Annotated in this window: 106 protein-coding genes (1 of these 106 cut by a window edge); 44 read left to right on the top strand and 62 right to left on the bottom strand. The window is 64.9% G+C overall.

Going from position 1 to position 113,554, the window contains the following annotated elements:
* Both AC3A4Z_RS19595 and AC3A4Z_RS19590 read right to left on the bottom strand, forming a co-directional pair.
* Positions 1-165 carry the 5' end (the start) of a hypothetical protein gene (locus tag AC3A4Z_RS19595; protein ID WP_498713544.1) on the bottom strand. Its footprint begins 1,203 nt before the window's first position, so 165 of the gene's 1,368 nt are visible here — the first part of the coding sequence; the start codon lies at positions 163-165; its stop codon lies beyond the left edge, outside the window.
* Entirely contained in the window at positions 165-467 is a 303-nt protein-coding gene (locus tag AC3A4Z_RS19590) for a hypothetical protein (RefSeq protein WP_498713543.1), read from the bottom strand. Before AC3A4Z_RS19590 ends, AC3A4Z_RS19595 begins: the two co-directional genes overlap by 1 nt.
* Positions 468-616: 149 nt before the next feature.
* On the opposite strand from AC3A4Z_RS19590, the gene purB reads away from it, so the two are divergent.
* Both purB and AC3A4Z_RS19580 read left to right on the top strand, forming a co-directional pair.
* The gene (gene purB / locus AC3A4Z_RS19585; protein WP_498713541.1) at positions 617-2,059 is read left to right on the top strand and encodes an adenylosuccinate lyase; all 1,443 of its coding nucleotides are present in this window, start codon (positions 617-619) and stop codon (positions 2,057-2,059) included.
* Positions 2,060-2,185: 126 nt separating this feature from the next.
* Complete coding sequence (locus tag AC3A4Z_RS19580; RefSeq protein WP_498713539.1) at positions 2,186-2,860, top strand: histidine phosphatase family protein; 675 nt, start codon at positions 2,186-2,188, stop codon at positions 2,858-2,860.
* Here the strand turns inward: AC3A4Z_RS19580 and AC3A4Z_RS19575 are convergent.
* The 3 genes from AC3A4Z_RS19575 to AC3A4Z_RS19565 all read right to left on the bottom strand — a co-directional run bounded on the left by AC3A4Z_RS19575 (position 2,857) and on the right by AC3A4Z_RS19565 (position 4,652).
* Positions 2,857-3,783 carry a serine/threonine-protein kinase gene (locus tag AC3A4Z_RS19575; RefSeq protein WP_498713537.1) on the bottom strand — a complete coding sequence of 309 codons (927 nt, stop codon included), beginning with the start codon at positions 3,781-3,783 and terminating at the stop codon, positions 2,857-2,859. The genes AC3A4Z_RS19580 and AC3A4Z_RS19575 overlap by 4 nt on opposite strands.
* Positions 3,780-4,058 carry a hypothetical protein gene (locus AC3A4Z_RS19570; RefSeq protein ID WP_498713535.1) on the bottom strand — a complete coding sequence of 93 codons (279 nt, stop codon included), beginning with the start codon at positions 4,056-4,058 and terminating at the stop codon, positions 3,780-3,782. The genes AC3A4Z_RS19575 and AC3A4Z_RS19570 overlap by 4 nt, the downstream gene beginning before the upstream one ends.
* A gap of 81 nt (positions 4,059-4,139) precedes the next feature.
* Positions 4,140-4,652: a MarR family transcriptional regulator gene (locus tag AC3A4Z_RS19565; RefSeq protein ID WP_493971418.1), complete on the bottom strand. Its 513-nt coding sequence runs from the start codon at positions 4,650-4,652 to the stop codon at positions 4,140-4,142.
* A 144-nt stretch (positions 4,653-4,796) separates the two neighbouring features.
* Between AC3A4Z_RS19565 and AC3A4Z_RS19560 the strand changes: the two genes are divergently transcribed.
* The 5 genes from AC3A4Z_RS19560 (at position 4,797) to AC3A4Z_RS19540 (ending at position 10,008) form a co-directional block, all read left to right on the top strand.
* Positions 4,797-5,300 carry a GNAT family N-acetyltransferase gene (locus AC3A4Z_RS19560; RefSeq protein WP_050057216.1) on the top strand — a complete coding sequence of 168 codons (504 nt, stop codon included), beginning with the start codon at positions 4,797-4,799 and terminating at the stop codon, positions 5,298-5,300.
* A 58-nt stretch (positions 5,301-5,358) separates the two neighbouring features.
* Positions 5,359-5,793, top strand: a complete 435-nt coding sequence (locus AC3A4Z_RS19555) for an acyl-CoA thioesterase (RefSeq protein WP_307613235.1) — start codon at positions 5,359-5,361, stop codon at positions 5,791-5,793.
* Between the two features lie 206 nt (positions 5,794-5,999).
* Positions 6,000-7,076, top strand: a complete 1,077-nt coding sequence (locus AC3A4Z_RS19550) for an extracellular solute-binding protein (RefSeq protein WP_498713532.1) — start codon at positions 6,000-6,002, stop codon at positions 7,074-7,076.
* 47 nt (positions 7,077-7,123) lie between these two features.
* Positions 7,124-8,191, top strand: coding sequence for an ABC transporter ATP-binding protein (locus AC3A4Z_RS19545; protein WP_498713530.1), 1,068 nt, complete (start codon positions 7,124-7,126; stop codon positions 8,189-8,191).
* On the top strand, positions 8,188-10,008 hold the full coding sequence (locus AC3A4Z_RS19540; RefSeq protein ID WP_498713528.1) for an ABC transporter permease: 1,821 nt from the start codon (positions 8,188-8,190) through the stop codon (positions 10,006-10,008). The genes AC3A4Z_RS19545 and AC3A4Z_RS19540 overlap by 4 nt, the downstream gene beginning before the upstream one ends.
* On the opposite strand, the gene AC3A4Z_RS19535 is transcribed toward AC3A4Z_RS19540, so the two are convergent.
* Positions 10,009-11,064, bottom strand: a complete 1,056-nt coding sequence (locus tag AC3A4Z_RS19535) for an FAD-dependent monooxygenase (RefSeq protein WP_498713526.1) — start codon at positions 11,062-11,064, stop codon at positions 10,009-10,011.
* Between the two features lie 54 nt (positions 11,065-11,118).
* Between AC3A4Z_RS19535 and AC3A4Z_RS19530 the strand changes: the two genes are divergently transcribed.
* A complete protein-coding gene (locus AC3A4Z_RS19530) occupies positions 11,119-11,655 on the top strand; it encodes a TetR family transcriptional regulator (RefSeq protein ID WP_493971414.1) in 537 nt (178 codons plus the stop codon).
* Here the strand turns inward: AC3A4Z_RS19530 and AC3A4Z_RS19525 are convergent.
* From AC3A4Z_RS19525 to AC3A4Z_RS19515, 3 genes are all read right to left on the bottom strand, one after another.
* Positions 11,652-12,842, bottom strand: a complete 1,191-nt coding sequence (locus tag AC3A4Z_RS19525; RefSeq protein WP_498713524.1) for a 4-hydroxybenzoate 3-monooxygenase — start codon at positions 12,840-12,842, stop codon at positions 11,652-11,654. The two genes, AC3A4Z_RS19530 and AC3A4Z_RS19525, sit on opposite strands and share 4 nt — an antisense overlap.
* A 115-nt stretch (positions 12,843-12,957) precedes the next feature.
* On the bottom strand, positions 12,958-13,701 hold the full coding sequence (locus AC3A4Z_RS19520) for an IclR family transcriptional regulator domain-containing protein (protein WP_493971474.1): 744 nt from the start codon (positions 13,699-13,701) through the stop codon (positions 12,958-12,960).
* Between the two features lie 38 nt (positions 13,702-13,739).
* Complete coding sequence (locus AC3A4Z_RS19515) at positions 13,740-14,843, bottom strand: FUSC family protein (protein WP_498713522.1); 1,104 nt, start codon at positions 14,841-14,843, stop codon at positions 13,740-13,742.
* Positions 14,844-15,003: 160 nt separating this feature from the next.
* Here AC3A4Z_RS19515 and AC3A4Z_RS19510 point away from each other — a divergent pair, with 160 nt between their 5' ends.
* Entirely contained in the window at positions 15,004-15,861 is an 858-nt protein-coding gene (locus AC3A4Z_RS19510; protein WP_498713520.1) for an ACT domain-containing protein, read from the top strand.
* Positions 15,862-15,867: 6 nt separating this feature from the next.
* Here the strand turns inward: AC3A4Z_RS19510 and AC3A4Z_RS19505 are convergent, their stop codons facing one another.
* The 17 genes from AC3A4Z_RS19505 to AC3A4Z_RS19425 all read right to left on the bottom strand — a co-directional run bounded on the left by AC3A4Z_RS19505 (position 15,868) and on the right by AC3A4Z_RS19425 (position 31,649).
* Positions 15,868-16,788, bottom strand: coding sequence for a diacylglycerol/lipid kinase family protein (locus AC3A4Z_RS19505; RefSeq protein ID WP_498713518.1), 921 nt, complete (start codon positions 16,786-16,788; stop codon positions 15,868-15,870).
* Positions 16,789-16,866: 78 nt separating this feature from the next.
* Complete coding sequence (locus AC3A4Z_RS19500; protein WP_498713516.1) at positions 16,867-18,240, bottom strand: NAD(P)(+) transhydrogenase (Re/Si-specific) subunit beta; 1,374 nt, start codon at positions 18,238-18,240, stop codon at positions 16,867-16,869.
* Positions 18,237-18,572: an NAD(P) transhydrogenase subunit alpha part 2 gene (locus AC3A4Z_RS19495; protein WP_498713514.1), complete on the bottom strand. Its 336-nt coding sequence runs from the start codon at positions 18,570-18,572 to the stop codon at positions 18,237-18,239. Before AC3A4Z_RS19495 ends, AC3A4Z_RS19500 begins: the two co-directional genes overlap by 4 nt.
* Positions 18,572-19,741: a Re/Si-specific NAD(P)(+) transhydrogenase subunit alpha gene (locus AC3A4Z_RS19490; protein WP_498713512.1), complete on the bottom strand. Its 1,170-nt coding sequence runs from the start codon at positions 19,739-19,741 to the stop codon at positions 18,572-18,574. Before AC3A4Z_RS19490 ends, AC3A4Z_RS19495 begins: the two co-directional genes overlap by 1 nt.
* Positions 19,742-19,920: 179 nt before the next feature.
* The gene (locus AC3A4Z_RS19485) at positions 19,921-20,235 is read right to left on the bottom strand and encodes an MmcQ/YjbR family DNA-binding protein (protein ID WP_498713510.1); all 315 of its coding nucleotides are present in this window, start codon (positions 20,233-20,235) and stop codon (positions 19,921-19,923) included.
* Between the two features lie 59 nt (positions 20,236-20,294).
* Positions 20,295-21,107, bottom strand: a complete 813-nt coding sequence (locus AC3A4Z_RS19480) for an IclR family transcriptional regulator domain-containing protein (RefSeq protein WP_498713508.1) — start codon at positions 21,105-21,107, stop codon at positions 20,295-20,297.
* A gap of 20 nt (positions 21,108-21,127) precedes the next feature.
* Complete coding sequence (locus AC3A4Z_RS19475) at positions 21,128-21,811, bottom strand: 3-oxoacid CoA-transferase subunit B (protein WP_498713506.1); 684 nt, start codon at positions 21,809-21,811, stop codon at positions 21,128-21,130.
* A gap of 1 nt (position 21,812) precedes the next feature.
* The gene (locus AC3A4Z_RS19470; RefSeq protein WP_498713504.1) at positions 21,813-22,514 is read right to left on the bottom strand and encodes a 3-oxoacid CoA-transferase subunit A; all 702 of its coding nucleotides are present in this window, start codon (positions 22,512-22,514) and stop codon (positions 21,813-21,815) included.
* 4 nt (positions 22,515-22,518) lie between these two features.
* The gene (locus AC3A4Z_RS19465) at positions 22,519-23,721 is read right to left on the bottom strand and encodes a thiolase family protein (protein ID WP_498713502.1); all 1,203 of its coding nucleotides are present in this window, start codon (positions 23,719-23,721) and stop codon (positions 22,519-22,521) included.
* Positions 23,718-24,143, bottom strand: a complete 426-nt coding sequence (pcaC, locus tag AC3A4Z_RS19460) for a 4-carboxymuconolactone decarboxylase (protein WP_498713501.1) — start codon at positions 24,141-24,143, stop codon at positions 23,718-23,720. The genes AC3A4Z_RS19465 and pcaC overlap by 4 nt, the downstream gene beginning before the upstream one ends.
* Complete coding sequence (locus tag AC3A4Z_RS19455; protein WP_498713499.1) at positions 24,140-24,958, bottom strand: alpha/beta fold hydrolase; 819 nt, start codon at positions 24,956-24,958, stop codon at positions 24,140-24,142. Before AC3A4Z_RS19455 ends, pcaC begins: the two co-directional genes overlap by 4 nt.
* Positions 24,951-26,375 (bottom strand): lyase family protein, encoded by a 1,425-nt coding sequence (locus tag AC3A4Z_RS19450; RefSeq protein WP_498713576.1) that lies wholly within the window; start codon positions 26,373-26,375, stop codon positions 24,951-24,953. The genes AC3A4Z_RS19455 and AC3A4Z_RS19450 overlap by 8 nt, the downstream gene beginning before the upstream one ends.
* A gap of 68 nt (positions 26,376-26,443) precedes the next feature.
* Positions 26,444-27,001 (bottom strand): protocatechuate 3,4-dioxygenase subunit alpha, encoded by a 558-nt coding sequence (pcaG, locus tag AC3A4Z_RS19445; protein WP_498713496.1) that lies wholly within the window; start codon positions 26,999-27,001, stop codon positions 26,444-26,446.
* Between the two features lie 4 nt (positions 27,002-27,005).
* On the bottom strand, positions 27,006-27,878 hold the full coding sequence (pcaH, locus tag AC3A4Z_RS19440) for a protocatechuate 3,4-dioxygenase subunit beta (protein ID WP_498713494.1): 873 nt from the start codon (positions 27,876-27,878) through the stop codon (positions 27,006-27,008).
* A gap of 37 nt (positions 27,879-27,915) precedes the next feature.
* Complete coding sequence (locus tag AC3A4Z_RS19435; RefSeq protein ID WP_498713492.1) at positions 27,916-29,790, bottom strand: bifunctional sugar phosphate isomerase/epimerase/4-hydroxyphenylpyruvate dioxygenase family protein; 1,875 nt, start codon at positions 29,788-29,790, stop codon at positions 27,916-27,918.
* Positions 29,790-30,671, bottom strand: a complete 882-nt coding sequence (locus tag AC3A4Z_RS19430) for a shikimate dehydrogenase (protein ID WP_498713490.1) — start codon at positions 30,669-30,671, stop codon at positions 29,790-29,792. The genes AC3A4Z_RS19435 and AC3A4Z_RS19430 overlap by 1 nt, the downstream gene beginning before the upstream one ends.
* Before the next feature lie 150 nt (positions 30,672-30,821).
* Positions 30,822-31,649, bottom strand: coding sequence for an IclR family transcriptional regulator (locus tag AC3A4Z_RS19425; protein WP_498713488.1), 828 nt, complete (start codon positions 31,647-31,649; stop codon positions 30,822-30,824).
* A gap of 229 nt (positions 31,650-31,878) precedes the next feature.
* On the opposite strand from AC3A4Z_RS19425, the gene AC3A4Z_RS19420 reads away from it, so the two are divergent.
* The 5 genes from AC3A4Z_RS19420 to AC3A4Z_RS19400 all read left to right on the top strand — a co-directional run bounded on the left by AC3A4Z_RS19420 (position 31,879) and on the right by AC3A4Z_RS19400 (position 38,425).
* Positions 31,879-33,198 carry an MFS transporter gene (locus AC3A4Z_RS19420; RefSeq protein WP_498713486.1) on the top strand — a complete coding sequence of 440 codons (1,320 nt, stop codon included), beginning with the start codon at positions 31,879-31,881 and terminating at the stop codon, positions 33,196-33,198.
* 238 nt (positions 33,199-33,436) lie between these two features.
* The gene (locus tag AC3A4Z_RS19415; RefSeq protein ID WP_498713484.1) at positions 33,437-34,993 is read left to right on the top strand and encodes an ABC transporter substrate-binding protein; all 1,557 of its coding nucleotides are present in this window, start codon (positions 33,437-33,439) and stop codon (positions 34,991-34,993) included.
* A 21-nt stretch (positions 34,994-35,014) separates the two neighbouring features.
* Positions 35,015-35,956 carry an ABC transporter permease gene (locus AC3A4Z_RS19410; protein ID WP_498713482.1) on the top strand — a complete coding sequence of 314 codons (942 nt, stop codon included), beginning with the start codon at positions 35,015-35,017 and terminating at the stop codon, positions 35,954-35,956.
* Positions 35,949-36,779, top strand: coding sequence for an ABC transporter permease (locus AC3A4Z_RS19405; protein WP_498713480.1), 831 nt, complete (start codon positions 35,949-35,951; stop codon positions 36,777-36,779). Before AC3A4Z_RS19410 ends, AC3A4Z_RS19405 begins: the two co-directional genes overlap by 8 nt.
* A complete protein-coding gene (locus AC3A4Z_RS19400) occupies positions 36,776-38,425 on the top strand; it encodes an ATP-binding cassette domain-containing protein (protein ID WP_498713478.1) in 1,650 nt (549 codons plus the stop codon). Before AC3A4Z_RS19405 ends, AC3A4Z_RS19400 begins: the two co-directional genes overlap by 4 nt.
* Here the strand turns inward: AC3A4Z_RS19400 and AC3A4Z_RS19395 are convergent.
* Both AC3A4Z_RS19395 and AC3A4Z_RS19390 read right to left on the bottom strand, forming a co-directional pair.
* Complete coding sequence (locus AC3A4Z_RS19395; RefSeq protein ID WP_498713476.1) at positions 38,382-39,458, bottom strand: ATP-dependent DNA ligase; 1,077 nt, start codon at positions 39,456-39,458, stop codon at positions 38,382-38,384. The two genes, AC3A4Z_RS19400 and AC3A4Z_RS19395, sit on opposite strands and share 44 nt — an antisense overlap.
* A 63-nt stretch (positions 39,459-39,521) precedes the next feature.
* Positions 39,522-40,445, bottom strand: coding sequence for an AEC family transporter (locus AC3A4Z_RS19390; protein WP_498713474.1), 924 nt, complete (start codon positions 40,443-40,445; stop codon positions 39,522-39,524).
* A gap of 167 nt (positions 40,446-40,612) precedes the next feature.
* On the opposite strand from AC3A4Z_RS19390, the gene AC3A4Z_RS19385 reads away from it, so the two are divergent.
* From AC3A4Z_RS19385 to AC3A4Z_RS19370, 4 genes are all read left to right on the top strand, one after another.
* Positions 40,613-41,641, top strand: coding sequence for a TIGR03885 family FMN-dependent LLM class oxidoreductase (locus tag AC3A4Z_RS19385; protein ID WP_498713472.1), 1,029 nt, complete (start codon positions 40,613-40,615; stop codon positions 41,639-41,641).
* Entirely contained in the window at positions 41,638-43,332 is a 1,695-nt protein-coding gene (locus AC3A4Z_RS19380) for an alpha-amylase family protein (protein ID WP_498713470.1), read from the top strand. Before AC3A4Z_RS19385 ends, AC3A4Z_RS19380 begins: the two co-directional genes overlap by 4 nt.
* Positions 43,333-43,364: 32 nt before the next feature.
* Entirely contained in the window at positions 43,365-44,591 is a 1,227-nt protein-coding gene (locus AC3A4Z_RS19375) for a pyridoxal phosphate-dependent aminotransferase (RefSeq protein WP_498713469.1), read from the top strand.
* Between the two features lie 134 nt (positions 44,592-44,725).
* Entirely contained in the window at positions 44,726-44,962 is a 237-nt protein-coding gene (locus AC3A4Z_RS19370; protein WP_050057182.1) for a hypothetical protein, read from the top strand.
* Positions 44,963-45,058: 96 nt separating this feature from the next.
* On the opposite strand, the gene AC3A4Z_RS19365 is transcribed toward AC3A4Z_RS19370, so the two are convergent.
* The 3 genes from AC3A4Z_RS19365 to AC3A4Z_RS19355 form a co-directional block, all read right to left on the bottom strand.
* Positions 45,059-45,379 (bottom strand): MoaD/ThiS family protein, encoded by a 321-nt coding sequence (locus AC3A4Z_RS19365; protein WP_498713467.1) that lies wholly within the window; start codon positions 45,377-45,379, stop codon positions 45,059-45,061.
* The gene (locus AC3A4Z_RS19360; RefSeq protein WP_498713465.1) at positions 45,339-46,436 is read right to left on the bottom strand and encodes a WD40/YVTN/BNR-like repeat-containing protein; all 1,098 of its coding nucleotides are present in this window, start codon (positions 46,434-46,436) and stop codon (positions 45,339-45,341) included. Before AC3A4Z_RS19360 ends, AC3A4Z_RS19365 begins: the two co-directional genes overlap by 41 nt.
* A 69-nt stretch (positions 46,437-46,505) precedes the next feature.
* The gene (locus AC3A4Z_RS19355; RefSeq protein ID WP_493971357.1) at positions 46,506-46,706 is read right to left on the bottom strand and encodes a hypothetical protein; all 201 of its coding nucleotides are present in this window, start codon (positions 46,704-46,706) and stop codon (positions 46,506-46,508) included.
* Positions 46,707-46,984: 278 nt separating this feature from the next.
* Here AC3A4Z_RS19355 and AC3A4Z_RS19350 point away from each other — a divergent pair, with 278 nt between their 5' ends.
* The 6 genes from AC3A4Z_RS19350 (at position 46,985) to AC3A4Z_RS19325 (ending at position 52,415) form a co-directional block, all read left to right on the top strand.
* Entirely contained in the window at positions 46,985-47,704 is a 720-nt protein-coding gene (locus tag AC3A4Z_RS19350; protein WP_498713463.1) for a hypothetical protein, read from the top strand.
* A gap of 101 nt (positions 47,705-47,805) precedes the next feature.
* The gene (locus AC3A4Z_RS19345) at positions 47,806-48,567 is read left to right on the top strand and encodes a class F sortase (protein WP_498713461.1); all 762 of its coding nucleotides are present in this window, start codon (positions 47,806-47,808) and stop codon (positions 48,565-48,567) included.
* A 53-nt stretch (positions 48,568-48,620) separates the two neighbouring features.
* Positions 48,621-49,139, top strand: coding sequence for a universal stress protein (locus AC3A4Z_RS19340; RefSeq protein ID WP_498713459.1), 519 nt, complete (start codon positions 48,621-48,623; stop codon positions 49,137-49,139).
* 286 nt (positions 49,140-49,425) lie between these two features.
* A complete protein-coding gene (locus tag AC3A4Z_RS19335) occupies positions 49,426-49,785 on the top strand; it encodes a metal-sensitive transcriptional regulator (protein WP_498713457.1) in 360 nt (119 codons plus the stop codon).
* 85 nt (positions 49,786-49,870) lie between these two features.
* On the top strand, positions 49,871-50,110 hold the full coding sequence (locus tag AC3A4Z_RS19330; RefSeq protein WP_493971352.1) for a cation transporter: 240 nt from the start codon (positions 49,871-49,873) through the stop codon (positions 50,108-50,110).
* A 37-nt stretch (positions 50,111-50,147) separates the two neighbouring features.
* The gene (locus AC3A4Z_RS19325; RefSeq protein WP_498713455.1) at positions 50,148-52,415 is read left to right on the top strand and encodes a heavy metal translocating P-type ATPase; all 2,268 of its coding nucleotides are present in this window, start codon (positions 50,148-50,150) and stop codon (positions 52,413-52,415) included.
* Between the two features lie 3 nt (positions 52,416-52,418).
* Here the strand turns inward: AC3A4Z_RS19325 and AC3A4Z_RS19320 are convergent, their stop codons facing one another.
* The gene (locus tag AC3A4Z_RS19320; protein ID WP_498713454.1) at positions 52,419-52,691 is read right to left on the bottom strand and encodes a DUF2277 domain-containing protein; all 273 of its coding nucleotides are present in this window, start codon (positions 52,689-52,691) and stop codon (positions 52,419-52,421) included.
* 213 nt (positions 52,692-52,904) lie between these two features.
* Here AC3A4Z_RS19320 and AC3A4Z_RS19315 point away from each other — a divergent pair, with 213 nt between their 5' ends.
* The gene (locus tag AC3A4Z_RS19315) at positions 52,905-53,171 is read left to right on the top strand and encodes a WXG100 family type VII secretion target (RefSeq protein ID WP_498713452.1); all 267 of its coding nucleotides are present in this window, start codon (positions 52,905-52,907) and stop codon (positions 53,169-53,171) included.
* Positions 53,172-53,286: 115 nt separating this feature from the next.
* Here AC3A4Z_RS19315 and AC3A4Z_RS19310 read toward each other — a convergent pair whose 3' ends face one another.
* Entirely contained in the window at positions 53,287-54,330 is a 1,044-nt protein-coding gene (locus AC3A4Z_RS19310; RefSeq protein WP_498713450.1) for an EamA family transporter, read from the bottom strand.
* Between the two features lie 71 nt (positions 54,331-54,401).
* Here AC3A4Z_RS19310 and AC3A4Z_RS19305 point away from each other — a divergent pair, with 71 nt between their 5' ends.
* Positions 54,402-54,947 carry a CGNR zinc finger domain-containing protein gene (locus AC3A4Z_RS19305; protein WP_498713448.1) on the top strand — a complete coding sequence of 182 codons (546 nt, stop codon included), beginning with the start codon at positions 54,402-54,404 and terminating at the stop codon, positions 54,945-54,947.
* Between the two features lie 36 nt (positions 54,948-54,983).
* Here the strand turns inward: AC3A4Z_RS19305 and AC3A4Z_RS19300 are convergent, their stop codons facing one another.
* From AC3A4Z_RS19300 to AC3A4Z_RS19290, 3 genes are all read right to left on the bottom strand, one after another.
* Positions 54,984-55,340: a hypothetical protein gene (locus tag AC3A4Z_RS19300; RefSeq protein WP_498713446.1), complete on the bottom strand. Its 357-nt coding sequence runs from the start codon at positions 55,338-55,340 to the stop codon at positions 54,984-54,986.
* Between the two features lie 105 nt (positions 55,341-55,445).
* Positions 55,446-56,036: a hypothetical protein gene (locus AC3A4Z_RS19295; protein WP_498713444.1), complete on the bottom strand. Its 591-nt coding sequence runs from the start codon at positions 56,034-56,036 to the stop codon at positions 55,446-55,448.
* A 25-nt stretch (positions 56,037-56,061) separates the two neighbouring features.
* Positions 56,062-57,414 carry an MATE family efflux transporter gene (locus AC3A4Z_RS19290; protein WP_498713442.1) on the bottom strand — a complete coding sequence of 451 codons (1,353 nt, stop codon included), beginning with the start codon at positions 57,412-57,414 and terminating at the stop codon, positions 56,062-56,064.
* 108 nt (positions 57,415-57,522) lie between these two features.
* Between AC3A4Z_RS19290 and AC3A4Z_RS19285 the strand changes: the two genes are divergently transcribed.
* The 3 genes from AC3A4Z_RS19285 (at position 57,523) to AC3A4Z_RS19275 (ending at position 63,957) form a co-directional block, all read left to right on the top strand.
* On the top strand, positions 57,523-57,957 hold the full coding sequence (locus AC3A4Z_RS19285; RefSeq protein ID WP_498713441.1) for a DoxX family protein: 435 nt from the start codon (positions 57,523-57,525) through the stop codon (positions 57,955-57,957).
* Positions 57,958-58,456: 499 nt separating this feature from the next.
* Positions 58,457-62,851: a rhamnogalacturonan lyase family protein gene (locus tag AC3A4Z_RS19280; RefSeq protein WP_498713439.1), complete on the top strand. Its 4,395-nt coding sequence runs from the start codon at positions 58,457-58,459 to the stop codon at positions 62,849-62,851.
* Positions 62,852-62,985: 134 nt separating this feature from the next.
* Positions 62,986-63,957: an acyl-CoA thioesterase gene (locus AC3A4Z_RS19275; protein ID WP_498713437.1), complete on the top strand. Its 972-nt coding sequence runs from the start codon at positions 62,986-62,988 to the stop codon at positions 63,955-63,957.
* 56 nt (positions 63,958-64,013) lie between these two features.
* On the opposite strand, the gene dnaB is transcribed toward AC3A4Z_RS19275, so the two are convergent.
* Positions 64,014-65,396 (bottom strand): replicative DNA helicase, encoded by a 1,383-nt coding sequence (gene dnaB / locus AC3A4Z_RS19270; RefSeq protein ID WP_493971340.1) that lies wholly within the window; start codon positions 65,394-65,396, stop codon positions 64,014-64,016.
* A gap of 663 nt (positions 65,397-66,059) precedes the next feature.
* Here dnaB and AC3A4Z_RS19265 point away from each other — a divergent pair.
* Both AC3A4Z_RS19265 and AC3A4Z_RS19260 read left to right on the top strand, forming a co-directional pair.
* Complete coding sequence (locus AC3A4Z_RS19265) at positions 66,060-66,332, top strand: hypothetical protein (protein ID WP_050057164.1); 273 nt, start codon at positions 66,060-66,062, stop codon at positions 66,330-66,332.
* 2 nt (positions 66,333-66,334) lie between these two features.
* Complete coding sequence (locus AC3A4Z_RS19260; protein ID WP_498713434.1) at positions 66,335-66,907, top strand: hypothetical protein; 573 nt, start codon at positions 66,335-66,337, stop codon at positions 66,905-66,907.
* A gap of 11 nt (positions 66,908-66,918) precedes the next feature.
* Here the strand turns inward: AC3A4Z_RS19260 and AC3A4Z_RS19255 are convergent, their stop codons facing one another.
* From AC3A4Z_RS19255 to AC3A4Z_RS19245, 3 genes are all read right to left on the bottom strand, one after another.
* Entirely contained in the window at positions 66,919-67,272 is a 354-nt protein-coding gene (locus AC3A4Z_RS19255; RefSeq protein ID WP_498713431.1) for a TFIIB-type zinc ribbon-containing protein, read from the bottom strand.
* Between the two features lie 52 nt (positions 67,273-67,324).
* Positions 67,325-67,951: an FMN reductase gene (locus AC3A4Z_RS19250; RefSeq protein ID WP_498713429.1), complete on the bottom strand. Its 627-nt coding sequence runs from the start codon at positions 67,949-67,951 to the stop codon at positions 67,325-67,327.
* Between the two features lie 93 nt (positions 67,952-68,044).
* Positions 68,045-68,881: a PhzF family phenazine biosynthesis protein gene (locus AC3A4Z_RS19245; RefSeq protein WP_498713574.1), complete on the bottom strand. Its 837-nt coding sequence runs from the start codon at positions 68,879-68,881 to the stop codon at positions 68,045-68,047.
* 87 nt (positions 68,882-68,968) lie between these two features.
* Between AC3A4Z_RS19245 and AC3A4Z_RS19240 the strand changes: the two genes are divergently transcribed.
* Entirely contained in the window at positions 68,969-69,391 is a 423-nt protein-coding gene (locus AC3A4Z_RS19240) for a DUF1801 domain-containing protein (protein WP_498713427.1), read from the top strand.
* A 66-nt stretch (positions 69,392-69,457) separates the two neighbouring features.
* Here AC3A4Z_RS19240 and rplI read toward each other — a convergent pair whose 3' ends face one another.
* The 5 genes from rplI to AC3A4Z_RS19215 all read right to left on the bottom strand — a co-directional run bounded on the left by rplI (position 69,458) and on the right by AC3A4Z_RS19215 (position 72,900).
* On the bottom strand, positions 69,458-69,910 hold the full coding sequence (gene rplI / locus AC3A4Z_RS19235) for a 50S ribosomal protein L9 (RefSeq protein WP_050057159.1): 453 nt from the start codon (positions 69,908-69,910) through the stop codon (positions 69,458-69,460).
* A 17-nt stretch (positions 69,911-69,927) separates the two neighbouring features.
* Positions 69,928-70,167: a 30S ribosomal protein S18 gene (rpsR, locus tag AC3A4Z_RS19230; RefSeq protein ID WP_003800144.1), complete on the bottom strand. Its 240-nt coding sequence runs from the start codon at positions 70,165-70,167 to the stop codon at positions 69,928-69,930.
* A 126-nt stretch (positions 70,168-70,293) separates the two neighbouring features.
* Entirely contained in the window at positions 70,294-70,869 is a 576-nt protein-coding gene (locus AC3A4Z_RS19225; protein ID WP_050057158.1) for a single-stranded DNA-binding protein, read from the bottom strand.
* A gap of 73 nt (positions 70,870-70,942) precedes the next feature.
* On the bottom strand, positions 70,943-71,248 hold the full coding sequence (rpsF, locus tag AC3A4Z_RS19220) for a 30S ribosomal protein S6 (protein WP_015939036.1): 306 nt from the start codon (positions 71,246-71,248) through the stop codon (positions 70,943-70,945).
* 239 nt (positions 71,249-71,487) lie between these two features.
* Entirely contained in the window at positions 71,488-72,900 is a 1,413-nt protein-coding gene (locus tag AC3A4Z_RS19215; RefSeq protein WP_498713424.1) for an amino acid permease, read from the bottom strand.
* Positions 72,901-73,343: 443 nt separating this feature from the next.
* Here AC3A4Z_RS19215 and AC3A4Z_RS19210 point away from each other — a divergent pair, with 443 nt between their 5' ends.
* From AC3A4Z_RS19210 to AC3A4Z_RS19155, 12 genes are all read left to right on the top strand, one after another.
* On the top strand, positions 73,344-76,037 hold the full coding sequence (locus tag AC3A4Z_RS19210) for an AAA family ATPase (RefSeq protein WP_498713423.1): 2,694 nt from the start codon (positions 73,344-73,346) through the stop codon (positions 76,035-76,037).
* A gap of 154 nt (positions 76,038-76,191) precedes the next feature.
* Positions 76,192-77,817: a sugar transferase gene (locus AC3A4Z_RS19205; protein WP_498713421.1), complete on the top strand. Its 1,626-nt coding sequence runs from the start codon at positions 76,192-76,194 to the stop codon at positions 77,815-77,817.
* Positions 77,818-77,841: 24 nt separating this feature from the next.
* On the top strand, positions 77,842-78,972 hold the full coding sequence (locus tag AC3A4Z_RS19200) for a Gfo/Idh/MocA family protein (RefSeq protein ID WP_498713419.1): 1,131 nt from the start codon (positions 77,842-77,844) through the stop codon (positions 78,970-78,972).
* Entirely contained in the window at positions 78,969-79,964 is a 996-nt protein-coding gene (locus AC3A4Z_RS19195) for an NAD-dependent epimerase/dehydratase family protein (RefSeq protein WP_498713417.1), read from the top strand. The genes AC3A4Z_RS19200 and AC3A4Z_RS19195 overlap by 4 nt, the downstream gene beginning before the upstream one ends.
* Positions 79,961-81,127: a DegT/DnrJ/EryC1/StrS family aminotransferase gene (locus AC3A4Z_RS19190; protein WP_498713415.1), complete on the top strand. Its 1,167-nt coding sequence runs from the start codon at positions 79,961-79,963 to the stop codon at positions 81,125-81,127. The genes AC3A4Z_RS19195 and AC3A4Z_RS19190 overlap by 4 nt, the downstream gene beginning before the upstream one ends.
* Positions 81,124-81,783, top strand: a complete 660-nt coding sequence (locus AC3A4Z_RS19185) for an acetyltransferase (protein WP_050057153.1) — start codon at positions 81,124-81,126, stop codon at positions 81,781-81,783. The genes AC3A4Z_RS19190 and AC3A4Z_RS19185 overlap by 4 nt, the downstream gene beginning before the upstream one ends.
* A gap of 32 nt (positions 81,784-81,815) precedes the next feature.
* Positions 81,816-82,862: a glycosyltransferase family 2 protein gene (locus tag AC3A4Z_RS19180; protein WP_498713411.1), complete on the top strand. Its 1,047-nt coding sequence runs from the start codon at positions 81,816-81,818 to the stop codon at positions 82,860-82,862.
* Complete coding sequence (locus AC3A4Z_RS19175) at positions 82,859-84,337, top strand: lipopolysaccharide biosynthesis protein (protein WP_498713572.1); 1,479 nt, start codon at positions 82,859-82,861, stop codon at positions 84,335-84,337. Before AC3A4Z_RS19180 ends, AC3A4Z_RS19175 begins: the two co-directional genes overlap by 4 nt.
* A gap of 22 nt (positions 84,338-84,359) precedes the next feature.
* Positions 84,360-85,469, top strand: a complete 1,110-nt coding sequence (locus tag AC3A4Z_RS19170; protein WP_498713410.1) for a DegT/DnrJ/EryC1/StrS family aminotransferase — start codon at positions 84,360-84,362, stop codon at positions 85,467-85,469.
* Between the two features lie 5 nt (positions 85,470-85,474).
* On the top strand, positions 85,475-86,575 hold the full coding sequence (locus tag AC3A4Z_RS19165; protein ID WP_498713409.1) for a glycosyltransferase family 2 protein: 1,101 nt from the start codon (positions 85,475-85,477) through the stop codon (positions 86,573-86,575).
* Positions 86,576-86,858: 283 nt separating this feature from the next.
* Positions 86,859-87,806: a rhamnosyltransferase WsaF family glycosyltransferase gene (locus AC3A4Z_RS19160; protein WP_498713407.1), complete on the top strand. Its 948-nt coding sequence runs from the start codon at positions 86,859-86,861 to the stop codon at positions 87,804-87,806.
* A 455-nt stretch (positions 87,807-88,261) separates the two neighbouring features.
* Entirely contained in the window at positions 88,262-88,903 is a 642-nt protein-coding gene (locus tag AC3A4Z_RS19155) for a glycosyltransferase family 4 protein (RefSeq protein ID WP_498713405.1), read from the top strand.
* A 187-nt stretch (positions 88,904-89,090) separates the two neighbouring features.
* Here the strand turns inward: AC3A4Z_RS19155 and AC3A4Z_RS19150 are convergent, their stop codons facing one another.
* The 17 genes from AC3A4Z_RS19150 to AC3A4Z_RS19070 all read right to left on the bottom strand — a co-directional run bounded on the left by AC3A4Z_RS19150 (position 89,091) and on the right by AC3A4Z_RS19070 (position 113,385).
* The gene (locus AC3A4Z_RS19150) at positions 89,091-90,380 is read right to left on the bottom strand and encodes an O-antigen ligase family protein (protein ID WP_498713403.1); all 1,290 of its coding nucleotides are present in this window, start codon (positions 90,378-90,380) and stop codon (positions 89,091-89,093) included.
* A gap of 17 nt (positions 90,381-90,397) precedes the next feature.
* Complete coding sequence (locus tag AC3A4Z_RS19145) at positions 90,398-91,075, bottom strand: hypothetical protein (RefSeq protein ID WP_498713401.1); 678 nt, start codon at positions 91,073-91,075, stop codon at positions 90,398-90,400.
* Between the two features lie 37 nt (positions 91,076-91,112).
* Complete coding sequence (locus AC3A4Z_RS19140) at positions 91,113-91,916, bottom strand: hypothetical protein (RefSeq protein WP_498713399.1); 804 nt, start codon at positions 91,914-91,916, stop codon at positions 91,113-91,115.
* A 19-nt stretch (positions 91,917-91,935) separates the two neighbouring features.
* On the bottom strand, positions 91,936-92,844 hold the full coding sequence (locus AC3A4Z_RS19135; RefSeq protein WP_498713397.1) for a glycosyltransferase: 909 nt from the start codon (positions 92,842-92,844) through the stop codon (positions 91,936-91,938).
* Between the two features lie 2 nt (positions 92,845-92,846).
* Complete coding sequence (locus AC3A4Z_RS19130) at positions 92,847-94,748, bottom strand: glycosyltransferase (protein ID WP_498713395.1); 1,902 nt, start codon at positions 94,746-94,748, stop codon at positions 92,847-92,849.
* The gene (locus tag AC3A4Z_RS19125) at positions 94,745-95,806 is read right to left on the bottom strand and encodes a glycosyltransferase (protein ID WP_498713393.1); all 1,062 of its coding nucleotides are present in this window, start codon (positions 95,804-95,806) and stop codon (positions 94,745-94,747) included. Before AC3A4Z_RS19125 ends, AC3A4Z_RS19130 begins: the two co-directional genes overlap by 4 nt.
* Positions 95,807-96,207: 401 nt before the next feature.
* Entirely contained in the window at positions 96,208-97,470 is a 1,263-nt protein-coding gene (locus AC3A4Z_RS19120) for a glycosyl hydrolase (protein WP_498713391.1), read from the bottom strand.
* A 224-nt stretch (positions 97,471-97,694) separates the two neighbouring features.
* Positions 97,695-102,932, bottom strand: coding sequence for a DUF4082 domain-containing protein (locus tag AC3A4Z_RS19115; RefSeq protein WP_498713389.1), 5,238 nt, complete (start codon positions 102,930-102,932; stop codon positions 97,695-97,697).
* A gap of 578 nt (positions 102,933-103,510) precedes the next feature.
* On the bottom strand, positions 103,511-104,812 hold the full coding sequence (locus AC3A4Z_RS19110) for a M18 family aminopeptidase (protein WP_498713387.1): 1,302 nt from the start codon (positions 104,810-104,812) through the stop codon (positions 103,511-103,513).
* A 10-nt stretch (positions 104,813-104,822) separates the two neighbouring features.
* On the bottom strand, positions 104,823-105,719 hold the full coding sequence (locus tag AC3A4Z_RS19105) for an intradiol ring-cleavage dioxygenase (RefSeq protein ID WP_498713385.1): 897 nt from the start codon (positions 105,717-105,719) through the stop codon (positions 104,823-104,825).
* A gap of 62 nt (positions 105,720-105,781) precedes the next feature.
* Positions 105,782-106,474, bottom strand: coding sequence for a response regulator (locus tag AC3A4Z_RS19100; protein ID WP_493971332.1), 693 nt, complete (start codon positions 106,472-106,474; stop codon positions 105,782-105,784).
* A complete protein-coding gene (locus AC3A4Z_RS19095) occupies positions 106,471-107,829 on the bottom strand; it encodes a sensor histidine kinase (protein ID WP_498713383.1) in 1,359 nt (452 codons plus the stop codon). The genes AC3A4Z_RS19100 and AC3A4Z_RS19095 overlap by 4 nt, the downstream gene beginning before the upstream one ends.
* Positions 107,830-107,852: 23 nt before the next feature.
* Positions 107,853-108,746: an ABC transporter permease gene (locus tag AC3A4Z_RS19090; protein WP_498713381.1), complete on the bottom strand. Its 894-nt coding sequence runs from the start codon at positions 108,744-108,746 to the stop codon at positions 107,853-107,855.
* Positions 108,747-108,751: 5 nt separating this feature from the next.
* Entirely contained in the window at positions 108,752-109,699 is a 948-nt protein-coding gene (locus tag AC3A4Z_RS19085; protein WP_498713379.1) for an ABC transporter ATP-binding protein, read from the bottom strand.
* A gap of 164 nt (positions 109,700-109,863) precedes the next feature.
* The gene (locus tag AC3A4Z_RS19080) at positions 109,864-111,360 is read right to left on the bottom strand and encodes a bifunctional phosphatase PAP2/diacylglycerol kinase family protein (RefSeq protein WP_498713376.1); all 1,497 of its coding nucleotides are present in this window, start codon (positions 111,358-111,360) and stop codon (positions 109,864-109,866) included.
* Positions 111,361-111,418: 58 nt separating this feature from the next.
* Positions 111,419-112,615 carry an MFS transporter gene (locus AC3A4Z_RS19075; protein WP_498713373.1) on the bottom strand — a complete coding sequence of 399 codons (1,197 nt, stop codon included), beginning with the start codon at positions 112,613-112,615 and terminating at the stop codon, positions 111,419-111,421.
* Complete coding sequence (locus AC3A4Z_RS19070) at positions 112,612-113,385, bottom strand: DeoR/GlpR family DNA-binding transcription regulator (protein ID WP_498713371.1); 774 nt, start codon at positions 113,383-113,385, stop codon at positions 112,612-112,614. The genes AC3A4Z_RS19075 and AC3A4Z_RS19070 overlap by 4 nt, the downstream gene beginning before the upstream one ends.
* Positions 113,386-113,554: the final 169 nt, after the last annotated feature.

Raw genomic sequence — 113,554 nt, 5'->3', positions numbered from 1 at the left:
TCCGGACAGCTCGCCCGCGAGCTCGTCGAGCTTCTCTGCGCCGCCGCTCAGCTCCTCCAGCTGGAACCTGATGCCGCCCACGCCTCCGCGGATAGTGAGGAATCCGTCGTCGGGAGGTCCGGACACGTGGATGGAGCCGCTTCCCGAAGGCGTTACCTCTGCCATCAGCGCATGCCCGGGTTGGTGCAGCCGGCGGTGAAGGTCTCCTGGCTGTGCCGCTCCACGGCCGCCTTCGCCTCGACCAGCGCTTCAAGGGCGCGGCGCAGCGCTGCCGACTGAAGCAAAACCGCATCCCGGTACGCGCGGCCGGCGGGCGACTCCCACTGCAGCAGCTGGATATCCCGGAAGCTGTCCAAAACCTGCTCGCCGCGGCCAACACAGACGGCCACCCTTTCAGCCAGCTGCATTACCTGCGAGACGCGCAGCATTTCCTGGTGCAGGTCTGCCCCTGCCAGTTGGCTCCCCATAACCGGTCTCCTTCTTTGCGCAGCACGCCCCGCTGATCCGCCTGGCATGAACGCTACGGAGGACAACGCCCGGACCCAACCAATGCCGTCGGCTATGTGGACAAGTAACCGGCTAAAGCCGCCGCGGCAGTTCATGAAAGAATCAGCACATGCCTGAAACCGCCGCCACAGCTGATACCCGTACGCCCTCAGGACGCCTGGCCCTCGCCGCGTCCCCGGAAAAAATCGCGCTTGGCCCGCTGGACGGCCGCTACCAGTCCGCCGTCGCGCCCCTCGTTGACTACCTGTCCGAGGCAGCCCTCAACCGCGACCGCGTGGCCGTGGAAGTTGAATGGCTTATCCACCTGACTAGCAACAACGTCCTTCCGGGCGCCGGGCCCCTGACCGCACAGCAGCAGGAGCAGCTTCGAGCGATCGTCACCGAATTCGACGCCGCCTCCGTGGCAGAACTCGCCGAAATCGAAGCTGTCACCGTCCACGACGTGAAGGCTGTGGAGTACTACATCGGCCGCCGCCTCCCCGCCATCGGCATCGAAAACCTGACGGCCATGGTGCACTTTGGCTGCACCTCCGAGGACATCAACAACCTCTCTTACGCGCTGGGCGTCAAGGGTGCTGTGGAGGACGTGTGGCTCCCCGCGGCGCGCGCACTGGTGGCCCAGATCAGCAAGATGGCCCAGGACAACCGCGCCGTCCCCATGCTGTCGCGCACCCACGGCCAGCCCGCTACCCCCACCACGCTCGGCAAGGAACTGGCAGTCATCGCACACCGCCTGACCCGCCAGCTGGACCGCATCGCCAAGACTGAATACCTGGGCAAAATCAATGGCGCCACCGGCACTTACGCCGCCCACGTTGCCTCCGTCCCCGGCGCGGACTGGCAGCAGGTGTCCAAGTCCTTCGTGGAGGCACTCGGGCTGACCTGGAACCCGCTGACCACGCAGATCGAGAGCCACGACTGGCAGGCAGAACTGTACGCCGATGTGGCGCGTTTCAACCGCATCCTCCACAACGTCTGCACGGACATCTGGAGCTACATCTCCATCGGCTACTTCGCGCAGATCCCGGTGGCAGGTGCCACGGGCTCGTCCACCATGCCGCACAAGGTCAACCCCATCCGCTTCGAAAACGCGGAAGCGAACCTGGAGATCTCCAACGGTTTGCTGGACACCCTGGCTGCAACGCTCGTTACCTCCCGCTGGCAGCGCGACCTCACGGATTCCTCCAGCCAGCGCAACATTGGGGTGGCGTTCGGCCACTCGCTGCTGGCCATTTCCAACGTCGCCAAGGGCCTGGAACGCCTGGATGTTGCCGAGGACGTGCTGGCCGGGGACCTCGACACCAACTGGGAAGTCCTGGGTGAGGCAATCCAGATGGTCATGCGCGCCGAGGCCATTGCCGGCGTCGAAGGCATGGAGAACCCCTACGAGCGGCTCAAGGACCTTACCCGCGGACAGCGCGTGGACGCTGCCCGCATGCAGGAGTTCGTGCAGGGCCTTGGCCTTTCGGCCGACGCCGAGGCGCGCCTGCTCGCGCTGACGCCCGGCAAGTACACGGGCATCGCGGACCAACTGGTGGACCACCTGAAGTAGCGCCTGCACCACGGGAACAAAGAGTACGACGGCGGCGCCGGGCTTTGAGGAGCCCGGCGCCTTCTGTTGCGGGAGCCTTTGCCGGGGCTGGCAGGGCGGCCGGCTTCCAGGTGCGAAACTGGAGGAATGAAGCTGCTCCTCATCCGCCACGGACAAACCCCCGGAAACGTGCTTGGCCAACTGGACACGGCCCACCCCGGTCCGGGCCTGACCGAACTCGGCGAACGGCAGGCGGAGGCCCTGGCCCGCTCGCTGGCGAATGAGCGGATCGATGCCCTGTACGCGTCCACCCTCATCAGGACCCAGATCACCGCGGCGCCGCTGGGCCGGCTGCACAGCCTGGATGTGGCGGTGCTGGACGGCCTGCACGAGATCGAGGCTGGGTCACTGGAAAAGCTGACCGATCACGAGTCGCACAAACGGTACATGGGGACAGTGATCTCCTGGGCCGCAGGGGACCTTGACCGGCGGATGCCTGCGGGTCCGGACGGTCACGACTTCTTCGGGCGGTTCGACGCCGCCATCGCAACCGCCCTGGAGCGGTCATCAGGCCAGGAGGCCACCGTGGCTGTGGTCAGCCACGGTGCTGCCATCCGCACCTGGGCCGGGCGCAGGGCGGAGGGCGCAGACTCCGAATTCGCTGCGAAACACGTCCTGGCGAACACCGGGATCGTTGCCCTGGAAGGCGATCCCGGCAACGGCTGGAAGCTCCTGCATTGGGACGGCAGCCCCGTGGGCGGTCTGGCACTTGCTGATCCGACGGCGGAGGATCCCACGGGGAAGAACGTGGCGGAGCCCTAGACCAACTGCCTGATCCTGCGGGACGGGAATACAGCCATTTTCCTGCAAGGACCGACACTCTTCCCTCCGGGGGCGGCCCGTACCAGCCGGGCTGCCATGGCGGCGGCCTCGGCTGCAGTAGGCCGCGCGCCACTGTCCATTGCGGTCAGCGCCTGGAGCAGGGTGCACCACCCCGGGCCCAGGGAATCGGGAATGTCGGGGCTTCGAAGGGTCCTGGCCACCAGCGACTCGATGGCGGTGCCGGAAAATGCCTTGGACCCGGTGAGAAGCTCCAGCAGCACCAGTCCCATGGCGTAGACGTCCCAACTGGCCTGCGCCGGTCCGCCCCCGGCTTGTTCCGGGCTCATGTAGTGGACTGTTCCCGATGAGATGCCCGGCTCGGGAGGCGCGCCCGCCGCAGTCACGATGCCGAAATCGATGATGCGCACCGGACTCCTCCGCAGCCCGCTCAACATCAGGTTGGCCGGCTTGATATCGCGGTGCACCAGGCCCTTCCCGTGCAGGTGGGCCAATGCTCCGAAGAGGCCGGCAGCCCAGCCGGCAACGTCACCGGCCAGGAGTGGGCTGGTGCGGGCCGCTTCGGCGAGGCTCGTTCCAAGGGCCAGTTCCTCGACCAGATATGGGCGCCCGGCCAGCACCGTTCCGGCGGGCATCATGCCCCGGGTGATGAAAGTGACGATTGACGGGTGGTCCAGGGCTGCCAGAACGGCGGCCTCGTTCCTGATCCGCTCGAAGTGCTTTCGGGAATCCCCGACCGCCACCTTGACTGCTACGTCGGGGCCACCTTCGCGGTCGGCTGCCCGGAAGACTTCAGCCAGGGATCCACGGCCCAGCCTTTCCTTGAGTTCGTAGCGCCCGGCCACCGCGTCCCCGGACAGGAGCGTTGCAGGTTTCCGGGCCGCCGCCGGGGCGTGCGTGCTCATGCGGACAGGGCCGGGGCCTGGCCTGCCCCCAGGCCGGCGTCAAGCTGAAAGCCGCAGCCGCAGCGCCAGACCGGCGGCAGCTGGACGGGCCCGCCGTCGTCCGGTCCAAAGGTGTAGCCGACCGCGGCCGGCCCCACCGCCGGGATCACAAGTTCCATGGTGGTGCCGCAATGGACTGCGGCCAGCCCAGCCTGTTCCTGCCCCGGCTGCAGGCCGTTCAGGAATGTCCGGTCAGCCCAGGAATCAGGGGAACCAAGCTCAGTAAAAGTAACCAAGGCACTCACGACTCCGTCTGTTGGGTTCAGGATCTGATCGTAAGCATACATATTGCTAGCCTGACTAGCTAGCTGGCCTAGCTACTTTTCCTTGCCACCTTCCTCAAGGCTTTCCAACGCCTCAGCCATCCGCTGCAGGAAATCGACCACCACCCGCGCCTCATCGGCGCTCAACCCTTCCGCCACGGCCATCATCCGGCGGTGCATTGCCCCAAGGGTCACCCGGACCTCCTTGTCCGACTCCACGGTGGGAACCACAACCACGGACCGCCGGTCAGTGGGGTGCGCCTCGCGCCGGACGTGCCCGCTGGCCACGAGCCTGTCGATGAGCGAGGTAGTGGAAGCGCTGGTGATACCCAGAAACTGGCTCAAGTCCTTGGGCGCGACACTCCTGCCGGAGGCTTGCGCCCTCAGCAGGTAGCGCAGCGCGAGGATATCCGTCTCGCCCATGCCCATCGAGTCCCGGGTGGACCGGCGGACCGCGGTTTCGGCTGCCCGGTAGTCACGCAGCGACTTCAACACCGCCGCACTGTAATCCAGCTGGCCATCCGGGCCGTACCAATAGCCGGAGCCTTCATTACCAGTAGAGCGCATAAAAATATCCTAGACCAGCTGATAACTAGACAGCCAAGCGACCTGCGGCAAAGCGTTATCCCGGCGCTTACGCAGAAGAAACACCGGCGTAACCGCCGCCTTTTAGCCTTGTCTTGCATATCCCTTCGGCGAATCGAGGCAGAAATGCAGACCAACCCGCGGCTCAACATCCGGCAGGTCACCTGGTCCAACCCCGTGGGCGCCGACCTGCGCCGTGCGCAGCAGGCCGAACTCGACGCGCGCTTTGGCACCGCTGACCACGAACCCGGCCCGCCGCCGTCGGGCGCTGACTGCGCCGTGTTCCTTGTGGCGTACGACAAGGGATCGGGCCAGCCGGTCGGCTGTGGCGGACTGCGGCTCCTGGACGCCACAACGGCCGAAATCAAGCGCCTCTACGTGTTGCCCTACACGCGCGGCTCGGGCGTGGCCAGCTCCATCCTCGCTGCCCTGGAAGCCGAAGCCTTCAAGCAGGGCATTACGCGCATCAAGGCCGAAGCCGGTTCCGCCCAACCCGACGGACGGAACTTCTACGAAAACTCCGGCTTCGAACCCGTTCCCAACTTTGGCCCCTATGTGGGCGTTGAACACTCGTACTGCTACGCAAAGAGCATCCACGCCCGCAGCGCGGCACACACAGCAATGGCCTAATGTCGGACCGGGTTCGTCATACTCGGTGACGCCGGCGCTCCTCGACTAACCTCTGGCTATGGAATCAGCAGACATCACCTTCCGCACCCGAAAGTGGGTCCGGCCCGAGGACCTGAACGCCAACGGCACGCTTTTCGGCGGCAGCCTGCTGAAGTGGATCGATGAGGAGGCGGCCATTTATGCCATCCTCCAACTCGGCAACGGCCGCGCGGTCACGAAGTATATTTCCGAGATCAACTTCGTCAGCTCCGCCGTCCAGGGCGACCTGATCGAGATGGGCCTGACCGCCACCCGCTTCGGCAGGACGTCGCTGACCATGCGGGCCGAGGTCCGGAACATGATCACCCGCCAAAGCATCCTGACCATCGAGGAGATCGTCTTCGTCAACCTCGACGCGTCCGGCAAGCCGGAGCCGCACGGCTACACCGAGATCACCTACGAGCGGGACAGGATTCCCACGCACCATTTGACGGACACGCTGCAGAAGGACTGAAGCAGGGACAGAATGCACGACGGCGGCGGAGCCGCAGAGAGTTAACCCCAGGTTCACGCGCCTGGCACCCGTAGTTTCTGCCGCAGGATCAGAGTGGCCAGTCGGGCTGTTTATCGAATCGATAGCAATAACGCCCGACATTCGCCATGTCCGGCTATAGGCTGGCCGGACATGCTCTGATTCCAGCCCAGAAATGAGTCCTGATCGTGCGTAAACTTCAAACTTTGGTTGCCGCCGCTGTCGCCGTCACCCTTCTCGCCGGATGCGGGGGGCAAGCAGCAACACCAGCCGCCTCCGGGGATCCGTCGACGGCTCCCGCCGGCGGCTCCGGCGAAACCCTGGTGGTCTACACCAATTCCAACGGCGAAGGCCGCGGCGACTGGCTGACCGCAAAGGCCGCCGGGGCCGGTTTCAAGATCGAGATCGTGGGGGCCGGCGGCGCTGACGCCACCAACAAGCTGATCGCCGAGAAAAACAATCCGATTGCGGACGTCGCTTTCGGCCTGAACAACATGTACTTCTCGCAGATCAAGGCCGCAGGCGTCCTTGAACCGTACGAGCCGGCTTGGGCCGGGGACGTTGATAAGGAACTGGCGGACGGTGAAGCCTACTGGCCGCTGGTCAAGCAGGCCATCCTCCTGGGCTATAACTCCGACAAATTCTCCAAGGATGCCGCGCCGCAGGACTGGACGGACCTCTGGACAAAGGACGAGTTCAAAGCCCGCTACGAACGTGTCACCGGCCTGGGCACCGCCACAGCCCAGCTTGTTTTTGCGGGCATCCTCAGCCGCTATCGCGATGACTCCGGCGATCTGGGCATCTCGGACGAAGGCTGGAAGCAGGTGGAGCAGTACTTCCAGAACGGCAGTCCTGCTGTTGCCAAGACTGACCTCTTTGCCCGCATCGCCTCCGGTGAAGTGGACATGGGCCAGATGCCGTCATCGATCATCGCGGACCGCGAGAAGTCTTTCAACGTCAACGTCGAGACCGTGATCCCGTCCGTCGGGGTGCCCCTGGCCGTGGAGCAGATAGCGCTGGTGAAGGGCACCAAAAAGAAGGAACAGGCACAGAAGTTCATCGACTGGTTCGGCAGCGCCGAGGTCCAGGGCGAGTTTGCGCAGCAGTTCAACTCCATGCCCGTGAACAAGGCGGCGCAGGCCAAAGCCAACCCGGACGTGGTGGACTTCTTCGCCGACCTCAAGCAGCAGGACATTGACTGGGAGTTCGTGCAGGAGAACATGGGCGCCTGGGTGGAGAAGATCGAACTCGAGTACATGACGTAACTGGCGCTCCTGCCCTCCGCCCAGCCGTTCCACCAGACAGGTTAGCCATGATCCGCTTGGACAACATCGAAGTTTCCTTTGGCGATTTCACCGCCATTCCGCATCTGGACCTGCACGTCCGGCCCGGCGAGTTTTTCACCCTGCTGGGGCCTTCAGGCTGCGGAAAGACGACGGCGCTGCGCACCTTGGCAGGCTTCATCCAGCCGTCCAAAGGCACAGTGCGGGTGGACGGCAAGGATGTCACCCGGCTTCCCAGCGACAAGAGGCAGGTGGGCATGGTGTTCCAGAACTACGCCCTCTTCCCCAGCATGAGCGTGTGGGAAAACATCGCCTTCGGGTTGCGGGTACGGAAAGAGAAACCGGCGGACAGCGACCACATGGTCCGGGACATCGCCCGCCGGGTGGAGCTCAGCGATGAGCAGCTGGCCAAGAACGTGGCCGAACTGTCCGGGGGCCAGCAGCAGCGCGTGGCGGTGGCGCGTGCACTGGTCCTGCGGCCCAAGATCCTGCTGCTGGATGAACCCCTGTCCAACCTGGACGCGAAGCTGCGGCACCAGTTGCGGCAGCAGCTCAAGGACCTGCAAAGCCAGTTCGGCATCACCACCGTCTACGTCACGCACGATCAGGACGAGGCGCTGGCGATGAGCAACAGGGTGGCGGTGTTCAACAAGGGCGTGGTGGAGCAGGTGGGTACGCCGCAGGAGATCTACGACCATTCCGCAACCGAGTTCGTCTGCAACTTCATCGGGGACAGCTCGGCGCTGACGCCGGAGTTCGTGGCGGAGTTGAACCGCCGCTCGGGAGCGGGCCTCAGCACGGACGCCGGCTCCTACCTGCGGGTGGAAAAAGCGTCCCTGCATCCGGGCGCGGACGGGGGAGCCGCCGTCGGACTTCCCGGCACGGTGGTGTCCCGCACCTACCACGGCCTGCACAGCCGCTACGTGGTGCGCAGCCACGGCTCGGATATCCGCCTCCTGGTCCGGGAGGACGGCGGGCCGCAGCCGGAGCCGGGAAGTGACGCCACCGTGTATCTCCGGCCTGAACACATCCTGCAGTACCACCCTGCGACCGGCAGGGCCCTGGAGCGGGAAGACCAGGCGGTACCGCTGCCATGAGCGGCACGCCGGTCCGCAGCATGGTCCGCTCCCCCTTTGTCCTGGTGGTGGGTGTTGTCCTCACCTGGTTCATCGCCGCGTTCCTGGTGTGGCCCAACGTGAATATCCTGATGGCGACGTTCTTCCCGGACGGGAGTTTCTCCGGCCGGGCGGCAGAAAGACTGTTCTCCTCCCAACGGGCCATGAAGGCCCTGGGGAACAGTTTCCTGCTTGCCGTCGCGTTATCCATCACGGTGAACCTGGTGGGGATTTTTATTGTCCTGGTGACCCACTACTTCCGGATCAGGGGATCGAGGATCCTGTTTCTGGGCTACGCCTCGACGTTTATCTACGGCGGCATTGTGCTGGCGGCCGGGTACAAGTTCATCTACGGGGACAAAGGCATTGTCACGTCCCTGCTGGTCAAGGTGTTCCCGGGCCTGGACCCGGGCTGGTTCTCAGGGTTCTTCGCGGTCCTTGTGGTCATGACTTTTGCCACCACCACCAACCACATGCTGTTTGTGGCCAACGCGTTGAAGGGCATCGACTACCAAACCGTGGAGGCGGCCAGGAATCTCGGCGCTTCCACCTGGACCATCCTCCGGCGGATTGTGCTGCCCATGCTCAAGCCCACGCTGTTCGCCGTCACCATCCTGTCCTTCCTGACCGGCCTCGGCGCTTTGAGCGCCCCCCAGGTGCTGGGCGGCCGGGACTTCCAGACCATCACGCCCATGATCCTGACCTTCACCAACAGCCCAACCTCCCGCGACCTCGCTGCGCTTCTGGCGGTCATCCTGGGCGTGGCCACCATCCTGATGCTCGCCGTGATGTCCCGGCTCGAAAAAGGGGGCACGTACTTTTCGGTGTCAAAGGTGTCTTCGGCGCTGCAGAAGCAACAGATCACCAACCCGGTGGCCAACGCGGTTGTCCACGCCCTGGCCTACCTGCTCTTTGCCGTGTACACCCTGCCGGTGCTCCTGATTGTGCTGTATTCGTTTGCCGACGGCGCCGCCATCCAGACCGGGCAGCTCTCGCTGGGCAGCCTGACGCTGGAGAACTACGCGCGGGTCCTGACGCAGCAGTCGGGGCTGCGGCCGTTCATCGTCAGTGTGGTCTACAGCGCCCTGGCAGCCCTGATCGCCGTCGGCGGCCTGCTCTTCGTGGCCCGCCTGCTGCAGAAGTACCGGAACTGGGTGTCCACCGCCTTCGAATACCTGCTGCACATACCGTGGATCCTGCCCTCGGCACTGCTCGCACTGGGCCTGATCATCAGTTATGACCATCCCAATCCCCTGGTGGGCGGCGCTGTCCTCACCGGCACCACGGTGATCCTGCTGATCGCCTTTGTGACGGTCAAGATCCCCTTTACGCTCCGGATGCTCAAGGCGTCCTTTGCCTCCGTGAATTCCTCGCTTGAGGAGGCAGCGGCCATCATGGGCGCCAAAACCCTCTACGTGTTCCGGCGGATCCTCCTGCCGCTGGTGCTGCCGGCAGCCGCCGCCATCACCGCCCTGAACTTCAACAGCCTGCTGGACGACTACGACACCGCCATCTTCCTGGCCCATCCGCTGGTCCAGCCCCTGGGCCTGGTGATCAAAGCCAACACCGACGGCGCCGAGGGTACTGAGGGCATCGCCAACACATTTGTGTACACCGTGCTGCTGATGGTCATCACCGGAATCACCATGTACCTGGTCTACGGCCGGTCGCGCGGGAAAGGGCCGGGCAAGAAGCGGCTCCCGGCCGTGCCTCCTCCCGCGGCAGTCCCCGGCCCGGCACTGGGCGGCGGCATGATGTCCGACGGCGACGCGGGGAAGGCTGCCGCTCCCGTCCGCTGATCAGCCTGCGGAACTGCTGCCTACAACGGCACCCGAGGGCCGCCGTCGGGCCAGCCTGAGCAGCCGGTCACGCACGGGCTGGCCGCCTTCTGCCAGGGCGACGCGCGCCAGCGCCGAGGACGCCAGGCTCAGCGCACGGGTCCGCAGGCGGCGCTGCCGGTCGTAAGCCTTGAGCGCCTGTTCCACGGGCAGCGTATTGAGAAGGTCAGCCAGCGTGACCGCGTCCACCAGGGATTCGCAGGCGCCACGTCCGAGGGTGGGGGCCATGGCGTGCGCGGCGTCACCGATGAGCACCGTCCTGCCCCGGACGAAGGACTTGAGGCCGGGAGTTGTCCAGATCCGCTGCACCAGGCAGGCTTCGGGCGTGGCGGCCGCCAGCACCTGGCGGATGGCCGGTGCGTGGCCCGCGTAGCGCTCCCGGGCCTGTTCCAAGGCTGCGGCTGCGTCGATGCCATACGGGCCCAGCCCGGAGCGGTAACTGGCGTACCAGAACATGCCGCCCCGGGCGCCGGCGATGCCGAAGATGTCGCCGCGGCCCCAGTACTCGCCGACCACGTCCGGGCTGACCGTCGAGGGAAGGGTCCCGCGCAGGGCGAGATAGGGCGTGAGTTTGGCCGCGCTGCGGCTGCCCCAGCCCTCACGGCGGACCAGGCTGTGCACGCCGTCGGCTCCTACCACCAGGCCGCCATCGGCTGGAAGCGCCTGGACATGGCTCGTGACCCGCCGCACCGTGCCGGGTACGGCGGCGTCAAGGAGCCGCAGCAGGTCAATGCGGGAAACCGCGAACATACCGCCCGCGTTGACAGTAACCCAGGGCTCACCGGCCCCGTTACGGAGCGACCCGCTGCCAAGGACCGGGCTGACGTCCCGCGCCTCGTCCAGCACTCCAAGCCGGGCCAGGGCGCGTTGCGCGTTCGGCCACATTCCCAGCGCGTTGCCCACAGTGGGCAGCTCCGGCCGCTTCTCATAAACCGTCACCTCGAAGCGGTTCGGGTCCAGGCACGAAGCCAGCGCCAGGCCGGCAATGCCGCCGCCAACAATCGAGATTGTTTCCATGTGGCCGATTTTACTACTTTTGTAGTGGATCGGAAGGGGCAATACACTGGGCCCATGCCTGACCGCCGGACCCAACTCCTGGATGCTGCCCTCACCGTGGTGGCTGCCAAGGGAATGAAGGGCCTCACCCACCGGGCGGTGGACGCGGCAGCGAACCTGGCGGAAGGCACCACATCCAACTACTACCGGAACCGGGCCGCCCTCGTTGAAGCGGTGCTGGACCGCCTGGAGCAGGTGGACGCCGCACTCCTGCGGGACCAGGGACCCGCCGGCCCACCGCAGAACGTCGAGGAGCTGGCAGGCCAACTGGCCGCCCTGGTGATCGCCCTGGCCGGACAGCACGCGGGCCTTACCCGCGCCCGCCTGGCCCTGTCCCTGGATAAACCCGAGTCGGTAACAGCCGGGCACTTCCGGCTGGTGGGCGGCCTGGAGCAGGCCCTCACCGCATTGGGGGTAGCCGATGCGCCCGCCCGTGCGCGGGACCTGGCGGACTACGGCGACGGCGTGATGCTCCACCTGCTCACCGTCAGGCGGGACGAGCAGCCAGACCCGGCAGCCATCGCCTCAGCGGTCCGGCGCCTGCTGGGTTAGCTCGCGCCCGGCCAGCCGGTGTAGGCCTCGGCGAGGTAGGCCATGCCGTGCCGGGAAGTCACCACAGAATGGAGTTCACCCAGCTGCCGGGCGCGGGAGAAGTCGTCCGCGTCGGCGGGGGTGTGCAGCATGGTGGTCATCCAGTAGGAGAACTGCTGCGCCTTCCAGACCCGCTCCAGGGCGCGGTCGCTGTACGTCTCCAGCAGCCGGTCCGAGCCGGAGTTGTAGTGGCTGTCGAGGCCTTCGAAGAGCACCTTGACGTCATGGATGGCCAGGTTCAGGCCCTTGGCTCCGGTGGGTGGCACGGTGTGCGCGGCGTCGCCGGCAAGGAACAGGTTCCCGTAGCGCATGGGGGTGTGAACGAAGCTGCGGAACGGCAGCACCATCTTTTCGATGACCGGGCCTTCCTTGAGTTCAAAGCCGTTGCCGTTGACGCGGCTGCGGAACTCGGCCCAGATCCGGTCATCGTCCCACTCGGCAACGTTCTCCCTGGGATCGCACTGGAAGTACATCCGCTGCACCGTCTCAGTGCGCTGGCTGATCAGGGCGAAGCCGTTGTCCGAGTTGGCGTAGATCAGCTCATCAGAGCTGCGCGGGGCTTCGGCCAGGATGCCGAACCAGGCGAACGGGTACTCGTGGAAGTACCACTTGCGGTGCGCCTCGGGGATCTGGAACCGGCAGTGGCTGCGGGAGCCGTCAGCACCCACCAGGAAGTCCGCCTGGATCTCATGCTCCACGCCGTCGGCGTCGGTGAAGCGGACTTTCGGCTTGCCCTCAAGATCATGGACGGACGTGTCAGTGACGCTGTAGCGGACGTCGCCGCCGTCGTCCTTCCTGCGTGCGGCGAGGTCCAGGAACACGTCCGTCTGCGGGTACAGCCACACGGCCTCCCCCACGAGGTCCTTGAAATCGACGCGGTGGCTCTCGCCGTTGAACCGCAGTTCGATGCCGTCGTGCCGGTCGCCGTGGCGCAGCACGCGGTCCGATACGCCGCTGTCCACCAGCAGGTTGACGGTGCCGTGCTCCAGGATGCCGGCGCGGACGGTTTCGGAGATTTCCTTATGGCTGCGGACTTCGATGACCGTGGATTCAATGCCGGCCTTGGCCAGCAGGTGGGAGAGCATCAGCCCGGCGGGGCCGGCGCCCATAATGGCCACCTGGGTGGTGATGATTTTTCGAGCTGCCATGGAGGGTCTCGCTTCGTTGCGGGGCTCCGCGGGGGGCGGCGCCGGTGGGTGGGTCTGGCACTCAGTGTGCGCCACCTGCAGTGATTTCCACCACGGCAATTCCGTTGAATGGTCGCTAGGAGTCTGCCAGCCGCCGGGCGATGCCGCGGGCGGCGGTCTGCAGCGCGGGCACCAGTGCCTGCAGGCGCATCTCCCGCAACGGAACCACGACGCCGAGCGATGCGACCGCGCGCTGCCTGCGGTTGAGCACCGGGACGGCGATCCCCCAGGTGTCCGGATCCACCACGCCCTTCAGCTGGGCGAAGCCCTGGCGGGCGGTGTCGGTCAGCAGGCTCCGGACGTCATCCTTGGTGAGCTTGCCGTCCGGGTCGGCGAACTGCTCCAGGTACTCCCCCTGGAGCCCCTTGTCCTGGTGCGCCATCAGCGCCAGCCCGGCGGACGAGATGTGGACGGGCATCCTCCCGGCCACCTGGGCGCGGTTGGCCACCGAACCGCGCCGGGACAGCCGTTCCACAAAGAGGGCCTCCCAGCCGTCCAACACCGCCAGGTTCACGTTCTGGTTCAGGACGTGCTGGATGTCCTCCATAAACGGCATCGCCGCCTGGCGCAGCGCCAGCGCCGGGGACGTACGGTTCACGAGCTCCCACAGCCGCAGCCCGGGCCTCACGGTACCGCCGGGGCCGGTGTCGAGCAGTCCGTGCCCGGCGAGCTGGCGGACCAGGCGGTGGGTGGTGGTGAGCGGCAAGCCGGCGCGGGCGGCCAGTTCCGAGAGTTGCAGGGCGCCGACGTCCTGGGGAAAGGCCGCGATCAGCCGGACAATCCTGTCCACCACTGAGTCGCCCGAGGCCGAGTTGGCCACCACACACCCCCGTTTCCGTTCAATGGGATGCTTCCAGCCTACCCCCGCCGTGCGGACGGGGAGTGGGGCACTTTGCCGGGATGCGCCGTCGTGCGTTCCCGGAAACGGCGCCATGCTCCCGGCGCCAGCACCACGGCAATGCCGACGGCGGCCCCGATCACGGTCTCGATGATGCGGTCCCGGAGCAGGATCTCCGGCGGCGACGGCACCACCAGGAGCGTGGAGGTCAGGGCCAGGGGCGTCACGAAGAGCTGCGCGAGCAGGTATTGGCGGATGATGAACATTTCCGCCCCGAACTGGCACAGGGCCATCACCAGCACCGTCTGCCAGGGCTCCAGGTGCAGCAGCACAATCCCGGCCAGGATCACCAGGCCAAGGATGGTGCCGATGATCCTTTGGACGCCGCGGCGCACGCGGTGCCTGGTGGTGTGCCCCACGAGCGGCACCACGGCTGCAACCATGGCCCAGTAGTTGTGCCCGAAGCCCAGCAGTTCCCCGGCCCAAGTGGCCAGGGAACCAGCCAGTCCGGCGGCGATGAGGTAGCCCAGGCCCTCCAGCCAGGCAGCGCGTTTCTCGTTGGGCGTGCGCCGGACAGGCCGTTGCCGGATCCACGGTGTGCGGTGGCTGGGCAGGATCCTTGCCGAGAAGCCGATCAGCAGGCAGAAGGCAGAGGTGAGCGCGGCTACCAGCATGGCCTGCCACAGCGGCGGCTGGTTGGGTATGGAGGCGATGGCCGCAAACGCGAAGATGTGGAACAGCGAACCCGCAGGGCGGATCCGCCACCAGGAGATGATCAGCGAACAGGCGCCGGCCACGAGGGTGGTGGCGGGAACAAGGAGCCAGGCCGTACCTGCGCTATCGAGGTCGAGCGCTGTGGCAGTCCTGGCGGCCAGCGTGGCCAGCAGGATGACGGCGAGCATCAGCAGACCCGCGCGCAACTGGAGTGCGAACCGGGTGCCATGGGGTTCACCGCGGCCATAGATGCCGGTGAAGGCGCCGAAGGACGCGAAGATGGCGAGGTCCAGCCGACCCAGGAGCACCAGCGTAAGGAGTGGAACGAAGACGCCCACGGCGCACCGCAGAGCGGGGTGGTGGTCCTTGTTGCCGGGACCAATACTGAACATCTCGGCGAGCAGCTTCACGGGCAGCGCCTTCCTGCGGAGCGGGTGGATTTCGGGCGGGCGGCCGCGCTGACGTTCCTGCTAAATCCTACGGCGCCGCTTTCCCTAACCCGCCATGGCGTTCCCATGAATGGAACGGCGGGGCAACACCGTGGAAACAGGTCCGCACGATGCTTGAGGCATGAAGCCTCCCGCACGGAATACACCCGCGGCCGAGTTGAGCTGCGAAGTCTGCGGCATGATGCCCGAACCTCCTAAAGCACGGCTGACCTTGGCCAACGTGGCCGTGATGCTGCCCATCGAACTCCTGGTGCACGCCCTGGTGGTGGAGACCCACCTGCCGTACGTGGCCAAGGTGCTGGTGCTCACCCTTACTGCCACCGTGCTGGTGATCTGGGTGGCAGAGCCGTCGGCAGCCCGGATCCTGCGCGGCTGGATGCACGCGCCGGCGCTGCGCCACCGGCGGAAACTGGGCGCGGCGCCTGCCCTCTGGCGGGCCCGGACCGTCCTGCGCGACGAGCCGGGTTCCCTGCAGAAGCTCACCCGGGCACTCGCCAGGACAGGAACCAACATCCTGAGCATCCACGTGCACCCGGTGGCGGGCGGTGTCCTGGACGAGTTTGTCCTTTCGGCTCCGGGACACCTGGGCGAACGCGAACTCCTGGACGCGCTGGAGGACGGCGGCGGCACCCGCACTCATGTCTGGCCCACCACCGCCCTCGCCATGGCCGACGGGCAGACCAAGGCTCTCAGCCTCGCCGCCCGGATCGCGGACGCGCCGGACGAGCTACCGCTGGCGGTGGCCGAGCTGCTGCAGGCAAGGATCCTCACCCCCGCGGAAGCCGCCCTGGAAAAGCACGACGCCGGCACGCTGCTTAAGATCCCCACCGCCTGGCACGGGCCCATCATCTTCGTCAGGCCCGGGGAACCGTTCACCCCTGCCGAATCGGCGCGCGCCCACCGGCTCGCCGAGCTCGCCGAGACCCTGGCGCACCGGCCTGGGTCCTCCCAAGTCGCTGCCGTCCCAACTGATACCTAGCTGGGTCTACATCCGCAGGGTCAGGGCGGACGGGTCCATGGTCATCAGGACGTGTTTGCCCTGGCCCTCGTGGTCGCCGTCGAGCTGGTAATCGTCGTTGTGTTCGAGGGTGATTTCCACGGTTTTGCCCTGGAAGTATTCGACGGCGGTGTCCTTGCCGCGGCCCTTGCCAATGATGCCGGCGAGGACGGAAAGCCAGCCGAGGCGGCCGTGGTGGGGCGCCAGGACCGCGATGTCCAGGAGACCGTCATCCACCTTGGCGTCGGGGAAGATCTCCAGGCCGCCCTGGACCTTGCCGCAGTTGCCCACCATGACGCTGCGGACACCCCGGCGCACCACAGTATTGCCGTCGATCATGACAGTGGCCTTCACGGGCTTACCGGGAAGGTTGCGGATGCCGGCGTCCACATAGGCCAGCCAGCCCACCTTGTCCTTGAGGTCCTCATTGGTGTCGGCCATGATGGTGGCGTCGTATCCCACGCCGGCCATGACCAGGAACAGCTGCTCCTTGTCCGGGTGGCTGCGGCGGGCCCGGACGACGTCGATCTTCCGCTCCGTCCCGATCAGCGCCCCGGCCATGGCGCCGTCGTAATCGGTGACGTCCATGCCCAGGTTGCGGGCCAGGAGGTTGCCCGTGCCCAGGGGAAGCAGGCCCATGGGGATATCGCCGCCGGCGAGGACCTCGGCCACGCACCGGACGGTCCCGTCGCCGCCGGCCGCGATGACGATGTCCGCGCCCTGGGCAACGGCTTCCTTGGCCTGGCCGACGCCGGGATCCTCCTTGGTGGTTTCGTACCACATGGTCTCGCCCCAGCCGTTTTCCACGCAGTGCTTGGCCACCAGGCCGCGCACGTCGATGTCTACCGGCTTGGCAGGATTCACGATGATTGCAGCGCGCTGGAGGGAGGTGGAGCTGTTGGCAGTCATGGCGTCCTTCGGTGGAAATGGAAAGGCTACTTCTGAAAGAAGACTAACCTGCCCGCCCAGTGCCGGGCAGCAGGGCGGCTAGAGCGTTTTCACCGCTCCGAGGACCTGGGCCAGCGAGTCCTTGGCGTCGCCGAAGAGCAGGGACGTCTGCGGCTGGTAGAGCAGCTCGTTCTCGATTCCGGCGAAGCCGGGCCGCATGGACCGTTTCAGGAACACCACCTGCCGGGCGTCAGCCACCTCCAGGATGGGCATTCCGTAGATGGGCGAGCCAGAGGAGGTCTTGGCCGCGGGGTTCACAACATCATTGGCGCCCACCACCAGCGCCACGTCGGCCGTCTTGAATTCCGGGTTGATCTCGCCCATCTCCTTGAGTGATTCGTACGGCACGTTGGCTTCGGCCAGGAGCACGTTCATGTGCCCGGGCATCCGGCCGGCCACGGGATGGATGGCGAAGTCGACGTCGATGCCGCGGGCCTCCAGAGCCTGCGCCAGTTCCGCCGCGGTGTGCTGGCCCTGGGCCACGGCCAGGCCGTAGCCGGGAACGATGATCACCCGCTGCGCGTAACCAAGGAGTACCGCCACGTCCTCGGCGCTGGAGGACCGTACCGGACGCTCGCTCACGGTGGTGGATCCCGCCGTCGAGCCTCCCCGGAAGGCACCGAACAGGATCCCGGCAACGCTGCGGCCCATGGCCGCGGCCATGGCGCGGGTGAGGATGGTGCCCGACGCACCCACCAGGGTGCCCGCCACCACCAGCAGCACGTTGCCGAGCACCAGGCCCGAGGCTGCCACGGCGAGGCCGGTGAAGGCGTTCAGCAGCGAGATCACGATGGGGACGTCCGCGCCGCCCACAGGCAGCACCAGGAGGATCCCGGCGGCCAGGCCCAGCACCAGCAGCACCACCGCGAGCGCGGACGAACCGGTGAGGATGACGGCAACACCGGCCGCCACTGCCGCGAGCAGCACAACCGTCATCACCACGGGCAGGCCCGGGAACACCACCGGGCGCGTGGTCATCAGTTCCTGCAGTTTGGCAAAGGTGACGCCGGATCCCGCGAAGGAAACCGCACCGACAAGGAGCGTGAACACGATGGCCAGGCGCACCCAGGGATCGTCCGCATGGCCCAGTTCGAGGAGTGCCACGAGTGCGGCCGCGCCGCCGCCCACCCCGTTGAACAGCGCCACGAGCTGCGGCATCTGGGTCATTTTTACGCGCCGCGCCACGGGAGCCGCCACTGCCGCGCCCACGGCTATGGCACCGAGGATCCAGGGGATGTTCTCCAGCCGGGCGGCCAGAAAGACGGCGACGACGGCGATCAGGGCCCCCAGCGCGCCAATGAGGTTTCCGCGGCGGGCGGTGCGGGGCGAGCTGAGGCCGCGCAGCGCAAGGATGAAGCAGACGGCGGCGGCCAGGTACAGCAGGGAGGTCCAGACAGGGTCGAGGAGGGTCATGCGCCTTCCACCTTCCCTCTTGCCTCTTGAGTGCCGGCCTTGCTGCCGCCCACCTCTTTCCGGGCGTGGAACATGTGCAGCATCCGGTCGGTCACCACAAAGCCGCCCACGAGGTTGGCGGTGGCGAGGACGACGGCGAGCAGGGCCACCGCGAGCAGCCAGGGGTCCGTTGCCTGGCCGGCCACGATGATGGCACCGACCAGGATGATCCCGTGGATGGCGTTGGCACCGGACATCAGCGGCGTGTGCAGGGTGCTGGAGACCTTGGAGACCACTTCGAAGCCAACAAATACCGCCAGGACCGTGATGGTCAGCAGGCTGATCCCGTCCATCAGAGCGCCCCTTCCCGCCGGCTGCCGGCTCTTTCCGAGAGCAGGTCAGCGGTGGGCTGGTGCCGCACCGCGCCGTCGTGCGTCAGGCACGCTCCGGCGAGCACTTCGTCGTCGAAGTCCGGCACCACAGCGCCGTCCTTGATGACCAGCGCCAGCAGGTTGGCTACGTTTTTGGCGTAGAGACGGGAAGCGTCGGAGGCCATCGCCGAGGGTGCGTCCTTCAGGCCCACCAAGGTGACGTGGCCGGAGCCGTCCGCGGTGGGAACGGGGATGTCCTGGCCGGGGACAACGCCCTCCACGTTGCCGCCGGACTCCGCGGCGAGGTCGACGACGACCGAACCCGGGCGCATGCCCTGCACCATCTCAGTGGTGACCAGGAGCGGTGCGCGCCTGCCGGGGACGGCCGCCGTCGTTATGAGCACGTCCGCCTGCGCCACGTGCGGGGCGAGCAGCTGCCGCTGCCGGGTGCCGGCGTCGGAACTGAGCTGGCGGGCGTAGCCGCCGGCCGCCTCCGCGGTTTCGAGGTCCAGGCGGATGAAGGTACCGCCCATGGAGGCCACCTCATCGGCGGATGCGGGGCGGATGTCGTTGGCGAAGACTCGTGCGCCGAGCCGTTTTGCCGTACCGATGGCCTGCAGCCCGGCCACGCCGGCGCCGAGGACCAGGACCCTTGCAGGCGGAACGGTTCCGGCGGCAGTCATGTACAGCGGGAAGAACCGGGGCAGCCGGATGGCGGCCTCCAGCACGCACCGGTACCCGGCCACCAGCGCCTGCGAACTCAGGGCATCCATGGACTGGGCGCGGGAGATGCGCGGCACCAGTTCGAGGGCGAAGGCTGTGACGCCGGCGTCGGCGAGGGCCTCCACGGTGGGGAGCTCAGACGACGGCGACGCCAGCCCCGCCGTGACGGCTCCCCGCTTCAGGGACCTCACGGTGTTCGGGTCAAGGGGCCGGACGTGGGCCAGGACATCCAGCTGGGCAAGGTCAAGTTCCGGGACAACCTGCGCTCCGGCCTGCAGGTAGGCCGTATCCGGGTGCCCGGCCGCCGCGCCCGCACCCGCCTCGAGCAGCACGTCCACGCCCAGGGCCACCAATTGCTTGACCGACTCGGGTGTGGCGGCCACCCGCCGTTCACCCTCCCGGCGTTCCCGCGGTATGCCCAGTTTCACCCGCCGACTCCCATCGCTGCACGAGTGCTTTGGCGCTGCTCTTATAGTCCGGGCCCGGATCCGTTCGGATCTGGGGGGTCGGTCGCGGAGCGGCGCTGCTGCACGTAGTTGGCTAGAGTCTATGGCCCGCACCCCTGCGGCGGGAGTAGGGCGGCCGGCTTGGGTGGCAAAGAGTTACCTTAGCGGTTTCCCTTCTCCCCTCCCGCGAGCCGGTAGGAATCCGCCAGCAGTTCCCTGAGCAGCTTCGCGTCGATCCGCTCGAGCCGGACCAGCACCAGCTGGGGTGAGCGGTCGTGATGGGGCGTCCAGTAGAAGATGTCCGGCTCGGTGCCGGCGAGGGCTTCGCGTTCCTCTGTTTTGACCGTGAGGACTCCGGGTTCCCAGATCCGCGCCAGCAGGGTCTTGGCAAACCACGCCGGTTGGCCCCAGCTCAGCCGTTCAGTGACACCGGGCAGCGCCATGGCAGTCCGTCTGACATCGTCCTCTGTGGCCATGAGTGAGAGTCTGCACGCCGGGCAAGCCGTTGGACAAGGGCCACCTGAAGGAGCTCGGGTTAGCCCCGGGCGCTCAGGTCCGCGGAGATCAGCTTCGCCGTTGCCACGATTTCCTGCGCCACCGATGCCAGGTACGCGTCCGGGTCCGGTTGCGCTGTAACGGTCTGGGCCTGCAGCGAGACGTTGACGGCGGCGACTACCTTCGGCCCGTCGTAGACCGGCGCCGCTACCGACATCAGGCCCAGCTCCAGCTCCTGGTCCAGCAGGCACCAGCCCTGGGCGCGGACGGTGTCCAGCACTGCAAGCAGCTCTCTGGCGGTGCCGATGGCCCGCGGCGTAAGCGGCTTGATCTCCGCGGCTGCCAGGTATGCCTTCAGGTCCGCGGGCGGCAGGCCGGCGAGAAGCACCCTGCCCATGGACGTGGCATAGGCCGGGAAGCGGGTGCCCACGGTGATGCCCACGTTCATGATGCGCCGGGTGGTCACACGGGCAATGTAGGCGATGTCCGTCCCGTCGAGCACGGCGGCGGACGTTGATTCGCCGAGTTTGAGGGACAGTTCTTCCAGGTGCGGCTGGGCCAGCTGCGGCAGCGACAGTCCGGACAGGTACGCGTACCCGAGCTGGAGCACCTTGGCGGTGAGGGCAAACGTCTTGCCGTCGGTCCGCACGTAGCCCAGCTCAACGAGCGTGTGCAGGAACCGCCGTGCCGTCGCCCGGGTCAGGTCCGTCCGCGCAGCCACTTCGGTGAGGGTCATGACCGGATGGTCCGTATCAAACGCCCGGATCACGGCGAGCCCGCGGGCCAGCGACTGGACGTACTGGTCGCTGGCCTGCGGTGCTGGCGGTGAGACGGTGCGGACGGCGTCGGTCATGGTAACCAATCCTAGGCGTCTCAGGCTGCCGCGGCGGCCTTGAGCGGGACGGGTACCAGTTCCTGGAGTTCCTCGAGGGTGCAGCCGAAGGTTTCGCGGACGGTGACGCCGTCGGGGCCGGTGAGGAAGACGGCTTTGTCGGTGTAGACGCGGGTGACGCAGCCGACGCCGGTGAGCGGGTAGGTGCAGGATTCCACGATCTTGGAGGCGCCCTGTTTGGTCAGGAGCGTCATCATCACGAACACGTCTTTGGCGCCGGTGGCGAGGTCCATGGCACCGCCGACGGCGGGGATCGCCCCGGGTGCCCCGGTGTGCCAGTTCGCGAGGTCGCCCGTGGCCGAGACCTGGAACGCGCCCAGGACGCAGATGTCCAGGTGCCCGCCGCGCATCATCGCGAACGAATCAGCATGGTGGAAGTACGAGGCTCCCGGGAGTTCGGTGACCGGGATCTTGCCGGCGTTGATGAGGTCCTCGTCAATCTCATCGCCCTTGGCTTCCGGGCCCATGCCGAGCATCCCGTTCTCCGTGTGGAGGGTGATGTCCTGGTCTGCGGTGAGGTAGTTGGAGACCAGGGTGGGCTGGCCGATGCCCAGGTTCACAAACGAACCGGGGGCGATGTCCCTGGCCACGAGGCGGGCCAGGTCATCCCGGCCCAGCGGTGTGGCGGAGGTCTGGATGGATGTTTCGTTGGACTGGACGCTCATCTCAGGCCACCTTCTCGCTCGTGCCGGCGGTGCTGCCGGGGGCCGCGGGGACGCGGACCACAGTGTTGACGTAGAGACCGGGCGTGACCACGTTTTCCGGATCCAGCGCCCCGGTGGGAACGATCTCGGAGACCTGGACGATGGTCTGCTTCGCGGCAGCCGCCATGATGGGGCCGAAGTTCCGGGCGGTCTTGCGGTAGACCAGGTTGCCCTTCCCGTCCGACTTCAGCGCCTTGATCAGGGCCACGTCGGCGTGGATCGGCGTTTCAAAGACCTGGCCGCGGCCGTCGATGATCCGGGTCTCCTTGCCCTCGGCCAGCATGGTGCCGTACCCGGTGGGGGTGAAGAAGCCACCGATCCCGGCCCCGGCAGCGCGGATGCGCTCGGCGAGGTTGCCCTGCGGGACAAGTTCGAGTTCGATCTCGCCGGCCTTGTACTTGGCGTCGAAGTGCCAGGAGTCGGACTGCCGCGGGAAGGAACAGATCATCTTCTTCACCCGGCCCTCCTTGATCAGCAGGGCAAGGCCCTGGTCGCCCTGGCCGGCGTTGTTGTTCACTACCGTCAGGTCCTTGGCGCCGCAGTCCATCAGCGCGTCGATCAGTTCGAACGGCTGCCCGGCGTTGCCGAACCCGCCGATCATCACGGTGGAGCCGTCCTTGATGCCGGCCACGGCCTCCTGGACCGAATCAACAAAACTCAACATTCGCCTATGCCTTTCCGTTGGAAGCGGTCACGTTTTCGAGGACCACGGCCAGGCCCTGCCCCACGCCAATGCAGATCGCCGCGACGCCCCACCGTTCCCCGGAGGCCTGCAGGGACCGGGCCAGGGTGCCCAGGATCCGGGTCCCCGATGCACCCAGCGGGTGGCCCATCGCAATGGCCCCGCCGTGCCGGTTCACGATCGCCGGATCAATGCCCCAGGCATTGATGCAGGCCAGGGACTGCGCGGCGAAGGCTTCGTTAAGTTCGACGGCGCCCACCTGCTCCCAGCCGATGCCCGCCTTCGCGAGGGCCTTGTTCGCAGCCTCCACCGGGGCGAAGCCGAAGTACTGCGGGTCGTTGGCGTGCGCGCCGCGCCCGGCGATCCGCGCCAGCGGGTCCAGGCCCAGCAGCCCGGCGGCAGCCTCGGACCCGATCCAGGCCGCGGACGCGCCGTCGTTCAGCGGGGACGCGTTGCCCGCCGTCACGGTGCCGTTCTCGGCCCGGAACACCGTCTTAAGCCCGGCCAGCTTCTCCGCCGACGAGCCCGGGCGGATGCCCTCATCCCGCACCAGGTCAGTGCCCGGCACGGGTACCACCAGGTTGTCGTAGAAGCCCTCGTCCCATGCTGCCGCGGAGAGGTTGTGGGAGTTGGCGGCGAACTCGTCCTGAGCCTGACGGGTCACGCCGTACTTTTCGCGCAAACGTTCGGTGGCCTCGCCCAGGGAGATGGTCCAGTCCTTCGGCATCGCCTTGTTCACCAGCCGCCACCCCAGGGTGGTCGACACCAGCGTCATGTCCCCGGCCGGGTAGGGCTTCTCCGTCTTCGGCAGCACCCACGGCGCACGGGACATCGACTCAGCCCCGCCCACCAGCACCAGGTCGGCGTCGCCGGCGTTGATCTGGCGTGAAGCGATGATCGCCGCGTCCAGCGACGAGCCGCACAGCCGGTTCACCGTGGTCCCCGGAATGGACACCGGCAGTCCCGCGAGCAGGGTGCCCATCCGGGCGATGTTGCGGTTCTCCTCGCCGGCGCCGTTGGCGTTGCCGAACACCACCTCATCAATCCGCTCCGGATCCAACCCGGGGGCGCGCTTCACGGACTCCCTGATCACGTGCGCGGCAAGGTCGTCCGGGCGGACGGCGGCAAGGCCGGAACCGAACTTGCCAAACGGGGTGCGCACGGCGTCGTACACAAAAGCCTGGCTCATGGGGTTGTATCCATTTCTCGAAAGACTTGCTGGGCAGTTTTGAAGGCAGTATTCGCGGACGGGACGCCGCAGTAGATGGCGGTCTGGAGCAGGATTTCCTTGATCTCGTCCCTGCTCAGGCCGTTGGTGAGGGCGGCGCGGATGTGCATGGCCAGCTCTTCCCAGTGCCCGTGCGCCACCATCGCGGTGATGGTGACGGCGGAGCGCATCTGCCGGGTCAGGCCCGGCCGGGTCCAGATGCCACCCCACGCGATCCGCGTGATCATGTCCTGGAAGTCCTCGGTGAACCCGTCCTTGTTGGCGTTGGCGCGGTCCACGTGCGCGGCGCCCAGGACTTCGCGGCGGACTACCATGCCGCCGTCGTAAATCTCTTGGCTGGTGGCACCGGGCTGGACCACGCCGTGCCTCTCAGTCCCGCTCACTTGGCCGCCTCCCGTGATTCGGCCCAGGCGAGGAGGCCCCGCATCAGCTCCGCAAGGTGGGCGGGTGCCTCGGCGGGGGCAAGGTGGGCCACTCCCTCGAGCGTGACGGCGGTGGCGGTTCCGCCGCCGGCGGTGATCCCCGCGGCCACTTCTTCGGCCATCGCCGGCGTGGCCACGCCATCCAGCGCTCCGGCAATGACCTGGGTGGGGACGCGGATGGTGCCGAGTTCGTCGCGCACGTCAAAGGCCGCCAGCGCCTCGCAGCAGAAGGCGTAGCTGAAGCGGTCGGCGTCGCGCAGGGCATGCAGGAGCCTGCTGCTCAGCTCAGGCTCGCGGTCCATGAAACCAGGGGCGAACCAACGCTCGGCCGAGCCCTGGATCATCACTGGTGTGCCCTGGTTGCGGACCGTTTCTGCGCGCTCCAGCCAGCCCTCGGGGGTGCCGATCTTGGCTCCGCTGTTCTGGACGGAGAGGCTCTTGAGCCGCTCCCCGTGCTTGATGCCGAGCTGCAGGCCGGTGGCGCCGCCCAGGGAGACCCCGGCGTAGTGGAACGCCTCGCCGGGAGAGATGGAATCAATAAGGTCCACCACTGCGTCCGCCAGCGCTGCCACGTCAAATGGTTCCGTTGCCGCGGGCGAGACACCGTGGCCCGGCAGGTCCCAGGCCACCACGTCGTAGTCGGTGCCCAACAGCGAGGCGGCCCTGTTCCACAGGATCGAGGAGGTGCCCAGGGACGGGCCCACCACCAGCAGGGGGTGGTCGCCCAGGGGCCGCTGGGGTGACAGCAGCGCTGCCTTCAGGACTGGTTTAGCCACGGGAAGCTCCATTCGCATCGGTATCGGCAGGTGAATTGGCAAAGTCCGGGTACGCGGCAAGGATCCGCCGGGAGATCTCCGCGGCCTCGCCGAGGTAGCTGGCGGGGTTGAGGAGTTCCTCCAGCCGGACGTCCGGAAGGACCGACGCCGGGACGGCTTCGCGGAGCAGTTTGCGGTAGGTGGCGGCCTGCTCCGCCGGCGGCGCCTGGAGGGTCTGGTCCACCACGGCCTGCAGTTGCTGCTTGCCGTTGAGCCCGTCCTTGTCCTCAAGTAGCGGGGCCACAACGGCCCCGACGCCCTCGGCCAGCAGCAGCGGACCGGCAAGGTCCAGGTTGCGGCGCATGCCGTCCGGGAAAACCCGCAGCCCCTCGGCGAGCTCCCGGACGTGGCCGGCGGCGCCGAGGGACAGGGCCAGCAGCTGCCGGAGCGCAGGCCACTCGGTGTGCCAGGCTCCGTCCGGCCTTTCGTCGTTGAAGTTCGCGGCGGCAAGGTGCAGCTGGGCTGCCAGCCCCGGCGCCTGGAGCGCGGCGCTGCGGACCAGCACGGACAGCACCGGGTTCTGCTTCTGCGGCATGGCCGAGGAGACCCCGCGGCCGGCGGCGCGCGGCTCGGCCAGTTCGCCCACCTCCGGCCGGCTCAGGAACAGGACATCGGCAGCGATCTTGCCGAAGGCATCCAGCACTGCGGCAAGGGCATGGCCCAGTGACGTCATCGCCAGCCGGTTGGTGTGCCACGGGGCCGGTGCAGCGGAGAGGCCCAGCTGGGATGCCAGGGCATCAGCCAGGCTGAACGGCGTGGCGGACGAGCCGCTGGTAAGGACAGTGCCGGCAGCCAAGGTGCCGGCCGCACCGCCGAACTGGACGGGGAACTTCAGGTTCTTCAAGTACCGGCCCGCAGCCGCGACGCCCTGGAACCACTGGGCAGCCCGCAGGCCAAAGGTGAACGGCAGCGAATGCTGGGTCAGGCTCCTGCCCACGCACAGCGTGTCCGCATGCTGCTCCGCCAGGGCGGCGAGCGCCCTCGTGGCGCCTTTCAGGTCGGCCAGCAGCGCCTCGACGGTGTTGCGGGACAACAGCATGAGTGCGGTGTCCAGGACGTCCTGGCTGGTCAGCGACGTGTGCACGGCTTTCCCGGCCCCGGCGTTGCCGGTGTCCAGCGCTGCCACCTGCTTGCGGAGGTCGGCCAGCAGCGGGATGACGGGGTTGCCGCCGCCCTGGGCACGGCGGGCGATGTCCACGGGATCGTAGCGGCCCGCTTCAGCTGCGGACGCGACGACGGCGGCCGCACCGGCAGGCGCCAGGCCCGCCTTCTCGAGCACGGCAGCCCAGCCCGATTCGACGGCGAGGATTGCCGCCAGCACCGCACGGTCCCCTGTCAGCGCGCCGACCAGCGGCGACGCCGAGACGGGGCTGAGCAGGCCGGCGCCGCCGTCGGGCCCCCCGCTGCGGGCCCCGAAGGCCGCGCCCGCTGAACTGGCCGCGTCAGTCACTGGAAGTCCAGGAAGACTGTCTCGCCCTCACCCTGCAGGCGGATGTCAAAGGTCAGGCCGCCGTCGGGATCGCGCCGGGCGATGAGCGTCTTGCGGCGCTCGGGCTCCAGTGAGGTAAGCAGTGGATCGTTGGCCAGCGCCTCGGTGTCTTCCGGCAGGTAGATCCGGGTGAACAGGCGGTTGGTCAGGCCGCGGGCAAAGATGGCCACCGAGATGAACGCCGCCGCGCCGGGCTTGGTAGGACCGGGGTTCACAGTGGTGAAGGTGTACACGCCGGAGTTGCCCACGGCGCCGCGGCCCCAGCCGGTGAAGGTGTAGCCGTCGCGGACCAGGGACCCCGTCTTCTGGACGATCCTGCCCTCAGAATCGGGCTGCCAGATTTCCAGGATGGCATCCGGAATGGTCTGGCCGGATCCGTCGTACACGGTGCCCTGCAGGCGGATGGAACCGGGTGAGCCGGGCGCCAGGAGTTCGTTGTCCTTGTCGTACGGCAGGGCGTAGCCATAGAACGGGCCGACGGTCTGGGCGGGGGTGGGTACCAGTTTGGTGCTCATCTTCTTACTCCTCGTCACCTTCTGCGCCCAGCGCTTCGTTTTCGGTCCAGGTCCGCTTGGGACCGGTCAGGACGATGTCCCAGTTGTAGCCCAGCGCCCACTCGGGTTCGGTGAGGCTGTGGTCGTAGTTGGCCACGAGCCGGTCGCGGGCGTCCTGGTCCACGATGGTCTGGTAGATGGGGTCCAGCGGGAAGAGCTGGTCGCCGGGGAAGTACATCTGGGTGATGATGCGCTGGGTGAACTCGGTGCCGAACAGCGAGAAGTGGATGTGCGCCGGACGCCAGGCATTGAGGTGGTTCTTCCAGGGGTACGCGCCGGGCTTGATGGTGGTGAACCGGTATGAGCCGTCCGGGCCGGTGATGCAGCGGCCGATGCCGGTGAAGTTGGGGTCAATCGGGGCCGGGTGCTGGTCGCGCTTGTGGATGTAGCGGCCGGACGCGTTGGCCTGCCAGATTTCCACCAGCTGCCCGGCCACGGGGCGGCCGTCGCCGTCCAAAACCTTGCCTGCCACGATGATCCGCTCGCCCTGCGGCTCGCCGTTGTGCTGGATGGTCAGGTCCGATTCCAGGGCGTGCACGTCCTGGTGCCCGAACGCCGGGGAGTACAGCTCGATGGTTTCCGGGTCAGTGTGGTGCAGGCTCTTGGTGGGGTGCCGCAGGATGCTGCTGCGGTACGGCGGGTAGTCCAGCCGCGGCTGGGTCTCGGCAGGGGCGCCGTCCTTGAGGGCGCGCGCGTAGGCATCGCCGATCGCGTTGATCTCGGCACTGAGGTCAGCCTGTGTTTCGATGGCGCGGTCCAGCGGCAGGTGGGCTGCCTTCGGTTCGGCGGGCGGCACGAGCTCTTCCGATTCCAGCTCGGCATTGATGTCTTCCGGCACGGCTGGCTCCTTTCGTGGGTGGTTTCTTTGGTGGTTTTCAGGGGCGGGCGAGGTCGTACTGGACTGCGTGGCGGACGGGAGCGTTGGGGGCTCCGTAACCGTCGTAGGTGCCGCGGCGTTCCACCATTTCGAAGAACACACTGCCCACGGTGGCGGTGTAGAAATGGAGGAATTCCCCGCTGGCGTCCCGGTCATACAGGAGGTTGAGCTCCTGGAGGGTGGCCAGGAATCCGGGTTCGAGGTCGAAGCGGGCGTCCAGGTCCTCGTAATAGTTGGCGGGAATCTGCAGGAACTCAAGGCCGCGGTCCCGGGCGGACCGCGCAGTGGAGACGAGGTCGTCCACGGCGAACGCGATGTGTTCCTGGTAGGTCTTGTGGGCCTGCTGGGCCGGCGACTGCTGCACGGGGGCCAGGTTCAGGACCAGCCGCACCGCGCCGTCGGACGTTTGCATGACCTGCGAGCGCACCAGGCCGCTGGGGCTTGGAACTTCCGCGAACGGCTGCGGTTCAAGGGCCAGTGCGCTGGTGTAGAAGAGGACGGCCTCGTCGAAGTGCTGCCACGGCTGGGCCAGGTTCACGTGGTCAATCACCGCGTTCTGTGACTGCCGCGGGTGTTCCAGGCCCTCACCGAATTCGTGCGTCCATGCCGCAGTGCCGTCCGGACTGCCCTGGCACAGGAAGATCTCGGTGGAGTCCGGGGCGGAGATGCCCTGGAACACTTCCTCGTCGGCCTGGACCTTGCGGGCCACCACGGGCGCCTTCAGCTGCTGGGCCCGGGCAGAGGCAATCACGGGGGAATCGACGTCGAACCCCAACGCGGCGATGGCCGGCTCGGCGTGGGTTGCCGCCTGTTCGTTGATGATGACCCGTGCCTGGCCCATGGTCCACAGCTGGACGTCCTTGGTGCGGTGCCGGCCCTCGAAGGCGAAGCCGAGCTGGCCCAGGAGCTTCTCCAGCTGCGCGGTGTCATCCGCCTTAACTTCGGCGAAGTTGAAGCCGGCCGGTTCGCTCACCTTGGGCAGCGTGGCCAGTTCCATGGGATAACGACGACGGGCAGGGGCAACAGTGCCTGCGGCACCTTCCGAGGCATTTCCGGCCAGCCATTTGGCGCTCTGTTCCTCCAGCCAGATCAGCGAGCGCATGGCGTCCACGGCCGTGCGTTCGACGTCGGACTGGCGGAAGACGTCGTTGAAGACTTCCAGCGACACCGGGCCGGTGTAGCCGGCGCGGACCACGTGCCCCATGAACTTGGCGAGCTCGAACTGGCCCTCGCCCGGGAACACGCGGTAGTGCCGGCTCCAGGACAGGACGTCCATGGAGAGCTTGGGCGCATCCGCCACCTGGACAAAGAAGATCTTGTCCGCGTTGATCTTCTCGATCGGCGCAGTGTCCCAGTCGCGGGACAGGATGTGGAAGGAGTCCAGGCAGGTACCGAAGTTGGGGTGGTCCACCATCTCCACCAGGCGGTAGGCGTGCTCGTAGTCGTTGACGTACTTTCCCCACGCGAGGGCCTCGTACGCCACCTTAACGCCGTGGTCCGCGGCCAGCCCCGCGAGTTCGGAGAGCTGTTCGGCGCGGAGGCCGTCGTCGTCGATGGTGGCGGTGGCGACGTTCGAGCAGACAAGGATGGTGTCCATGCCCAGCCGGGACATCAGCCTGAACTTCGCCTCGGCGCGCCGGAGGTTGGCCTTCAGCAGGTCCGGGGTGACGCCGTCGAAATCGCGAAAGGGCTGGTAGAGGTCCAATCCCAGGCCGAGGTCAGCGGCCATGGTCCGCACGTCCTCGGGGCTCAGCGGCGAGGTGACCAGGTCCTGTTCAAAGATTTCGATCCCGTCGAAACCTGCAATGGCGCACGCCTGCATCTTTTCCTTCAGCGTGCCGGACAGGCAGACGGTGGCGATTCCGGTGCGCATCAGGCGGCCACCTCTTCGGCGGCCACAAGCTCCAGGAAGTGGCTGCGCATCCTGTCCGGGTCGGGTTCGAGGCCAGTGAAGATACGGAAGGCGTCGGCGGCCTGGCCCACGGCCATCCTGCCGCCGTCAAGAACCTCGCAGCCCCTAGCGCGGGCGCCGCGGACCAGTTCGGTCTCGATGGGGCGGTAGACGATGTCCGCCACCCAGTGGCGTGGCTCCACCAGGTCCAGGTCCAGCGGGAGCCCGGGGTGGGCGGCCATGCCCACGGGGGTGCAGTGCACCAGCCCGTCGGCCAGGGGCATCAGCTGCGGCAGCTCCGCCGTCGTGTGTGCCGTGACGGTGCTGTCCGGGAAGAAGCCGGCCAGCTCGGCAGCCCGGGCAGCGCCGCGGGCGGCGTCCATGTCCACCAGGTGCAGGCGGCGGACGCCGGCGGTGAGGAGGGCGTAGGCCACGGCGGAACCGGCGCCGCCGGCACCCAACTGCACCACGCGGTCCAGCTTGGCGCCGGGGAGGCCGGCGGCGAGGGCTGCGGCAAAGCCGGAGAAGTCGGTGTTGTGGCCGATGAAGCGGCCGTCCTCGATCACCACAGTGTTGACCGCTCCCAGCCGCAGCGCGTCCGGGGACACTTCATCCAGGTGCTGCAGGACCAGCTGTTTGCAGGGGTGGGTGATGTTCAGGCCGTTGAAACCGAGGCTGCGGGCGCTCTGCAGCAGCTGGCCCACGGACTCGCCGGGAAGGCCGAGCTCCAGCAGGTCGATGGGACGGTACAGGTAGCGCAGGCCCTGCACGTCCCCTTCGCGTTCGTGCATGGGCGGGGTGAGTGACGGCATCACGCCATCGCCGACCAGTCCCACCAGGTAGGACTCAGTTCGATTGCTCATCCGTGCAGCTCCTTTGATACGGCACCTGGCAGCTTCCTTGCGGAGGGTGCGCTGCCGGGGTGATGGAAATTACGGTACATCATTTGTTCACTTCTCGCACTCTTGTTCTACATACGAACATGAGTGGCAGAATCCTTGGGCCGCTCAGCGCTACCGCTGCGGCAGCCGTGCAGCAAGCTCGGCCGCCGCTTCCTGGAGCAGCGGGACGTGCGCCTCCAGGCCCTCCAGGCTGAGGCGGAAAACCGGAACTGCCGTGGCCAGCGAAGCGAACGCGTGCCCCTGGTGGTTGAGCAGCGGAACGGCCACGGCGCGCATGCCAAGCTCGTTTTCCTCATCCATCACGGCGAACCCGCGGCGGCGGACCAACTCGATTTCGGCGCGGAAATCATCCCTGTTGGTGATGGATTTCTCCGTCAGCGGCTCGAGCGGAAGCTCCGCCAGGAGTTTTTCGCGCTCCGCAACCTCGGCAAACGCCACCAGGGCTTTTCCGACGGCGGTAGTGGACAGGGAGCCCAGGTGGCCGGGGTCACTGGTCACCCGGAACATCTGCGGCCCGTCCACCTTGTTCACCGTGAGGTGGTGGTGGCCGTCGCGGACGCTGAGGATGGTGGCCTCACCGGTCTGTTCGGTCACGCGGCGCAGGACGGGGAGGGCCGTTCCGGCGAAGCCGTGGTGGTTGGAGACCCGCTGGCCCAGCTGGAAGATCCGCAGACCGAGGTGGTAGCGGCGGCCATCCGGCTCGTAGTCCACAAAGCCGTCCCGCGTCAGCGAGCCAAGGAGGCGGTACGTCGTGCTGAAGGGCAGCTGGGCGCGGCGGGAGATTTCCGCGGCGCTGGCGCCGCGGGGCTCATCGCCCAGGAGGACCAGAAGACCCAATGCCTTGCCCACCATGTCGGTGCGGTCGGCGGGCCGCCCTGCTTTGGGCGGGTTTTCGTCAGCGGCAACATCATCGGGCGCTGTGTCTTGGTTCACACTCATACCTCGATGTTGCCACATTGTGAGAGCTATTGCTACCCAATGATTATTTTGTTGACAAGTGACTGCCCTCACAGCCATCATTGCTGTATCGCACAAGTAGCTTCCACCATGTGGCTACTGTCCGGGTTCTCCCGCCACTGCAGCCGTGCCGCCCGAAGGCAACACCTGGGCCATGCCGGCTGAAGCCCCCGATCCATCCGCGACAAAGTCGTCACATCAAAGGAACTCCATGAGCCAGATACTTCCGTCCGCCGGGCCAGGCATCGCTGCCCCGGCCGGGACGCCGAAGAAGGCAGCCCTCGCAAGCTTCCTGGGCAGCGCCGTCGAATACTACGACTTCTTCATCTTCGGTTCCGCCGCTGCCCTCATCTTCCCCACGGTCTTCTTCCCGGATGCTGACGCCAACGCAGCGATCATGTCCTTCGCCACCTTCGGTTTCGCCTACGTGGCACGGCCCGTCGGTGCCGTCATCCTGGGCCACTTCGGCGACAGGGTGGGCCGTCGGAAGGTTCTGATGTTCACCCTCCTCCTCATGGGCGCCTCCACCTTCCTGATTGGCTGCCTGCCGGACTTCAACACCGTTGGCTGGTGGGCCCCGGCCCTGCTGGTCCTCGCCCGGCTCTGCCAGGGCCTCTCCGCTGCAGGCGAGCAGGCCGGCGCCTCCTCCATGACGCTGGAACACGCCCCGGACAACCGCCGCTCCTTCTTCACCTCCTGGACCCTCACCGGCACCCAGGGCGGCCAGATCCTCGCCGCCCTCGTCTTCATCCCCGTCCTGGCCCTCCCGGACGAGATCAAGTACGGCATCGGCTGGCGCATTCCGTTCTGGCTGAGCGCCGTCGTGGTGATCGTTGCCTTCTTCATCCGCCGCACCCTGCACGAGCCGCCGGCTTTCGAAGAAGCCCAGAAGACGGCTCAGATCTCCAAGCTCCCCGTAGCCGACCTGCTGAAGGGCCACTGGCGCGACGTCCTGCGCGTCATCTGCTGCGCCTTCATCGCCGCCGTGTCCACAGTGTTCGGAACCCTCGCCATCAGCTACGCCAAGACCGTTGCCGGCGTGGACGGCACCACCACCCTCTGGCTTGTGGTGGCCGCCAACGTGGTTGCCCTGGGTACCCAGCCGCTGTTCGGCATGCTCGCGGACAAAATCGGCCGCAAGCCCGTTTACATCTACGGCGCCCTGGCCAGCGCAGCCCTGACGCCCGTCTTCCTGCTCAGCCTGGAATCCGGCAGCGTGCCGCTGATGTTCCTGGCCGCCATCGGGTTCTTCTCCTGCGGTTACGCCGCCTCCAACGCCGTCTGGCCGTCCTTCTACGCCGAGATGTTCAGCACCAAGGTCCGCTTCTCCGGCCTGGCCATCGGCACCCAGCTGGGCTTCCTGATGGCAGGATTCGCGCCCGCCATCGTGGCAGCCATGGGCGGCATCAAGCCGGGCGGCTGGGTCCAAATCAGCATCTTCACCGCCGCAATCTGTGTAGTGGCCGCCGTCTCCGCGCTAACTGCCAAGGAGTCCTACAAGATCCCCACCAAGCAGCTCGGCCTGAAGTAGCCCTTCTTCCCAACCGGACGCCATTGCAGCCCGGTTTTCAGACCGGAAAGCCCGCCATTCCCCCAAATGGCGGGCTTTCCTTTGTATTAAGCGGGCTGTTCCCGTACCCGTATGCTCCATCCCCGCGGCTGAGCAGCAACTTCATCAATTCACGTATTTGCGGAAGGGAAGGCTACCCTAAGTCCGTCCCCTTTTTATTCCTGCCCTTCCCCGCGGCAGCCCTGCTAGGCGGTTTTCTGTGCGCTCCTCCCTCCGTCCCCGCGTCCTCCTGGCCGCGGCCGCTGCCCTCACCTTGACGGGCTGCGGTTTCAGCGGCACCCAGACCCAGTCCACCCAGCCCAGCGCTGCGGCGGACACCAGCCAGCGGATCGTGGTGGACAATTTCCGCGCACCGGTGGCCAACTGGGCCGTGGAATCGGATGCTGCGTACATCCTGTCCCTCTCCGGCTGCCTGGAGACCCTGACCACCTACAACCAGGCCGAGGGCAAGGTCCTGCCGTCGCTGGCCACCGAGTGGAAGCAGTCCTCACCGCTGGACTGGGACTTCAGTATCCGCCAGGGCGTCAAGTTCCAGGACGGCACCGACCTCACCGCCGGGTCCGTGGTGTCGGCGCTCAACCACGTCCTCGACGCGAAGGTTCCGGCGCGCGCCTTCAACCGCACCATGATCAGCAGTGTCACCGCAGTGGACGGCCAGACCGTCCGGGTCAGCACCCCGGCCGAAAACCCGCTGGTGCCCTACCGGCTGGCCAGCGTTAACACCGGCATCCTGGCGCCGGCCGCCTACAAGGCTGAAGGCCTGGACCCGTTCGGGCACTGCACCGGGCCTTTCACTCCCGTCTCGGAGAAGGCAAAGCAGTCCCTCACCCTGGACCGCAATGAAAACTACTGGGGCGGCGACGTACAACTTGCCGGCGCCGAGATCCGCTTCATCACCAACGGCCCCACACGTGCCGCCCAGGTGCAAACGGGCGAAGCGGACATCTCACTGTCCATCCCCGTCGCCAGCCTCGCGGCGCTGAAAGCGGACAAGGGCGTCTCCGTCATGGGCGCCGATTCGCCCCGCACTGCCACGATGTACATGAACAACGGCCGTGCTCCGCTGGACAATGTTGACGTCCGCACCGCGATCCGTGACGCACTGGACCTCGACGCCCTGGCTGCCAGCGTCTATGAAGGCGCAGCACTGCCGGCCACCGGGCCGTTTGCCCCGTCCGAGCCCTGGGCCGGCGAAAAGCAGGACAAGCAGCAGCAGGACGTCGAAGAAGCCCGCAAGCTGCTCGCCAAGGCCGGCTACACCGCCGACCGCCCCCTGGAAATCATCGCCATCGTGGAGCGCGCCGAATTTGCGGACGTCGCCGCCGTTGTGCAGGAAAACCTGAAGAACATCGGCATCCCCGTCACCATCACGTCCAAGGAATACGCCTCAGCTGAGCCGGACGTCCTGGCCGGCAACTACGACATGCTGCTCAGCCAGCGGAACCGGCTGATCGACATCGCCGACCCCATCGGCTTCCTCACCGCCGACTACACCTGCAAAGGCACCTACAACCTGAGCCACTTCTGCGACGCCGAATACGACCGGATCATTGCCGAAGCCGCCGCCACCGTGGACACCAACGAGCGCTACAAGCTTTACGCGGAGGCGGGCCGGATCCTGCAGGACAAGGCTGTGAACGCGTGGCTGGTCAATGAGCAGGCCACCGACGCCACCCGGACCAACGTCCTGAACTACGTCCAGGACCCGCTGTCCCGCTACGTCCTCACCGCCAAGACGGCCAAGGCCGCGTCCTAGTTCCCCCGACCCACACCGCAAATGCTGCAGTTCATCACCAAACGGACGGCCACCCTGGTGGCTGCCGTTGTGGTGTCCTCGTTTGCGGTCTTCCTGATCCCGTACTTCACGCCGGGGGACCCGGTACGCAAGATCATCCGTTCACGCGTGGCGGGCGACGCCGTCGACGATTCTGCGGTGCAGGGCCTCAGCGAGAGCCTCGGCCTGGACGACCCCCTGGCCGTCCAGTACTTCCGGTGGCTCGGGGATTTCTTCAGCGGTGACATGGGCCTGTCCTTCGTCAGCCGCACACCCGTGGCGGAGCAGGTGCTGCCGGCGCTGTCCGTGACGCTCAGCCTGGTCACCATGGCGCTGGTCCTGGCCGCGGCCGTAGCACTCCCCCTGGGCATTCTTTCCGGGCTGCGCCCCGGAAGCGTTGCGGACAAGGCCATCACGGCAGTGACCCAGGCCCTGATCGCCATGCCTGAGTACTGGGTGGCTCCCGTGCTGGTCCTGGTCTTCGCCCTGAAACTGTCGATCCTGCCCACGGCTGGCTGGAATGACCTCTCCTCTGCCGTGCTGCCGGCCCTGACCCTTGCCCTGCGGCCCATCAGCTTCTTCACCTCGGCTGTCCGCGCCGGGATCATCGATGCAGCAGCGGCAGAGCACGTGCCGGCGGCCCGTGCGCGCGGGCTGAGCCAGGGCCAGGCGATCCTCCGCCACGTGGTGCCGAACGGCCTGGTGCCGCTGTCCACCCTGTTCGCCGTGTGGTTCGCCGGCCTGCTGGGCGGCTCGGTGATCGTGGAGGTCATTTTCGCCGTACCGGGCATGGGCAGGCTGCTTTTCGACGCCGTGGTGAACAGCGATATCCCGCTCGCCCAGGGCGGAGTGGTGGTTGTGGTGGCACTCGCCGTGGGCGTGACCACCCTGGCGGACTTCGTCCACAGGTTCCTCAGCCGCACGGTGGGAGGAACCCTTGCGTAGCCGGCTTACCGTGTCCACCGTGGCAGCCGCTGTGCTTGCCGTGATTGTGCTGGCGGTTCTGCTGGCGCCGTGGATCTCGCCCTATCCCCCGGCGGAGCAGAACCTGGCGGAGCGCCTGGCCGCGCCGTCGGCAAAGCACTGGCTGGGCACGGACAACCTGGGCCGGGACACCCTCAGCCGGGTCCTTGAGGGCGGCCAGTTTTCCATGTCCGTGGCGGCGCTTGCCACGGTGCTGACGTGCCTGATCGGCGTGGCCATCGGGATCCTGAGCGCACGCCGGAGGGGCTGGGTGGATGAATTCCTGACCCGCACCAACGACGTCCTGCTTGCCCTGCCGGAAATGGTGGTCGCCCTGTTCATCGTGGCGGCGCTCGGCACGGGCTTCGGGCCGCTGCTGCTCGCCCTGACGGTTACGGGGTGGACTCCGTTCGCGCGCCTGGCGCGGACCCTGGCCTACGACGTCTCGGCCCGCGGCTTCGTGGAGGCGGCCCGCGTGGTGGGCTGCCCGCCGTCGTTCATTATCTTCCGGCACGTGCTGCCCCACCTCGCGGCACCGATCCTGGGCCAGGCAACCCTGCGCTTCGGGCACTTGCTCATCAGCGTGGGCGCCCTCTCCTACCTGGGCCTGGGCGTCCAGCCGCCACAGTCGGACTGGGGTTCCATGCTGGCAGCCGCGCAGCCCTTCGCGGACCGTGCACCGATGGGGATCCTCGCGCCGGGCCTGGTGATTTTCCTCGTGGCGCTCTGTGTCACCCTGATTGGCCAGCGCGCGGCGCACATGGCCGCGGCGCCGTTGCTGCTGCCCCTGGCGGCGGAAAAATGAGCCCCCTGGACTCCGGGCTGGTCCTCGAGGGGCTGGAGGTGAGGCATCAAGAGCCGGACGGCGGGACTTCCGCCAGGCCCCTGCTCGCCGGTGTCTCCCTGTCCGTGGAGCCCGGTGAATTCGTGGCGCTGGTGGGCAGTTCAGGTTCCGGCAAGACCCTGACCGCGATGTCCTGCCTGCGGCTCCTGCCGCCCGGCCTGCGAATCACCGGCGGTTCCATCCGGCTCGGCGGCCTGGACCTGGCCCGCGCGTCGGAACAGGAACTCAACTCCGTGCGCGGCGGCAGGCTGGGCATGCTCTTCCAGCAGCCCAAACGGATGTTCAACCCGAACCGGACGGTCGGGCAGCACCTCAAAGAGCCCCTCCGCCGGCACGCCGGGCTCCGCGGGGCCAAGGCTCGCGGCAAGGCGCTGGAACTGCTGGACGAGGTGGGCTTCGCTGATCCCGCCAAGGGCCTCCGTGCCTACCCGCACCAGCTCTCCGGAGGCATGGCGCAGCGCGCCATGACGGCCCTGGCGCTGGCAGGCCAGCCCGGAATGCTGCTGGCGGACGAGCCGACGTCGGCGCTGGACAAGGTGCTCGAACGCCAGATCCTGCAGCTGCTGGACAGGGAACGCCGGGAACGCGGGCTGGGCATCCTGTACATCACCCACAACATCGCGTCCGTGGCCGCTTTCGCCGACAAGGTGCTGGTGATGAAGGCCGGCAGCGTTGTGGAGGCCGGTCCCGCCGGTGACTTGCTCACCCGGCCCCAATCCTCCTATACCCGCGAGCTGCTGGCCGCCGCCCGCCTTGCGCCGGAGTCCCGCCGCCGTCCGCCGTCTACCGAACGGGACGTCCTGGTGCTGGACAGCGTGGGCAAGCACTTCGGGCCCCGGCGGAAACGGGGGCATACCGCGTTGCAGGACGTCTCGCTGACCCTGCGGCGCGGAGAGATCCTGGGCGTGCTGGGCCAGTCGGGGTCAGGCAAAAGCACCCTCGCCAAGGCAATCGTCGGCCTGGAAGCCGCCAGCACTGGATCCATTACCCGGCACCTGGACCCAACCGGCGCCCGGCAGGCCACCGCCGTCCAACTGGTGTTCCAGGAACCGCACGGCGCTTTTGACCCGCGGATGACCCTGCGCACCAGCCTGCAGGCACCGCTGCGCCCCCGCCGCGACCTGTCGCCGGAAGAGCGCGACGAGCGGATCGCCGCCGCGATGGCCGAGGTGGAACTGGACGCGGCGTTCCTGGACAAGCGGCCGGCCCAGTGCTCCGGCGGGCAGCTGCAGCGGGCCACCATTGCCCGTGCCCTGCTGTTGGAACCCCAGGTCCTGATCTGCGACGAGGCCACCTCAGCCCTGGACGCACTGACCCAGCGCACCATCCTGAAACTGCTCCTGCGGCTGCAGCGCGAACACAATCTCTCCCTCATCGTCATCTCGCATGACATGGATGTGGTGCGGTACATGTGCGACAGGGTGGCTGTCCTGCTGGAGGGCCGGGTGGTGGAAGTGGCCGGGACCAGGGACTTCTTCGCCGCGCCCCGCCACCCGCACAGCCAGGCCCTGGTGGAGGCCTCGATCCCGTGCCGCGCGGACGGGCTGTGGAGCCTGCTGGATGCTACGGCCGTCCGGTCTCCAGCACCGAGGCCAGGTCAAAGCTGACCGGTTCCTCCAGCTGTGCATAGGTGCACGATTCCGGTTCCCGGTCCGGACGCCAGCGGTTGAACTGGGCAGTGTGCCGGAACCTGTCGCCTTCCATGTGGTCGTACCGGACCTCCACCACCAGCTCCGGGCGCAGCGGCACAAAGGACAGGTCCTTGCCGGCACTCCAGCGGCTGCCCTCGGCATTCCTCGGGGTCCGCTCGCCTTCCTCCTGCTTCGCCCAGGCCCAGGGGTGGTGATCAAAATCGGTGACCAGCGGTTGAAGCTGTTCGAACAGCTCCTGGCGGCGCTTCATCGGGAAGGCGCCGATCACGCCCACACTGGCCAGGCCGCCGTCGTCCTTGTACAGCCCCAGCAGCAGCGAGCCGATGGCATCCGGCCCGCTCTTGTGCAGCCGGTAGCCGGCCACCACGCAGTCGGCGGTGCGCTCGTGCTTGGTCTTGAACATCACCCGTTTGTCCGGCTCGTAGCGTCCGTCCAGGCGTTTGGCCACCACCCCGTCCAGTCCGGCGCCCTCAAACTGCTCGAACCACTGGGTGGCGGTGTCCTTGTCCGTCGTGGCCGCCGTGAGATGGACGGGAGCCTTGCTGGCCGCGAGCGCCTTCTCGAGTGCCGCCCGCCGTTCCGTGAAGGGCCGGCCCGTGTAGTCGTCCTCGCCCAGGGCCAGCAGGTCAAACGCCACGAACGAGGCGGGCGTCTGGGCGGCCAGCAGCTTCACCCGGCTGGCTGCGGGATGGATGCGCTGCTGGAGGGCGTCGAAGTCCAGCCGGTCGCCGGAGGTGCCGATCAGGATGATCTCACCGTCCACCACGCACCGCGGCGGCAAATTTTCCTTCAGGGCCGCCACGAGCTCGGGGAAGTAGCGGGTCATGGGCTTTTCGTTGCGGCTGCCGATCTCCAGCTCGTCGCCGTCCCGGAAAATGATGGACCGGAACCCGTCCCACTTGGGCTCATAGCTGAGGTCTCCTTCCGGAATGCCGCTGACGGCCTTGGCGAGCATGGGCGGGACGGGCGGCAGCACGGGAAGTTCCATGCTGCCCATTCTTGCCCGGCCAATGCCCCTGGCGGAAGACTGCCGCTGGTGGAAAGCCAGGGCTCAGCCGGCCAGCAGCCAGACGATCAGGACCAGGACCGGGGCGGCAGCCGCCGTCGACATCAGGATGGTTTCCCGCGCCACCGCGACTCCCCGGCCGTATTTGCTGGCAAAAAGGAACACGTTCTGCGCGGACGGCAGCGCCGCCATCAGCACAACGCCCAGCAGCATGTGGTGGTCCAGGTTGAACAGGAAGCGCCCGACGACGAACGCCACCGCAGGCATCACGGCGGACTTCAGCACGGTGGCAGTAAGGATCTCCGCCCGGTGGCCGCCGCTTTGCAGCATCCTTGTCCCGTGCAGGGACATGCCGAAGGCCAGCAGCACCACCGGGACGGCTGCCCCGCCCAGGAGTTCCAGCGGGGCCATCACGGGATCGGGAAGCTTGACGTGGAACGCCGCCAGGACCACGCCCAGCAGGCTGGCGATGATCATGGGGTTCCGGAAGGGCTGGGTGAGCATCAGCCGTGGGGAGAACCGGCCGGCCGCGGAAAGATCCAGCAGGGTGAGGACCAGCGGAGCGAGCAGGAGCAGCTGGACCAGCAGGACGGGTGCCACCGGGGTGGCATCGCCCAGCGCGTAAAGCGTGATGGGGATGCCGATGTTGTTGGCATTGACGTAGGAACTGGCCATGGCGCCCACGGCCGTTTCGGCCATCGGACGGCGGAACCAGAGCCGGCTCGCGGTGACGTACAGCAGTGCCGTGACTGCTGCCGTCAGCAGGGCCAGCGGCACGTAGGCGGAGAACACCACCGAGATATCGGATTCGAGCACCACCGTAAAAAGCAGCACCGGATTGGTGATGAAGAAGGCGGTCCGCGTCAGCGCCGAAACGGTTGGTTCCCCGCCCAGTCCGCACCGCGCGGCAAGGTAGCCCACCGCTATGACGACGCCGATCACCGCCAACCCGATCAGCACACCGCCCACAAGAGGTACTTCCTTCCGCGTTCGCCTGCGCAGGATGACAGCGAGCGCAGTGTTACAAGTTACAAACTTATCTGACAAGTAGCGGCCCGGTTGCACGCTACGGCGTTGGAGCTCCTTCCCGGCGGAAACCCTCGACAGACCGCACGCCGGACGGGTAGAGGTTAACGATGGTTACTGTCGGCTTCCACGCTTCCCACGAACAGATCAGCCCCGGCCAGCTCCTTCAGGACGTCCAGCACGCGGAGCGGGCGGGCTTTGACGCCGCCATGTGCTCGGACCACTTCGAGCCGTGGTCGGCCCGGCAAGGACACTCCGGCTTTGCCTGGTCCTGGCTGGGTGCCGCCTTGGCCACCACCAACCTCCGGTTCGGCGTGGTCACCGCGCCCGGCCAGCGGTACCACCCGGCCATCATTGCCCAGGCCTCCGCCACGCTGGCTTCCATGTTCCCCGGCAGGTTCTGGTTCGCCCCCGGAAGCGGCGAGAACATGAACGAGCACATCACCGGTGACGGCTGGCCGGCCAAGGACGTCCGCCAGCGCCGCCTCGAGGAGTGCGTGGACGTGATCCGGCGGCTGCACCGGGGCGGCGAAGTCACCCACCGCGGCCTGGTCACGGTGGAACAGGCACGGATCTGGGACGTCCCGGATACCCCGCCGCCCCTGATCGCGCCGGCCGTCAGCGTGGACACCGCCCGCAGGGCCGCAGCGTGGGCCGACGGCCTGGTCACCGTCAACCAGCCGGCGCCCAAACTCCGGGACATGCTTGCGGCCTACCGGGACAACGGCGGGAAGGGCAAAGCTGTTTTGCAGGTGCACCTGTCCTGGGCCGGAACCGAGGACGAGGCGGTAGCCGTTGCGTTGGACCAGTGGCGCACCAACACCTACCAGCCGCCCATCCCCTGGGACTTGCCCACCGCTGGGCACTTCGACCTGGTGGGCGAGCACGTGACCGCCGAGCAGGTCCGTACAACGGTCAACATTTCAGCAAGCCTGGACCGGCACGTGGATTGGCTGGGCGGGTATGCGGAGCTCGGCTTCGACGAGCTCTACCTGCACTTCGTGGGCCAGGAGCAGGCGGCGTTCATCGACACCTTTGCCGCGGAGGTGCTGCCACGGCTGCGCACCCCCGGCAGCAGCCCGGCGGTCCCGCAGCTGGCGGCCGCCGGTGCCGAAACGGCGTCGGACGCCTCAGCATGAGGCTCGCCGAAACCTCCGACCTCTGGTGGAAGAATGCGGTGATCTACTGCCTGGACGTGGAGACGTTCTTTGACGACGACGGCGATGGCTGCGGCGACTTCGCCGGCCTGATCCAGCGCGTGGACTACCTGTCCGCCCTCGGCGTGACCTGCATCTGGCTGATGCCGTTCTACCCCTCGCCGGACCGGGACGACGGCTACGACGTAACCGACTTCTTTACGGTTGATCCCCGGCTGGGCACCATGGGCGACCTGGTGGAATTCGTTCGTGCCGCCCGGGACCGGGGCATGCGGGTCATCGCGGACTTCGTGGTCAACCACACCTCGGACCAGCACCCCTGGTTCGTCGAGGCCCGGAAGTCAAAGGACAACCGGTACCGGGACTACTACGTGTGGCGGAGCGACACTCCCCCGGACACGTCCGCGGAGGTGGTGTTCCCCGGCGAGGAGACATCGCTGTGGACCCAGGATGACGCCACCGGCGAGTGGTACCTGCATATGTTCGCCAAGCACCAGCCGGACCTGAACGTCACCAACCCCGGCGTGCGGAACGAGATTGCCAAGGCGATGGGCCTGTGGCTGGAGCTTGGGCTGGACGGTTTCCGCCTGGACGCCGTGCCCTTCTTCCTCGAAACCCGCGGCCAGCCCAAGGACGAGGCCGCCAACCGGGATCCGCACGATTACCTCTCGGCGTTGCGGAGCTTCGTGAACCGCCGCAACGGCAGCGCGGTGCTGCTGGGTGAGGTGAACCTGCCGTACAAGGAACAGCTGGAGTACTTTGGCGGCCCCGACGGCAACGAACTGAACATGCAGTTCGACTTTATGTCCATGCAGCACCTCTACCTCTCGCTGGCGCGGCGCGATGCCCGGCCGCTGGCCGAGACGCTGAAAAGCCGCCCGGCCCTGCACCCGGACAACCAGTGGGCCATGTTTGTGCGCAACCATGACGAACTCACCCTGGACAAGCTCACGGACGGCGAGCGCGGCGAGGTCTTCGCCGCCTTCGGGCCTGCCAAGAACATGCAGATCTACGGGCGCGGCCTGCGCCGCCGGCTTCCCCCGATGCTCGACGGCGACCCCGAACGCCTGCGGTTGGTGTACTCACTGATGTTCTCCCTCCCCGGGACGCCGGTGCTGTTTTACGGCGAGGAGATCGGCATGGGCGAGGACCTCCGGCTCAAGAGCAGGGCCGCGGTGCGGACGCCCATGCAGTGGAGCGACGGGAAAAACGGCGGCTTCTCCACGGCAAAGGCGGCGGACCTGGCCGTTCCGCTGGCGCGGGGAGAGTACGGGCCGGAGCACGTCAACGCGGCTGCCGCCCGGCGCGACCCGGATTCGCTGTTCAACTTCATGGCCACCCTGATCCTGCGGTACCGGGAGAACGCGGAGCTGGGGTGGGGCAGCTTCGCCCTCATCGACCAGCCGGAGCCGGCGGTCTTTGCGCACACCTGCAGCTCGGACGGCGGCATGCTGGTGCTGCTGCACAACCTGGGCGAAGATCCGGTGAAGGTCAGTGCCAAGGCCGGGCCTGAGGATGGACCGGCGCAGGCTTTCAAGGACGCGGCCCTGCTGGACGTGTTCGACGGCGGGAGCGTGCCGTTGGAGCCCGATGGCAGCTTCACCGTTGAGCTGGGCCGTTACGGTTACCGCTGGCTCCGGGTGCACCGGAAGGGTGACCGGCTGGCGCCGTAACCGGGCCGCCAGCCTATGTGAAAAGATCAACCATGCGCGCCATGCAACATTCCAGCAAACTCCGGAACGTCCGGTACGAACTCCGCGGCCCGATCCTCCAGGCAGCCAAGAACATGGAGGCCGAGGGCCACCGGATCCTGAAGATGAACCTGGGCGATACGGCCCCGTTCGGGCTGGAAACCCCGGAATCCGTGGTGGTGGACATGATCCACCACCTGCGGGGCGCGCAGGGCTACAGCGACTCCAAGGGAATCTTCTCCGCACGGACCGCGATTTCCCAGTATTACCAGACCCGCGGGCTCATGCAGATCGGCGTGGAGGACATCTTCATCGGCAACGGGGTCAGTGAACTGATCTCCATGTGCCTGCAGGCCTTTATGGAAAACGGCGACGAAATCCTGGTCCCGGCACCCGATTACCCGCTGTGGACGGCGGCCGTGACCCTGACCGGCGGCAACCCTGTCCATTACCTGTGCGACGAGGCGGAGAACTGGTGGCCGGACATGGCCGACGTCGAGGCAAAGATCACCAGCCGCACCAAGGGCATCGTGATCATCAACCCGAACAACCCCACCGGCGCCGTCTACCCCCGCCACATCCTGGAACAGTTCGCCGCCCTTGCCCGGAAACACAACCTGGTCCTCTTCTCGGACGAGATCTACGAGAAAGTGCTTTACGGGGACGCCGTACACCTCCACACCGCCGCCGTTGCCGAGGACGTCTGCTGCCTGACCTTCAGCGGCCTGTCCAAGGCCTATCGGATGCCCGGCTACCGCGCCGGGTGGGTGGCCGTGACCGGGCCGCTGGCCGCCACCGCCGCCTACCGCGAGGGGCTGGAACTGCTGGCATCGCTAAGGCTGTGCCCCAACGTTCCTGCCCAGCACGCCATCCAGACCTGCCTGGGGGGATACCAGAGCATCGAGGCACTGGTGCGCCCCGGCGGCCGGCTCCGGGAACAACGGGACCTCGCACACAAGCTGCTGACCGCCATTCCGGGCATCACCTGCGTCCCGGCCGAGGGGGCCATGTACCTGTTCCCGCGGCTGGACCCGGAACTCTATCCAATCGCCAGCGACGAGCAGTTCGTCCTGGACCTGTTGAAGGACCAGAAGATCCTGGTGTCCCACGGTTCGGCCTTCAACTGGCCCACGCCGGACCACTTCCGCTTTGTGATCCTCCCGTCGGTCCTGGACATCGAGGAAGCAGTCCGCAGGATCTCGACGTTCCTCGCCGCATACCGCAACCGCGAGGCGGCGTAGCACCATTGGCGGGAAACAGCTCCGGCTCAAAGAACTAACCCGCGCCTAACCATCAGGAAACCAGGGCGCAACATTGCCACTCCACACTGGTAGTGCAGGCAAGAGCCGGCACCAGCTCCAGCCAGGAGGCCCCAATGTTGAAGAAAGCAGCAGCCCATGTAACCCGCGTCCGGACACTGGACCAGCTTCGCCGCGGCGACGAAATTGAAGCCCGGCTCTCGGTGGGCCCGTCCTACGACGACGTAGTGATCCGCCGGGGCAGCGTGCAGGAGACAGCGCCGGGAATCGGCGTGGTGTGGATCCTGGACCGGATCACGGGCCTGCGCAAGGCAATCAATACGGACGAATGCAGCGTGTGGCGGGTGGCCTGAACCGGGCGCTGGCTGAAATGGCAGGCCGCGGCAGCGGGTGTAGTCAGTAAGGACTGCCCGCCGCCTCCGAAGCCCGTCCTGCAGGCCCCTGTGATCTCAACCGCCGGCCACCGACTGGATGACCAGCACCTCCTGGCCGGGTGCCACCTCCGTATCGAGGCCCTGCAGCCGCCGCACCTCGTCGCCATCCACGTAAACATTCACGAACCGCCGCAAGGCTCCCGTCTCATCCCGAAGCCGCCTGGCCAGTACAGCGAAGTCTGCGGTGACGTCATCCAGCAGTTTTGCCACGGTCACCGGCCCGTCGGCGGGCGCAGTCAGGACGGACTGCCCGCCGGCCAGCGGCTGCAGGATGCTGGGCAGCACCACCGAGATGTCAGGCACCGGCCACCACTGCCGCGCGGACGCACAGGACATCAGGCAGGTGGGCAGCCACTTCCGTGAACGTCTCCCCTTCGTCCGCGCTGGCGTACACGGTGCCTCCGCGCGTCCCGAAGTAGACGCCCGCCGGCTCCGCGGTGTCCACAGAGGCGGCGTCCCGCAGCACGCTGTTGTACTCGCCGGTGGGCAATCCGTTACTGAGCCTCTTCCAGCTGCCGCCGGCGTTGTCCGTGCGGTGGACGGCCAGTTCGCCGTTGGGCGGGATACGCTCGCCGTCGGCTTTGAGCGGCACAACCCAGGCTGTCCCTTCCCGCCGCGGATGGGTCAGCATGACAAACCCGAAGTCGGCCGGCAGGCCCTCCGCAATGGAGGTCCAGCTCTCCGCGTTGTCATCCGTGCGGTACACGCCGTGGTGGTTCTGCGCATAGAGCCGGCCGTCGACGGCGGCATCCGCAGCGATCTTGTGCACGCACTGTCCGAACTCGGGGTTCGGGTCCGGCATAAAGTAGGCCGAGATTCCCTTGTTGCGCGCCTCCCAGGAGGTGCCGCCGTCGAGCGAGCGGTAAACGCCGCCAGTGCTCATGGCCACGTGGACGGTTTCGCCTGCCGGGTGGACCACTATCGAATGGGCCGCAGCGCCGCCGTAGCCGGCACCCCAGTCGCTGCGGTGCGGATGGTCCCAGAGGCCCCTGTTCAGCTCGAAGTGTTCACCGCCGTCGGTGGATTTCCACACGGAGATGGGCTCGGCCCCCGCCCACACCACTCCCGGCCGCGCGTCGGCGTCCGGATAAATCTGCCAGATCCGCTCCAGGGCCACGCCGGTATCCTCGGGGAACCTGATGGCACCTTGCTCAGGTTCGGACCAGGTGGCGCCAAGATCGTCCGAATGGGCCACCGTGGGTCCCCAATGCTCGTTCCGGACTCCCACCATGATCCGGGTGCGGCCTTCCCTGGTATCGATCCCGATGCTGGGAATCTCACTCATCAGGAAATGCGGGCCGGTGAAGGACCATTCACGCCTGTCCGTGCTGGTGGCCAGCCACAGGCCCTTTTTAGTCCCGATCGCTAAGACAAAACTTCCTTGGGTTGCCATGCCCCCATGCAACCACCGCCCCGGGCAGCCTACAACGGTTTCCGGCTGAAAGGGGGCGTGGAGCGGGGTTTAGTCCACAAACTCCGACTGCGTCTCGATGAAGTCCCAGTCCGCCGCCGTCAACACTGCCACGGGGTTGTCCGGGTGCGGTCCGCCCGCCTCGGCGATCCCCTGGAGGACCGGAAGCGGAAGTTCCCCGGCGCGCAGGTTCTCCCGCAGCCATTCCTTGCTCGCAAGATCCAGGTCCAGCCACCACATGAAAATTTCCATGCCCTCATGCCCCTTTCGTCGAATCCAACGTTAGGCGCGGGCAGGTCCGGCTACAAGACACCCGCGATGCGGGCAAGTAGCGCTCAGGGATTTTCGGGTACCCGCAAGTAACCGGGCAAGCGGCTGTGCCCGAAAGACGAGTACCCCCTACTGGCGACTGGGTGCGGGCCCAAACCTAGCCTGAAGACTCAAGCAAGCTGACCGTGCTGCTGGGGCATCGGGCGCAACCGCTACCGGCCCTTCATCATGGTTCGTTTCACAAACACTGGGGAGAAATCATGAAACGCACCTTTGCAACTCTGGGGGTGGTGGGGCTGGGGCTGCTCAGCCTCACCGCACCTGCCATGGCAGCGTCCGACCGGGTTACGGTCTGCCATGCAGACGGTTCGTCCTGGTCGCCGCTGGAATTCAATGTCAACGGCGTCGGCGGCCACGACGAGCATCCCACCGACATCATTCCGCCGACACCGAAGGCTCCAGCAGGCCAGAACTGGACGAACGCCGGCAAGCTCACCTACATCGCCAATTGCGCAGCCCTTCCTCCGGGCGAGACGGTTGACCCGGAGATCCCGCCTGTGGTTGTGCCACCCGTTGTGGTCCCACCTGTGGAACAGCCGGTGGTTGAGACGCCCGTTGTCGAAACGCCTGTAGTGGAACAGCCCGTCGCTCAGACGCCCGTCGTCGAAACGCCGGCTGTGGAACAACCCTCTGTGGTCGCTCCTGTTGCCGCTCCACCCGTGCAGCAGCCTGCGGTGGCACCGCCGGTGACTGGCCCGCGGCCGGCGGCGGGCGCCGTCGTCGTCCCGCAGCCGGCCGGCGGGGCAGCTGCGGGTGCGGTCGCATCCACCGGGCTGGGCACCAACCAGGGGTACAACGCCCAGACGTCCGTGGGCGGCTCCAACAGCCCGTCCTGGCTGGCAGGCCTTGGCGCCCTGGCGGCAGCAGGCGCAGCAGTTGCGTTCCGCCGCAGCCGCCGCACCCAGCCTCTGGCTGACTGACACGGCCGGGCCGCAACCAGCAGCCCCATGACAGGAAGGCGTCCCGCCAGTGCCCGGCGGGGCGCCTTCCTCCCCTTTCATTGCAAGTGCACAGGAGCACCATGTCCAAGGAACGCAGCCGGCACGCGGCCCGCAAGGAGGGCATGAAGCGGCGCTGGAACCGGGGAGACCTGGCCATCCTCCTCTGCGGGGTGTTGGCCTTTTTGTCCATGACCTTCGGTGCGCCGCTCTTCCACCAGGTGCAGGTCTCCGCCAGCGGAAACAGTGCCGTGGCGGGAGCTGCGGCAGCCGGAATCACGTCCCGGCAGCCGGCACCCGCGGTCGCGGAAACACCGGAAACACGTGGAACGGAGGCGGCAGCTGAAGGGCTGGTGCCCGCCCCGGCCAGTCCGGATGTACAGCCTCCTGCCCCCGTCCTCCCGGCAGCGGCGGAACCAGTGCGGATCCGCTATGCCGCCGCGGCCTTCGATGTTCCGGTCCACGCCCTTGATGTGGATGCCGCCGCGCAGGCGAGCCAGACTCTTGAGCCGCCGGCCACGAAAGACGGTTACTGGCTGACGCCCTTCGGAACTCCGGGACAGGGGTCGGCAAACACCACCTACGTGATCGGGCACAGCTGGGATGGTGCGGACGCGCCCTTCAACCACCTGAGCTCAGCGGCAACTGTGGGCGACAGGTTTGAGGTGGACACCGCAAGCGGCACCATTCCGTACAGGGTGGACGATGTGACCACCTACTTGAAGTCCAGCCTCAAGGACAGTCCCATCTGGAGCATCCAGCCGAACCGGCTGGTCCTGATCAGCTGCTTTACGGAGGATCCGTGGGGCAAGAATGTGGTGGTCACCGCATCACCCGTCCCGTGAAGGGCAGCAGCAAATGCCCTGTTCAAGTGCGTGAGCGAGACCGAGAATAAGCTATGACATCAGATCCGTTCAGCCGTACATCGCCCCTGCTGGTAGGCGTCGCGCCCAAGCAGCACCCTGAGGTCCTGCAGACCGCAGCCATCCTCGCCGCCCGTTTGGGAAGGCCGTTGCTCTGCGCGTACGTTGACGAGGCCAGCTACCTGGTGGAATGGGATCCTGCGCGGTCCGCCCATCGGCTCTCCCTGCACCCGGACGCGGACGACGAGGACATCAGGGCCGTGACGGCGGAGCTGCGGGCGGCCATAGAAGCGGCAGTGGCCAAAGTGCCCGCAGGCGCTGGACGCACCGACTGGACGCTCCGCACCCTTGCCGGCGATCCCGCCCGCGGGCTGGCAAGGCTGGCAGCCGAAAGTGATGCTCCGATGATTGTCGTCGGCACGTCGGAACGGGGTTTCTCCCATCGCCTCACGGAAGCCCTCAACGGATCCGTGGGGGCCTGGCTGACGCACCACCAGAGCCGGCCCGTGCTCGTGGTTCCCTACCGGATGCCGGCCCATGAGGATCGGACGTGACCTTCGGCACCATGTGGCTTATCCCGAATTAAGAGGGAAGAAAGTAAAGCGAAAGTAGTTATTCGATGTGCTGGCGGCAATGACTACCAGCCAGTAAGCTGATTCAAGCAGGCCGGTTCCACTGAGGTGGATGCCGGATTTGCCCAAAAGCTGCTCCGGAGTGCGTATCCCCCAATAACGCACTCCGGAGCTTTTTTGTTGCCGTGATTTCCGGCGAGCAGCCCGCTGCGCTGCATACCCCCTGGGGGTAGTTGAAAGATACCCCTCGGGGGTATACCGTTGAAGTATGGGCGCAACGGAACAAGCAGTCGCGGGTGAAGCCATCGAAGCTGGCGTGGACCAAGAGGGGCCGCAGCACGGCTACACGGGAAACAAGGATGCCTACCTGCGCCGCCTCAAACGCATAGAAGGCCAGGTCCGGGGGATTGCCCGCATGGTGGATGAGGACAAGTACTGCATCGACATCCTCACCCAGGTTTCCGCCGTCACCAAGGCCCTGCACGCCGTCAGCCTGGGCCTTGTGGAAGAACACATCGGCCACTGTGTAGTGGGGGCCGCCTCCGAGCCGGACCCCGCCCTGCGCGCAGAAGCCATCGATGCCAAGGTCAAGGAAGCCGCCGATGCCATCGGCCGGCTACTCCGGTAACACAAACTCCAATTCATCCGGCGCGGCTTACGCCGTTTGCGTCGAACACCGGCCCATAAGGCCGGCCAACCAACAAGGAGCAGCCATGAGCACCACTTCCCCTACCACCACCACGGTCAGCGTCTCCGGAATGACGTGCGGCCATTGCGTCTCGGCCGTCAGCGAAGAAATTGAGGCCCTTGCAGGCGTAGAAGCAGTGGACGTGGAACTCAATGCTGGCGGCATCTCCACCGTGACCATCACGTCCAGCCAGGACCTGTCGCCGTCCGAAATAGGCGAGGCAGTGGCGGAGGCCGGCTACCTGGTCGTCGCCAACGAAGCCTGACCACCAGCACTGAGACCAGCAGGGACATAAGGATTTCATGAGCAGCCAGGATCTTCTCCACCAGCCCGGAAGCCGGGTGGTGGAACTCGACATCGAGGGCATGACCTGCGCCTCCTGCGTCAACCGCGTGGAAAAGAAGCTCGGCAAGCTCGAAGGCGTGCAAGCCCTGGTCAACCTTCCCCTGGAATCCGCGCACGTCACCGTTCCCGCGGGCATCAGTGACGAGCAGCTGGTAGACACGGTCAACGCCGCAGGTTACAAAGCCAAAGTCCGCCAACCCGCCCCGGCACCGGAGGCCGCGCCCGGGACCCTGCGTCCCCGCCTGGTCCTGGCCGCCCTCCTCACGGTGCCCGTGTTCCTGATCTCCATGGTCCCTGCGTTCCAGTTCCCCCAGTGGGGATGGGTGGCCGCCGCGCTGGCCCTGCCAGTGGTCACTTGGGCCGCCTGGCCGTTCCACCGCGCGGCCGCCATCAACGCCCGCCATTTCGCATCAACCATGGACACTCTGGTGTCCATCGGCGTGTCCGCCGCCTACCTGTTCTCAGCCTGGCAGCTGTTCTCCGATCCCCTGCTCACCCAGCACCCCGGTATGGAGGGAATGGGGCCGGGCGGCCTGTATTTTGAGGTGGCCGCCGTGGTCACCACGTTCCTGCTCCTGGGCCGCTACCTTGAGGCCAACGCCAAGCAAAAGGCGGGCGACGCCCTGCATGCCCTCCTGAGCCTGGGTGCGAAGGATGCCACCGTCCTAAAGGACGGACGGGAGCGGAGGGTTCCGGCGGAACAGCTTCAGGCCGGCGACGTCCTGGTGGTCCGTCCCGGCGAAAAAATTGCCACCGACGGCGTTGTCATCGACGGATCCTCTGCCGTGGACGCCTCGCTGGTAACCGGCGAGTCGGTGCCGGTGGAGGTGGGGCCGGACAGCCGGGTCACCGGCGCCACCATCAACACCTCCGGCCGGCTTCTGGTCAGGGCCACCCGTGTGGGCTCGGAAACTACGCTGGCGCAGATGGCGCGCCTGGTGTCCCAGGCCCAGACGGGCAAGGCTCCCATCGCCCGCCTCGCGGACCGCATCAGCGCGGTATTTGTTCCCGTGGTCCTGGCTGTCGCCGCGCTCACCTTTGTCCTCTGGCTGCTTGTTGCCGGCCCGGGAGCCACCGGCGGGCTGCGTTCTGCCTTTACAGCCGCCGTCGCGGTCCTGGTGATCGCCTGCCCGTGTGCCCTGGGCCTTGCCACTCCCGTTGGCCTCCTGACCGGGACCGGCCGCGGCGCGCAGCTGGGCATCCTGATCAAGGGCCCGCAGGTGCTTGAAGACACGCGCACAGTGGACACCATCCTGCTGGACAAGACCGGCACCGTCACCACCGGCGCACTGGCAGTGCATTCCACCCTCGCGTTCGAAGGGTTTGCGGAGCGCGAAGTCCTGCTGCTGGCGGGCTCCGTCGAGGCTGCATCGGAGCATCCGGTGGCACGCGCCATTGCCGCCGCTGCTGCCGCCCAGGAGGCGGACGGGAACCGCCAGGCAACGCACGACGCCGGCCACCTGCCGGCGGTGCAGGACTTCCGGTCGGCGCCGGGAGGGGGCGTCACGGGAACCGTTGGGGGTAGGCAGGTCACGGCCGGGCGAACCGGCTGGCTTGAGAACAACGGTATCGCCATCACCCCAACCCAACTCCAGGCGCAGGCAGCGGCGGAAGCCGCCGGCGCCACCGCCATCTGGGTGGCCGTCGACGGCACAGCTGCCGGCATCATCAGCCTTCGCGACACCATCAAGCCCGGCTCAGCCGCCGCCGTCGAACGGATGAAGGCTCTCGGCCTGCGGCCCATCCTCCTCACGGGAGACAACGCCGCCGTGGCCGCACAGGTGGCTGCCGCCGTCGGAATTCCGCCAGGGGACGTCTACGCCGGGGTGCTGCCCGAGGGAAAGGTGGACTTGGTGAAAACACTGCAGGCGGGCGGCGCCACGGTCGCCATGGCCGGCGATGGCGTGAACGATGCTGCGGCACTGGCGCAGGCCGATCTGGGCATCGCGATGGGATCGGGCACGGACGTTGCCATCGAGGCGGCGGACCTGACGGTGATGGGCAACGACCTGTCGCAGGTGGTGCAGGCCATTGAACTCTCCCGCAGGACCCTGGCCACCATCAAAACCAACCTGTTCTGGGCGTTCTTCTACAACGCCGTGGGCATCCCGGTGGCCGCCCTGGGCCTGTTGAATCCGATGATCGCCGGCGCCGCGATGGCAGCCAGCTCCGTCCTGGTGGTTGCCAACTCGCTGCGGCTGCGCAATTTTGGCAGGAAGGCGTAAGGCTCAGGCAGCGCCGTAGCGCACAGCTGCACGGGCCCTTGCCTTCTCAGCCTCGGCATCCCGGTCCTTGGGCGGCGCCTGCGTCACCAACGAATCCAGGAGGTGCTGGGTGATGTGGGCGATCTCGTGGACCGCCTCCTCAAAGGCTTCCTGGTTGGCCTTGGACGGCCTGGTGCTGCCGCTGACCTTGCGCACGTACTGCAGGGCGGCGGCGTGCACCTCCTCCGAGGTGGCGTGCGGTTCAAAGTTGTGGAGGGTTCGGATTTTCCGGCACATACCGCCATGCTAGGCTCTGGATCGCCAAGGATCGACCCCTCCGCCAAGGTTTAGGGCTTCCTTGTTCATGGGGAGCCCGGCATGGGCAGTGGTGCCCATCGACACTGTTTTGCGGGCCGGGATAGGTTTGAGGCATTGGATCTTCCGGAGAAGCCGGGGGGCCGCTGGGGACGCCGACCTGGTTCGGATCCACGATTTACAAGGAGAATATTCATGGCTATTTGGGGTGCAGACGTTGACCAGCTTCGCCAGCTCGGCAACAAGCTCAAGTCAGGTGCGTCCGAGATCGAGACGCAGAGGAACACACTCACCAAGGTCCTGCACGGCACCGACTGGAGGGGCCCGGACGCGGATAAGTTCAAAGGCGAGTGGGACGGGCAGCACACCGCCCTGCTGAACCAGGTCGCCGAAGCACTCAGGGAAGCCGGCAACAAGGCCACGCAGAATGCCGAGCAGCAGTCCGACACTTCGCACGGGTAACACCTGCACCGGAAATACTCCTGGAAGGGCCCGGGCACCGCAAGGTGTCCGGGCCCTCGGGCGTTAAGGGAGAGGCTCCGTTAAGGGACGGCCTCCGTTAGCGAACGGGCCTCCGTTAGGGGACGGGCTCGACGTCGTTCGCGTGTTCCAGCGGGGACGCCGCTTTGGGTGCCGCCACGCCCCCTGCTCCCGGTTCGGCCGCAGGAGTGCGCAGTTCGTCGAGCCGGACCAGGATGACGCCGCCCACGATCAGTGCGCCGCCCAGAAGTTGAATCGGGGCGGGAAGTTCGCCCAGCAGCAGCCATGCCCAGATCACGGCGAAAAGGACTTCGGTGAGCGATACGAAGGACGCCACCTTGGAGCCCAGCGCCCGCGCCGCCATAACCCCGGAAACATATGCCAGCACTGTGGCCAGGATGATCAGCCCGGCGAGCGATACCCACCACGGCGCAACCCATGGACCAAGGGTGGTGTCGGCGGTACTGAAGGCCATGGGCAACAGGCCTGTGGCCGCCGAAAGCCACATCACGGCAGCGCCTACCAGCAGCCCTCCCGAGGCCAGGACGATGGGCGGAAGCGAGTCGTTCTCCTTCGCGGTGATAAAGAAGTAGATGGCGAGGCAGACCGCCGCCGCGACACCCCAAAGAACACCCACAACGTCAACCTTGACCGCGCCGGTGAGGTCAAGGACCAGGACCAGGCCGGCAAGCGACAGCAGGGTCCCCCCGAAGGTCAGCACCCGGGGGCGCTTCCGGCTGGCCGCCCAGAGCCACAGCACGATGATCACCGGTGCCAGGTATTCCAGCAGCAAGGCAACCCCCACCGAAAGCCTTGCCACGGCGTTGAAGTAGAACAGCTGGCAGGCCGCAACGCCGATCAGGCCGAAGAGCACAATGGTCACCCAGTTGTTCCGGAGCTGGTGCCAGCGGCCGCGGAGGGCGAAAACTGCCGGCACGGCGAGGATCAGGGCAGCGCCGGTGAGCCGGGCTGTTACCGCCGCGCCCGGCGACCATCCCGTTTCCAGCAAGGCCTTGGCGAAGGATCCGGAGGTACCGAAAACTGCGGAGGAGAACAGTGCAATGCCCAGGCCGGAGGCGAGGAAGCCGCGCTTGGTGACCTGCGCCCCTGGCTTGGGGGTGCGGTTGGGTGCGGCAGACATCGTCGCCTCCTGTCAGGAGTAAAGTGGGGTAATGGTCATGACAGTACGGGACAGCGCTGTAAGGAGTCAAGATGGTTTTTGCCCCTGACACTGAGGTGGCCCTTCGCACCGTGGTTAATCTGATCAACTCGGCGGCGAACGGAACTGAGGGACTGGGCTCCGCTGCGGACCTGGACCGGTTCCTGGCGGCCGAGGGATTTAGCGGATCACGCACCAGGGACCAGGACGAGCTCGACAGCGTGCGCCAGCTGCGTCACCAGCTGGCGCAGTTGTGGACGGCGGATGAAGGCGCGGCCGTGGCGACCGTGAACCGCCTGCTGCGGGACGCCAACGCGCTGCCGCAGCTGGTCAAACACGACGACTGGGACTGGCATCTTCACGCCACCACCCCTGAGGCCCCGCTCGTGGACAGGATGAGCACCGAAGCCGCCATGGCGTTGGCGGACGTGATCCGCGGCAAAGAGATGGACCGGATGCGCACCTGCGAGGCTGAGGACTGCGATGCCGCGGTATTGGACCTCAGCAGGAACCGCTCGAAGCGGTACTGCGACACGGGAAACTGCGCCAACCGGGCGCACGTGGCGGCCTACCGGGCCCGGCAGGCGGCGTCAGCCTAGGCGCATCTGGCCAGAGATAGCGCCGCGCAGGGGGTGTCAGCGGGTGCCGGGGTTGTCCAGATCGTCAGGCGCGGCAGGGTCTTGGGAAGCAGGAGCGCCGAAGCCATGGGACGGCTTGGGGGCTGAACTGAGGTTTATGCCCGATCCCTTGCCCAGGTGCTCAGCGTTCTCCTTATGGCTCATGGAGAGCATCGCCGCGATCACCAAGGTAACGATGAAGGCGATGCCGGCCGCGGTGAACGCCAGGTCGAAGCGGGGGGCGCGTGCGCTGCCCCCGGATGCGAAGATCACCACGGCCACAAAGGCAACGACGGCCCAAAACGCGGAGAACATCAGCGGGCCCTTCACCGAGGTCCGCATCTTGCGCGGATGTCCTGGTTGCTGGTCTGCCACGGTGGTTCCTCCCTGCAGGCGGCGCGCCGGCCGGCCTGGTTTTGCGTAGTGCGGTGGTGCGTCCGGACAATTTTCTACGAGCAGTAGAACCGGACACTTCCTAGTTTACGGCGTTCCTGCTGCGCTGCGGGCATCGTGCTTGATCGTCAGCCCGGCAAGGGCCCAGAGCACGCCGGAAATGATGGCGCCGCCGCCCGCCACACCGAGCAGGGCATGGGCGCCCAGGCTGATGAAGAAGGGCAGGATGGCGGCGGTGCCCAAGCCAATAATTCCGGACGCGATCCAGTCGCGGGCCAGCACGTGCCTGCCGCGGAATTTCAGGCCGCACAACAGCTCCAGGACTCCGGCTACGGCCAGGCCCAGCGCTGCGATGACGCCAAACAGCAGATCACCGTGCAGCAGGAGCAGCGCAACGCCCGCACCGGCAAGCACGGATCCGGCAGCGGAAAGCATCTTGTCTGGCGCACTTTCCCGCTGGAACCCCGACGCCCGGATCCCCCAGACCAGGAGGAGGCCGGTGGCCAGCAGGTAGAGCCCGCCGGACCATCCCATGACCTCCACGGACGGTGCCGCCCAGAAGATAGTGACAGCGCCGAACACCAGTGCAGCTGCGGAACGGAGGAGGACCGGCTTCCACAGGTCAGCCCTGGGAGCCGTTCCGGGAGCAGTGCCTGCGGGGGTTCTCGGTTGGGTCACCGGTCCAGTTTAGTGGCGGTCCGAGCTAGGGCGAACCCAGCACCATCCAGCGGTCCGAACGGGCGCGGAGGCCAAGCGTGACGGCGCGGGCGGCCATGTAACCGAGCGCGAAGGCGGCCCACAGCCAGCCAAGTCCCTGCGCGCCCGCAGCATGCGAGAGTCCCACCGCAACCAGCAGCGGCACGTACACGGCCAGGTTCACTACACCGGCCAGCGCCAGGTATTTGGCGTCCCCGGCACCGATCAGCACCCCGTCGAGCACAAAAACGTATCCCGCAATAGGCTGGCCCGCGGCGAGGACCCACAAGGCGACGGCCAGGACGGACTGAACCTGCTGATCGGACGTAAAGAGGGCGCCCGCCCAAGGGGCGGCAACTGCCAGCAGCACCCCGGTGACCACGCCGAAGCCCAGCCCCCAACGGGTCATGGTGGCAGTCAGCAGCCGGGCCATGCGCGGGTTGGAGGCCCCCAGCTCTTTGCCGATCAGCGCTTGGGCGGCAATGGCGAGGGCATCCAGGGCGAAGGCGAGGAAGGAGAAGATGGTCATGGCCAGCTGGTGGGCCGCCAGGTTCACTGCCCCCTGCGCGGTGACCACAACAACAGTGGCCAGGATGGCAATCCGCAGGCTGAGCGTGCGCAGCATCAGCCACGAACCAACACGCGTCATGCTCCTGATACCGCTCCAGCTTGGCAGCAGGCTCACGCCGTGCGCCGCGGCGTTGCGCTTCACCATCGCCAGGTAGACCGCGGCCATGGCCCATTGGGCCACGCTGGTACCCACGGCGGAGCCGGTGACGGACCAGCCCAGCCCGTAGACCAGCCACAGATTCAGGACGATGTTCAGGCCAAAACCCGCCGTTGCCACCACCAAAGGTGTCCGGGTGTCCTGGAGGCCACGAAGGAGGCCGGTGCCCGCGAAGATCAGCAGCATGGCCACCAGGCCGGGCATGGACCAGCGGAGGTAGTCCACGGCGAACGCGCGCACTTCGCCTTCCGCACCCAGCAGCCCCATCAAAGGGTCGGCGGCCAGGAATCCGGCCGCAGCCAGAACGGTGCCCAGCAGCAGGGCCAGCCACACGCCGTCGCGCCCGGCCGCCAGGGCCTTGCCCGGCTGCCCATCCCCCATGGCGCGCGCCACCGCGGGAGTGGTGGAGTAAGCGAGGAAGACCATGAGGCCGACGGCGGTGTGCAGCGCTGCCGTGGCCAGTCCGACGCCGGCCAGCTGCGCTACGCCGAGGTGGCCAACGATTGCCGAATCCGCAAGCAGGAAGAGCGGTTCAGCGACGAGGGCGCCAAAGGCGGGTACCGCCAGCCGAAGGATCTCGCGGGCATGCCCTTTCGGCGGGGCGGAGGGCGCGGGAGCAGGTAAGCGGGGCACCTTGCCAGCCTAATCCGGCCCGCGGATGTGTCCACGCCGGCATGACAAAGCCCACATTATGACGACATTAGTTGACACTTCAACAATTGATTCGGAAGACTTGATGCCATGAACCAGTCACGACTTACCACCACCGCCATCACCGCCCTCCGCATTATCCTGGGCTTCCTCTTCGCAGCGCACGGTTGGCAGAAGTTCAACGAGTGGACCATCGCCGGCACCCAGGCGTCCTTCGCGAAGATGGGCGTTCCGGCAGCAGAAGTGGCCGCACCGGCCATTGCCGTACTGGAACTGGCCGGCGGAGTCGCCCTGATCCTCGGCATCCTTACCCGCGTCATCGCAGCCCTCCTGGTCCTGGACATGCTCGGCGCCCTGTTAATGGTGCATGCTGCCGCGGGCGTTTTCGCTGCCAACGGGGGCTATGAACTGGTCCTGCTCCTGGCTGCGGCCGCGTTCGCCCTGGCACTGACCGGTGCGGGCCGACTTTCCCTGGACCGCGCCCTCTTCGGCCGCAGCAACTCGAAGCTGGCCGTCCTGGCCTAACCTTCCCCGGTCCGGCAGCTATGGGCACGCCGGCAACCGCACGACGGCGGATGGGCACTTGGGTGCGCATCCGCCGTCGGCATTTAACGCCCTGCGGAGCCTCGCGCCACCGGCACGCGCGCCCAATTCGCCGGAAGCGTGTGGAGACGCCGTTCCGGAACGGCGAGCGGGGCGCTTTCCGGCGATTTCGGGCAACTGGCACCCCTCCCCGCCGGCTTCTCCCGTTACCGCCGCTCGCGAACGGCCGAACACTTCCTAACAACTAGTGCCAGAAAAACTCAGGGAAAGATGGGAAAACGCTTGCCAGTAGCCGCCGCTGCCTGATAAACCAATGAGTGCTGCAGTGCGAGCTGCATCACTCTCCCGGGTCTCAACTATTCCGAACCATCACTTCGGAACCCTCAAAACCGCAATGAGCCACCGTCGGCGTCGTTAGGTCTTTGAATCGTTCCAACTTTCCTGGGTACCTCTTTGCCACCGCTCATCGAAGGAGATGTCCGTGAACAAATCCCCGCAAGCAGCACGCCAACCCCAGCAACCACCACCATCCCGGCAGCGCCGGATCCCTGCCGGCGCGAAAGCCGTGACAGCCGCGGTGGCATCAGCCGCCATCGCCTTTACCGGACTCCCGGCGGTCCAGGCGGATACCGCCCTGCCGCCGGTGGGAAGCGGGTTCAAGTTCGATTTCGGCCCCGGCGCCACAGCGGACGGCTACACGGCCGTACCCGCAGGCACCCAGTACTCCGCCGCCACGAAGTTCGGCTTCACCGACACCGCCGTCACCTCCGGTACGGACCGCGGCACGGGCGACCCGCTGCGTTCGGACTTCGTCCAGGCCCAGGGCAGCACATTTCTCGTGGACCTGCCCAACGGCGACTACACCGTCAAGCTCATCGCCGGTGACGCCACCGAGGCCACGAACATCGCCATCACGGCGGAAACCATAGCGAAGGTCCAGGCCACGGACAAACCCGCCGGGCAGTATCTGGAAATGGAATTCCCCATCTCGCTGGTGGACGGCCAGCTCAACCTCGACTTCAGCGGCACCGCGGCCAAGATCAATTCCCTGGCCATTTCCGCCCGCGCTCCCCGCACCGCCACCACGGATCCCGGCGTCTACCTCGCCGGCGACTCAACGGTCCAGACCTACGACCCCGGTTTCGTTCCCCAGGCCGGGTGGGGCCAGATGATCGACCGCTACTTCGACGAGAAGGTTTCCTTCAAGAACCACGCCATCGGCGGCCGCAGCTCCAAGAACTTCATCACCCAGGGCCGGCTGGACGAAATCCTGAGGGTAATCAACCCCGGCGATTACCTGATGGTCCAGTTCGGGCACAACGACGCCACTATCGGCGTCGACGACCGCTACGCCTCCCCCGCCGACTACAAGGAATACCTGCGCACGTACGTCAACGGCGCGCGCCAGCGCGGTGCAACACCCATCCTGGTCACCCCCGTGGGACGCCGGGACTATGAGGAAGCCACCGGCAAATTCAATGTCAGCTTTCCTGAATACGTGGCGAAGATGCAGGAACTGGCCACCGAGGAGGGCGTGGCCCTGGTGGACCTCTCCGCCTTGAGCCGCGCCTACTACGATGCCATCGGCCCCGAGGACACCAAGTCCGTGTTCCTCCACGTCGATGCCGGCGTCTATCCCAACCGGCCCACCGGCACGGTGGACAACACCCACTTCCAGGAATACGGCGCGATTCAGATTGCCCGCCTCGTAGCCGGAGGAGTAAAGCAGCTCAGCGTTCCGCTGGCCGCACGCGTCAAGGAAATCGCACCGCCGTCGTCCGTTCCCGCCAAGCCCCAGGGCCTGGTGGCGGGCAACGTCTCCAACGCCGGGGCGCTCCTCAAGTGGCAGCCGGTGGACGGCGCGGACATCTACAAGGTGTACCGCAAACTGGCCTCCGAGCCGTACGGCGCCTACAAGCTCACCACCACCTCCACCGTCCCCACGGTGAACCTCTCGGGCCTGGCCGAAGGGACGGCCTACAACGTCCGGGTAGCCGCGATGAACGGCAAGGGCCTCTCCGAGCCCAGCGACACCCTCAACCTGACCACCAAACAGGCAAAGTACAAGTTCGATTTCGGGCCCGTGGGAGCGCCTGTCGAGGCCGGCTACACCGAAGTGAACCGGACCATGGCCTACACGGCGGAGCGCGGCTTCGGCTTCAAGGACATCTCGGTGCTCAGCGACCGGGACCGCGGCGCCGTGACCAGCAACCTGCTGCGCGACTTCGTCCTCAGCGGCTCCAGCTTCGAATTCCAGCTCGACGTCCCCAACGGCACCTACGCCCTGAAGACGTACCACAGCGACTGGATCGGCTCCACCCGCACCGACGTTGCCGCCGAAGGAACCCCGTTCGGCCAGGTGTCCTCCAGCAGAGCATCATCAGCAACAAGAATCATCAACCAGGTGCTGGTTTCCGACGGGCAGCTGAACCTCGCCATCAGCGGCTCGGGACAGCGCCTCAACGGCCTGGAAGTCACCCCGCTGCTGGTGGGACCCACTAACCTGCACACCACCGCGATCAACGCAGCGTCGGAACCACCCACCGTTGACCTCGCCTGGGACGCAGTGGCAGACGCGGCCAGCTACAAGGTCTTCCGCAAGGCCTCGTTCGAGGCCGAACCCCGGCTTATTGCTGAGAACGTCACCGCGGCGGCCTTCCAGGACACCACCGCGTTCGCCGGCCTGGCGTACAAGTACTTCGTCACAGCGGTGGACAGCACCGGACTGGAATCGGTCCCCTCCAACACGGTGGAAACCGCCCTGGTGGACCCGAACACTCCCGTCCCGGCGGCCACCGCCAAGGTGGACATCAAGGCAGTGGAGAAGACCAGTGTCACGCTCAAGTGGCAGAAGGTTTCGGGCGCTGCCGCCTACCAGGTCTACCGGTCCACTTCCCCGGACGGCCCCTTTGAGTACGTGGGCCGCGCCACCGAGGTGAATTACACGGACTACACCGTGCTGACCACCATCAAGTACTACTACCGCGTCACCACCGTGAACAAGGGCGGCGAATCCGCGCCGTCCCCGGTAGCGGGAACCGAAAAGGTGACCGTGGTGAACCGGCAGATGGAGAAGCTGGACCGCGCCCCGGTTGCACTGCTGACCGGCGAAGGCGTCCGCGTAGGCTGGCGGATGCTGGGCCTTGACCCCGAGCAGATCGGCTTCCATGTGATCCGCGACGGCGTCCAGCTCACCGACGAGCCCATCCGCAACAGCACCACGTTCCTCGATCCGTCGGGAACGGCGTCCTCCAGGTACGTCATCAAATCCGTGGGCAACGGCGGGGACCAGCTCACCGCGGAGTTCACGCCGCTGGCCCGGGACTACCTTGCCATCAAGCTGGACAAACCTGCCGACGACTACACCAAGGACGGCCAGCCCTACAGCTACTCCGCCGGCGACTCGAGCGTGGCCGACCTGGACGGTGACGGCACGTACGAAGTCCTGCAGATGTGGTCCCCGTCCAACTCCAAGGACAACTCCCAGGCAGGCTACACCGGCACCGTCTATGTGGACGCCTACGGGATGGACGGCACCAAGCTCTGGCGCATCAACATGGGCCCGAACATCCGTGCCGGCGCCCACTACACCCAGCTGCTCGCTTACGACTTCGACGGCGACGGCAAGGCCGAAGTCGCAATGAAGACGGCGGACGGCACGCGTGACGCCGCGGGCACCGTCATCGGCAACCCGGGCGCCGATTACCGCAACAGCAGCGGGTACGTTCTCACCGGGCCGGAATACCTGACGGTGTTCCACGGCGCCAGCGGCACCATCATGGACACTGTGGCCTACGATCCGCCGCGCGGTGACGTGGGGGCCTGGGGTGACACCTACGGGAACCGGGTGGACCGCTTCCTCGGTGCTGTGGCCTACCTCGACGGCGAACACCCGTCCATGATGTTCAGCCGCGGCTACTACACCCGCGCCGTGCTGGCCACCTACGACCTGGTGGGCGGCAAGATCACCAAGCGCTGGGTCTTCGATTCGGATATCAGCGGCGCCCAGTACCGGAGCCAGGGCAACCACAACCTGTCCGTGGTGGATGTGGACGCGGACGGCAAGGACGAATTTGTCCTCGGTTCCATGACCATCGACGACAACGGCAAGCCCCTGTACACCACCGGCCTCGGCCACGGCGACGCGATCCACACCAGCGACCTCGACCCGTCCCGGCCGGGACTCGAGACGTTTGCCGCCCACGAGGACATGGGCTCAAGCGGCAACAGGGGCGCAACGTTCCGGGACTCGCGGACCGGCGAGGTGTTGTGGAGCATCCCCGCCACCAAGGACACCGGACGGGCGGCCGCCGGTGATATCGACCCCCGCTATGCCGGCGCCGAAGGCTGGGCCATCGGCGGTGATGCAGCCTGGAACTCGCCCGTAGGTGAGCTGCGCTCCGCCAAGGGGGAGCTGATTGCCAACAACATTCCGGCGGCCAACTTCCTGGCCTGGTGGGATGGCGACCTGCTCCGCGAGATCGTGGACCACGACTGGAACGCTGCCGCCAGCACGGGGACGCCCAGCATCGCCAAGTGGAACTGGGAGAGCGAATCCAGCGACCGGCTGCTCACCGCCACCGGTGCCAAGTCCAACAACAGCACCAAGGGTACGCCGGCCATCCAGGCCGACCTCCTGGGTGACTGGCGGGAAGAACTCGCCTGGCCGTCGGCCGACAGCACAGAGTTGCGGATCTACACCACCACCGCTTCCACTGACGTCCGGCTCCGGACCCTGATGCACGATCCGGCGTACCGGCTCTCGGTTGCCCGCGAGAACATCGCGTACAACCAGCCGCCGCACCCCGGGTTCTACATCGGCGAGGGCATGGAGCTTCCTGCCCAGCCGGACATCGTGTACACCCGCGCCGGTTAACTTTCCCTCCATCAGCTGGCCTGCCCGCCTTTCCGCGGACGGGCCAGCTGCGTTTAATACACTTGCGGGTGCCTGCCTTGCCACCCCGGCCGTTCCAACCGGCCGGTAACCGGCCGCGTCAGTATGATCGCAGCATGACTGAGACCGGCGCCTCCAATTCCGTGACCCTGCGCTTCCTGGCCGCTCCCATGGACGTGGGCCACAGCGGCTCCGTGGATGCCGGAACTGTTCTGGAGTGGGTGGACAAGGCTGCCTACGCCGCTGCCGTGGGCTGGGCAAAGTCCTACTGCGTCACGGCCTACGTGGGAAACATCCACTTCGCTGACCCTGTCAACAGCGGCGACATGGTGGAGGTGGAAGCCACCATCGTCTACACCGGGCGGTCATCCATGCATATCCGCACCGTGGTGTCCTCGGGGGACCCCAAGGGCGGTCCGGCCACCATGCGCAGCCAGTGCATGGTGATCTTTGTTGCTGTGGGTGAGGATGGAAAACCCATCCCGGTCAAGCAATTCGAGCCCGTCACCGCAGAAGAGATCGAGCAGCGCGACCATGCCCTGGCCCGCATTAAGATCCGCGAGCAGATCGTCGAAGCTATGAACCGGCAGGAATATACCGACGCGGGTACGGCAGAGCGGGTCACCCTGCGTTTCATGGCCGCTCCCACCGATGTGAACTGGGGCGGCAAGGTCCACGGCGGGATTGTGATGAAGTGGATCGACGAGGCCGCGTACGTCTGCGCCTCCCGCTACTGCGGAATGGACACCGTGGCGGTGTTCTCCGGCGGCGTCCGCTTCTACCGTCCGCTGCTGATCGGGCACGTGGTGGAGGTTGAGGCCCGCCTGGTCTACACCGGCACCAAGGGCATGCACATCGCAGTCCACGTCCGCTCCGGCGACCCCAAGAGCCGGGACATGAACCTCACCACCTACTGCCTCACCGTTATGGTGGCGCGCGACGCCGAGGGCAACTCAGTGCCCGTCCCCGCCTGGGTGCCGGTCAGCGATGAGGACAGGAGGCTCCACGCGCACGCGCGGGAGCTGCTGGAAATCAGGGGAAAGGCGCCGGGGAACCGGCTCCCCAACCACCTCTTGGCCCGGGGCTGACGGCCACGGCCGCGAGCCGCCCACGGCTGAGCTGGCCCCGGGGGGACCAGGGCAGCCTAGAAGCCGCCTCCGCCGGCGTCGGCCGCCATGTTGGCGAAGCGGGAGTAGTGGCCCTGGAAGGCCACAACGATGTCCTTGGTGGGACCGTTACGGTGCTTGGCCACCAGGATGTCCGCTTCTCCCGCGCGCGGTGATTCTTTGTCGTAGACGTCCTCGCGGTGGAGCAGGATCACCATGTCCGCGTCCTGCTCAATGGACCCGGACTCACGAAGGTCCGACACCATGGGCCGCTTGTCCGAGCGCTGCTCGGAACCACGGTTCAGCTGCGACAGCGCGATGACGGGGACCTGGAGCTCTTTGGCCAGCAGCTTCAATGCACGGGAGAACTCGGAGACTTCCTGCTGGCGCGACTCCACTTTCTTGCCGGAGCTCATCAGCTGCAGGTAGTCCAGGATCACCAGCTTGAGATCGTGCTGCTGCTTGAGGCGGCGGCACTTGGCCCGGATTTCCATCAGGGACATGTTGGGGCTGTCGTCGATGAACAGCGGCGCATCATTCATCCGGCCCATCGTGGTGGCGATCTTGGACCACTGCTCGTCCTTGATGGTTCCCTTGCGGAGGTCCTGCAGGCCGATGGTTGCCTCGGCGGAGAGCAGGCGCATGGCGATCTCGTTCCGGCCCATTTCGAGCGAGAACATCACGGTGGACAGGTTGTTCTTGATCGCCGCGGACCGGGCGAAGTCCAGCGCAAAGGTTGACTTACCCACGGCCGGGCGTGCGGCGATAACGATCATCTGGCCGGGGTGCAGCCCGTGGGTGAGCTCGTCAAGTTCAAAAAAGCCGGTGGGCACTCCAGTCATACCTTCACCGCGGTGGCCGGACGCCTCGATCTCGTCCACGGTGGACTCCATGACGTCCTTGAGCACCACGTAATCCTCGGCGGTGCGCCGCTCGGCCACGGCGTAGACCTCGGCCTGGGCCTGGTTGACCAGGTCCTCCACTTCGCCGTCCGAGCCGTAGCCCAGCTGGACGATCTTGGTGCCGGCGTTGACAAGCCGGCGGAGGACGGCGCGCTCGGCCACGATCTCGGCGTAATACCCCGCGTTGGCTGCGGTGGGAACGGTCTGGATCAGCTCATGCAGGTATGCCGGGCCGCCGATCCTGTTGATCTCGGCACGCTTGGTCAGCTCGTCCGAGACCGTGACGGCATCGGCCGGTTCCCCGCGGCCGTAGAGGTCGATGATGGCCTCGTAGATGGTCTCGTGGGCCGGGCGGTAGAAGTCCTGGCCGCGGAGGATCTCCACGACGTCGGCGATGGCGTCCTTGGACAACATCATGCCGCCGAGGACAGACTGCTCCGCGGCAATGTCCTGTGGAGGCTTCCGGCTCGCGTCCGATCCTCGGGTGGCCTCGACCGGGTCCAGATGCGCTATAGACAAAGCTGCCGTCCTCCATTGTGTACCGGGAACCGAGGTGCCCGGTGACTAAACGTCCTGCTGATGCATTGCGTGGAAAAGCCGCGCTCCGCCACCTGTCCAGGTATACCGGCGGGCTCTGACAATCCCTGCCGCCAGCCACCACACAGGCCGCCGGCAGGAGTTATCCCCACTATCCACAGGTTTTCCACATCGGGCCGTTACTGCGGGATGAGTGGTTCTCCCCAGCCGTGCCAAATGCCTCCCCGGAAACCGTCCGGGGCGCCGAAGAACAGGTACCCCGCTACGCTAGCCGCCAGGAGTCGCGCCTCAAAGCCAACATGCTTCAAGGGTTGTGGATAACCTGTGCAGTACGGGGCATAGCTTGTGCACAGCCTGTGGGGAAACCTGTGGAAACAAAAAAAGTTTTAGCGCCTTAAGGGCTCTGACCAGCGGAAACGTCGATCCGAGGTTGTGGAGTAAATATTTCTTCTGTGGAATTTCATCCACAGCGCGTATCGCCCGGAGGGGCCGGGAAACGCTCCTTGCAGCGCACGGCAGGTGCGGCGGGCGTTGTGTGGCCGGCCTCATATTCCCTTCGCAAGGGCAGCCTGTGATTCAGGCCCGCCTGTATGCGGCAGGACGAATATTGCTGTGGATAACCCGGATCTGGCATAAGCTCTATGCATGGGCGAACTACTGCTGGTCCTGTTGCCTGCGATCGTATTGGTGGCGCTCATCTGGGGTCTTTTTACGGCCCTGAGCCCGCGCGACTCCGGGATGTCTGACGCCGAAAAATACCAGCGTGACCTGGCCGAGCGTTCCGCGCAGCACTATGCGGCCCAGGTCCAGGCCGCCACCGCTGCCCGCGCCCAGCTCGATCGGATCACCAGGCCAAGCCAGAACGCCCAGGCATCATCGGACCTGGCTGCTGCCAGGAAGCACATAGAACGGCGTTAGACATGGAATCGCTTGTGGCCCCGGTCCTTATCCTCCTGGCAGTGGTTGCCGGAGTAACACTGGCCGTCCGCATGCTCGGCAGGCGGAAGGCCGCCCGCAGCGCGGAACCGGCCGGGCCTGCCCCCACCGCGGCGGAGCTGGCCCGGACTGCCGCAGCCAAACTTTCGGAAGAGCAACACCGCAGGCTTTACGCCCTGATTGCGCAGGGGCAGGCGATGGCAGCGATCAAGCTTTACTATGAGGCAACCGGGGAAGGCCTGCGGGCGTCCCGGGACGCGGTGGGGGCGATGGCAGCCCACCCCCAGCCCTATCGCAGCCCTGAGGCAGCCCCGGCGGCCGCTGAGGACGATGACGACGACGAGCCGCAGCGCTTCCCCTACCGGTACCGGGCCATCGCCAGCAAAGGCGACGTGACCCGCGAAGTCAGCAGCAACATGCTTAATGACGAAATCTACGGCCGCATCCGCACGCTGGCCCGCAGCGGGGACACCGAGGCGGCCGCGACGGCGCTGACACGGCACTCAGACATCACCCTCAAGCAGGCCCGGGAATTCATCGAGCTGCTGGAAGACTGAGTTCCCCCGTACTAGAAGTCGAAAAGCTCCCCCAGCCAGCCTTCCTTCTTTTTGTGCCGGCGGCTGTCAAAGTCCCGGTCGTGGTCCCTTTTGTCGTACCGGCGGTCATCGTAGCCGCGCTGGTCCCTGCGCTGTTCCGGGTTGGGGCGGGGTTCAAAGTTGGGGTAGAGCGGCGGGGGCACGACGCCGGGGGCCGGGGCGGGGCGGGCAGCCGGCTGGCCCGGCATGTTGCCGGCCGCACGGTCCAGGATCTTGTCCAGCTCTCCGCGGTCCAGCCATACCCCCCGGCACTGCGGGCAGTAGTCGATCTCCACGCCGCTGCGCTCTGTCATCATCAGTTCCACGGAATCCACAGGACATTTCATGTTCGGCACAACGAGCGGCGCACTCCGAAAGTTCGCTGCGGAGCCCGCACCGTCAGCGGGCGCCGGAGATGCCCGCCAGCAGCTGTTCAAAGGGCAGGGACTCCATCGGGGCGGGCTTCCGCCCCGGCTGGGGCCCTTCCAGCAGGCGGGTGAATTCACCCGCGGCCCGGCTAATGCGCTCGGCAAGGGTGGAACTGCCGTCGTCCGACGTTCCCCAGTCCTGGGGTCCGGCGAAGACGCCGGTAGCGGCCATCCGGGTGCGAAGGTAGCTGAACAGCGGGCGCAGGGCGTAGTCCAGGACCATCTGGTGCCGGTCCGTTCCGCCGGTGGCGCCCAGGAGGACCGCCTTGCCGTCCAGCGACTTGGGGTCGAGGACGTCGATGAAGGACTTGAACAGCCCGCTGTAGGAGGCACTGAAGACGGGTGTCACGGCGATGATGCCGTCCGAGGCCTCCACGCCGGCAATGACCTCCGCCAGGCGGGGGGCCGCGTAGCCGGTCACAAAATTGTTGGCGATGTCAACGGCCAGGTCCCGGAGCTCGACGATGTCCACGGTCACGGCATAACCAGCCGCACCGAGCTGGCGCTCGGCTGACGCTGCCAGCTGGTCGGCCAGCAGGCGGCTCGACGACGGTACGCCGAGCCCGGCGGAAAGGACTGTGATGCGGCGGGTTTCCATGGCATTTCTCCTAGTGCTCGTTCACTCATCATATATGCGTATGCATCTACCTTGTGAACGGGGCAAGCTGCCGCAGTATTCCCGTGCGTCTTCCTACAGCAGCACGGTGCCGCGGATACAGGTGGTGGAGTGTCCGCCCACCCAGATGTCGCCGCCTTCAGCCGCGACGTGGATCCGGCCGGCGCGGCCCAGGACAGTTCCCTGGGCTGCCACATACTCCGCGGGGGCCCGGTTGCTGCCGATCAGCCACTGCGCCGCTCCGGCGTTGAAACTGCCGGTCACCGGGTCCTCCGTCATGGCGTCACCGGGGATGAACGTGCGGACCTCGAAGTCAGCGTCCCCGCCTGGTCCGTGCGGAGCGATGACCCCCACCTTCAGCCCGCCCATGGCCGCGAAGTCGGGCTCGATGGCCAGCACCTGCTCCGCGGATTCCAGCAGCACACCGATCCATTCAGGCCCGTTGACCAGCCAGGAAGCATCCACGATGGCAGCTTCGGGAACCTGCAGCCCTGCCGCCAGCTGGTGCCGGACGGCGGGCTCCACCGGACCGAAACGGGTCAGCGGGGGCGCCGCGAAAGCCAGCCGCCCGCCGTCGTGCTTCACTTTGACCAAGCCGGCCGCGCACTCCTGGACGATGAACCCGCCAGGCTTCGGCACTCCCCCGGACTCCAGCCAGGCGTGGGCCGAGCCGAGCGTCGGGTGCCCGGCGCACGGGAACTCCTCGCTGCCCGTGAAGATCCGCACCCGATAGTCGGCGCGGGGATCCGTCGGCGGAAGCAGGAAGGTTGTTTCGGACAGGTTGGTCCAGTTGGCAAACTGCTGCATCTGGCCCGCTGCCATGCCCGCGGCATCGAGGACTACGGCGAGCGGATTGCCCCGGTAGGGCCCGCGCGAGAAGACGTCGACCTGATGGAAGGGGCGGTTGCGCAGGGATCGCGAAAGCGGGGATGGTGAAGTCACCGCTGCAGGCTATCACCGGTACTGGCGGGCGCCACGCGAGTCTGCAACACTGCGTCCATGGCGGAGAATAAAACGCAGCCCACCACAAGGTCTGTTGAGGAATTCCTGGCGTCGGTGGACCACCCTGGCAGGCGGGCGGACGGGTTCGAGCTGCTTGAGCTCATGCACGGCGTCACGGACCAGAAGGCGGTACTGTGGGGCCCCACCATCGTTGGCTTCGGCCGGTACCACTACCGCTATGAAAGCGGCCGGGAGGGTGACTCGGCCGCCGTCGGATTTTCACCGCGCAAGGCAAACCTTGCCCTGTACGGACTCACCTACGGCCCGGACGCGGGCCGCCTGCTGGCCGCGCTGGGCAAGCACAGGACCGGGGCTGCGTGCCTCTACATCAACAGGCTCCAGGACGTGGACCGCGCGGTACTCGCCGAGATGGTCCGGACCGGTTACCAGCACGTCATGGCGGAACTTCACAGCCCCTGACCTCCCCGCAAGCAGAAAACCCCCGCCGCCGGAATCCGGCAACGGGGGTCTTCACGCAGTAAGAAACTACTTACCAGCCACTACGTCGAGTTCGATCACAGCAGCAACGTCGTCGTGCAGACGGACGTTGGCCTGGTAGGAACCGACCGACTTGATGTGTGCCGGCAGTTCAACCTTGCGCTTGTCGATGCGGCCAAGGCCAGCGGCCTCAACAGCGTCAGCAACGTCGCCCTGCTTGACGGTGCCGAACAGGCGTCCGGTCTCGCCAGCCTTGACAACGAGCTTGACCGGCTTGGCGGAGAGTGCAGCAGCCTGCTTCTGAGCGTCTTCCAGGGAAGCGTGCTCGCGGGCGGCGCGGGCAGCCTTGATGGACTCAACCTGCTTCTCGCCACCCTTCGACCAGGTCAGGGCGAAGTTGCGGGGCAGCAGGTAGTTACGTGCGTAACCGTCCTTGACCTCAACAACGTCGCCAGCAGCACCGAGACCGGTTACTTCGTGGGTCAGAATGAGCTTTGCCATGTTAGTTAATCCCTTCCTTAGCCGCGGCCAGCGCCGGAGTAAGGCAGCAGGGCAACTTCGCGGGCGTTCTTGATTGCCTGTGCGATTTTGCGCTGTTCCTGCACCGTGACGCCAGTGACGCGACGGGCGCGGATCTTTCCGCGGTCGGAGATGAACTTGCGCAGCAATGCTACGTCCTTGTAGTCGATGACAGTGATGTCAGCGGCCTTCAAGGGGTTGGACTTTGGTTTGGGCTTACGGAGTTCAGCCTTAGCCATCGTGGAGCTCCTATTCTAGGGAGCCCGTGGATATTGATCCACGGGATGGTGGTGGTCCGACGGCGGCTTCCGCCTTGGTGCCTTGCGGCGCTTTGGGCGGTCCCGGCGTCGGGCCTTTATTGGTTGTTAGAAGGGAGGTTCGGAATCCGGGCCGTTGCCCCAGCCGCCTGCGTTGGAGACACCGGGCGTCGCCCAGGGATCGTCCTGTGCAGCCTGCTGGTTGCCGCCGCCCCAGCCTCCGCCGGAGTTGCCGCCCTGGTTTCCACCAGAGTTGCCGCCGCCGAAGCCACCGCCGCTGTTGCCGCCGCCGAAGCCGCCCTGGCCACCCGCGCCGGAGCGCTGGGTGCGGTTGACTTTGGCGTTGGCGTAGCGCAGGCTCGGGCCGATTTCATCGACCTCAAGCTCGATAACGGTGCGCTTTTCGCCTTCTTTGGTTTCGTAGGAACGGCTCTTCAGGCGCCCGGTAACGATCACGCGCATGCCCTTGGTGAGGGACTCCGCGACGTTCTCGGCCGCTTCACGCCATACAGCGGCGCGGAGGAACAGGGTTTCCCCGTCCTTCCACTCGTTGGACTGGCGATCAAAGGTGCGGGGGGTGGAAGCGATGGTGAAGTTCGCTACTGCCGAACCGGACGGTGTGAACCGCAATTCCGGGTCATTGGTGAGGTTACCGATGACCGTAATGGTGGTCTCGCCTGCCATCTACTGCCTCCTTGTTCGATCCTGGGTGAAGAGTGCGTTTCCTGCGGGTAAAGAATGAAAACTGGTGCTGAAATTACTCAGCAACAACCTTCTGCTCTTCGGGGCGGGTGATCTTGGTGCGCATGATGGTCTCGTTAAGAGACAGCTGGCGGTCAAGTTCTTTGGCGGTTTCCGGCTTGGCGGTGAAGTTCACCACGGCGTAGATACCTTCGGACTTCTTCTTGATGTCGTAAGCCAGACGGCGACGGCCCCAGATGTCAACCTTTTCGATGGTTCCACCATCGTTGGTGATGACGTTCAGGAACTTCTGAAGCGACGGCTCAACGGTACGCTCTTCGACCTCGGGGTCGATGATTACCATCAATTCGTAAGGACGCATATGTGAACCCACCTCCTTTGGGCTAAGCGGTTACGGCATTTCCGTAACAGGAGGTTCATTTGCGATGCCATGCAATGCCTTGCCTTCAGGAACGGAAGCAGGACGCAGCACAGACTTCAATATCTTAGTGCATTTGGACCGGATAGGCGATTCGCGCTTGACTCCAAGGCTATGCCCATGGTTGTCCGGGCGGCGGAAAGAAACCGGCTATGTGGAAAACCGCCGCCTGGCCTTGAGTATCAGGCCGACGGCTCGGCTGCCACCGGTACATCCTGGGTGGCGTCCTCCTCCGCTGCCGCCCCGGGGCCCCGGCGGCGGTACCGCCACACGCCGATGCCCACCACCACGGCGGCCAGGGCCAGCGAGAGGAACAGGGACTCGCGGGTGGACTCCAGGATGACCATGCCGATCAGCAGGGCCACAATGCTGACGATTGCCACCCAGGTCAAATAGGGGAAGAGCCACATCTTCAGTGCCAGGTCCTTGGCGGCAGCTCCCATCCGCTTGCGGAGGACCAGCTGGGAAGAGGCTATGACAAGCCATACGAACAACGCGATGGCGCCGGAGGTGTTGACCAGGAACAGGAAGACGGTGTCCGGGGCAATGTAGTTAAGGCCGACCGTGATGAAACCCACCACCGTGGAGGCGAGTACTGCCGCTGCCGGCACTCCCCGCCGGGAAATTTTTGTCCACGCCGCGGGGGCGTCCCCGCGCCGGGAGAGGGAGAAGAGCATGCGGCTGGCGGTGTACAGGCCGGAGTTGAGGCAGGACAGCACCGAGGTCAGGACCACGATGTCCATGATGGTTCCGGCGCCGGGGATTCCGAAGAGCTCGATCACTGCCACGTAGGGGCTCTTGGCAACACTCGCGTCGTTCCAGGGCAGCAGGGTGACTACGATGGCGATGGAACCGATGTAGAAGACAAGGATGCGCCAGACGGTTGACTTCACGGCCTTCTTGACGGCGTCAACGGGGTTCTCGGATTCACCGGCCGCGATGGTGGCGATTTCGGCGCCGAAGAAGGAGAAGACCACCACCAGGATGCCGGCCAGCACCGCCCCCGGGCCGTTGGGCAGGAATCCGCCGTTGTCCATGAGGTTGCTCAGCCCGGGCGCCGGGACGCCGGGAACGAGCCCCAGGATGGCGGCCACGCCAAAGAGCAGGAACAGCACGATCGCCGCGACCTTGATGGAGGCGAACCAGAACTCGAACTCACCGTAGGACTTTACGGAGCCCAGGTTGGTCAGGGTCAGCAGGACCATCAGGACAAGGGCCCAGACCCACTGGTCGATCCCGGGAACCCAGCGGTGCATGATCGCGGCGCCCGCGGTGGCTTCGATGCCGAGCACAATGATCCAGAACCAGGCGTAGAGCCAGCCGATGCTGAAACCGGCCCACCTGCCGAGCGCCTTGTCCGCGTAGGTGGAGAAGGAGCCCGTCTCAGGGTTGGCGGCGGCCATTTCCCCGAGCATGCGCATCACGAGGATGACCACTACTCCGGCAGCCATGTAGGCCAGCAGGATGCCGGGGCCTGCCTGCTGGATGGCGGCACCGGAGCCCACGAAGAGCCCGGCACCGATAACACCGGCGATGGCGATCATGGACAGGTGCCGCGGTTTGAGCGACTTTGATAATTGCTGGTCAGCGGGCATGGGTGCGCCGTCCTTTGGTTCTTTGGGAAATGGATGGCCTGGGACGGCGGCGGGCGGTGGCCCGCGCGCCGGAGGAGGCCGCCGTTGAGTGCGGTTGATCACACGTTTCTCCCACCCTAGACGCACCGCGAAGCACGGAAGGCTGTGCATCGGCACAAAAACCGGTGATCCAAACCGGGCATCCTTCCACTTGGAGCACCTCATGTGCACCGCCTGATTCCTCACGGGCACTTGAGAAATCTTGATGAAATCCAGCGCGTTAACGGTGGTGCCCCTTTTTGACGTGGGGCTATATTGACTCCACGGCTGGGAACCGGGCTGGGCGCTTCAAGCGGCCGGCTTTGCTGAACCTACGGTCATGCACGTTGGCCGGATGGTGCAGTGCGACAAATGCTGTAACTGACAACGCAGGAAACTGGTCTCCTTCTATGGATGGGGACCCCATGTCGTTAATTGGCAGAAGCAAGGAACTTGACCGGATCCTGTCCGTGATCAGGGGCCCCAAGGAAGCGGCCCTCGTCGTGACGGGTTCCCGCGGGCTGGGAAAATCCGCACTGCTTAGCGAGATCCCCCGGCTTTCGGATTACCGGACGGTGTTCCTTCGCGCCAGCGTCTCCGAATCGGACTGGCCGCTGTCCGGACTTACGGCACTCCTGAACGGCATGGATGATCCGGTCCTCAACCGGATCGCCGATGAACTTCTTCGTGATACTTCCGGGGCCCTGGACGTGGCCGCAGTCTCCACCATGCTGCTTACCGGGCTGCATCAGCGTTCATCGTCCCGCACCATTGTGGTGATCGACGACGCCGACCAACTGGACCCGAGCAGCCAGGCCATCATCGGCTACCTTGCCAGGCGCCTGGCGGGAACTGACCTCGCGGTCTTCGCCGGCGTGCGTGAAGACACCACGGACAGCCCGTTCTCGAGCCTGCCTGTCCTGCAGCTGGGTGCCCTGGGCTATAACGACACCGTCCGCATGCTGGAGGCCATCCCCGCGCGCCAGGCAGCGACGGCGGCAGTACATGCAGTAGCCGCAGCATCGCAGGGAAACCCCTTGGCCGCCGTCGAACTTTACAACGCCCTGCTGGAACGCCAGGCGGAGGGGAAGTACGCCCTCCCCGTTCCGCTGCCCGCCAGGGGCAGCTTCGAGGCAGAGTTTGCGTCTGCGCTGGGCGGGCTTACACCGGCAGCGCGGAAGACCCTTGACCTGCTGTCGCTCTCCTTCCGGAGCGGGATCACAACCCTTGAGAAGATCCACAGCGACGTCTGGACCGGGGTGGATGAACTCCTTGCCACCGGCCTGGTCAGCCGTTCGGGTCCCTATCTGGGGATCAGGGACCAGTTGCTCCGCGGCTACGTCTTCTCCGCAATGACACCGGCTGTGCGCACCGCAAGCCACCGGGCCCTGGCCGAGGCGGCCGGCGACTCGGATCCGTACGCCCGCAGATGGCATTTGAGCTTCACCGCACTGGAGCGGCAAACGCCGTTTGGACTCCTCCGGTTTGCTGTTGAGCTCATCCGGGCGGGGGAAGTGGCCTTCGCCGTTGAATACATTGAGCGGGCCCTCACCATCAACCCGTGGGAGGCTGAAACGGCCGCGCGCCTGACCACCGTCGCGGAGCTGCTGTTCAACCGCGGTGAATTCGTTCACGCCAGGCGCTACCTTGATTGGGCCAGGCGGGTGACGCGGAACCCTGCGCTGATTCTCCGGCTGACAGGCCTGTCGTTCGAGATCGAGTTCCTCCAGGGTGCTGCGGTGCGGGCCAGCATGGTGCTGCGCCTGGTCAAGGAATTCGGGCAGCATGATCCGGCGTATTCGGCCAAGCTGCTGGCCGTCGGTTCGCTGTACTTCGCCGAACGCTGGGAACTGAAGGACGCCGCTGCCCTGCTCCGCTACGCCGAAGAGTTCCAGGGCTCAGCCTCCCCTGAGTGCCTGGCAGTGGCGGACAAGGCCAAGCTCCTGGTGGAAGCCATCAGCGGGAATTCCGAAAACCTCAAGCGCAAGAACGACCAGGCGGGCAACGCCTGGGTGGCCGGGCTGCTGGTGCACGGCCGCGCCCTGAGCTACGCGGAGCATCATGGCCTTGCCCAGGAAGCCTTCGCGATGGTGCGGAACTCCGCAGAGCCCAGCCACGCCAACTGGCGGGAGACCGCCGCCTACCTTGCCGTGGACAACGAGATCCGGGCCGGCAACGTCCGGGCCGCGGTGAAGCTTATTGAAGACCTGGAGCTCCGCGAACCGGAGATGAAATACCACCGCGGGATGCGGTATGTCTTCAGAGTATGGCGGGCACAAGCCCTCGGGGATGAAGCGCTGGCGCGGATCAATGTAGCGGATGCCCAGCACTTCTCCGGTGCGGAAAGCCACCGGTCCATCACCGCGCAGCTCGCAGCCATCCAAGGCCACTTCGAACTGATGCGCGGCAACCTGGCCGAGTCGCTGGCCCAGCTGTCCCGTGCGGCCGAGCTGGGCCTGGAGTTCGGCAACCCGACGTTGCTCCGGTGCGAGGCGGACCTGGTGGAGGTCCTGGTGCGGCTGGGCCGGCACCGCGAGGCCAGCCAGGCGCTCTACCGGCTGGAAAGCCGGTCCGTGGGGCTGCGGTCACCGTGGCTCATGATGGTGGTGGCCCGGAGCCGGGCCATGCTCGCCGACGGCGATCAGTCACTGCAGCTTTTCTGCCAGGCACTCGAGAGCCGGAACGGCCACGACTCCCTGCTGGAACGGGCCCGGACCCTGCTCTGCTACGCGGAGCGGCTGGGCGCCTTCGGCCGGCTGCGCGAGGCCCGCGATGCGATGCTCCGCGCCAAGGTGATGTTCGATGAGGCGGGAGCCGACGCCTGGACCCAGCATGTTGATTCGCTGCTCCTGGATGAACGGGTGGAACCCTCACGCGCCAAGGGCAACCCTGCCATGCTGATGCTGGCCGACCACGAACGATCGCTGGCGCAGATGGTGGCGCGCGGCATGCGCAACAAGGAGATTGCGGCCACACTCTACGTGTCCGTCCGGACCGTGGAAGTACGCCTCACAGCGATCTACCGCAAGCTCGGCGTGGAGTCGCGTGCGCAGCTCACTGCCCTCGCCGCAGGCAAGGACAATACGGCCCGCGAGCCCTACGTACTGCCCGTCCTTTAGCCCCGTATCCGGGCTTCTGCAGGTACCCGCATTTTCCACATCGTACGGCCGCTACTTCCACAAGCGGCCTTCCATTCCCCGCTGCGGCAGCTTTTCCGAAGCTAATTTTGCTTCACGGCCAGAACACAGGCGGATACGCCGGGAAGGGGACACCATGGCAGAGATACCAGTGGCCAGGACCCGGGGCACTGCCTTTGACTGGCCCGTTGCGCCCGCTGCTGCACAGCGGATGGCAACAGCGCCGTTGGCGGCGGCGGAAACCGCAGGAACCCGGTTCCTGCTGCCGCCAACGGGCGCTCCAGCAACTGCACCCGCAACGCCGGCCCCTGCACCGCAGGCCCCCTTTATCCCCACGCGCAAGGCTGCGGCCTCCTGGCTCGCCAGGCACATTAACTTCCTGCGCACTACCGACTCCGCCCTGGTCCTGGCGGCCGTGTTTGCCGGCTACGAGCTCTCCAACGTGGGCGTGGCTTCCGCGGGGCCCGGCGATGCCGGCACCCTGGTGACCGCTGCCGCCGTCGCGCTTTTATGGCCCACTTCCTTGGAGATTTACCGCACCCGCGACGCAAAGGTGCTGGGGGTGGGCGCAGACGAGTTCAAGCGCGTCGCATCGGCAAGCCTGCGGATCTTCGGGCTGCTCGCCATCGCCGCGGTGGTGTTCTCCGTCCACGGCGCCGCTGCCTTCGTCACGGTGTCCCTGCCGCTGGGCCTGGTGTTCCTGACCGCCAACCGCTGGGTCTTCCGGCGGCGGCTCACGGCTGAGAAGGCGAAGGGCCGCCACCTCTCGCGGGCAGTGGTGGTGGGTGACCCGGAAGACGTCCGGTACGTTGTGCAGCAGGTCTCGCGGAAATCCGGACCCGTCTACAACATCCTCGGTGTCTGCCTCCCGGGAGCACGCCGCGGCACCAGCCTCAGCGTGGACAGCACCCTGGTGCCGGTCCTGTCCTCCACGGATGACATTGCCCGTACCGTCCGCCTGATGGAAGCCGACTCGGTGATCGTGGCCGGGCCGCTTCCGGGCGGCAACCGGTTCATCCGGGAACTGGGCTGGAAGCTCGAAGAGTGTTCCGCCGAGATGGTCCTGGCGGCAACACTGACCAACGTGGCCGGACCGCGCATCCACTGGCGGCCGGTGGAGGGCCTGCCCCTGATGCACGTGGACATTCCGCAGTACAGCGGCGCCAAGCATGTCCTGAAGCGGGTCATGGATGTGGCCATGGCCCTGGCCGCCCTGCTGGTGCTGTCCCCGGTGCTGCTGGTCCTTGCCGTGATCGTGCGCCTGGACAGCCCCGGCCCGGTGTTCTTCCGGCAGGACCGGATCGGCAAAGGCGGCAGCGTCTTTGGAATGTTCAAGTTCCGTTCCATGGTGGTAGACGCCGAAGCCCGCCTGGCCGCGCTCAACGCGCACAACCAGGGGGCAGGCGTCCTCTTCAAGATGCGCGACGATCCGCGGGTAACACGGTGCGGGCGCTGGATGCGCAAGTACTCCCTCGACGAGCTCCCGCAGCTCTGGAACGTAGTGCTTGGCCACATGAGCATGGTGGGCCCACGGCCGCCGCTGGACCGTGAGGTGAGTGCCTACGAGCGGCACACCCACCGCCGGCTGCTGATCAAACCCGGAATCACGGGGCTGTGGCAGATCAACGGCCGCTCCGACCTCGCTTGGGACGAAGCCGTCCGGCTGGATCTCTACTACGTCGAAAACTGGTCCATCGCCGGCGATCTGCTGATCCTGTGGCGGACCTTCCGCGCAGTCATCCAGCCGTCCGGCGCCTACTAACAACCCTTCGGGAAAGAAAGTGACATGAGGACATTCCCCAATCCATTCCACACCCCCACCCACCGGCAGCCGACCCCCAAACTCAAGATCGCCGTCGTCGGAGCCGGATACTGGGGCCCCAACCTGGCCCGCAACCTGCAGGCAAGCACGGACTGGGACCTGGTGGCCATCTGCGACCTGGACATCGAACGGGCCCGCAAGCTGGCTGCCACCCTGGGGGAAATCCCGGTGGTCGAGTCCCTGGATGAACTGCTGGACACGTTTGACGTGGACGCCGTGGCCATTGCGACGCCGGCCCGCACCCACCACGGCACGGTCATGACGGCGCTGCGCGCCGGAAAGCACGTCCTGGTGGAGAAGCCGCTGGCGGACAGCCGGGCGCATGGACTGGAGATGGTGGCCGAAGCGCGGACGCGGGGCCTGGTGCTGATGGCGGACCACACGTATTGCTACACACCGGCGGTGCTGAAGATGCAGGAGCTGGTGCAGGCGGGGTCCCTGGGCGAGATCCTTTTTGTGGATTCCACCCGCATCAACCTGGGGCTCGTCCAGCCGGACGTGAATGTGTTCTGGGACCTGGCGCCGCACGATCTGGCCATCCTGGATTTTGTCCTCCCCGGCGGGCTGAACCCCGCGGAAGTCTCGGCCTTCGGCGCCGACCCCCTGGGAACCGGGCGGGACTGCGTGGGGCACCTGAACTTCCGGCTCCCCAATGATGCCACCGCCCACGTGCACGTGAACTGGCTCAGCCCCACCAAGATCCGCCAAATGGTGATCGGCGGATCGCTCCGGACCCTGGTGTGGGATGACCTGAACCCGCAGCAGCGGCTCAGCGTGTACGACAGGGGCGTCAGCCTGGACCGGCAGCCGAAGTCGGCCGGGGAGAAGGCTTCCAACGCCGTGTCCTACCGGCTCGGGGACACGTGGTCGCCCGCGCTGCCGGAACGTGAAGCGCTGGGACAGGTGGTGGCCGAGCTCGCCTTCTGTATCCGCAATGGCCAGGAGGCCCGGACCGGCGGGGAGTCCGGCCTTCGGGTCCTGTCTGTCCTCGAAGCGGTGACGCGCAGCCTCAGCCTGGACGGCCAGGCCTCCCCGGTGGAAGGAACCGGGGCTACGGAAGCAGCATCCGGCGTCGAACTGGAGGGTGTGCGGTGAGCCGGCTGGAAGGGGCCAACGTCCTGGTGACCGGCGGCGCGGGAACCATCGGTTCCACCCTGGTGGACGCACTGCTGCAAGCGGGCGTGGACCACGTGGACGTATTGGACAACCTGGTACGGGGCCGCCTGGGCAACCTGGCCGGGGCAATGTCCAGCGGGCAGGTGGAGCTGGTGCACGGAGACATCGGGGACCGCGACCTGGTCCATGACCTGACGCGGGGCAAGGACCTGGTGTTCCATCAGGCGGCCATCCGGATCACGCAGTGCGCGGAGGAACCGCGGCTGGCGCTGGAGGTCATGGTGGACGGGACCTTCAACATCCTCGAAGCCGCGGCCGAGCACAAGGTGGACAAACTGGTGGCCGCCTCGAGTGCCTCGGTGTACGGCATGGCGGAGGAATTTCCCACCCGCGAAAGCCACCACCACGCCAACAACGACACCTTTTACGGGGCCGCGAAATCGTTCAATGAGGGAATGGCCCGCAGCTTCCACGCGATGACCGGGCTGGACTTCGTGATGCTGCGCTACTTCAACGTTTATGGCCCGCGGATGGACGTCCACGGCCTCTACACCGAGGTGCTGGTGCGCTGGATGGAGCGGATCATGGACGGCCAGCCGCCGCTCATCTTCGGGGACGGGCTGCAGACGATGGACTTCGTCCATACGGCCGACGTGGCGCGGGCGAATGTCTTTGCGGCCGCCAGCGGAGTCACGGACGGAATCTACAACATCGCCAGCGGAACCGAGACCAGCCTGCTGGAGATGGCGGAGGCGCTGCTGCGGGTCATGGACTCGGATCTGGCGGTGGAACACGGGCCGGCGCGGCAGGTCAACGGTGTGGTCCGGCGCCTGGCTGATACCTCCGCTGCAGCCCGCGACCTGGGATTCAAGGCGGAGGTGGACCTCGAAGAGGGACTGCGGGAGCTCGTCACCTGGTGGCAGCCGCTCCGGGACGAGATCGCGGCGACACGGAAAGCCGGTGCCAAATGAGTACGGAAGCGGTCCTTGCCCGGATCAACGTCATGAAGCCCTGGCTGGGGGAAGAAGAAGCCAGGGCCCTGGCGGAAGTGGTCGCTTCCGGCTGGGTGGCCCAGGGACCGAAGGTCAAGGAGTTCGAGACGGCGTTCGCCGCCGCGCAGGGGGTGCGGCACGCCGTCGCAACCTCCAACTGCACTACCGCGCTGCACCTGGCGCTGGTGGTGGCGGGCATCGGCCCGGGCGACGACGTAGTGGTCCCGTCACTGTCCTTCATCGCGACGGCGAACGCGGTCACCTATGTGGGGGCCCGCCCCGTCTTCTGCGACGTCGACCCGGCAACGGGGAACATGACCGCCGAGACCATCCACGCGGCCCTGACTTTGGATACCCGGGCCGTGATTGTGGTGGACCAGGGCGGCATGCCCTTGGATATGGATCCGATCCGCGAACTGTGCGACCGGCATGAGATCACCGTCATCGAGGACGCGGCTTGCGCTGTTGGGTCCACTTATAAAGGGCGGCCGGTGGGCATTGGCGCGGATGTGGCGGTGTGGTCCTTCCATCCGCGCAAGATCCTCACCACCGGTGAAGGCGGAATGCTCACCACCAACCGGGCCGATTGGGCCGCCCGGGCCAGGACGCTCCGGGAGCACTCCATGAGTGTGTCCGCCACGGACCGGCACGGCTCAGTGCTGGCACCGCCGGAGGTCTACCTGGAGGTGGGCTTCAACTACCGGATGACGGACCTGCAGGCCGCCGTGGGAATTGTGCAACTGGGGCGGCTGCCCGAGGTGGTGGCACGCCGCCGGGATATCGCGGCCCGGTACGTTGCCGGGCTCGCGGGCCTGCGGGGACTGCGGCTGGTGTCCGACCCGCCGTACGGGACCACCAACTTCCAGTCGCTGTGGCTGGAGGTTTTGCCTGGTTTCGGCACCAGCCGCGAAGGCCTGCTGGAACGGCTCGCGGAGGCCGGCATCTCGGCCCGGAGGGGCATCATGGCGGCGCACCGGCAGCCCGCATACCGCTGGCGGGACACCGGCAGTTCGCTGCTGCAGCACACTGAACGGCTCAACGACAGGACCCTGATTCTTCCGGTCTTCCACGAACTCGACGAGGACAGCCTCAGCCGGATCATCAGGACCATCCGCAGTGCCGCCACGGGGGCGGCCACGTGAGCGAGCTGATCCTGATCGCGGCCAGCGGCCTGGCCCGGGAAGTCCTGGCGATGGTGCGCGCCAGCGGGCAGTACGACGTGGTGGGCCTGCTGGACGACGACAAGGAGATGGCAGGGGTGACGGTGGACGGCGCCCCGGTGCTGGGAACCATTGACGACGCCGGGAGATACACCCACGCGTTGATCCTGGTGTGCATCGGCTCGGGGAAGTCGCGGGAGGCGGTGGTGGAGCGGCTCACCGCGATGGGGCTCAGCGAAGCCCGGTATGCCACGGCCATCGACCCCACCGTGCAGTACCCCGAGGGGTGCCGGATCGGACGCGGCAGCATCCTGCTGCGCAACGTCACCATGACTGCCGCGGTCACCCTGGGGTCCCATGTGGTGGCCATGCCGTCTGTTACCTTCACGCACGACGACGACGTGGCCGACTTTGCCACGTTCGCTGCGGGAGTGTCCTTGGGCGGCGGAGTCCGGATCGGCCGGGCTGCCTACCTGGGCATGAACGCGAGCGTCCGCGAGCGTACGTCGGTAGGGGCCTACGCGACCGTGGGCATGGGCGCCGCGGTACTCAGCAATGTGCCCGACGGCGAGACCTGGGTTGGCGTGCCGGCGCACGAGATTGAACGGGAAAGTTTCCATTTCGGGGGTGTGCGGTGAGTGCCGGGCTGCTGGGAAGCAGCACCCTGCGAATGCCCGCCTCCAAGTTGCATGGGCGGCCGCTCGTCTCGGTGGTTATCCCCTGCTATAACTACAAGCGCTTCCTGACTGAGGCCGTGGCCTCCGTGCTGGCCCAGGAGGATGTGGAGCTGGACGTGGTTATCGTCGACGATGCGTCCACGGATGGCAGCGGCGAGCTGGCCCAGGAACTCGCGTCCGGCGATCCCCGCATCCGAACGGTGCTGCACTCTGCGAACCAAGGCCATATCGCCACGTACAACGATGGGCTTGCCCGTGTGCTGGGTGACTATGTGGTGCTCCTCTCCGCCGATGACCTGCTGGCACCGGGGTCCCTGGGCAGGGCGGCTGCCCTGATGGAGAAGCACAGGGATGTTGGGCTCGTTTATGGCTACGCGGAGGAATTCTCGTCAAGGCCCGAGCCAGAGCCGGCCAGACGCATCACGTGGTCTGTGTGGAGTGGCGAAGAGTGGATCGGCCACCTCTGCCGGCGTGGTTCCAACATCATCGTGAACCCGGAGGCCGTCATTCGGCGCTCTGTGATGGACCAGTTGGGGGGCTACCGTGCCGACATGCCCCACGCTGCGGACATGGAGCTGTGGATGCGGGCCGCTTCCTTGGGCTCGGTGGGAAGGATCAACGGTCCGGTCCAGGCCTTTTACCGGGTGCATGGGCAAAACATGCACCTGACTGATTTCAACTCCACGGTTGACGACATCCGTGCCCGGCGCGAAGTCTTTGATTCGTTGTGCGGCCTTCCCGGACAGCCGCTGCAGCGGCCGCGGCAGCTGGTACGCACCGCGCGGCGGGCCATCGCCCTTGAGGCAGTCAGGGCAGCCGTGCACGTTGCGGATACCCGGCAGGACGGATCATTATGCGCTGTCGAACTCGCCGAATTCGCAGTCGAAACGGACGCGTCCGTTACCGGCTTACGTATTTGGAGAGCGTATCTGCGGCGCCGTGACGGCGGAACGGTCGCCGGTGAACCGGGCCTTTCCGCTTGGGTGGACCGTTGGCGCTGGTCACTCCGGTGGCGGCGCTGGAGGCGGACCGGGATATGACGCACACCGCAGCCACGGGACTGCGTGGCAAAATCGGGGCAGGATTGGCATGGAGCACACTAAACAGTCTTGTGCTCCGAGTGGGCAACTTCGCAGTTGGAATAATTCTCGCAAGGCTCCTGGTCCCTGAGCAGTTCGGGGTGTTTGCTGTCGCCCTGACAGTCCAGGCCGTCCTCATGACCCTTGCGGACCTCGGCATGAGCACAGACCTGATCCGCTCAGAGAATGCGGACGAAAAAGCGCCGACAGTCGCCACCCTGGCGCTCGTGTCCGGAGCGACTCTCACGGCGGTTATGGCTGCTTCCGCAGATCGGCTGGCCGACCTGCTCGGCAGTAGCCAGGCGGGCCCCGTCATCTCGGTATTGGCATTGTCCTTGATTCTGTCGAGTGCTGGAGTTGTGCCCTACGCCACTCTTCAGCGCCAATTCGCGCAGAACAAGCTCTTCCTTATCGCCCTAATGGAGTTTGCTTTTGGAACTAGCCTGACCATCGGCCTGCTTCTTGGCGGTTGGGGGGTCATGAGCCTCGCAGTTGCCAGGATTGCCGCTCAATTGCTGACCCTTGTGCTTCAATTCATTCTTTCGGGCGAGCGCGTCCGATTCGGTTTTGACCCCAGACTGGCCTCAGGAATCCTGAAATTCGGCCTCCCCGTGTCGCTGGCGAACATGCTCTCGTGGGCACTGCTTAACGTAGACAACGTAGCCGTCTCGCGCTTGGCCGGCCCTGTTGCTCTTGGCTTTTATTTTCTAGCCTTCAACGTCTCGAACTGGCCGATGAGTGCACTCGGCCAGGTAGTCCGGTCAGTCTCGATTCCCGCCTTCGCACGACTGGCCACCGCGCACTTCGACCAGAGCTTTGCTGTGGTTGCGGGACCAGTCTGGGCGGTGTCACTTCTCGCCGGAATGATGCTGGCGGTGCTCGCTGAACCGGTCATTGAGCTAATCTACGGCCCGACTTGGTCGCCTGCAGCCGGTGTTTTGGTCTGGTTGGGACTCTTCGGTTCCTTACGTACCCTTTTCGATCTTTCGGCGTCCTACCTTCTCGCAAGGGGTGCCGCCAAAGCAACCTTCCTGGTGCAGGTGGCTTGGGTAGCTGCTTTGGTTCCCGCAGTGATCATCGGTGTGAACCTTGCTGGCACGACGGGAGCGGCCTTGGCACATCTGGCCACAGCGATTGTGGTCGTATGCACTGCATATGCCCTAGCGCTTCGAAGTAACGGTGTGGATGTTCGCGCAGTAATCTCCCGGCTCTGGCCACCGGCAGCGGCAGCAGTGCCTGCTGCCGCTGCCTCAGTTGCAGCGATGGCTCAAGTGCCATCGCCTCTCGGCAGCATCCTCGCAGGAGGGGCAAGCGGTTTGATCGTCTACGCAGTACTGCTCGGATCGTGGTTCCGGAGCAGGGTGCGTGAAACCCGTGACTGGCTCCCCACCGACACCTCCCTTATCGAACCCGATGTCAGCGCGGCAGGGCGCTGACCACACCTTGAGGAAGATTGCCATGATCCAGCAGAACGTGCCACTAGTAGATCTTTCGCACCAGCAGCAGAAAGTAAATGACGCAATTCGTGAAGGCTTCAATCGTGTCATTGCGGAATCAAGCTTCATTTTGGGTCCGCAAGTCGGCGAATTCGAGCAAGCGTGGGCAGCATACTGCGAGGTGAAGTTCGCGATGGGAGTAGGAAACGGGAGTGACGCTGTCGAGCTCGCGCTACGGGCAGCAGGCGTGGGCCCCGGTGACGAAGTGATCGTCCCTGCCAATACCTTCGTTGCGACAGCTGGAGCAGTTGTTCGAGCCGGTGCCACCCTCATCCTTGCGGATTGCGATGAGGACTTCCTCTTGAGTCCCGAAGAAGTGGCAAGCAAGGTTGGCCCCAAAACCAGAGCTGTAATCGGCGTCCACCTGTATGGACAGACGGCCCCAATGGAAGCAATCAGAAGCGTTGTGCCGCCACATGTCACACTCATAGAGGACATGGCGCAGGCCCAGGGCGCCTCACGCTTGGGAAGAAAGGCAGGAACGCTCGGAGACGTAGCAGCTACGAGTTTCTATCCGGGCAAGAATTTAGGCGCATTCGGCGACGCCGGAGCGATAATGACCAATTCGGAGGAAATTGCCGAAAGGATACGTCGGCTCCGAAATCACGGCGGGACCCTTCGCTATCAGCACCTGGACATTGGCTTCAACTCGCGGCTGGATACTCTGCAAGCCGTAGTCCTCAATGCCAAACTGGCACTCCTGGACGAGTGGAATCAGCAGCGGCTCGCGGCTGCCAATCTCTATCACGAACTCCTTGACGGTGTGGAAAATGTAGTACTTCCGCGGACAGTAGCTGGCAACGGGCACGTCTTCCACCTTTTCGTTATACGGGTACCGGAGCGGGACCGAGTAATCCGGTACCTAAACAGCGTTGGTATTTGGGCCGGAATCCATTACCCCGCGCCGATACACATGCTCCCAGCATACGCATTCCTGGGATTGGACGAGGGTTCATTTCCGCAAGCCGAAGATTATTCACGACAAATACTTTCCCTACCTCTGTACCCGGGCATCAGCACGGTTCAGCAGGAGCAGGTTGCCCATAGTCTACGGACGGCACTAGGAGATTAATTGACATGAATTCAACACAGCCGGAAGTTGGTCAAAGGATCAGGGTCAAGCCCCTAAATCTAAGACCCTATAAACCCACCGTTACAGTGGTCATCTCTTGCTACAACTATGCTCATTTTCTTCCCCAAGCGGTAACAAGTTGCATATTTCAAGAGGAAGTTGATGTGGACGTGATTATTGTCGATGACGCCTCTACAGACTCAAGCCTTGCAGTCGCCCACAGGTTGGCTGATGAACACTCCCACGTCACGGTCCTGGCACATGCGCGGAATAAGGGAATGGTAGAGACCTTTAATGATGGGGCAAGAGCCGCTACGGGCGAGTTTCTGGTCCGGCTGGACGCTGATGACCTTCTCACCCCTGGTTCCCTTAGCCGCGCCACGATGGTCGCACAAAATTTCCCCTCCGTGGGGCTTGTTTATGGCCACCCGCAACATTTCAGTTCCGCCGCCCTTCCCGTGCCCCGGACTACGGCAAGGGCGTGGACGATTTGGCCGGGAATGGCATGGTTGAAGGACAGATGCCGCTCAGGGAGAAACGTCATCACCTCACCTGAGGCGCTCATGCGCCGCACATTGGTCGAGGAGCTCGGGTACCAAGCACCTCTTCGCCACACTCCGGACATGGAGTTGTGGTTGCGGCTGTCTGCCTTTGCAGACGTTGCCTACATTCATGGTGCAGACCAAGCCTGGCATCGTGATCATCCAGACAGCATGTCTGCGAAGGAGGTGGATGGGCTTCTTGACTTGAATGAGCGGTTAGAGGCTTTTGAGGCTCTTTTTCAGGGCGCAGCCGGGCATTTGGAGGGGGCGTCCTCACTTCGTTCCACCGTTAAACGGACATTTGTGCTCGAAGCACTTCAGACTGCTTCATTGGAGCTGGATAGAGGCCTCCCGCATCCAACGCTGTTTCGGTCGTACCTTGACTTCGCCAAGTCCGTCGCTCCCGAAATTGAGGAATCAGAAGAATGGGCTCTTGTTACCGCCAGGTCCCGTCGCAAGCCGCCGTCGCATAAGGATGCTGCTGCACGATTGACGCGCCGCCTCCGGCGACGGCTTTATTCTGAGCTTAAATGGCGTCAATGGCAGCGAAATGGAGTGTACTAAGATGCCCACGTTGAGTGATGACTTGAGGCGCCTAGCTCTCCGAGCGCGGGCAAACGGTATTCAGGACGTAAAACAACGCTTAGTGCGCCGGACGATCAGATGGACCGCTAATAGATTCCGGACCGCAGAACTGGACTTCCCGTTGTTTCCACATGACATTGCAGACTCACGTCGGATCACCCCTGCCAGCGCGGCCCGTGATCACAGGCGCGGCCCTTTGCAGGTAGCTTGGATCTGTACTCCGCCGGTGCTCGGCAGCGGAGGCCACACAACCCTGTTTCGGATGATTGAGGGTCTCGAGCGCCGCGGCCATCGCTGCACGGTCCTTCTTTATGACCGGCATGGCTCCGAATTGAGTTATAGTGCGGGTGTGATAAGGGCAGGTTGGCCAAATTTGGCCGCCGAAATCCAGCATGTGCCTTCTCAAATACAGGGTTTCGACGCATGCGTGGCCAGCTCCTGGGAAACGGCTCACGTCTTAGCCAAACGGGGCCTGGAAGCACCCGCAAAGTTTTACTTCATACAAGACTTCGAACCGTACTTTTATCCGCGAGGAAGCCTTTATTCTTTAGCCGAGGATACTTACAGATTTGGCTTCCGGAATATTGCGGTGGGAAATATGGTACATGAAATATTGCTGCGAGAAATTGGTGTCGACTCGTCAATCGCGCCGTTCGGGTGCGACACCGGCGTATATCACTTGGACAACGTGGGCGTCAGGAGCGGTGTAGTCTTTTTTAGCCGTCCCGATGTTGACCGCCGCGGATTCCTCCTAGCGAAGCTGGCTTTGACCGAGTTTCATCGACGTCACCCGGAGCAGTTAATCACAGCTTTCGGGGACAGAATCTATAACTGGGATATTCCGCATCAATACGCGGGGCGATTGTCACCAACCGAACTTAATCACCTATACAACCAATCAGCTGCCGGCTTGGCACTATCCTTTACAAACGTTTCTCTCGTGCCTGAGGAGATGCTGGCAAGCGGACTTCGGCCGGTGGCCAACGATACACCTCTAGCGCGCATGGGCCTCCCGAATGAAAACATTATCTGGGCGGCGGCCACGCCGATCGCCTTGGCCGATGCATTGTCAAAAGCCATCGGCCAGCCCTCTGAGGAAGATCAATTGCGGGCGATGGCTGGAAGCGTCCGGCAGGGTTGGGAGGCCGCGCAACTCGCAGTTGCCCGAGAGATCGAGTCGGCTTGCTCAAGCAGGCTCCTAATGCGCTAGTTCGGGGAGGATTCGATCCAATGAGACCAGAAACAAAATTGGGCAATCACACCAAGTTAATCTTCCCAAAAGTGACCGTGATATATAGCGAGGAGTTGAATCCGATCGCATGGGAAGACAGACATCGGCGTGGTGAAGTACCTGGCAGATTTGCTTACGGGCTGGACCAACTAGCGCGAACGGGCTTCCAAGTGGGGGTTGAAACAGTCCGCCCCGCAGGTCGGGATCCCCGGATCTGGGCAGGAGTACTCGACCCGCGCCTCAACAAGAGACTTGCACAATCGCGTGACGAGAACACCTTCTTGGCGTGGGAGGAGTCGACGGCGATCCCGATGTTGTACAGGCATGGCCGGAGTCAGCACCGGCTGACAGCGGGCATGATATGGGCGACCGATGCAGTTTCCAGGGGACAATCTTCAGTCGGGCTTCGCCTCCTGCGAAGAACATACCGACGCATGGATGGCATCTGGGTGCTTTCGCGAGGCCAGTTGCCGGTCTTGAGAGAGTGGCTCGGCGTGCCCGAAAGCCGGCTGCACTATGTGCCGTTCGGCATTGACACCTCGTATTTTGCACAGATGCCAATGCCGACTGCACCGTTGGTTTTAAGCTTGGGTAATGATCGGGACCGCGATTTTGGCACCCTCTTGGACGCCATGCGAATAGTTAGGCAGAAGATGCCGGAAACACGTGTCGTTATTCAGTCTCGGAGGCTCTCGCATATGCCTGATGGTATTGAGGTGATCCCAAGGCTCAGTGGACCCGAAGTCAAGGCTTGGTATTCCCAGTCGAGCGTGGTTGCAATCGCAACCAAGCCCAACCTTCACGTCTCAGGGATGACGACGGCCCTTGAAGCCATGGCCACTGGACGACCAGTCGTACTCAGCCACACGGCAGGAGCCGAAGACTACGTACGAGACCGCACCACAGGTCGGCTGGTGCCTCCGGGCGTCCCGCGAGCAATGGCTGATGCTGTACTCGAATTGCTTCGGGACAGCGGGCTACGACGCCAGATGGGCGCGATGGCAGCAGAGCACGTTCGCGACTGTCATACAGAAAGTCACATGGCAGAAAGTCTGAAAGCCGTTATACGTCCGTAAGCGCATCGACTGATAGACGCGAAAGGCCGTCTGAAGCATTGATGAGCGGACCAGCCCTGGAGCTGTCGTGGAGCAAGTGCATCAGGGGAAGCAGCCCGGAGGCTGACCTGGAGCTGCACACTAGATGACAACGAACTGCCCCACGGAAGCTTTAGAGCCGTATCACATCCCCAGCCCTTCGCACCCTCTATGGTTGCTCCCTTGAAATCCGCCACATCGCCCCAGCGATCCCAAGCAGCAAGAACAAAAGCGTGGCCGCCATCGGGAAGGACAACGCATCGAAGAAGGCAAATGTGACGGCTCCGGCGGCTATCGAGGCAATCACTGCGTAGCTAAGACTGCGCTGGAGTGGCACCACGAGACGACGACTCGACAAAACACAGCAGATCACACCGGTAACGACCATTCCTAGGAATGCAAACAATCCAATGGGACCTATCTCGATAAGTAATCCAAAGTACTGATTGTCCAATATACGGTAGTCCGGGATGAAGGTATTGAGCCCTCGCCCCACTACCGAGTTCCTACCCACAAAGTCGAAAACAACTGCGGAACTGTTCGTTCGTGAGGCTATACTTGCATCCTCATCCAGGCCCATAAAGAGGCCGCGGATCGTTCCGATCATTCCCGGAACGAGCAAGTAAGTAACACCAAAGGCAGCCACTGCTGAAACGGCAACTCCTATTCGGACTCGCTTCGACCAGGAAAAAGCCAAGATTGCGACACCAACAAATACTCCTATGAGGGCAGACCGGGATACGGACAAAATCGCGGCGACGGAAATAGTCGCCACTGGGAACCACCTGGCGAAGCGTCCCTGATTCGAGTCGTTAATGGCCAGCATCAGCGCAATTGGCAACGACATGCAGAGTACTGTCGCGTACTCCAACGGATGCGATGCAGTGCCAGCAGCCCTCGTAAAGCCTGAACGCGTCTGTATGTTGTCATAGCTGGAATCAACGCCCGTGCCTGGGAATATCATGGCAGGGATCAGTGACTGACCGGACCAAAATTGAGCAAGCCCCAAAAGGGCCATTAGTCCCCCAAACAGCGCAAGCCTGCGGAGCAGGACGATCAGCTTTGCTGAGTCTGAGATGCCGTCATTCGCGATGAGTAGCATCCCAGCCCAACTAAAGACTCGAAGTAGTCCACTATCAGCCAGCCCGGCCTCACGTGTTGGAAGCCCAACAAAATTAGCTACCCCATAACTGCAGAGGACGACGCCCAAGAAAATCAAAAAAAGGAACCGCAGGGGCTGTTTACCGGAATTAACCGGGACCGGGCGCTGCAACTTGGACCATCCCCACCAGAGCAGTGCACCGAGAAACCATGCAGTTCCCGGCTTCCCTGCAGGACCAAGCGCGGGCACCGTGACGTAGCTTGGGACTGCACAGGTGATGATCAGCCCGGCTGTGATTACGGATACGGCATCCCAACGCGGTTTCTGCCGTAATGCGGACAAGGGTGCGTCGTCCACTCCCGCTATGTGCCTTCTCACGAGGCGCAAACCCTGGATAGTCGCCGGCTTAGTCGTCTACTGACTATCTGGTCAGTAGTCCACGCCGCGTAGCCAGCCAAAGCAACTCCGATCCCCGAAAAGGCGACTAGCCCTTTTAATCGCCCCGAACGCGTGCTACCCACGTCCACGACTGAAGGTGGCGGCTCCGGTGAAATATCCAGCTGAATAAAGCTTTCAGGAGGAGCTCCGGCCGCCCGCTGAAGATCAATAGCCGTCTGTTTAATTTGCGCGACCACCTTCATGATGGTCTGGCTGACGTCCTCCGGGCTGCCACCGGTCGCTTGTATGGAGATTTTCGGCTGAGAGTAGCTTGGTGCCCACTGTGTGCCCGTGTCTGCAACGGCTACCGAGTATCCGTCGCGGATACCGCTTCCGTAAAGAGTGACATTAGTAGATGAAAGCTGCGATGCCCCACTCTCCATAGACACCTTTCTTGCTACCAAACCAGCGAATTCAATCAAGGAACCCGCAGCACCATCGTTGACATTTCCTACTGACGCCCCGCCGGGCTCAACGAAAAGGACCTCTGCTTGTGCCCAGTAAGTGCGCCCGATTTGCCCGGTGAGGCTCACTAGCCAGACGAGGATGGCCACACAGGTTACTCCCACGTACCAGCGCCGGCGCATGGCACGCATTAAAAGTTCTGCCGTCATAACTGACCCGCTTCCTCAGGCTCACAGAGCTCCATGCCTACGAGATAGATTTGGCTGCGATCCTCTCCGAGGATCCAGGTTCTACCAATCCAGAACGCGCTCCCTCAAGGGGCAATTTAGAGGAAGTCTCCCGCGATCGCTGCTTACTCGAGGCAGGGCGGTTCCTCCTAGTCGTACCCGCCTTTTGCGGCGAGGAAGTACGCGTACGCGCCAACAACCGACCATCGATGAAGCCAGTCAGCAGGATTGCCATGACCGCTCCGCCACCGGCGGTAAACAGTACCGAGACCGTCTTGGCCTTCGTTTCAGAAGCCGGCCTTGTGTCGCGAACCAGAGACATGAGACCGATTCGAGAATTGGCCGGGACGCCTTGGCTGTCTTGAAGGGCCGCCAAGGCGCGCGGAATCGCGGTCTCGACGGTCTCCAGCGCCGACATAACCTCTCTTTGGTTTTGACCTCTAACGGTCGCGAGCAGGACCGGGCCGCTGTTTGTTCGATCAGGCATAATTTCGAAACTGACATTGGGACTTCCGGTCATCATCGGTTCCTGGGTATCAGGAGCGGACATTTTGGCCGAAAGTATATCCAGAGCCTGGTTCATACCACCGAGGAGTAGATAAGGATTTCCGTTTACTCCCACCGAGGATTGTGGCGGCATTAGTACCATCGTCACTTTTGCACTATAGGAATTTGGAACGCCCTGATACACCATGAATGCAGCAACTCCCACCACCAAGAGGGATACCAGCAATACGTACCAGCGCCGCAGAAGACCTTGCACCATGTCACGTAACCACATGACTGAGCTTTTTTGGCGACCAGCCAGTGTGCTGCTGTTCACGGTACTTTGATTGAATCCTTCAGTATCCGTTTTGGGCGCCCTTTCGCTTAAGATGCTGCCATATGCCACTGTCCTGCCGCCCGAGCCAGGCCCTAAGTTGATCCGGCCCGCTGCGACCACCCACTAGCGCGATTACGGACTTAAGTGCTGCCCTTAATATCTCCCGGAGCATCCTCGTTGGGCTAAGGAGCAAGTATTCCCGCAGGAGTGCAAGCACACTTGGATCCTCTACATCGTCCAGAAGTGTAGGGAAATGTTGCCGAAATCGCACAGGGGACACACGCCTGCCGTGTGTTCTATTACTGACGTTTGATCCATGGATAATTTGGAGCCAGGCGGGGGCGCCGCTAACTCGAACCACCCGCATCGAATGCCGCAGGCGATTATGCCAATTCGCCCAGCAGGTATCAGGCGAATCCCAGGGCGAGAGCACCGAACAGAAGGCATTGTTCGCATCCTTACGGATGTACAGCGCCGATCCGGATCGAATTAGGCCATGTGACAGGAAGACCGCTGCGGTTTCCTCACGGGGTGGCACTTCTCTTATTCGAGCAGTGAAGTCAGATGCCAGGCCATCATCGTTATCTAGATTTGTTGTTAAAAGGAACTTTCCGGGCGACTTCACTGCGAGACGGATATCCTCTAGGAGATCCTCTCGGGATACTTGGGAGCGAAAGATAGGGATAAAGATGTGGTCATGGTTCAAGTTATGAATAGTCGCCGTAAACCATGCGGGGCTGGCCGGGTCAAAATAGATAATCCAGCTAAAGTCCTGATTTACCTGGTGGCGGACGGAAGGCAGACAGTACCTTTTGAACAGCATCAGTCGTTTCTCCAACCAGCCTTCAGACGCACGCACAAGGCTTTCGTAACCCTCCGACGGCAGGTTGAACCTGGTTAAGAGAACATGGTCAACGGACTCTGACATGCCTAACCCTCCTGTTCGAGGTAGCGCGAGCGGCGCGTCTGATGCGCGCTGGTATCAGCGCGACTTGAGTCATCACGCTCCCATCTATCGGATGGTCTACCCTTCAGTCCGCGAAGTCGCGCGATAAGGACAAAGGCGCTGTAGACAGAAGCATCAAACGCCGAGGAGGGTCCGAGCACAGACGATAGAAGCTCTTGCAGGGTACGGGCGGTATGGGCGTTGCCGTTGTTCTGTAGTTGTGCATTGCCGCGGTAGACCCTTTCAAGGGTGGCCAGTAGCGCGCTCACCGAGCGGGGCGTTCTCACTGTTACGGGCTGGCAACGGAGTATCTCTTTTTCGTCCGCACAAAACAGCTCGTCGACGTAGAGGTCGTCAGCAATGATGGCCGGAAGCCCGCCTATTCTGCTGTGCCCTTGCTGACTCAAACCGTACACACCTGCTCCCCACAGTGACTTCGAAGCATGCGGAAGGCGGTTCCGGGCGCGATAAAACGCCCTGACCATTATTGACGCCTCTTCTGTGTCATAGATATAGGCGGGCCGAGCAGCGAGTGGGCCGCCCTCGGCAGAAAGCGCCTCCAGAGTTCGCTGAAGCGCGGCGAGCGGCAATTCGATGTCTGCGTCCAGGTACACGCGTGGCCACTTGGTGGCCGCCTTGTCGCCCGCCATGAGAGCAGCGGTTTTAGAAGCTTCCACGATGTCAACGACCTGGACCCCAGGGAAAGTCCGAGCCACGGCACTTGTCCCGTCAGTACAACCGTTGCAGGCGACAATAACCTCGACCGACCCGCAGGCTATTGCTGCGGTGAGAGCGCGCAGCGTCCTTCCGATCACTGCCTCCTCATTGTGAGCGGGTATGATCACAGCTCCCGGTGGAAAGGCCTCTGCGGCGTTAGTGACCCGGGGAGGATTTGTCGCCTGCGGCAGCCTCTCCCACAGCCGCTCCTGCATCAGCGTCGACAAAACAACCAAACCACCCGCCTTTGGAGCACGGAGCAGGGCTGCCAATATGATGGCGCCACGGAATACGTGTGCATAGGCCCGGGAGTGGAACTTGCGGACGTACCGGACTCGGTTTATTGCCATGAGGGCGTCCAAAGCAAACGAGTTCCCTGATCCACCACGTGAATGGGTCATGCGCGCTTTCGGTTCAAACCAGACTTCCTCACCGACGCTGCGGGCTCGGCGCATGAAGTCGGTCTCCTCTGAATAGAGAAAGTACCTTTCATCCCAATCCCCGATACAATGTGCCATGTCGGCGCGAATGAGGAGGGCCGCTCCTGTGGCCCACTCAACTCGGTGGGAATGACGGTAGCTTGCTTTAGCGTAGTCAGTTTCCGAAAGCCAATTAGGACGACCGGGGATTCTCCTGCCCACGAGGGCATCACCAAGAGCCCTGAATACAGAAGGTTCACGGCGCAGCGACGGGTAGACTGACCCATCTTCCTCAAGTAATAGCGGCACTACGACACCAGCGCCTGCGAGTGACATCCTGTTTCGCATCGCTTGAATCGACCCGGGCGCTACCCTTACGTCCGGGTTTAGCACCAGATATGTGGCTGCGTCTCCGGCTCGCCGTATAGCCGCATTAATTGCTCCGGCATAACCCAAGTTCCCGCCGGTTGAAAATGAAAAAACGTCCCGATAGCTTGCCAGTAGCTTCAGCGAATCAGACGGAGCGGGAGAATTATCCGCCACGATTACTTTGATGGACTGCTGAATGGTTTCCTTCCTTAGACTTTCGAGGAGCTCAGGTATGTCATTCTCGCTGTTGTAGGTCACTACCAGGACGGCAACATCAGCGGGCTTCCGATATCCCGTAAAGGTGCGCGCTTCATCTGCGCCAGCAAGGCTTACCATTGACTTGTTCGAAGTTCCCATTTCCGTTATCTCTATCGCATTCATTGGAGATGCCTTTGCGGGGTTCCTTGCTGCCTTACTGTTCTTGCAGGATGCTCGGTTCGCCGGAGGGTTCGACCATGAATTCGTCGGTGCCCCTGGAGACCAAATCGGATTGAGCTCAACATCCTGGATCCCTTATTTGGATCCAATTTGACAACTGCCTGAGGCGCTCTTCCCGGAGAGGACAAATCCAACAGCGTGGCAAGTCCGCGACGAACCATTTCATGGGCGAAGTAGCTTTGGTGTTCGTCCACGTGCTCATTGCGGTCCGCTGACCGGACCGCGAGTACAGGGAGAGCTCCGTTCTCCAAGGCCTGCAGAACCGAACCGACGCCGGCGTGACAAACAAACAAGTCCGATTCCCGAATGAGACGGCCCATGTCGTCCCATGCCAACTCTTTGTACATTGCGCCGGGCAAGTCGGCGCGCGAGGTTGCTCCTAGCTGCCACGTGACCGATGCGCCTGCGGGGAGTGACTCCACTACAGCGTCCACGGCACGATCGAAACGGTAGGGTTGGATCGTGCCCAGGCTGACAAGGACGCGCTTGACCGGACGTGTCTGTCTTGGTTGAAACTGCCAGTCATCAAGCACCGAACCCACGTACTGCCAACGGGAGTCTGACCAGGATTCATACTGGGCGAACGTTCGGACCGCTGCAAAGTGCTGTAAGATTTTTCCGGTGGTTGATGCACCCTGGGTTCTAGTGAGGCTCTCCACGTAGAGTGCCTCCGCACCCATGATCGATGCCAGGGGCAGGAATGCGACAGCCACAGCTGCTCCTGTGCTGATTACATAGTCAAAAGACCCGTCGCGAAGAATTTTGTAAGCAGTTCCTACCATCTGCAGAGTACCCAGCAGATCCCGCGTTCCAACTCGAGGCACGTAATAGACTTTTTCGCCTTCGAGCATCGACCTGGACTGCGGGGTATCAAAAGTGGCCCATGCAGAATCAATGCTGACGTTGGAATACATGTTTGCCATCTTTTTTAATTCAGCGAGATGACCCCCACATGAAGAAACCCAAAGCACGCGTTTACCGGGTTCGACAAGTTTTCCCAAGCCATGCATTTATAGCCGCCCCCACTCAGCGAATAACGTAAGTACAAGCGCAACGTTGCATACATGTGTGGCTGAATGAAACGAGAGTGCAGACATAATATTTGCTCCATATCATTCGCGGCACGTCCGATTTTCGGCTGGCATTGGGTCTGCACTCCCCTGCCTTACTGAATACCGAAATCGCGAAGTCGCGATCGCGTTGTTCCGTCCAAGGAATACACATAGGCCTCGATCGCGTTTCCGGAACCTGGTTTGGCGCTGCCATGCGTATCTTGAGTTCCAAAGTAGAGGGCAGTTTCGGCCGGCAACAGACCAATGGACCGCACCCTGTGGGTATCCGCACAAGCTCTGCGGGGGATGTGCGAAGCCACCTCCTGGAAGGGGCCGCGGCTCTGCTCGGTCTAGTCTTGCTGAGAAATTCCGGTCAAGGTGAAAACAGCCCGAGGAGGGGCAGAGTACGTTACGACGCCTTCCGTTATTACTGCAGGCGTCCCGAGCTGCATGTCCCGTCCCACATCGGTGGTGAAGCTTTCCAGTCGCGTGGTCTGATGAATCGCCGGCACAGAAATTTCCAGTGTGAGCGGGTGGTCCATGCTGTTGTAGCCGAAGATGGTCACCCGTCCGCTAGCCGGGTCTGCGAATCCAACCAATGGAACATCTTCTTCGCCAGCTGAAACTGCAATACGCGCAGCATTCCGTGGCGTGTATTTGATTAGTTGTTTCAGAACGAAGTAGGACTTGCGTGGCGTGTACATGCCGGCTGAATGGTCGTAGGCCAGCAGACCCCAATAGCCCATGCTCTCGTGATGTTCGTAGTAGCCGTCCCACGCATCGTATTGCTGGAGACCGGAGGCTCCCTGGTGCAGCAGTCGGATGGCATACTGGGCATTTGCTGCGGCGGAGTCCCAGTCAGTGGTGTTGGGCGCTCCGGAGTCGCAGCCCGGGCATGGACTAGAGAATTCAGTAACCCAAAAATCCGCTGGTCGGCCTGGGAGTGCTTCCTCGAGCGCAGAAGCGGTGCCGGCAGAGTCGCCGTCGTAGCTGTGGATCGCGAAGTGGGCAAGCCGGGATCTTACGACCTCATCTGCGGCCAGAGCGGGGAGATAATCATTAGTCGCTTTTATTGTGGATGCCGTGTCCGGACCAACGATACGGATGTCAGCCAGACCGAGGCTGTCCAGGCTGGTAATGAGTTTACGCAGCAACCTGACATATTGTTCTGGGCCTACTTGGGGTCCCTCAATACCGTTCCAATCTGTTTCGTTCATAGGCCCGAGGAGCTTGAAATCGAGGCTACGCACTTTTCGGCCATAAGCCACCATGGATGCGATCATGCGTACCCATTGGTCTTCACTGTCTTCGTTGATGTGGTTGCCGCCCATCCAGTTGGGGACACCGCCCATGACGCTGAGCATCACCTCCTGCCCGGGCTTTGAGTTGATGTATTCCACCGTGGCCCACAGATCTGCCATCTTGCCATGTTCATAGATGCGCCCGTAGTACTCGACGTCCATATGCTCAGGAGGGTCAAGATTCTCTTCAATCTCCCAGTCAGCCTTATCGATGATCACGCGCCACGTGACCTCTCCGAGATCGGCGATTTTGTCTATAGCTGGTTTGAGTTCTCCGTCATTCCAACTGTGGACGTTGGCGTTGACGCCCAAACCCGAAAGGACCTGGAACTCTTCAGGCTGCTCACTGCTGACGTCAGCCTGGCCTTTCGGACCCGTCGACGGGTGTGGAGAGGGTTGTTGGGCGTAGTTTGACCCTGTCCCCCCTGTGAGAGGAAGCGCCGAACAGCCCGTGAGAATCAACGCTGGTGCGCAAAGAACTGCAGCGAAGGAGCGGACCAATCTCGACTGTTTTCTCCTGCGTCCCATGACGGGACCTATGACCGGTTGAAGACGACGTCGACCCAGTAGTTTGTGCTCTTGAAGCTGTCGTTCGGGAAGACATTGGTGCCGTACCGGAACACGCCATTCGCGCCATCCACGCCTGAAGCCAATCCATGAAGCGGCGCGTTGTCAGCGGATGCACCGTTGAAGTAGTCCCGGGTGGAGGAGTAGAAGCCCAGGGGTGCGGAGTAGGACACTACGTAAGTGGTGCCAGCTGAAACTGGAACTGGAGTCGAGAACAACGCTTGCTGCCACCCTGACGCCGACTCCGCGCCGAATGTGACACTGGCAAGGAGTGTTCCGGTAGCTGTCCAAAGGTGACCTACGTGGGTGCCGGTATTGGAGCCGCCTTTGAAGAATCTCACCCCGGTTACCGTTCCGGCGACATCGGAACGGAACTTCATCCCCACCTCAACGGCCTTCCGATCGTTGGTGTTAGCCGTGGCCGGAACAGCGGATGGGCTAAATACACTGCATGGGCAGGTTGCTGGTGGTGCTTGAGTGGTGAAAACCCAGGAGAAGGGCGAGCCCATTGAGCTGCCGGCACTGTTTGTCGCCCCATTCACAGTTGCCGAGTAAGTGGTGGCAGAAGCCAGTGTCGCCGCAGGCGAGAATACCGCGGTGTTGGTGTCGGCCTTGTAGGAGATAGTCCCCGGGAGCACGTTTCCGCCCGGATCTTTCAGCGTAAATGCCACCGAGGACGGGATAACGGCCTGATTGAACGTGGCAGTTGGCTTGATGCTTTCGGCTATCCCTGTGGCATTGTTTGCGGGCGAAACAGCAGCTACGGCGGGCGTGGTGCCGGTTGAACTTGCGGCAAACACGACGTCTACCCAGTAGTTAGTGTTGTTGTAACTGTCTGTCGGAAAAGCGGTGGCACCGTAGCGGTAAACGCCATTGGGTCCGTCCGTCCCGCCGGCGAGACCATGCAACGGTGCAGCATCGGTGGAACTGTTGAAGAAACTACTGGTGGAGGAGTAGTAGCCGTCCGGCGCGAAGTAAGAGACGACGTAAGTTGTGTTTGCGGCAATGGGAACCGGAGACGTGAAGGAAGCCTGCTGCCATCCTGATGCCGTCTCTGTCCCAAATGTCACGGAAGCAAGGAGCGCCCCCGTGGCTGACCAGAGGTGTCCGGTATGAGTGCCGGTATTCGAGGTTCCCTTGAAGAAGCGAACCCCCGTGACGATGCCGGTCGTGTCCGAACGGAATTTCATTCCGAGTTCTACAGCGTTATTGTCGTCCGTATTGGCCGTCGCGGGAACTGCCTCGGTGCTGAAAACAGAGCAGGGGCACGTGGTCGGGGTGGCCGCTGTCGTAAACGTCCATGAGTATGGTGTGCTCATGGATTGACCGGATGAATTAGTCGCCCCGCTGACGGTGGCCGTGTACGTTGTGCTGTATGCGAGGGCCGCGGCGGGTGTGAAACTGGCAGACGTAGTGGCCGCATCGTAGGCGACGCTGCCCGCCACAGCTGTATTGGATGCCCCCTTCAGGGTAAACGACACAGACGACGCATTCACCGCCTGGTTGAAGGTCGCTTTTGGCCGGACTGCAATTTCAACGGACGTGGCGTTGTTTCCCGGAGCGGCAGATGTAACAGCAGGCAGGAGCGCGGCAGCGGTTGTAGTAAACGTCCAGGTGTAGGGGGCGTTCATGACCTGTCCAGAGGAATTGGTGGCGCCGCTGACGCTGGCCGAATAAGTCGTGTTGTATGAGAGGGCTGCTGCAGGCGTGAAGGTCGCCGCGTTGCTGGCTGAGTCGTAAGAGGTGGACCCGGCTACCGCCGTATTCGCTGCATCGCGAAGAGTCCAGGCGACTGAAGAAGGGCTGATCGCTTGGTTGAAGACGGCGCTTGGGCTGACGGTCACGGCTACCCCGGTTGCGCCAGAGGCCGGCATTGTTGATGCGACGGTGGGGGTGGCACCGGCTGGGGTAGTGCTGAAGACCACATCCACCCAGTAATTGGTGTTATTGAAACTTTCCGTAGGGAACCCCGAAGAACCGTACCTGTATATGCCGTTGGGCCCGTCGGCACCACTGGCCAGCCCGTGAAGCGGCACCCTGTCGGTGGAGGAGCCGAAGAATCCACTGTTGGCAGCGTAATTGCCGTTTGGCGCATAATACGACACCACGTAGGTGGTATTGGCCGTGATGTTCACCGGGCTCGAGAAGTTGGCCTGCTGCCAGCCCGAAGCGGTTTCCGTGTTGAAGGTAGCCGTGGCCAGGAGTGTCCCTGTTATGGACCACAAGTGGCCGGAATGGGAGCCCGTATTGGACGCTCCCTTGTAGAAGCGCACTCCCGTTACCGTCCCCGCGACATCCGAACGAAATTTCATTCCTACCTCAACGGCGTTGGGATCGTTTTCCGCGGCCACCGCGGGGGTGGAGGCCGCCGTGAACACCGTGCAAGGGCAGGGAGCCGGGGCGGGGCCGGTGGTAAATGTCCAGGAGTAGGCTCCTGTCATGATTTGACCGGAAGCATTCGTAGCTCCGCTCACCGCGGCGGTGAACACCGTGCTGTAAGCGAGTGGCGCGGACGGGGTGAACGTCGCGGTGTTGGATGCTGCATCGTATGCCGTTGATCCAGGAATGGACCCGCCGGACGGGTCTTTCAGGGTGAAGACGACAGACGCCCCATTAATTGCCTGGTTGAATGTCGCCGCAGGTTTCACCAGCACGTCCACGCCGGTGGTGCTGTTGGGAGGCGAGGCGGACTCCACTTCGGGCAAAACCGGAGCGGGAAGCGTAGTGAAGGTCCACGAGTACGGTGCGCTCATCGTTTGCCCTGCAGCGTTGGTGGCCCCGCTAACTGTTGCAGTGTAGGTGGTCCCGTAGGCAAGGTTCGCAGCAGGACTGAAGGTGGTCGTGTTAGTGGCGGAATTGTGGGCTACCGTGCCCGCCACGGCACTGCCGCTTGCGTTTTTCAAGGTGAACATCACCGATGACCCGGTGACCGCCTGATTGAATGTCGCGGCCGGCTTGGCATCCAAGGCAACTCCTGCAGTTCCTGCGGCCGGCGACGCCGCGGCTACCGCCGGCGCCACCGTGGCTGACGTTGTAAAGAGCACGTCGACCCAATAGTACTCAGCATCGTAAATCTGGTCAGGGAAGCCTGAGATGGAACCGTACCGGTATAAGCCGTTGGGGGCATCCGGGGTACTTCGGCTGAAGTGCAGTGGTGCGCTGTCAGTCTGGTTCCATCCTCCTGACGAGGAGGGGTTTTTGTAGAAGTAGCCGTTGTCTTGAGCGTAGTGGCCTTGCGGGGCGAAGTAGGACACCACATACTCTGTGTTCGCCTGAATGGCCAAAGGCTGCGAGAACGTGGCCGTTTGCCAACCTGTTGCTGATTCTGCGCCAAAAGTGACTGTCGCCAACCGTTGGCCTGTGGCACTCCAAATATTTCCTACGTGCGCGCCCGCGTTGTTCGCGGATTTGTAGAACCTTACACCAGTGACAGTTCCTGCCACCTCGGAGGTGAACTTGGCCCCGACTTCGATTGAGTGGAAGTCCCCGCTGTCGGGAACTGCAGGCGTCATGTTCGTCCCTATTATCGAGCAGGGACAAGAGACGTTGACGCTGATGCTTGCCGAACCCAGTTCGAGGTTTCCGCTGTCATCAACCGCCCGTGACCGAAGGACAGAGGTCGGACTTCCGTGCACATTCCACGTGAAGGTCCAGTTCGTAGTCCCGTTGGCTCGCCGCCAGGTCTTTCCGCCATCAGTGGACAATTCAACACCGGAGACAACGCCGCCCGCATCTGAGGCCGTGCCTGCGACAGTAACGATCGTCCCGTCGGCAACTGTCGTGCCGGATGCCGGGGAAGTCACTACGGAGGTTGGAGCGGTCTTGTCCAGCGAAGCCTGCGCCCCCGTGAGGCCAGTATTCAGGGTGCCCGGCTGAACACCCATGTCTGCAAATAGGTTTACAGTGGCTTGTTGCATGTTGCGGTCTACAACCTTGCCTGTCGTGAAGGAGTCAAGCCCCCACGCCCATTGCACTGTGCCGGCACCGAAGACCAGGGCTCCGCTGGCCGCCTTGTACATGATCAGGTTGTGGGTGGCCGTGCCACCTTGCTTGGTGGTGGAGCCATAATCGGTAAAGATCTCGGCAGTAGTGCTGGTCGTCTGCGAGAGTCGGAAGGCGCCGGCGGGCCGGAATCCATTATCTGCATCGACATCCCACTCATAGCCCAGGGTTCCCAGCCCGCTCCCCAGGGTTACCGAGGCTCCGTTCGCCATTGCTGGGATGGTGGTTCCCCTCCACAAGCGAAGCAGTTTGTACGCTGCAGGAACGATAATGTCGGTGGTACCGGAGTTGACGACAAAGTACTGCCCGGTCAGGGAATTCTCTGCATTTCCTCCGCCGGTCGCCGTCCCATAGCGGGGATCCCGCCAGGTACCGGTCCAGGCCACGGGGTCCGTCGGGGAGTCGAAATGCGTGTCCTTATAGGACACAAGCGTCCGCCCGGCAGTGTTGGTCCCGTCCGAACTCGGCTCCCATCGGGTTTTCCAGAACATCTCGTTGCCACTGAAGAAAGCAAGGTTCACCCCGGCATCACGCGCCGCCTCAACGTTGGTGCGCTGGTCAGCGGACCAGTATTCGTCATGTCCGACTGACAGGAATGATTTGTGGTTGAGCAACAGGGGGGCTTTGGTGGCGACATCGAGCCCGCTCATGTAGCTAACGTCATAGCCGTTGGCTTCGAGAAAACGGATCATTGGGTACTCGGCGTACATCAGCCAACTGCGGCCTTGATCGTCTGCCGATGAATTGAACGGCCTGTTGTACGAGACTTTGAAGGCGGCCTTGTATGCCAAGGGGTTGCCGGCGGGGCAGGCAACAGTACAGGTGTAGAGGCTGTTGCCGCCGTAGGTGTTGTACGCCTGCCAGGTGGTATCCGAGGTCTGGAACAGCATGTCGGATTTGGCAGCGTCATCGCGAACCACAAAGGGAATAACGCTGGCACCGCCATTATCAGTCCGAACCAGGCGCGCAAGGTACACTCCCGATACTGCGGTCGCCGGCACTGGCCACGACGCGGACACCGCCCAGTTGCCGCAATCGATCAGTCCTGTGGCAGCGAACGTGGCGCAGTTGGGCTGCGCTTGAGGCAGTGGAGCAGACGGAAGCAGGTTGGCGGCAACCTTTCGTGCCCCGAGCCCCTGGTAGTACCCCAAACGATAAATATCGATGCGGTAGGCAGAGGCGGTGGTCTTGACCTTGAACGTCACCGTCTGCCCGATGTTGACGCTCATAGACGTCGCATACCCCTGGATAGTGGTGTTGCCGGCCCCCGAAACCTGCCACTCGGACGGCGGACTCCCCGGCTGCGTATTCTCGCACGCCACTTTGCTGACCACGGGCGCGTCGCAGGGACCTGCGGCCCGGGCAGGAGGCAGCCACGAAGGATCCACTGCCATGGAAAACATGGAAGCCAGCAAGGCGAGGACCAGTGCGGGTACCCAGCGGCGGACGATCCGGCGGGGGAGGACTCCAGGTGCAGACGTCATCTTGTGGCTCCAAGGTCGCGGCGCAACCGGTCAGCAGCCGGACGGGGTCTGCACTCCCCGCACCGGCCGGCACCAAAAGCCCTGGCACCTTGCCTGTTGCGTCAATCAGTTGTCACGAACGTCCTTTCGGTGGCAGGGCTGTCCAGCCCCGCCCTGCCTGCGGCCCGGAACCAAGGACCGCAAACCCCAAAGGCATTGCGTATTTTTCAACCGTAGGCTGGGCTCCACCGCGCAACTAGGCAACGGGGGCCACTATGTGGGTATCCGCACCACCTTTTGTGGCGGAAGCCAGGCAGGAACTACACAGCGGTCCGGAAAAACAGCTCCACCACACCAGCCAACCGCCGCGGGTCCTCAACACCGCACAGCTCCCTCGCCGAATGCATCGACAACAGTGGAACGCCCACGTCCACCGTCCGGATCCCAAGCCGGGTGGCGGTCAGCGGCCCAATGGTCGAGCCGCAGGGGATCGCATTGTTGGACACAAACTCCTGGTACGGCACATCCGACTCAGCACAAAGCCGCGCCCACAAAGCCGCACCGGGCGCATCGGTGGCATATCTCTGGTTCGCATTGATCTTCAGCAGCGGCCCGCCGTTGAGGACCGGGTGGTTGGCAGGATCATGCCGCTCGGCATAGTTCGGGTGCACTGCGTGCCCGGCATCAGCCGAAACGCAGAACGACGCCGCCAGTGCCTGCCGCCGCTGGCTCACCGTCGCGCCCAAGCCGTCGGAGATGCGCACCAGCACGTCCTCAAGGAGCGGACCGCAGGCCCCCGAACGGGAGTTGGAGCCGATCTCCTCATGGTCAAAAGCCGCCAGCACGGCGATGGGCCCACCAGCGGAAACGGAAGCGGCATGCCCCACCAAAGCCACCAGCCCCGCATGCGTGGACGAAAGGTTATCCAGCCGCCCGGAAGCGAAGAACTCGCCGTTCCCCCCGAAAACCGCAGGTGCCTGCGTGTCCGCGATGACGACGTCGTACCCGCCAATCTTTCCGGGGTCCACGGAGGCCCCGGAAACAGCAGAAGCCAGCACCGCCAGCAGGTCAAAATCAGAAGGGTTTCCCAGCCCCCACACCGGATTCATGTGCCGCTGCTTGTCCAGCGTCAGGCCCTCATTCACGGCACGGTCCAGGTGAATGGCGAGCTGCGGGAAGCGCAGCATGGGCCCCGTGGCCGTGAGGTGCTCGGTGCCGTCCAGCATCACCAGCCGGCCGGCCAGTTGCAGTTCACGGTCCAGCCAGGAATTCAGCAGCGGCCCGCCGTGCACCTCCACCCCCGCCTGTAGCCAGCCGTGCGCACCGATGGTGGGCTTGGGCTTGAGTTTGAAGGAGGGCGAATCCGTGTGCGCCCCCAGGATGTTGAACCCCGTGGTGGGGCCGGCACCCTCCGGCACTACCCAGGCGATCAGCGCGCCGTCCCGGATTACAAGAAACGAACCGGCGCCGCCCTCCCAGGGCTCCAGCTCATCCAGGCGGCTGAAGCCGGCCGCCTCCAGCTGCCGCGCCGCCTCGTGGACCGCGTGAAAGCTCGACGGCGACGCACTGACGTACGCGCCAAGGTCCTGGATGTGGTCTGCAGCGGAGGAAAGAGAAGGCATGCTCCCGAGTCTAGATGGTGACGTTGAGGCCCGCCGTGAAGCCCTCTGCCGCGGACCCCGACATGGCGGCGAGCTGGTAGATGCCGCCGTCATCGCCGAACACGTTGTCCGACTGAAGTGTGGTCCGCGGAAAGTTCCGCGCACTGGACTCGTAGCCCGCGGTGGCGTACACGTCCTCGCAGGCGGCCTGGGTGAGCGCTATTTGCGAAACGGCGAGCACCTGGCCGGCAGCCGTCGCGTTGCTCATGGACTCGAACACTTCGAAATGGATGTGCGGCCAGCGGCCCATGTACGCGCCGGGGAAGATCGAGGTGAACGTGACCTGGCCGTTCGCGTCGGCTTCCTGGACCCCGCGCAGGAAGTTCTCGTTTTCGAGGCCGGAGTCATACATGGAGTACTTCCCGTCCCGGTCACAGTGCCAGGCGTAAACTGCTGCCCCGGTCAACGGGACACAGCCGTTGGCGTTATCCAATAGCGTCAGCGTGAAAGTCAGGGGCACCCCCTCGGCTTTGGCGGTCCCGGTTCCGAAGTTGGACGTGATGTCCCGCCGCACCACTCCCGACGCTTCCAGGGCGTTCGGCCCGTTGGAACCGTCGCCCGGGTACGGTCCGGCGGTTTCCTGCGGAGTCTCGACTCCGCATTCGGCAATTGCCCTGGTCAATGTCGGGGACGGAGTCACAATTGCCGAAGCGGACGCAGACGCCGTTGCCGGTGCGCTGGCAGAGGCGGCAGCGGACGACGCCGAAGAGCTGGCGCCGGAGCTTGACCCACCCGGCGTGCAGGCAGCCAGCGCAGCGGCGGCGCCTCCCGCGCCCAGGAACATGCCCAGCGAGCGGCGGCTCATCATCGTAGACAGGTCGAACTCCAGGCCGCGGTCGTGGTCCGGATGGGGAAGGTTTTTGGTCATGCCACCATCCAACCTGCCGGAACTGTCACCTGCATAGGCCATTCCTGTGCGCAGGCTGTGCTTTAGTAGTCCGGGTTGCTCGGCACCACCAGGCCGGTCTCGTAGGCATAGACCACCGCCTGGACGCGGTCGCGGAGATGAAGCTTGGTGAGGATCCGCCGGACGTGTGTCTTCACCGTCGCCTCGGACAGGAAGTACCGGTGGGCGATCTCCGCGTTGGACAGTCCCTCCGCCATCGCCTCGAGCATCTCCGTTTCCCGGGGCGTCAGGTCCGCCAGGAGGGGATCCGGCGCCGGCACCGCGGGTACGGGCTTAGCGGCACCCCGCACGTACGTTTCGAGTAACCGCTGGGTCACCCGGGGCGCCACCACGGCGTCACCGCTGGCCACCACCCGCACGGCGTTGATCAGGTCCTGCGGGGCGGCGTCCTTCAGGAGGAAAGCGGAAGCACCTGCCTGGAGACCGGCGAACGCATACTCGTCCACGTCAAAGGTGGTCAGAATGATGACCCTCGAACACGCTCCGGAGTCCGTGATGGCGCGGGTGGCCTCGATACCGTCCAGCACGGGCATCCGCACATCCATCAGCACCACGTCCGGGCTATGTTCGCGGACCAGCCGGACGGCCTCTGCACCGTCTGAGGCTTCACCCACTATCCGCAGGTCATCCTCCCCCTCGAGGATGAGCCGGAACCCCATCCGGAGCAGCGGCTGGTCATCCACCAGCAGGACTGTGGTGGCCGGGTTACTGGTCATGCTTTCCCTTGCAGTTCGTGCGGACGGAAGGATTCGGAAACGTCGGCGGGCCAGGAAAGCACAGCATGCACACGCCAACCCCGGCCGCTGCGGCCGGCTTCCACAGTGCCGGCGTAGATACGGGCGCGCTCAGCCATCCCGGTGATCCCCTGGCCCGTGCCATAGGAAGGGGCGCCGTAGGAGCCATGCCCGGCGGCCGGACTGCCGCCGCTCTCAAGTGCGCTATGCCCCGGAACTCCCGCGCCGTCGTCGGACACGTCTATGGTGACCGTTGAGCCGGCCCGGACAATCGAGACGTCCACCCTTCCCAGTGAACGGCCGTAACGGAGCACATTGGTCAACGATTCCTGGACGATCCGGTAGACGGTGAGCTGGAAGGCGGCGTCATCGGGCAGCGCCGGCCCGCTGTGGGAGTAATGCAGGGGCAGGCCGGCCGTGCGGAACCCCTCGAGGAGCGTGGACAGGCCGTCTCCCGAAGCGGGCGGCAGCCGCGGCGCCGCCCGTCCGTCGTCACGAAGGACGCCCAGGACCCTGCGCATATCAGCAAGGGCCGTGCGGCCCGTCCGGGACAGTTCACCGAGCACCTCGCCCGCGCGCTCGGGGCTTTTCCGCACCACTACGGCGGCGCCATCGGACAGACTGACCATCACTGTCAGGGAGTGGGCAACGACGTCGTGCATCTCCCGGGCGATCCGGTTCCGTTCATTGACGGACGCCAGGCTGGCGGTCCGGGCGGCCCAGGCGGCGATTTCCTGTTCATGCTCGCGCCGCTGCCGGACGGAAATGCCAATACCTGTGGCAATGACATTGGACAGGGCAATGGTGGCGCCCGTGGCGATGCTGGTCAGGAGGTGGAAGTCGTCCGGGTTGACGTGCGTGTGGACAACGTCCACCCGCATCGGTCCGACGGCGGCCAGGAGGTAGAGGAGTGCCAGCGGCGCGGTGGCCACGGCCGTGGTGGCGAGTGCGAAGCGGCGGCTGCGCGCCACGGCCACGGCATAAAGCGAAAACCACAGGCCGGCCGAGACGTTGGACCCCCACGGATGCAGCAGGGTCACGGCCACTTCCGCCACGGCCACGAAGGCAACGAGGCCAACCGGGCGGGAACGCCGGAGGAGCAGCGCCCCGGCTACAGCCGCCAGCAGGAGCGCGGGAATCCAGTTGCCGGACCCGACGGCGTCCACCACCGTGGGTGCCACCAGCAGGCCGTAGCTGAGCGCCACCACGGCATCCATCACCCGCGGATGCCCGTGCAGGTAGCGCCGGACCAGTCCCCTGCGCCTGGCGGTAAGTTCGGCAAAGGACGCGTCGGCCTGTACGGCCGGCGCGTCCGTTACGAACGCCTTCTCTGTCACGTCCTTCTTGTATTCCTGCCCGGTTATACGTCGCGCTTCTTCAGCACGATCATGGCCGGGATGAGGAACAGCAGTACATAGCCAAGGAAGATCAGGCCACCGTGCCAGGGGTCAATGATCCCGTCGGTGTGTCCGATGGACAGGAACCGCCCGCCCGCTTCGCTGGGAATGTACTGCGGGACGTACTTCCAGAACTCACCGGGGATGAGGGTCATAAAGCTTGCGGCAATGGACAGGACGAAGAACAGGGCCACCAGGACGGTGATGCCGCCGGCCGAGTTGCGCAGCAGCGTTCCCAGGGACAGTCCGATCAGGGCGACACCGGCCACATAGAGGCCGCCGGTAAAGATGCTGTAGAGCACGCCGTCGGTTGACCAGTCGAGGTCGAAGCCAATTCCCTGGAACACCGGCATGGCGATCAGGAAGGTGGCTGCTCCGGCAATGGTGGTGATGACGTAGGAAATGACGGCCAGGATAATCGCCTTGGCCACGAAGGCCGGGGTGCGGCGCGGGACCGCGTTCATGGTGGAACGGATCATTCCCGTGGCGTACTCGGAGGACATAAAGAGGACCGCAAGCGAGCCGAGGATCAGGATGCCGATCTGCAGCCCCGCGTTGGGCAGGTTGTACAGGTCAAAACCGGAGCCCGGGGGAAAGGACTTTTCCAGCATGTCAGGGGTCATCGTCTGGCCTTGGTCCCTGGCCCGGCTGATCATCTCGTCCAGGTAGGTGTAGCGGATCAGGACTGCCAGCGCCCCCACGCCCACGATGGCAAGCAGCGTCAGCAGCAGCAGGATGCGCGTGGACAACAGGGACCACAGCTTGATCCATTCGGACCGCAGGACGCCGGCAAAGGTCACGCCGCGTGAACCTGCGGATGACCGGGTGGCGGTACGGGTTTCAGTCATGGTGCTCATCGTCCTTACTTTCCTGCCGCTGCCGGGGCGGACACTGCCGGCCCGCCGGTCAGGTGCGAGTGGTATTCCACTTCGTCCTTGGTGAGGTCGAAGTACGCGTCTTCCAGTGATGACAGCTGCGGCGTCAGCTCGTAGAGCAGCACGCGGTTGTCCAGGGCGATCTGGGCGATCTGGTGCGAGTCCAGGCCCGTCACTTCCAGCGTTTCGGGCTCACTCTGGTCCACGGTGACGCCTTCGCCGGCCAGGAGGGCGGAGAGTTCCAGGGCGGACCCGGTGCGGACCAGCGTCTTGGCTTGCCTGGTTCCGGCAATGATCTCTTTCACCGGTGCGTCGGCAATGATCCGGCCGCGGCCAATGACGATCAGGTGGTCAGCGGTCTGGGCCATCTCGCTCATCAGGTGCGAGGACAGGAAGATGGTCTTGCCCTGGTTGGCGAGGTACCGGACCAGGTTCCGGACCCACAGCACACCTTCGGGGTCCAGGCCGTTGACCGGTTCGTCCAGGATGAGTGTCTGGGGGTCGCCCAGCAGCGCCGCGGCGATGCCCAGCCGCTGGCCCATGCCCAGGGAGAACCCGCCGGCCTTCTTGCGTGCCACTGCTTCAAGGCCGGTCATCTCGATAACTTCCCGGACCCGGGCCTTGGGAATGCCGTGCGTGGCAGCCATGGCGAGCAGGTGGTTGTAGGCACTGCGGCTCGTGTGCACGGCCTTGGCGTCGAGGAGGGCGCCCACCTCATGCAGTGGCGCTTTGTGGTGTGCGTAGGGCAGTCCGTTGACGGTGACCGAGCCCGACGTCGGCCGGTCCAGTCCCATAATCATTCGCATGGTGGTGGATTTGCCGGCACCGTTCGGTCCCAGGAAGCCCGTAACGAGCCCTGGTTTCACGGTGAAGCTGACTCCGGCCACGGCGGTTTTCCCGCCATAAACCTTGGTCAGGCCTTTTGCCTCAATCATGGGTGGTTCCTTCGGACGGCAGCATTCGCTGCGGGAGACAGTGCGTGGACGGTGGTGTATTCCCCACGCTACCGACCCGCCCGCCCGAATTCGCCGGTCTCAGGGATGATTCAGGGGTTAACCGGGGTAGTCCCCATGGATGATCGCCGCCACGGGCGGCCGGTTCACGGGCGAGGGGAGTAGTAGGTCAATGCCCGGGGCAGCACGCTGTACTCCACACTGCGTACGCCGGCCACCGCCTCACCATCCACAGCCAGTGCCATGGGCGACCCGCCTGCTTCGATCCGTACATGCCTCGCCTCCGTCAAGTGCGTGATTCCCGAGGTGGCAACGGTGCCGGTCAGGACGGACCAGAGCAGGCGGAGCCGCGCGAAGGGCTCATCTGCAGTGATCATGCGGACGTCCAGGACGCCGTCGTCCATGACCGGCCGGAACAACGGTGCGTGGTCCCGGGGGTAGTACCGTCCGCGTCCCACATACGCGATCCACACCTTGTGGCTCCTCCCGTCCACCATCAGCGTGGTGGGTGTGCCTGCAGCGAAAGTACGGAACATGGCCACTACTCCTGCGAGGGGTTTCCCCAGGGCCGGTTGCAGTTGTTCACGACGCCGCACCAGGTTGGGATAGAGCCCGATGCTGGAAGTGTTGAGCATGGTCACGTCCGCTGTCTCCGGCTTGCCCGCAAGGCCCCGCTCCACCGTGACAATGCCGACGTCGGCCAGGGCGGCTTCGCCTTTCGACGCTGCGGCAAGGGCTTCCTTGAGGCTTCCGGTACCGGCATCGCGGGCGAAGTGGTTGAGTGTCCCGCCGGGCAGCACCAGCAGGGGGAGCGAACGCTCGACGGCGGCAGCGGCCGCTGCCCCCACGGTTCCGTCGCCGCCCCACACACCCAAGGCACGGGTACCCGGACGGGCCGCAGTTTGGCTTATCGCGCCGAGGAGATCCTCGTCGGGCTCCACCGTCCTTATGTACGCCTGTGGGAATACTTGCAGGAGGGCCTCGGCCGTCTCTTCCTTGAAAGACCCGCCGAGGGTGTTCACCACGATGCTCAACCCGTCCCCCTGGGGCAGTTCGGGTGCCGACGTCCATGTCCTGGTGGTCGAGGGAAAGGGCGGGCGCACAGGCCACCATTTGCGGGTAACCAGGGCCGCACCGGCCCCGATCGCGGAACCGAAAAGCACGTCGGAGGGCCAGTGTGCCCCGGTGTGGACCCGGGAGTAAGCCACTCCCAGCGCCGCCGGCGCCAGCGCGGCTCCCAGCGACGGCTTGACCAGCCCGACTCCCACGGCGAAAGCCACAGCCGACGCTGAATGGCCCGACGGCATGGAAGAGCTCTTAGGCTGCGGATGAACGAACCGGAACACCGGAAGGTGTTCCGGAAGCGGGCGGGCGCGGGGCAGCAACGTCTTGAAGACTCCGTTGGTGACAGCGGAAGCCACTGCCTGGGCGATGAGTCCGTGCACGGCGGCGCGGCGGGGCCTGCCGGGGATGGCGGCGATGGCAGCTGCCACGGCAATCCAGAGTTTTCCGTGGTTAGCGGAGGCCGAAAGCCTGCGGAAGAACTCGTCATGGTTCCCGCCGGGCAAACGGGAAACATGCCGCACAAGGTATCTATCTGTGCGGCTGATCCAGCGGTGGCTTGCATGCCATTTGCTCTGCATAGCCCTCACCCTACCGCCGGCGGCTGGGAGCGGAAGCGGCTGGTCCAGGTGTTGCCGCCTACTTCACCTTCAAGGGCTTGGCAGCCCCGGCCAGCAGGAGCGCCACGAGGATGGGGGCAAGGATGGCCAGCAAGGCGTTATGGATTCCGGTGAGGTCACCCAGGTAGCCCAGCAGGGGAGGACCGGCCAGGAACGAGATGTATCCCAGGGTGGACACCACTGAGACCCGTGCTGCTGCGTGCTGGGGATCGTCGGCAGCTGCGGACATGCCCATCGGAAAGGCCAGGGCGGCCCCGATCCCCCACAGCGCGGCACCCACGGCCGCCAGCCACGGGTTTCCGGCGAGCACAAAGATGCACAGGCCGGCGGCTGCTGCGGCCATGCTGGCCCGGAGGACTGCCACCCGGCCGTACTTGTCGATGACGCGGCCGCCCAGGAAGCGCATCGCCGTCATGGCCAGGACAAAGAGGGCAAACATCAGCGCACCGGTGGATTCGGAGGTGCCCAGGCCGTCCACGGATGCCTTGGCAATCCAGTCGTTGCCAGCACCTTCTGTCAGGGTTGCCCCCAGCACAACGACGCCGATGAGCACGGTCCTGCTGTCCCGCCAGGCGGAGGGGCCTTTGACAGCCTGGGCACCATCGGCAGGAGCCGGGACGGGAAGGTGCGGAAGGAAGTAGCGGGGTGCTGTCATAGTTACCAGCAGCACAATGCCAACAATGACCAGCAGGTGCAGCGGCAGGTCTATACCGAGGTTTGACAGCCCCGCGCCAATGAGGGCGCCAATGAAGGCTCCGCCGCTGAAGGCGGCGTGGAACTGGGGCATGATGGTGCGCCGAAGCTTATGTTCCACGTCCGCGCCCTCGATGTTCTGCGACACATCCCACAGGCCGATGGCGATGCCGAAGAAGAACAGTGAAACGGCTGTGCCCGGAATGGACGCGATGGACAGGGACAAAGCGATGCCCACGCCGGCGGCCGAAGCCAGCAGCCCGCCCAGGCGCACGGTGTTCGCCGTTCCGAGCCTGCCCACCACCCATCCGGCGGTGGGCAGGGCGAGCAGTGAGCCAACGGCGGTGCACAGCAGCAGGGTGCCCATCTGGCCGGAGGTGATGTCCAGCGTTTGGGTGACGGCGGGGATGCGCGCCGCCCAGCTGGCAAAAACCAGTCCATTGATGCCGAAGACGACAAAGGTGGCAGCCGCGGCCGCCTTCAGTCCAGCCTGTTGTTGTGCCGTGCCGGTGTTGATGGTCATACGTTCACTACTTCCACAGAGTTGTCTTCGAGTCGTCGTCGTTCGTCCGGGCTGAACTGCTTGTCTGTGACCATGATGTCCACACGGTCGAGGCCCGCCACAAGGGCCCTGGCATGTGCTTCCCATTTCGCGGCGGCTGCTGCCACTACAACCCGGGACGCTGATTCGAGCCCGGCCCGTTTCACTGCCGCGTCGTCCAGGTCATGGGCAAGCAGTCCGTCCTTGAGGTCCACGGCGCAGGGAGTGACCACTGCCGTGTCGAACCGCAGCGAGCGGACGTTGGACTCCGCAAGCGGGCCGAGGAAACACAGTTCGCCGGGAACGAGGCTTCCGCCGGGCAACAGCAGGGCGGGACGGGTTCCCGCCGCAGCTTCCTCAGCCGCGAGCACGTTGAGCGACCGCAGCGACATCGGCATCAGGGTCAAGTCCCTCCCGGCCAGTGCCCGGGCCACCTCGGTGGCCGTGCTGCCGCTGTCCAGCCACACATGCTCGCGGTCCCGGAGGAGGCCGGCTACGGCGGCGGCGATGCGCTTCTTGGCGTCCTGGTCCTCCAGTTCGCGCTGCCCGTAGCCGGGATTCCCGCCATGTCCTATGAGGCTCCGTGCCCCGCCATGAACCCGGCGAAGAACGCCGTTAGTGGCAAGGACCTCAAGATCCCGCCGGATGGTGGCTCCGGAAGCGCCGCACGCAGCGGTCAGCTCCTCAACAGAAACTTCCTCGCGCTGGCGGAGCAGTTCGGCAATGGTGCGGTGCCGCTCGTCCGTCTTCATGATCAAATGATAGCAACCGCTGATCATTTGATCATAGACTCGTCAGACGCTCTTTCACTTAACGCGGCCGAATGGGCAACGCTCTCTCACTTGTGAACTGCTCCCCGGAAGTTGGACTGAGAAATTCAGTTTCGACTCCCGGGGAGCAGTTTTATGCGTGCACGTAGTT

Source organism: Arthrobacter sp. Soil_C_49 (assembly GCF_057656635.1).
Note: the sequence above shows the minus strand (reverse complement) of the source record. Positions and strands in the feature narration are given on the sequence as shown.

Bases quoted from the DNA above. Each gene is read 5' to 3' on its own strand.
- AC3A4Z_RS19410 (WP_498713482.1), top strand. From the start codon at position 35,015: ATGCTGCAGTTCATCACCAAACGGACGGCCACCCTGGTGGCTGCCGTT.
- AC3A4Z_RS19420 (WP_498713486.1), top strand. From the start codon at position 31,879: ATGAGCCAGATACTTCCGTCCGCCGGGCCAGGCATCGCTGCCCCGGCC.
- AC3A4Z_RS19320 (WP_498713454.1), bottom strand. From the start codon at position 52,691: ATGTGCCGGAAAATCCGAACCCTCCACAACTTTGAACCGCACGCCACC.
- AC3A4Z_RS19370 (WP_050057182.1), top strand. From the start codon at position 44,726: ATGTTGAAGAAAGCAGCAGCCCATGTAACCCGCGTCCGGACACTGGAC.
- AC3A4Z_RS19205 (WP_498713421.1), top strand. From the start codon at position 76,192: ATGGCAGAGATACCAGTGGCCAGGACCCGGGGCACTGCCTTTGACTGG.
- AC3A4Z_RS19070 (WP_498713371.1), bottom strand. From the start codon at position 113,385: ATGAAGACGGACGAGCGGCACCGCACCATTGCCGAACTGCTCCGCCAG.
- AC3A4Z_RS19325 (WP_498713455.1), top strand. From the start codon at position 50,148: ATGAGCAGCCAGGATCTTCTCCACCAGCCCGGAAGCCGGGTGGTGGAA.
- AC3A4Z_RS19180 (WP_498713411.1), top strand. From the start codon at position 81,816: ATGCCCGCCTCCAAGTTGCATGGGCGGCCGCTCGTCTCGGTGGTTATC.
- AC3A4Z_RS19555 (WP_307613235.1), top strand. From the start codon at position 5,359: ATGGAATCAGCAGACATCACCTTCCGCACCCGAAAGTGGGTCCGGCCC.
- AC3A4Z_RS19465 (WP_498713502.1), bottom strand. From the start codon at position 23,721: ATGAGCCAGGCTTTTGTGTACGACGCCGTGCGCACCCCGTTTGGCAAG.
- AC3A4Z_RS19105 (WP_498713385.1), bottom strand. From the start codon at position 105,719: ATGACCAAAAACCTTCCCCATCCGGACCACGACCGCGGCCTGGAGTTC.
- AC3A4Z_RS19255 (WP_498713431.1), bottom strand. From the start codon at position 67,272: ATGAAATGTCCTGTGGATTCCGTGGAACTGATGATGACAGAGCGCAGC.
- AC3A4Z_RS19275 (WP_498713437.1), top strand. From the start codon at position 62,986: ATGACTGAGACCGGCGCCTCCAATTCCGTGACCCTGCGCTTCCTGGCC.
- AC3A4Z_RS19080 (WP_498713376.1), bottom strand. From the start codon at position 111,360: ATGCAGAGCAAATGGCATGCAAGCCACCGCTGGATCAGCCGCACAGAT.
- AC3A4Z_RS19365 (WP_498713467.1), bottom strand. From the start codon at position 45,379: ATGTCCTGTGCGTCCGCGCGGCAGTGGTGGCCGGTGCCTGACATCTCG.
- AC3A4Z_RS19075 (WP_498713373.1), bottom strand. From the start codon at position 112,615: ATGACCATCAACACCGGCACGGCACAACAACAGGCTGGACTGAAGGCG.
- purB (WP_498713541.1), top strand. From the start codon at position 617: ATGCCTGAAACCGCCGCCACAGCTGATACCCGTACGCCCTCAGGACGC.
- AC3A4Z_RS19190 (WP_498713415.1), top strand. From the start codon at position 79,961: ATGAGTACGGAAGCGGTCCTTGCCCGGATCAACGTCATGAAGCCCTGG.
- AC3A4Z_RS19345 (WP_498713461.1), top strand. From the start codon at position 47,806: ATGTCCAAGGAACGCAGCCGGCACGCGGCCCGCAAGGAGGGCATGAAG.
- AC3A4Z_RS19265 (WP_050057164.1), top strand. From the start codon at position 66,060: ATGGGCGAACTACTGCTGGTCCTGTTGCCTGCGATCGTATTGGTGGCG.
- AC3A4Z_RS19535 (WP_498713526.1), bottom strand. From the start codon at position 11,064: ATGGAAACAATCTCGATTGTTGGCGGCGGCATTGCCGGCCTGGCGCTG.
- AC3A4Z_RS19240 (WP_498713427.1), top strand. From the start codon at position 68,969: ATGGCGGAGAATAAAACGCAGCCCACCACAAGGTCTGTTGAGGAATTC.
- AC3A4Z_RS19505 (WP_498713518.1), bottom strand. From the start codon at position 16,788: ATGACTGCCAACAGCTCCACCTCCCTCCAGCGCGCTGCAATCATCGTG.
- AC3A4Z_RS19090 (WP_498713381.1), bottom strand. From the start codon at position 108,746: ATGAGCACCATGACTGAAACCCGTACCGCCACCCGGTCATCCGCAGGT.
- AC3A4Z_RS19355 (WP_493971357.1), bottom strand. From the start codon at position 46,706: ATGGAAATTTTCATGTGGTGGCTGGACCTGGATCTTGCGAGCAAGGAA.
- AC3A4Z_RS19545 (WP_498713530.1), top strand. From the start codon at position 7,124: ATGATCCGCTTGGACAACATCGAAGTTTCCTTTGGCGATTTCACCGCC.
- AC3A4Z_RS19215 (WP_498713424.1), bottom strand. From the start codon at position 72,900: ATGCCCGCTGACCAGCAATTATCAAAGTCGCTCAAACCGCGGCACCTG.
- AC3A4Z_RS19330 (WP_493971352.1), top strand. From the start codon at position 49,871: ATGAGCACCACTTCCCCTACCACCACCACGGTCAGCGTCTCCGGAATG.
- AC3A4Z_RS19285 (WP_498713441.1), top strand. From the start codon at position 57,523: ATGAACCAGTCACGACTTACCACCACCGCCATCACCGCCCTCCGCATT.
- AC3A4Z_RS19590 (WP_498713543.1), bottom strand. From the start codon at position 467: ATGGGGAGCCAACTGGCAGGGGCAGACCTGCACCAGGAAATGCTGCGC.
- AC3A4Z_RS19360 (WP_498713465.1), bottom strand. From the start codon at position 46,436: ATGGCAACCCAAGGAAGTTTTGTCTTAGCGATCGGGACTAAAAAGGGC.
- rpsR (WP_003800144.1), bottom strand. From the start codon at position 70,167: ATGGCTAAGGCTGAACTCCGTAAGCCCAAACCAAAGTCCAACCCCTTG.
- AC3A4Z_RS19435 (WP_498713492.1), bottom strand. From the start codon at position 29,790: ATGCGCACCGGAATCGCCACCGTCTGCCTGTCCGGCACGCTGAAGGAA.
- AC3A4Z_RS19315 (WP_498713452.1), top strand. From the start codon at position 52,905: ATGGCTATTTGGGGTGCAGACGTTGACCAGCTTCGCCAGCTCGGCAAC.
- AC3A4Z_RS19310 (WP_498713450.1), bottom strand. From the start codon at position 54,330: ATGTCTGCCGCACCCAACCGCACCCCCAAGCCAGGGGCGCAGGTCACC.
- AC3A4Z_RS19530 (WP_493971414.1), top strand. From the start codon at position 11,119: ATGCCTGACCGCCGGACCCAACTCCTGGATGCTGCCCTCACCGTGGTG.
- AC3A4Z_RS19580 (WP_498713539.1), top strand. From the start codon at position 2,186: ATGAAGCTGCTCCTCATCCGCCACGGACAAACCCCCGGAAACGTGCTT.
- AC3A4Z_RS19375 (WP_498713469.1), top strand. From the start codon at position 43,365: ATGCGCGCCATGCAACATTCCAGCAAACTCCGGAACGTCCGGTACGAA.
- AC3A4Z_RS19380 (WP_498713470.1), top strand. From the start codon at position 41,638: ATGAGGCTCGCCGAAACCTCCGACCTCTGGTGGAAGAATGCGGTGATC.
- AC3A4Z_RS19540 (WP_498713528.1), top strand. From the start codon at position 8,188: ATGAGCGGCACGCCGGTCCGCAGCATGGTCCGCTCCCCCTTTGTCCTG.
- AC3A4Z_RS19260 (WP_498713434.1), top strand. From the start codon at position 66,335: ATGGAATCGCTTGTGGCCCCGGTCCTTATCCTCCTGGCAGTGGTTGCC.
- rpsF (WP_015939036.1), bottom strand. From the start codon at position 71,248: ATGCGTCCTTACGAATTGATGGTAATCATCGACCCCGAGGTCGAAGAG.
- AC3A4Z_RS19475 (WP_498713506.1), bottom strand. From the start codon at position 21,811: ATGAGCGTCCAGTCCAACGAAACATCCATCCAGACCTCCGCCACACCG.
- AC3A4Z_RS19425 (WP_498713488.1), bottom strand. From the start codon at position 31,649: ATGAGTGTGAACCAAGACACAGCGCCCGATGATGTTGCCGCTGACGAA.
- AC3A4Z_RS19250 (WP_498713429.1), bottom strand. From the start codon at position 67,951: ATGGAAACCCGCCGCATCACAGTCCTTTCCGCCGGGCTCGGCGTACCG.
- AC3A4Z_RS19340 (WP_498713459.1), top strand. From the start codon at position 48,621: ATGACATCAGATCCGTTCAGCCGTACATCGCCCCTGCTGGTAGGCGTC.
- AC3A4Z_RS19210 (WP_498713423.1), top strand. From the start codon at position 73,344: ATGTCGTTAATTGGCAGAAGCAAGGAACTTGACCGGATCCTGTCCGTG.
- pcaG (WP_498713496.1), bottom strand. From the start codon at position 27,001: ATGAGCACCAAACTGGTACCCACCCCCGCCCAGACCGTCGGCCCGTTC.
- AC3A4Z_RS19480 (WP_498713508.1), bottom strand. From the start codon at position 21,107: ATGACCGACGCCGTCCGCACCGTCTCACCGCCAGCACCGCAGGCCAGC.
- AC3A4Z_RS19565 (WP_493971418.1), bottom strand. From the start codon at position 4,652: ATGCGCTCTACTGGTAATGAAGGCTCCGGCTATTGGTACGGCCCGGAT.
- AC3A4Z_RS19400 (WP_498713478.1), top strand. From the start codon at position 36,776: ATGAGCCCCCTGGACTCCGGGCTGGTCCTCGAGGGGCTGGAGGTGAGG.
- AC3A4Z_RS19500 (WP_498713516.1), bottom strand. From the start codon at position 18,240: ATGACCCTCCTCGACCCTGTCTGGACCTCCCTGCTGTACCTGGCCGCC.
- AC3A4Z_RS19395 (WP_498713476.1), bottom strand. From the start codon at position 39,458: ATGGAACTTCCCGTGCTGCCGCCCGTCCCGCCCATGCTCGCCAAGGCC.
- AC3A4Z_RS19470 (WP_498713504.1), bottom strand. From the start codon at position 22,514: ATGTTGAGTTTTGTTGATTCGGTCCAGGAGGCCGTGGCCGGCATCAAG.
- AC3A4Z_RS19485 (WP_498713510.1), bottom strand. From the start codon at position 20,235: ATGGCCACAGAGGACGATGTCAGACGGACTGCCATGGCGCTGCCCGGT.
- AC3A4Z_RS19130 (WP_498713395.1), bottom strand. From the start codon at position 94,748: ATGAATGCGATAGAGATAACGGAAATGGGAACTTCGAACAAGTCAATG.
- AC3A4Z_RS19200 (WP_498713419.1), top strand. From the start codon at position 77,842: ATGAGGACATTCCCCAATCCATTCCACACCCCCACCCACCGGCAGCCG.
- AC3A4Z_RS19170 (WP_498713410.1), top strand. From the start codon at position 84,360: ATGATCCAGCAGAACGTGCCACTAGTAGATCTTTCGCACCAGCAGCAG.
- AC3A4Z_RS19560 (WP_050057216.1), top strand. From the start codon at position 4,797: ATGCAGACCAACCCGCGGCTCAACATCCGGCAGGTCACCTGGTCCAAC.
- AC3A4Z_RS19510 (WP_498713520.1), top strand. From the start codon at position 15,004: ATGAAGCCTCCCGCACGGAATACACCCGCGGCCGAGTTGAGCTGCGAA.
- AC3A4Z_RS19110 (WP_498713387.1), bottom strand. From the start codon at position 104,812: ATGCCTTCTCTTTCCTCCGCTGCAGACCACATCCAGGACCTTGGCGCG.
- AC3A4Z_RS19575 (WP_498713537.1), bottom strand. From the start codon at position 3,783: ATGAGCACGCACGCCCCGGCGGCGGCCCGGAAACCTGCAACGCTCCTG.
- AC3A4Z_RS19385 (WP_498713472.1), top strand. From the start codon at position 40,613: ATGGTTACTGTCGGCTTCCACGCTTCCCACGAACAGATCAGCCCCGGC.
- AC3A4Z_RS19495 (WP_498713514.1), bottom strand. From the start codon at position 18,572: ATGGACGGGATCAGCCTGCTGACCATCACGGTCCTGGCGGTATTTGTT.
- AC3A4Z_RS19335 (WP_498713457.1), top strand. From the start codon at position 49,426: ATGGGCGCAACGGAACAAGCAGTCGCGGGTGAAGCCATCGAAGCTGGC.
- AC3A4Z_RS19085 (WP_498713379.1), bottom strand. From the start codon at position 109,699: ATGATTGAGGCAAAAGGCCTGACCAAGGTTTATGGCGGGAAAACCGCC.
- AC3A4Z_RS19160 (WP_498713407.1), top strand. From the start codon at position 86,859: ATGATTGAGGGTCTCGAGCGCCGCGGCCATCGCTGCACGGTCCTTCTT.
- AC3A4Z_RS19350 (WP_498713463.1), top strand. From the start codon at position 46,985: ATGAAACGCACCTTTGCAACTCTGGGGGTGGTGGGGCTGGGGCTGCTC.
- AC3A4Z_RS19135 (WP_498713397.1), bottom strand. From the start codon at position 92,844: ATGTCAGAGTCCGTTGACCATGTTCTCTTAACCAGGTTCAACCTGCCG.
- AC3A4Z_RS19305 (WP_498713448.1), top strand. From the start codon at position 54,402: ATGGTTTTTGCCCCTGACACTGAGGTGGCCCTTCGCACCGTGGTTAAT.
- AC3A4Z_RS19145 (WP_498713401.1), bottom strand. From the start codon at position 91,075: ATGACGGCAGAACTTTTAATGCGTGCCATGCGCCGGCGCTGGTACGTG.
- AC3A4Z_RS19525 (WP_498713524.1), bottom strand. From the start codon at position 12,842: ATGGCAGCTCGAAAAATCATCACCACCCAGGTGGCCATTATGGGCGCC.
- AC3A4Z_RS19430 (WP_498713490.1), bottom strand. From the start codon at position 30,671: ATGAGCAATCGAACTGAGTCCTACCTGGTGGGACTGGTCGGCGATGGC.
- AC3A4Z_RS19155 (WP_498713405.1), top strand. From the start codon at position 88,262: ATGGATGGCATCTGGGTGCTTTCGCGAGGCCAGTTGCCGGTCTTGAGA.
- AC3A4Z_RS19175 (WP_498713572.1), top strand. From the start codon at position 82,859: ATGACGCACACCGCAGCCACGGGACTGCGTGGCAAAATCGGGGCAGGA.
- AC3A4Z_RS19165 (WP_498713409.1), top strand. From the start codon at position 85,475: ATGAATTCAACACAGCCGGAAGTTGGTCAAAGGATCAGGGTCAAGCCC.
- rplI (WP_050057159.1), bottom strand. From the start codon at position 69,910: ATGGCAAAGCTCATTCTGACCCACGAAGTAACCGGTCTCGGTGCTGCT.
- AC3A4Z_RS19225 (WP_050057158.1), bottom strand. From the start codon at position 70,869: ATGGCAGGCGAGACCACCATTACGGTCATCGGTAACCTCACCAATGAC.
- AC3A4Z_RS19100 (WP_493971332.1), bottom strand. From the start codon at position 106,474: ATGACCAGTAACCCGGCCACCACAGTCCTGCTGGTGGATGACCAGCCG.